The organism is Serratia sp. NPDC078593, from assembly GCF_050268245.1.
GTDB lineage: Bacteria > Pseudomonadota > Gammaproteobacteria > Enterobacterales > Enterobacteriaceae > JBNNGK01.
Genome location: NZ_JBNNGK010000016.1, coordinates 1 through 93,764, shown reverse-complemented (window position 1 = coordinate 93,764; position 93,764 = coordinate 1). Strand labels below are relative to the sequence as shown.

At 51.8% G+C, this 93,764-nt stretch carries 86 protein-coding genes and 2 pseudogenes; 37 read left to right on the top strand and 51 right to left on the bottom strand.

The features are described from left to right. Positions 1–135 precede the first annotated feature (135 nt). Positions 136–954, bottom strand: a complete 819-nt coding sequence (gene cof, locus ACQKDS_RS16415) for an HMP-PP phosphatase (protein ID WP_399673938.1) — start codon at positions 952–954, stop codon at positions 136–138. 166 nt (positions 955–1,120) lie between these two features. On the opposite strand from cof, the gene ACQKDS_RS16410 reads away from it, so the two are divergent. Together ACQKDS_RS16410 and queC are read left to right on the top strand one after the other, a co-directional pair. After that, the gene (locus ACQKDS_RS16410) at positions 1,121–2,824 is read left to right on the top strand and encodes an SgrR family transcriptional regulator (RefSeq protein ID WP_399673936.1); all 1,704 of its coding nucleotides are present in this window, start codon (positions 1,121–1,123) and stop codon (positions 2,822–2,824) included. A gap of 107 nt (positions 2,825–2,931) precedes the next feature. After that, entirely contained in the window at positions 2,932–3,630 is a 699-nt protein-coding gene (gene queC, locus ACQKDS_RS16405) for a 7-cyano-7-deazaguanine synthase QueC (protein ID WP_399673934.1), read from the top strand. A 35-nt stretch (positions 3,631–3,665) separates the two neighbouring features. On the opposite strand, the gene ACQKDS_RS16400 is transcribed toward queC, so the two are convergent. From ACQKDS_RS16400 to clpX (ACQKDS_RS16375), 6 genes are all read right to left on the bottom strand, one after another. Continuing rightward, complete coding sequence (locus ACQKDS_RS16400) at positions 3,666–4,079, bottom strand: acyl-CoA thioesterase (protein ID WP_399673932.1); 414 nt, start codon at positions 4,077–4,079, stop codon at positions 3,666–3,668. A 158-nt stretch (positions 4,080–4,237) separates the two neighbouring features. After that, a complete protein-coding gene (locus tag ACQKDS_RS16395; protein ID WP_399673930.1) occupies positions 4,238–4,630 on the bottom strand; it encodes a ComEA family DNA-binding protein in 393 nt (130 codons plus the stop codon). Positions 4,631–4,769: 139 nt separating this feature from the next. Next, the gene (gene ppiD / locus ACQKDS_RS16390; RefSeq protein WP_399673928.1) at positions 4,770–6,653 is read right to left on the bottom strand and encodes a peptidylprolyl isomerase; all 1,884 of its coding nucleotides are present in this window, start codon (positions 6,651–6,653) and stop codon (positions 4,770–4,772) included. Positions 6,654–6,832: 179 nt separating this feature from the next. Next, positions 6,833–7,105: a nucleoid-associated protein HU-beta gene (gene hupB / locus ACQKDS_RS16385; RefSeq protein WP_399673926.1), complete on the bottom strand. Its 273-nt coding sequence runs from the start codon at positions 7,103–7,105 to the stop codon at positions 6,833–6,835. Between the two features lie 215 nt (positions 7,106–7,320). Beyond that, on the bottom strand, positions 7,321–9,675 hold the full coding sequence (gene lon, locus ACQKDS_RS16380; RefSeq protein WP_399673924.1) for an endopeptidase La: 2,355 nt from the start codon (positions 9,673–9,675) through the stop codon (positions 7,321–7,323). A gap of 194 nt (positions 9,676–9,869) precedes the next feature. Beyond that, entirely contained in the window at positions 9,870–11,141 is a 1,272-nt protein-coding gene (clpX, locus tag ACQKDS_RS16375; RefSeq protein ID WP_427622603.1) for an ATP-dependent protease ATP-binding subunit ClpX, read from the bottom strand. 308 nt (positions 11,142–11,449) lie between these two features. On the opposite strand from clpX (ACQKDS_RS16375), the gene ACQKDS_RS16370 reads away from it, so the two are divergent. Further along, positions 11,450–12,040, top strand: coding sequence for an ATP-dependent Clp protease proteolytic subunit (locus ACQKDS_RS16370; protein ID WP_399674048.1), 591 nt, complete (start codon positions 11,450–11,452; stop codon positions 12,038–12,040). A 345-nt stretch (positions 12,041–12,385) separates the two neighbouring features. On the opposite strand, the gene clpX (ACQKDS_RS16365) is transcribed toward ACQKDS_RS16370, so the two are convergent. The 4 genes from clpX (ACQKDS_RS16365) to bolA all read right to left on the bottom strand — a co-directional run bounded on the left by clpX (ACQKDS_RS16365) (position 12,386) and on the right by bolA (position 16,780). After that, the gene (clpX, locus tag ACQKDS_RS16365) at positions 12,386–13,660 is read right to left on the bottom strand and encodes an ATP-dependent protease ATP-binding subunit ClpX (RefSeq protein ID WP_427622602.1); all 1,275 of its coding nucleotides are present in this window, start codon (positions 13,658–13,660) and stop codon (positions 12,386–12,388) included. A 110-nt stretch (positions 13,661–13,770) separates the two neighbouring features. Next, positions 13,771–14,394 (bottom strand): ATP-dependent Clp endopeptidase proteolytic subunit ClpP, encoded by a 624-nt coding sequence (gene clpP / locus ACQKDS_RS16360; protein WP_399671993.1) that lies wholly within the window; start codon positions 14,392–14,394, stop codon positions 13,771–13,773. 403 nt (positions 14,395–14,797) lie between these two features. Beyond that, positions 14,798–16,102, bottom strand: coding sequence for a trigger factor (tig, locus tag ACQKDS_RS16355; protein WP_399671991.1), 1,305 nt, complete (start codon positions 16,100–16,102; stop codon positions 14,798–14,800). A 363-nt stretch (positions 16,103–16,465) separates the two neighbouring features. Further along, positions 16,466–16,780, bottom strand: coding sequence for a transcriptional regulator BolA (bolA, locus tag ACQKDS_RS16350; protein ID WP_399671989.1), 315 nt, complete (start codon positions 16,778–16,780; stop codon positions 16,466–16,468). Between the two features lie 313 nt (positions 16,781–17,093). Here bolA and ACQKDS_RS16345 point away from each other — a divergent pair, with 313 nt between their 5' ends. From ACQKDS_RS16345 to ACQKDS_RS16310, 8 genes are all read left to right on the top strand, one after another. Further along, positions 17,094–17,672, top strand: a complete 579-nt coding sequence (locus tag ACQKDS_RS16345; RefSeq protein WP_399671987.1) for a lipoprotein — start codon at positions 17,094–17,096, stop codon at positions 17,670–17,672. 59 nt (positions 17,673–17,731) lie between these two features. Then, positions 17,732–19,210, top strand: a complete 1,479-nt coding sequence (ampG, locus tag ACQKDS_RS16340) for a muropeptide MFS transporter AmpG (RefSeq protein WP_399671985.1) — start codon at positions 17,732–17,734, stop codon at positions 19,208–19,210. Positions 19,211–19,649: 439 nt separating this feature from the next. Next, on the top strand, positions 19,650–20,603 hold the full coding sequence (cyoA, locus tag ACQKDS_RS16335) for a cytochrome o ubiquinol oxidase subunit II (protein WP_399671983.1): 954 nt from the start codon (positions 19,650–19,652) through the stop codon (positions 20,601–20,603). Between the two features lie 4 nt (positions 20,604–20,607). Next, the gene (cyoB, locus tag ACQKDS_RS16330) at positions 20,608–22,599 is read left to right on the top strand and encodes a cytochrome o ubiquinol oxidase subunit I (RefSeq protein ID WP_399671981.1); all 1,992 of its coding nucleotides are present in this window, start codon (positions 20,608–20,610) and stop codon (positions 22,597–22,599) included. Next, the gene (locus tag ACQKDS_RS16325; protein ID WP_399671979.1) at positions 22,589–23,203 is read left to right on the top strand and encodes a cytochrome o ubiquinol oxidase subunit III; all 615 of its coding nucleotides are present in this window, start codon (positions 22,589–22,591) and stop codon (positions 23,201–23,203) included. Before cyoB ends, ACQKDS_RS16325 begins: the two co-directional genes overlap by 11 nt. Continuing rightward, positions 23,203–23,541 carry a cytochrome o ubiquinol oxidase subunit IV gene (locus ACQKDS_RS16320; protein WP_399671977.1) on the top strand — a complete coding sequence of 113 codons (339 nt, stop codon included), beginning with the start codon at positions 23,203–23,205 and terminating at the stop codon, positions 23,539–23,541. The genes ACQKDS_RS16325 and ACQKDS_RS16320 overlap by 1 nt, the downstream gene beginning before the upstream one ends. A 17-nt stretch (positions 23,542–23,558) precedes the next feature. Continuing rightward, positions 23,559–24,449, top strand: coding sequence for a heme o synthase (cyoE, locus tag ACQKDS_RS16315; RefSeq protein WP_399671975.1), 891 nt, complete (start codon positions 23,559–23,561; stop codon positions 24,447–24,449). Between the two features lie 283 nt (positions 24,450–24,732). Next, positions 24,733–26,097 (top strand): MFS transporter, encoded by a 1,365-nt coding sequence (locus ACQKDS_RS16310; protein ID WP_399671973.1) that lies wholly within the window; start codon positions 24,733–24,735, stop codon positions 26,095–26,097. A 162-nt stretch (positions 26,098–26,259) separates the two neighbouring features. On the opposite strand, the gene ACQKDS_RS16305 is transcribed toward ACQKDS_RS16310, so the two are convergent. Beyond that, the gene (locus ACQKDS_RS16305; protein ID WP_399671971.1) at positions 26,260–26,751 is read right to left on the bottom strand and encodes a YajQ family cyclic di-GMP-binding protein; all 492 of its coding nucleotides are present in this window, start codon (positions 26,749–26,751) and stop codon (positions 26,260–26,262) included. A 169-nt stretch (positions 26,752–26,920) separates the two neighbouring features. Here ACQKDS_RS16305 and panE point away from each other — a divergent pair, with 169 nt between their 5' ends. Both panE and yajL read left to right on the top strand, forming a co-directional pair. Further along, entirely contained in the window at positions 26,921–27,832 is a 912-nt protein-coding gene (gene panE, locus ACQKDS_RS16300) for a 2-dehydropantoate 2-reductase (RefSeq protein WP_399671969.1), read from the top strand. Further along, complete coding sequence (gene yajL, locus ACQKDS_RS16295) at positions 27,795–28,385, top strand: protein deglycase YajL (protein ID WP_399671967.1); 591 nt, start codon at positions 27,795–27,797, stop codon at positions 28,383–28,385. The genes panE and yajL overlap by 38 nt, the downstream gene beginning before the upstream one ends. A 166-nt stretch (positions 28,386–28,551) precedes the next feature. On the opposite strand, the gene thiI is transcribed toward yajL, so the two are convergent. Beyond that, entirely contained in the window at positions 28,552–30,000 is a 1,449-nt protein-coding gene (gene thiI / locus ACQKDS_RS16290; protein ID WP_399671965.1) for a tRNA uracil 4-sulfurtransferase ThiI, read from the bottom strand. A gap of 160 nt (positions 30,001–30,160) precedes the next feature. Between thiI and xseB the strand changes: the two genes are divergently transcribed. The 3 genes from xseB to dxs all read left to right on the top strand — a co-directional run bounded on the left by xseB (position 30,161) and on the right by dxs (position 33,284). Then, a complete protein-coding gene (gene xseB, locus ACQKDS_RS16285; RefSeq protein WP_399671963.1) occupies positions 30,161–30,424 on the top strand; it encodes an exodeoxyribonuclease VII small subunit in 264 nt (87 codons plus the stop codon). A gap of 6 nt (positions 30,425–30,430) precedes the next feature. After that, positions 30,431–31,333 (top strand): (2E,6E)-farnesyl diphosphate synthase, encoded by a 903-nt coding sequence (ispA, locus tag ACQKDS_RS16280; RefSeq protein WP_399671961.1) that lies wholly within the window; start codon positions 30,431–30,433, stop codon positions 31,331–31,333. Positions 31,334–31,418: 85 nt separating this feature from the next. Next, complete coding sequence (gene dxs, locus ACQKDS_RS16275; RefSeq protein WP_399671959.1) at positions 31,419–33,284, top strand: 1-deoxy-D-xylulose-5-phosphate synthase; 1,866 nt, start codon at positions 31,419–31,421, stop codon at positions 33,282–33,284. A 72-nt stretch (positions 33,285–33,356) separates the two neighbouring features. Here dxs and pgpA read toward each other — a convergent pair whose 3' ends face one another. The 6 genes from pgpA to nrdR form a co-directional block, all read right to left on the bottom strand. Beyond that, positions 33,357–33,851, bottom strand: a complete 495-nt coding sequence (gene pgpA / locus ACQKDS_RS16270) for a phosphatidylglycerophosphatase A (protein ID WP_399671957.1) — start codon at positions 33,849–33,851, stop codon at positions 33,357–33,359. 8 nt (positions 33,852–33,859) lie between these two features. Then, positions 33,860–34,837: a thiamine-phosphate kinase gene (gene thiL / locus ACQKDS_RS16265; RefSeq protein WP_399671955.1), complete on the bottom strand. Its 978-nt coding sequence runs from the start codon at positions 34,835–34,837 to the stop codon at positions 33,860–33,862. 50 nt (positions 34,838–34,887) lie between these two features. Beyond that, positions 34,888–35,304 carry a transcription antitermination factor NusB gene (gene nusB, locus ACQKDS_RS16260; protein WP_399671953.1) on the bottom strand — a complete coding sequence of 139 codons (417 nt, stop codon included), beginning with the start codon at positions 35,302–35,304 and terminating at the stop codon, positions 34,888–34,890. Between the two features lie 20 nt (positions 35,305–35,324). Continuing rightward, complete coding sequence (ribH, locus tag ACQKDS_RS16255; RefSeq protein ID WP_399671951.1) at positions 35,325–35,795, bottom strand: 6,7-dimethyl-8-ribityllumazine synthase; 471 nt, start codon at positions 35,793–35,795, stop codon at positions 35,325–35,327. A gap of 118 nt (positions 35,796–35,913) precedes the next feature. After that, complete coding sequence (gene ribD / locus ACQKDS_RS16250) at positions 35,914–37,023, bottom strand: bifunctional diaminohydroxyphosphoribosylaminopyrimidine deaminase/5-amino-6-(5-phosphoribosylamino)uracil reductase RibD (protein ID WP_399671949.1); 1,110 nt, start codon at positions 37,021–37,023, stop codon at positions 35,914–35,916. An 11-nt stretch (positions 37,024–37,034) separates the two neighbouring features. Beyond that, positions 37,035–37,484 (bottom strand): transcriptional regulator NrdR, encoded by a 450-nt coding sequence (gene nrdR, locus ACQKDS_RS16245; RefSeq protein WP_021180191.1) that lies wholly within the window; start codon positions 37,482–37,484, stop codon positions 37,035–37,037. A 198-nt stretch (positions 37,485–37,682) separates the two neighbouring features. On the opposite strand from nrdR, the gene ACQKDS_RS16240 reads away from it, so the two are divergent. After that, on the top strand, positions 37,683–38,246 hold the full coding sequence (locus ACQKDS_RS16240; RefSeq protein WP_399671946.1) for a DUF3251 domain-containing protein: 564 nt from the start codon (positions 37,683–37,685) through the stop codon (positions 38,244–38,246). Between the two features lie 79 nt (positions 38,247–38,325). Here ACQKDS_RS16240 and secF read toward each other — a convergent pair whose 3' ends face one another. The 5 genes from secF to queA form a co-directional block, all read right to left on the bottom strand. Continuing rightward, positions 38,326–39,294, bottom strand: coding sequence for a protein translocase subunit SecF (gene secF, locus ACQKDS_RS16235; RefSeq protein ID WP_399671944.1), 969 nt, complete (start codon positions 39,292–39,294; stop codon positions 38,326–38,328). A 10-nt stretch (positions 39,295–39,304) separates the two neighbouring features. Beyond that, positions 39,305–41,152: a protein translocase subunit SecD gene (gene secD, locus ACQKDS_RS16230; protein ID WP_399671941.1), complete on the bottom strand. Its 1,848-nt coding sequence runs from the start codon at positions 41,150–41,152 to the stop codon at positions 39,305–39,307. 25 nt (positions 41,153–41,177) lie between these two features. Beyond that, entirely contained in the window at positions 41,178–41,510 is a 333-nt protein-coding gene (gene yajC / locus ACQKDS_RS16225) for a preprotein translocase subunit YajC (protein WP_004949246.1), read from the bottom strand. A gap of 33 nt (positions 41,511–41,543) precedes the next feature. After that, on the bottom strand, positions 41,544–42,668 hold the full coding sequence (gene tgt / locus ACQKDS_RS16220; RefSeq protein WP_399671937.1) for a tRNA guanosine(34) transglycosylase Tgt: 1,125 nt from the start codon (positions 42,666–42,668) through the stop codon (positions 41,544–41,546). A gap of 71 nt (positions 42,669–42,739) precedes the next feature. After that, positions 42,740–43,810, bottom strand: a complete 1,071-nt coding sequence (queA, locus tag ACQKDS_RS16215; RefSeq protein WP_399671934.1) for a tRNA preQ1(34) S-adenosylmethionine ribosyltransferase-isomerase QueA — start codon at positions 43,808–43,810, stop codon at positions 42,740–42,742. A gap of 114 nt (positions 43,811–43,924) precedes the next feature. Here queA and ACQKDS_RS16210 point away from each other — a divergent pair, with 114 nt between their 5' ends. The 4 genes from ACQKDS_RS16210 to ACQKDS_RS16195 all read left to right on the top strand — a co-directional run bounded on the left by ACQKDS_RS16210 (position 43,925) and on the right by ACQKDS_RS16195 (position 48,696). Next, positions 43,925–44,506, top strand: a complete 582-nt coding sequence (locus ACQKDS_RS16210; protein ID WP_399671931.1) for an ACP phosphodiesterase — start codon at positions 43,925–43,927, stop codon at positions 44,504–44,506. A gap of 355 nt (positions 44,507–44,861) precedes the next feature. Then, on the top strand, positions 44,862–45,464 hold the full coding sequence (locus ACQKDS_RS16205; protein WP_399671928.1) for a peroxiredoxin C: 603 nt from the start codon (positions 44,862–44,864) through the stop codon (positions 45,462–45,464). A gap of 236 nt (positions 45,465–45,700) precedes the next feature. Next, positions 45,701–47,464, top strand: coding sequence for a gamma-glutamyltransferase (ggt, locus tag ACQKDS_RS16200; RefSeq protein WP_399671925.1), 1,764 nt, complete (start codon positions 45,701–45,703; stop codon positions 47,462–47,464). A gap of 221 nt (positions 47,465–47,685) precedes the next feature. Continuing rightward, positions 47,686–48,696, top strand: coding sequence for a hypothetical protein (locus tag ACQKDS_RS16195; protein ID WP_399671922.1), 1,011 nt, complete (start codon positions 47,686–47,688; stop codon positions 48,694–48,696). Between the two features lie 65 nt (positions 48,697–48,761). Here the strand turns inward: ACQKDS_RS16195 and malZ are convergent, their stop codons facing one another. Continuing rightward, positions 48,762–50,582, bottom strand: a complete 1,821-nt coding sequence (gene malZ, locus ACQKDS_RS16190) for a maltodextrin glucosidase (protein ID WP_399671919.1) — start codon at positions 50,580–50,582, stop codon at positions 48,762–48,764. A gap of 250 nt (positions 50,583–50,832) precedes the next feature. Between malZ and ACQKDS_RS16185 the strand changes: the two genes are divergently transcribed. Both ACQKDS_RS16185 and ACQKDS_RS16180 read left to right on the top strand, forming a co-directional pair. Continuing rightward, positions 50,833–52,098 carry a mechanosensitive ion channel family protein gene (locus ACQKDS_RS16185; RefSeq protein WP_399671916.1) on the top strand — a complete coding sequence of 422 codons (1,266 nt, stop codon included), beginning with the start codon at positions 50,833–50,835 and terminating at the stop codon, positions 52,096–52,098. 131 nt (positions 52,099–52,229) lie between these two features. After that, the gene (locus tag ACQKDS_RS16180) at positions 52,230–52,499 is read left to right on the top strand and encodes a hypothetical protein (RefSeq protein ID WP_399671913.1); all 270 of its coding nucleotides are present in this window, start codon (positions 52,230–52,232) and stop codon (positions 52,497–52,499) included. A 134-nt stretch (positions 52,500–52,633) separates the two neighbouring features. Here ACQKDS_RS16180 and proY read toward each other — a convergent pair whose 3' ends face one another. The 6 genes from proY to phoB form a co-directional block, all read right to left on the bottom strand. Beyond that, on the bottom strand, positions 52,634–54,028 hold the full coding sequence (proY, locus tag ACQKDS_RS16175; RefSeq protein ID WP_399671910.1) for a proline-specific permease ProY: 1,395 nt from the start codon (positions 54,026–54,028) through the stop codon (positions 52,634–52,636). 70 nt (positions 54,029–54,098) lie between these two features. After that, positions 54,099–55,418 carry a branched-chain amino acid transport system II carrier protein gene (gene brnQ / locus ACQKDS_RS16170; protein ID WP_399671907.1) on the bottom strand — a complete coding sequence of 440 codons (1,320 nt, stop codon included), beginning with the start codon at positions 55,416–55,418 and terminating at the stop codon, positions 54,099–54,101. A gap of 446 nt (positions 55,419–55,864) precedes the next feature. Then, on the bottom strand, positions 55,865–56,974 hold the full coding sequence (locus ACQKDS_RS16165; RefSeq protein WP_399671904.1) for a cobalamin-independent methionine synthase II family protein: 1,110 nt from the start codon (positions 56,972–56,974) through the stop codon (positions 55,865–55,867). 206 nt (positions 56,975–57,180) lie between these two features. Then, a complete protein-coding gene (locus ACQKDS_RS16160) occupies positions 57,181–58,116 on the bottom strand; it encodes a PstS family phosphate ABC transporter substrate-binding protein (RefSeq protein ID WP_399671901.1) in 936 nt (311 codons plus the stop codon). A gap of 16 nt (positions 58,117–58,132) precedes the next feature. Further along, a complete protein-coding gene (gene phoR / locus ACQKDS_RS16155) occupies positions 58,133–59,449 on the bottom strand; it encodes a phosphate regulon sensor histidine kinase PhoR (RefSeq protein ID WP_399671899.1) in 1,317 nt (438 codons plus the stop codon). Between the two features lie 24 nt (positions 59,450–59,473). Beyond that, positions 59,474–60,163 carry a phosphate response regulator transcription factor PhoB gene (phoB, locus tag ACQKDS_RS16150; RefSeq protein ID WP_399671896.1) on the bottom strand — a complete coding sequence of 230 codons (690 nt, stop codon included), beginning with the start codon at positions 60,161–60,163 and terminating at the stop codon, positions 59,474–59,476. A gap of 521 nt (positions 60,164–60,684) precedes the next feature. Here phoB and sbcD point away from each other — a divergent pair. The 3 genes from sbcD (at position 60,685) to licT (ending at position 66,204) form a co-directional block, all read left to right on the top strand. Beyond that, a complete protein-coding gene (sbcD, locus tag ACQKDS_RS16145) occupies positions 60,685–61,914 on the top strand; it encodes an exonuclease subunit SbcD (RefSeq protein ID WP_399671893.1) in 1,230 nt (409 codons plus the stop codon). Continuing rightward, positions 61,911–65,162, top strand: a complete 3,252-nt coding sequence (gene sbcC / locus ACQKDS_RS16140) for an exonuclease subunit SbcC (protein WP_399671890.1) — start codon at positions 61,911–61,913, stop codon at positions 65,160–65,162. The genes sbcD and sbcC overlap by 4 nt, the downstream gene beginning before the upstream one ends. Positions 65,163–65,355: 193 nt before the next feature. Then, positions 65,356–66,204 (top strand): BglG family transcription antiterminator LicT, encoded by an 849-nt coding sequence (licT, locus tag ACQKDS_RS16135; RefSeq protein ID WP_399671887.1) that lies wholly within the window; start codon positions 65,356–65,358, stop codon positions 66,202–66,204. A 27-nt stretch (positions 66,205–66,231) separates the two neighbouring features. Here the strand turns inward: licT and mak are convergent, their stop codons facing one another. After that, on the bottom strand, positions 66,232–67,140 hold the full coding sequence (mak, locus tag ACQKDS_RS16130; RefSeq protein ID WP_399671884.1) for a fructokinase: 909 nt from the start codon (positions 67,138–67,140) through the stop codon (positions 66,232–66,234). A 175-nt stretch (positions 67,141–67,315) separates the two neighbouring features. Here mak and rdgC point away from each other — a divergent pair, with 175 nt between their 5' ends. Further along, a complete protein-coding gene (rdgC, locus tag ACQKDS_RS16125) occupies positions 67,316–68,227 on the top strand; it encodes a recombination-associated protein RdgC (RefSeq protein WP_399671882.1) in 912 nt (303 codons plus the stop codon). Between the two features lie 61 nt (positions 68,228–68,288). On the opposite strand, the gene ppnP is transcribed toward rdgC, so the two are convergent. From ppnP to ACQKDS_RS16110, 3 genes are all read right to left on the bottom strand, one after another. Continuing rightward, a complete protein-coding gene (ppnP, locus tag ACQKDS_RS16120; RefSeq protein WP_399671879.1) occupies positions 68,289–68,579 on the bottom strand; it encodes a pyrimidine/purine nucleoside phosphorylase in 291 nt (96 codons plus the stop codon). A gap of 252 nt (positions 68,580–68,831) precedes the next feature. Beyond that, the gene (locus ACQKDS_RS16115) at positions 68,832–69,026 is read right to left on the bottom strand and encodes a hypothetical protein (protein ID WP_399671876.1); all 195 of its coding nucleotides are present in this window, start codon (positions 69,024–69,026) and stop codon (positions 68,832–68,834) included. Between the two features lie 59 nt (positions 69,027–69,085). After that, complete coding sequence (locus tag ACQKDS_RS16110) at positions 69,086–69,484, bottom strand: nuclear transport factor 2 family protein (RefSeq protein WP_399671873.1); 399 nt, start codon at positions 69,482–69,484, stop codon at positions 69,086–69,088. A gap of 101 nt (positions 69,485–69,585) precedes the next feature. Between ACQKDS_RS16110 and ACQKDS_RS16105 the strand changes: the two genes are divergently transcribed. Beyond that, on the top strand, positions 69,586–70,323 hold the full coding sequence (locus tag ACQKDS_RS16105) for an AraC family transcriptional regulator (RefSeq protein WP_399671870.1): 738 nt from the start codon (positions 69,586–69,588) through the stop codon (positions 70,321–70,323). Here the strand turns inward: ACQKDS_RS16105 and aroL are convergent. The 4 genes from aroL to ACQKDS_RS16085 all read right to left on the bottom strand — a co-directional run bounded on the left by aroL (position 70,300) and on the right by ACQKDS_RS16085 (position 74,884). Next, on the bottom strand, positions 70,300–70,824 hold the full coding sequence (gene aroL / locus ACQKDS_RS16100) for a shikimate kinase AroL (protein WP_399671868.1): 525 nt from the start codon (positions 70,822–70,824) through the stop codon (positions 70,300–70,302). The genes ACQKDS_RS16105 and aroL overlap by 24 nt on opposite strands. A 199-nt stretch (positions 70,825–71,023) precedes the next feature. Further along, a complete protein-coding gene (locus tag ACQKDS_RS16095) occupies positions 71,024–71,539 on the bottom strand; it encodes a GNAT family N-acetyltransferase (RefSeq protein WP_399671866.1) in 516 nt (171 codons plus the stop codon). 83 nt (positions 71,540–71,622) lie between these two features. Continuing rightward, complete coding sequence (locus ACQKDS_RS16090) at positions 71,623–73,776, bottom strand: TonB-dependent siderophore receptor (protein WP_399671863.1); 2,154 nt, start codon at positions 73,774–73,776, stop codon at positions 71,623–71,625. After that, positions 73,769–74,884, bottom strand: coding sequence for an ABC transporter substrate-binding protein (locus ACQKDS_RS16085; RefSeq protein WP_399671860.1), 1,116 nt, complete (start codon positions 74,882–74,884; stop codon positions 73,769–73,771). Before ACQKDS_RS16085 ends, ACQKDS_RS16090 begins: the two co-directional genes overlap by 8 nt. A 217-nt stretch (positions 74,885–75,101) precedes the next feature. On the opposite strand from ACQKDS_RS16085, the gene ACQKDS_RS16080 reads away from it, so the two are divergent. Beyond that, the gene (locus tag ACQKDS_RS16080; protein WP_399671857.1) at positions 75,102–75,563 is read left to right on the top strand and encodes a GNAT family N-acetyltransferase; all 462 of its coding nucleotides are present in this window, start codon (positions 75,102–75,104) and stop codon (positions 75,561–75,563) included. Here the strand turns inward: ACQKDS_RS16080 and ACQKDS_RS16075 are convergent. Next, positions 75,550–76,119 (bottom strand): class I SAM-dependent methyltransferase, encoded by a 570-nt coding sequence (locus tag ACQKDS_RS16075; protein ID WP_399671854.1) that lies wholly within the window; start codon positions 76,117–76,119, stop codon positions 75,550–75,552. The genes ACQKDS_RS16080 and ACQKDS_RS16075 overlap by 14 nt on opposite strands. 234 nt (positions 76,120–76,353) lie before the next feature. Continuing rightward, the gene (locus tag ACQKDS_RS16070) at positions 76,354–76,635 is read right to left on the bottom strand and encodes a YdgH/BhsA/McbA-like domain containing protein (RefSeq protein ID WP_399671852.1); all 282 of its coding nucleotides are present in this window, start codon (positions 76,633–76,635) and stop codon (positions 76,354–76,356) included. 212 nt (positions 76,636–76,847) lie between these two features. Between ACQKDS_RS16070 and ACQKDS_RS16065 the strand changes: the two genes are divergently transcribed. Then, positions 76,848–76,970, top strand: a complete 123-nt coding sequence (locus ACQKDS_RS16065; protein WP_399671849.1) for a hypothetical protein — start codon at positions 76,848–76,850, stop codon at positions 76,968–76,970. 8 nt (positions 76,971–76,978) lie between these two features. Here ACQKDS_RS16065 and ACQKDS_RS16060 read toward each other — a convergent pair whose 3' ends face one another. Continuing rightward, the gene (locus tag ACQKDS_RS16060) at positions 76,979–78,340 is read right to left on the bottom strand and encodes an esterase-like activity of phytase family protein (protein ID WP_399671846.1); all 1,362 of its coding nucleotides are present in this window, start codon (positions 78,338–78,340) and stop codon (positions 76,979–76,981) included. 422 nt (positions 78,341–78,762) lie between these two features. On the opposite strand from ACQKDS_RS16060, the gene aqpZ reads away from it, so the two are divergent. Beyond that, positions 78,763–79,458 (top strand): aquaporin Z, encoded by a 696-nt coding sequence (gene aqpZ / locus ACQKDS_RS16055; RefSeq protein WP_399671843.1) that lies wholly within the window; start codon positions 78,763–78,765, stop codon positions 79,456–79,458. A 63-nt stretch (positions 79,459–79,521) separates the two neighbouring features. Here the strand turns inward: aqpZ and ACQKDS_RS16050 are convergent. Then, positions 79,522–80,292: pseudogene (locus ACQKDS_RS16050) on the bottom strand (class I SAM-dependent methyltransferase). 118 nt (positions 80,293–80,410) lie between these two features. Here ACQKDS_RS16050 and ACQKDS_RS16045 point away from each other — a divergent pair. After that, complete coding sequence (locus ACQKDS_RS16045; RefSeq protein WP_399671840.1) at positions 80,411–81,199, top strand: helix-turn-helix transcriptional regulator; 789 nt, start codon at positions 80,411–80,413, stop codon at positions 81,197–81,199. Positions 81,200–81,372: 173 nt separating this feature from the next. On the opposite strand, the gene ACQKDS_RS16040 is transcribed toward ACQKDS_RS16045, so the two are convergent. The 4 genes from ACQKDS_RS16040 to ACQKDS_RS16025 form a co-directional block, all read right to left on the bottom strand. Further along, on the bottom strand, positions 81,373–81,627 hold the full coding sequence (locus tag ACQKDS_RS16040) for an ABC transporter ATP-binding protein (RefSeq protein WP_399671837.1): 255 nt from the start codon (positions 81,625–81,627) through the stop codon (positions 81,373–81,375). Positions 81,628–81,711: 84 nt separating this feature from the next. Beyond that, complete coding sequence (locus ACQKDS_RS16035; protein ID WP_399671834.1) at positions 81,712–82,164, bottom strand: thiol-disulfide oxidoreductase DCC family protein; 453 nt, start codon at positions 82,162–82,164, stop codon at positions 81,712–81,714. 73 nt (positions 82,165–82,237) lie between these two features. Further along, positions 82,238–82,864, bottom strand: a complete 627-nt coding sequence (gene ycaC / locus ACQKDS_RS16030) for an isochorismate family cysteine hydrolase YcaC (protein WP_399671831.1) — start codon at positions 82,862–82,864, stop codon at positions 82,238–82,240. A 124-nt stretch (positions 82,865–82,988) separates the two neighbouring features. After that, a complete protein-coding gene (locus tag ACQKDS_RS16025) occupies positions 82,989–83,882 on the bottom strand; it encodes a pirin family protein (RefSeq protein WP_399671828.1) in 894 nt (297 codons plus the stop codon). 123 nt (positions 83,883–84,005) lie between these two features. On the opposite strand from ACQKDS_RS16025, the gene ACQKDS_RS16020 reads away from it, so the two are divergent. Next, positions 84,006–84,914, top strand: a complete 909-nt coding sequence (locus ACQKDS_RS16020; RefSeq protein WP_399671825.1) for a LysR family transcriptional regulator — start codon at positions 84,006–84,008, stop codon at positions 84,912–84,914. Between the two features lie 45 nt (positions 84,915–84,959). Here the strand turns inward: ACQKDS_RS16020 and ACQKDS_RS16015 are convergent, their stop codons facing one another. The 3 genes from ACQKDS_RS16015 to pagP form a co-directional block, all read right to left on the bottom strand. Then, a complete protein-coding gene (locus ACQKDS_RS16015; RefSeq protein WP_399671822.1) occupies positions 84,960–85,226 on the bottom strand; it encodes a DUF333 domain-containing protein in 267 nt (88 codons plus the stop codon). A gap of 111 nt (positions 85,227–85,337) precedes the next feature. Beyond that, positions 85,338–85,820: a DUF2501 domain-containing protein gene (locus tag ACQKDS_RS16010; protein ID WP_399671819.1), complete on the bottom strand. Its 483-nt coding sequence runs from the start codon at positions 85,818–85,820 to the stop codon at positions 85,338–85,340. Positions 85,821–85,951: 131 nt separating this feature from the next. Further along, entirely contained in the window at positions 85,952–86,545 is a 594-nt protein-coding gene (pagP, locus tag ACQKDS_RS16005; RefSeq protein ID WP_399671816.1) for a lipid IV(A) palmitoyltransferase PagP, read from the bottom strand. An 855-nt stretch (positions 86,546–87,400) separates the two neighbouring features. Between pagP and ACQKDS_RS16000 the strand changes: the two genes are divergently transcribed. After that, the gene (locus tag ACQKDS_RS16000; protein ID WP_399671813.1) at positions 87,401–89,080 is read left to right on the top strand and encodes an alpha-keto acid decarboxylase family protein; all 1,680 of its coding nucleotides are present in this window, start codon (positions 87,401–87,403) and stop codon (positions 89,078–89,080) included. 59 nt (positions 89,081–89,139) lie between these two features. Here ACQKDS_RS16000 and ACQKDS_RS15995 read toward each other — a convergent pair whose 3' ends face one another. Continuing rightward, on the bottom strand, positions 89,140–90,273 hold the full coding sequence (locus tag ACQKDS_RS15995) for a DUF1615 domain-containing protein (RefSeq protein ID WP_399671810.1): 1,134 nt from the start codon (positions 90,271–90,273) through the stop codon (positions 89,140–89,142). A 159-nt stretch (positions 90,274–90,432) separates the two neighbouring features. On the opposite strand from ACQKDS_RS15995, the pseudogene tehB reads away from it, so the two are divergent. From tehB to ACQKDS_RS15980, 3 genes and pseudogenes are all read left to right on the top strand, one after another. Beyond that, positions 90,433–91,011 (top strand): annotated as a pseudogene (gene tehB / locus ACQKDS_RS15990) (tellurite resistance methyltransferase TehB); the annotation flags it as partial. 117 nt (positions 91,012–91,128) lie between these two features. Then, a complete protein-coding gene (gene leuE, locus ACQKDS_RS15985) occupies positions 91,129–91,767 on the top strand; it encodes a leucine efflux protein LeuE (protein ID WP_399671807.1) in 639 nt (212 codons plus the stop codon). 143 nt (positions 91,768–91,910) lie between these two features. Further along, entirely contained in the window at positions 91,911–93,410 is a 1,500-nt protein-coding gene (locus tag ACQKDS_RS15980) for an aldehyde dehydrogenase family protein (RefSeq protein ID WP_399671804.1), read from the top strand. The last annotated feature ends 354 nt before the right edge of the window (positions 93,411–93,764 follow it).

Genomic DNA, 93,764 nt, shown 5'->3' with positions numbered 1-93,764 from the left:
TTTTAACAAATCAAAAGGGGTTTTTATAACTGGCTCAAAGCTGAAAGCTTTACTGAACCCCCAGCCTAGCTGGGGGTTTTCTGCGCACAAAAAAAGCCGGGTAAATATACCCGGCTGGCTGCAAAGGGAACTCTGCTATACGGGGGTATAAGGAGAGCGTGGTGAACACAGCCAATGGTTCAAATAGTGCGCTACCGCCTGCTTTTCGCAGTGGCCAATAACCGGCAGTTGCGGCAATAGTGCTTTTAATTGCGGTAATGCATTGCCCATCACCACACCGTGGCCGACAGACGCCAACATTTCTTTATCATTCATTGCATCACCAAATGCCATGCAATCAGCCAAACTCAGCCCCAGATGATGACAAAGCCTATCCAGCGCCACGCCTTTATTACACCCTAGCGGCAATACATCGAGGCAATCTTCGGCTGAAAAACATAAATCGACTCGCCCAGAAAAATGGTCACTTAACCGCAACTGCAAAGCGACTAATGCCTCATGCGCCCCGACAAAACACACTTTGCTGTTGCCAATAGACGGCAAACTGCGTAGTTCAGTCAGTTGGAAATGGAAACCGCTCAGGTGATGCGCCTGTAACATTTCCGGCACCGCAAACTCTGTTAACCATCCCTCATTACGAAACACATGTAGACTGGCGGTGGTATGCCAATCACGCTGCAACAGTTCTTCGGCGATTTCTGCTGGTAAATCAGCCGTGTAGAGCAACTGCCCATGATCGTCATACACGCGGGTACCGTTGCCCGTAATCAGATAGCCCTGCAATCCCAGTTGCGCCATGACTGGCTGGGCATCAAGATAATGGCGGCCGGTGGCGAAGGTCACAATCATCCCTCTCTCCACCAGTCGATGCAGCATCGCCAATGTCGCCGCCCCAACCTGATGGTCAGGTGTCAGCAATGTGCCATCCATGTCAAAAGCAGCCAGCCGATACATAAAAACCCCTGTGTATGAGAGAAGATTACCGTGATTGCAGTATGTGATGGTATTTGCGGAAGTAATAGTGAACAATTTAAAAAAACTGTTCCTGATTTATGATTGACTGGCTTCAGGTCGCCGCAACACGGCAAATACAACGGTTTAAAAGACAAAAGGAAATGCCATGCGACTGATTCACCGCCTCAGTCAATACCAACGCCTGTATCAACAACTCGGCAGCGAGCCAGTGGCGATTACCATGGCACAACTGGCTGCGCTATTTTATTGCAGTGAGCGACATGCACGAACCTTAGTCCAACAGTTACAAGATCAAGGCTGGTTGAGCTGGCACTCGCAGGCAGGACGCGGTAAACGCGCGCAATTACAGTGCCTTAAAACCCCCGACGAATTGCGCGCTATGCTGCTTCAGCGGCTTTTGCAACGAGGCGATCACCGCGCGGCTCTTGAGCTGGCACGAGTGAATCCACAGCACCTGCAAGAACTATTGAGTCCTCACCTCGGCGGGCAGTGGCTGGCAGATAGTCCTACGCTGCGCATTCCCTATTATCGCCCACTCGAGTCACTGGAGCCGTTGACGCTCACCGGACGCGCCGAACAACACTTAGTCTCGACCTTGCATGCGGGATTGACTCGTTTTCATACCGGCAACCCACATCCTCAGCCAGATTTAGCGCACCATTGGCAGATCAGTGCTGACGGTTTACGTTGGCAATTTTTCTTACGCAGCCAATTGCGTTGGCATAATGGCGAACAGCTCAGCGGGCAGCAAGTGTTACAAACGCTAGAAAATCTGAAGCTGCATCCCCGCAGCCAACCTAGCCTGACAAGCGTAACGAAAATAAGCCTGCCGCATGCCTTATGCATCCAGTTCGATCTGCATACGCCAGATTATTGGCTAGCGCATCGGCTGGCTGATTTACCTTGCCTGATAACGCATCCGGAAAGTGTTACGCTCGGTGCAGGGCCATTCAAATTAATGCTGAATGAAGCACACTTGGTACGTTTAGAGCAGCATTCATTTTACCACCTGCAACATCCCTATCTGGAAAGCATCGAGTACTGGATAACACCAGAGCCGGATGCCGATTACGGTGTTACTCGTTGCCAACACCCGGTACAGATTACCCTTGGTCAACAGGAAGAACTACCGTTGGCACAGCCGGTTCAGCGCAGCACCAGCCCAGGATGGTGTTATCTCGCGCTCAATCTACAGCGCGGCATAGTATCTGAGCGCCAAGGGAAAAGGTTATTAATGCTGATACAGCAGTCCGGATTACTGGCTAATTTACCGATTCCCAATGGCGTGATTACTCCAAGCGAGGAAATGCTGCCCGGTTGGGCTATTCCGCAGCATGAAGTTATGGAAGAGCTATCGTTACCCTCTAAATTAACGCTGCTGTACCATCCACCAATAGAGCTGGTTACGGTGACCCATGCGTTAAAAGCACTATTAGCCAACCACGGTTGTGAGCTAGAAATTCACTACTTTTCCGGTAAGCGATGGCTCAGTACTGAGCAGATTAGCCAAGCCGATTTGCTATTGGCGGATAATCTCATCGGTGAGGCACCAGAGGCTACACTGGAAAGTTGGCTACGACAGGATGCACTATGGCGCGGAATATTGCCGGCAGCATACAGCCAGCAACAAGAACAAAACTTATTGCGTATTCAACAAATTAAAGATGAACCACAGCGCTTCAGTGAGCTAAAAAGCTATTATCAGCAATTAATGGCAGCGGCAATCATTACGCCATTGTTTAATTACCAATATCAGGTGAGCGCACCACCGCATATTCAAGGTGTCACGCTCACCGCACACGGATGGTTTGATTTCTGCCAGGCCTGGCTACCACCGCCTGTAGAGTAACCCCGCCTACGCCCTACTCGTCAATTCTGCTACTATAGCGAGGGTAAATTTACTCATCAGGTCGCCCGAATGTTTATCGGGAGGGACCGCAGCAAAAGGTTGATCTTATGAAACGTGCAGTGGTGGTATTCAGCGGTGGACAAGACTCCACGACCTGCTTAATTCAAGCCTTGCAACAGTATGACGACGTTCATTGCATTACATTCGATTACGGACAGCGTCACCGTGCAGAAATTGACGTCGCTCGCGAGCTGGCGCTGGCACTCGGAGCCAAAGCGCACAAAATAATGGATGTCGGTTTACTTAACGAACTGGCTGTCAGTAGCCTAACGCGCGATAACATTCCCGTACCGACCTTGGGTAATGAGCAACCCGGCGCATTACCCAGTACCTTCGTGCCAGGACGCAATATTTTATTCCTGACGCTAGCGGCAATTTATGCCTATCAGGTAGAAGCAGAGGCCGTGATCACAGGTGTTTGTGAGACCGATTTTTCTGGTTATCCCGATTGCCGGGATGAATTCGTCAAAGCACTTAATCAAGCCATCGTACTGGGTATTGCACGTGATATTCGCTTCGAAACACCGCTAATGTGGCTTGATAAAGCGGAAACCTGGGCATTAGCGGATTACTACCACCAGCTTGACCGCGTACGTCACAACACACTGACCTGCTATAACGGTCTCAAAGGTAACGGCTGTGGTGAGTGCGCTGCTTGCCATCTGCGCGCCAAGGGGCTAATGCAGTATCAGGCTCACCAGGCCGAAGTAATGGCAAGCCTGAAACACAAAACCGGGTTGGCCTGAATCTCTGCCGGGCGGCACTTGTAGCCGCCCATCTTCTACCGATGAGTCTCTTGCTGTTGCAAACTGATCAAATGCTCACGTAGCTCCCCTTCGATCGGTAACGCCTTCTGGGTTGTTAAATCCACACAGACGAAAGTCAATAACGCATCCGCTACCGGGGAGCCATCCGGCTCTAATGTTACCGTTTGGCTCAGTACACCACTTTTACCATTCAGTTGTTCCATCCGGCTATCAATGCGTAGCTTATCGCCCAGCACCGCCGGTTTACGGTAATTAATATTTATGTTTACCACGATAAAAGCGATGTGATTTTTGGTCATCCAATCGAAAGCATTCAGCTCGCTCAACCACTCCCAACGCGCCTCCTCCAAGAACTCAAGATAACGCGCGTTATTAACATGTTGATAAACATCAAGATGAAAGCCACGGACTTTAATATAGGTTTGCATAGTGAACGTTTGCTCCGGCCTGGTGATAACCCTGTCAGGCAGGCACTCTTGCCTGCCTAAGCTCATTTTATTATGTGCCACCCTACTGGTATGACCTGTAAAAATGTAGCAGAGGAATGCGGCTGCGAACGCACTTTGCCCCACAGCCGCGATCGGGATCACATTTTCAGCCGAGCACGATTTCTTTCGAACAAAGCAGGACCGATTCCAGGCACTTCCTGTAACTGATCGATTTCCGTGAATGGCCCATTTTGTTCACGATACCGCACAATAGCCTCGGCTTTTTTCAACCCGACACCATTCAGTACGCTGGCAAGTTGCTCAGCATCAGCCTGATTGATACTGACCATCGCTTCACCTTGGTAGGACGATTCAGCCTCACCCTGAGCCACCACTTTGGTTGAGGGGGCCACTGCGGTGGTTTTCTGCCCTGAAATCGGTTTCTCTGCCGCAATAGCGGGGGAAAGGCTCAACGCCAATAACGCCGCTACCAAGATGCTTTTGGCGCTACGTTGATAATATTGAACCACGCTTATTTTGTTTGATGACATCGCTGTATCCTCCTTGTGTTTAACAGCTAAGACACCTTGCAGCAGCCACAAAATTTCAGCAATGGCCGAAGACCAAATGTGGAAAAGGCCGCGAAAGCGGCCTTTGGGGATTACATCATGTTGCAGAAAACTGCGTGGCTTATTGCGGTTGTTGCTCCGCTGCACCCATTTTGATATCGGCTTCTTTACGCAGGTTAGTCAAGAGTGAGTCGAACGTCACACCCAAAGCGCCTTCCTGCATTTTACCGGTGAAGGTCTTCATCTCGTCAGCGGCTAATGTGCCCGGTTTCACCGCATCCAGAGCAATCAGCACTACATTGTCCTGGCGATCCTGCGACATGCCGTAAACCGGTTTGCCTGGCTGTGGATGAGGCAAGGCGAATACGCTTTCAACCAATTGGCTGTCTTCGCGCGCGCGCGCCATCTTCTGTTCAGCACCAAAGCTCAGACCTGCGGCTTTCATGGCTTCATCGCCTTTGCCCTGCTTCAGCTCAACCAGCAATTTCTCGCCTTGCAGCTTGGCCTCTTGCATGGCTTTGTTGCGTGTCACCAGCTCGGCGACGCGATCTTTCACTTTGTCGAATGGCTCAACACCTTCAGGTTTGTGGCCCGATACCCGAACAACGAAGGCACGATCGCCCTCAACATTAATGACATCAGAGTTGCTACCCGGAGCGCCATTCTCGCCGATCAGAGAACCGTCAAAGATCGCTTGTACTAATGGCTTGAAGTTTAATTCTGCTGGAATGTTATCACGGGTGAACCACGCGGTTTTCACTGCTTTAACGCCAGCGGCGTCTTCTGCCGAGGCCAATGATTCATTGTCGTTGGTCGCCGCTTCGCTGACTTTTTGCTGCAGTGCATAATACGCGTCTAACGCTTTTTCCTGCTTCACTTTTTCAGCAATCGTTTCACGCACTTCACTCAACGATTTCACCTTTTCAGGTTCGATGTCGTTAAGACGCACAATCAGGTAACCCACGGAAGACTTCACCACGCCGGAAACCTGGCCTTTTTCGGTGAGGTTAGCTTGTTTCAGTTCATCCGCTGTGGTATCAGGTTCCAACCAACCCAGCTCGCCGCCGTTACGCTTAGAGATGATGTCGGTAGATTTTTCTTTCGCCAGTGAAGCAAAATCGCCGCCGTTGTTCAGCTCTTTCAATACCGCTTTGGCTTCATCTTCGGTCTTCAACTGAATTACGCTATAGTTCTTGCGTTCAGGCTGGCCGAAGCTGCTTTTGTGCTGATCGTAGTAATCGCTAATTTCAACGTCGCTGACCGTGATCTTATTTTGCATCGCCGCAGCATCCATTGGGATATAACTCACCTGAACTTCTTCAGGTGCCAGGAAGCTGTTTTTGTTTTGTTGGTAATAATCGTTAAGCTCATCATCGCTGACATTTTGCTTCGCCTGCAGCGCCTTGAGATCGATGGTCGCTAAACGCACATCACGCTCTTGCAGCACCAGCGCCGCCATCAACTCAGACTCGCTTGGCAGAACAAAACCGGAATTACCGAATGCCTGAATAACCTGCTGGTTCAGCAACTGTTGGCGCATAGACTGCGCATAGTTATCGGCGCTGTAGCCCATTCGCGTAATCAAATCGAGATACTTGGCGTTATCAAATTGACCGTCAGTCTGGAAATAAGGCGCTTTACGGATCGCATCCTTAACCTGATCATCACTGATGGTCAGACCGAGTTTTTTCGCATACTGATCAAGCAATACGTTGTCGATCAACTGTGAGAGTGACTGACGGCGCAGTTGCTGCATATAGCCTTCATTGCCAGCCAATTCCGAAAACTGGTCGCCCAATTGCTGCTGCATTCGGCTGCGTTCACCCTGGAAGGCCTGTTCCAGCTGAGCGCGTTCGATCACCTGACCATTTACTTTCGCTGCATAATCGCCGGAACCGCCGATCAGGTAGTTACCCACCCCGGTCAAGACAAATGACAAAATGATCAGGGCCAGGATGATTTTGAGCACGACGTGATTAGCTGCCGCGCGTAAATTGTCCATCATAGTGTGACAACACTCCGCTGTAATATGGATTAAAAACCCTTGTGCAGGCGCGTTCCCTGCGACAAAAATAAAAAAAGCGCATCAATCCGATGCGCCTTGTATCTTACCTTACCAACTCGATTGCGTCAGGTGATTGTTTAACACAAAACCTATTGACGCTAACCGGTTAGACGCTGCAATCAGTTTACCGCGTCTTTCAGCGCTTTACCTGCACGGAAGGCGGGTACTTTGGCAGCAGCAATGTTAATTTCTTTACCGGTCTGCGGGTTACGGCCGGTGCGAGCTGAACGCTCACGCACGGTAAAAGAACCGAAACCAACCAGAGCCACGTCATCCCCTTCCTTCAAGGATTCAGTTACAGATGCAATGATTGCATCTAAAGCACGTCCAGCTGCCGCTTTGGAAATATCAGCACCTGCGGCAATTTTGTCGATCAGTTGTGACTTATTCACTCTATCATCCCCTCTAGAATTCTATCGCCGCACCGAAAAATCCCTACGGCACGACAGCGCAGCTGTTATATCAAGCCCATCGAACCTTGGCAAGCTGCTCACGATGTAGCGAGACTCAGGCCGACAGTTGTCTAAGTTAGCGGCACAAAAAAATACTGGCAAGTGCGAATTGACCTGCCAGCATAAGATTTATCAATGGTTTTTGCAGTACGTCACTATTTTACCGCGACCGGCTGAGCGCCGAATGCCGGGTTTTGCAACGCAATGTTCAAAACTTCATCAATTTTTTGTACCGGATGAATCTCAAGATCGGCGATAACGTTATCAGGAATTTCCTCCAGATCGCGTTTATTCTCGTAAGGGATCAGCACGGTCTTAATGCCGCCACGATGCGCCGCCAGCAGTTTTTCTTTCAAACCGCCAATTGGCAGCACTTGACCACGCAACGTAATCTCACCGGTCATCGCCACATCGGCACGCACCGGGTTGCCTGTCAGGCAAGAAACTAATGCGGTACACATGGCAATACCGGCACTTGGGCCATCCTTCGGCGTTGCACCTTCAGGCACATGCACGTGGATATCACGTTTCTCGTAGAAATCCGCGTTGATACCCAATTTGTCAGCCCGAGCACGCACCACGGTCAGCGCGGCCTGAATGGACTCTTGCATGACTTCGCCCAACGAACCGGTGTAAGTCAGCTTACCTTTGCCCGGTACGCAAGCCGTTTCAATGGTCAGCAGATCGCCCCCCACTTCCGTCCATGCCAAGCCGGTCACCTGCCCCACACGGTTTTCGGTGTCTGCACGGCCGTAGTCCACACGCTGAACGCCCAAGTAATCCTTCAGGTTGTCACCGTTGATCTCGATGTGCTTGGTAGTTTTGTCCATCAGCAGCGTTTTTACTGCTTTACGGCACAGTTTGGAAATTTCACGTTCTAAACTACGCACCCCAGCTTCACGCGTGTAATAGCGAATAATGCCGATAATAGCGCTGTCATCAACCGTTAACTCATTTTTCTTCAATGCGTTACGTTCGAGCTGTTTAGGCAGCAGGTGCTGTTTAGCAATGTTCAGCTTTTCGTCTTCGGTATAACCGGAAAGACGAATCACTTCCATACGATCCAAAAGCGGCGCTGGGATGTTCATCGAGTTAGACGTAGCCACAAACATCACATCGGACAGATCGTAATCGACTTCCAAATAGTGATCGTTGAACGCAACGTTCTGTTCGGGATCCAGCACTTCAAGCAGTGCAGAAGCCGGATCGCCACGCATGTCGGACGACATTTTGTCGATCTCATCCAGCAGGAATAATGGGTTTTTAACCCCCACCTTCGCCATTTTCTGGATCAGTTTACCCGGCATAGAACCAATATAGGTGCGGCGGTGCCCACGGATTTCAGCCTCATCGCGAACGCCACCTAAGGCCATACGCACGTACTGACGGCCGGTCGCTTTGGCGATCGACTGCCCCAGAGAGGTTTTACCCACCCCAGGCGGCCCCACCAGACACAGAATTGGCCCTTTGATTTTGCTGACACGACTTTGCACCGCAAGATACTCAAGGATGCGGTCTTTGACGCGTTCGAGGCCATAGTGATCGGTATCCAGCACTTCCTGCGCTTTGACCAAGTCTTTCTTCACTTTGCTGCGCGCACTCCACGGCACTTGCAGCATCCAATCGATATAGCCACGTACTACGGTCGCTTCCGCAGACATCGGCGACATCATTTTCAGTTTTTGCAGTTCCGCTTCGGTCTTTTCACGCGCGTCTTTCGGCATTTTCGACGCATCAATCTTGCGCTTCAGCGCTTCGTGTTCGTCTGGCGCGTCATCCATCTCACCCAGTTCTTTCTGAATAGCTTTCATCTGCTCGTTCAGATAGTACTCGCGCTGGCTCTTTTCCATCTGTTTCTTGACGCGATTACGGATACGTTTTTCCACCTGCAGCAGGTCGATCTCCGATTCCATCATCGCCATCAAATACTCAAGACGCTCGGTAATATCGAACATCTCTAATACCGATTGCTTGTCGCTGAGCTTCAGCGGCATATGCGCGGCGATGGTATCCGCCAGACGCGCAGCGTCGTCGATGCTGTTCAGTGAAGTCAGCACCTCCGGGGGAATTTTTTTGTTCAGTTTGATATAGCCTTCAAACTGATTGATCGCGGTGCGCACCAAGACTTCTTGTTCACGCTCGTCAATCGCCGGTGAGTCAAGGTACTCTGCGTGCGCCGCAAAATGTTCGCCGCTGTCAGAAAGCGTGGTGATACGCGCACGCTGTAAGCCTTCGACCAACACTTTTACCGTGCCGTCGGGCAGTTTCAACATTTGTAGGATCGACGCTACCGTGCCGACCGAGAACAAATCGTTAATGCCTGGTTCATCCGTTGAGGCCTCTTTCTGTGCCACCAGCATGATCTTCTTATCGTGATCCATTGCGGCTTCGAGGCACCGAATCGACTTTTCCCGGCCAACAAATAACGGGATCACCATGTGCGGATAAACCACCACGTCACGCAAGGGCAGGACGGGGATTTCAATGCGTTCGGAACGCTCAGGGTTCATAGAGCTCTCTCTTAGTTTAATTTCCGCCAGGATTTAGGGGAATCTCATGAGACGCAAGCATGAAACGTTTCATAAAATCTGGTTACTGAGTATATGGGGATGAATCTCTTACATTCAACGGCAAGAATGCAGGAAAAAGAAATGGGGGATAAAATCCCCCACTTTACGGTTAACTTTCTGGTTTGGCTGGTTAATTATTCGCCTGACGCCTGCGCTTCAGGTTTACCATAAATCAACAACGGTTTGGACTGACCGGCAATCACCGATTCATCAATCACCACTTTGTCTACGCTTTCTAACGATGGCAGGTCATACATGGTGTCTAACAATGCGCCCTCAACAATAGAACGCAGACCACGTGCGCCGGTTTTGCGTTTCATCGCTTTCTTGGCGATCGCCGCCAGCGCCTCGTCGCGGAACTCCAGCTCCACGCCTTCCAGATTGAACAACGCCTGATACTGCTTGGTCAGCGCGTTTTTTGGCTCTTTCAGAATTTGCACCAGCGCGTCTTCGCTCAGTTCGGTCAGCGTCGCAACCACCGGCAGACGACCAATGAACTCCGGGATCAAACCAAATTTGATCAAGTCCTCCGGCTCCGTCTGTAATAACAGTTCGCCCTCGGTCGCTTTTTCAGATTCGCCCTTAACGGTGGCACCAAAGCCAATACCTGAACCGGTATTCACCCGCTGGCCAATCACCTTATCCAAACCGGCGAATGCCCCACCACAGATGAACAGGATTTTAGAGGTATCAACCTGCAAAAACTCCTGCTGAGGATGCTTACGCCCCCCCTGTGGCGGCACCGCCGCCACCGTGCCTTCAATCAGCTTCAGCAACGCCTGCTGGACGCCTTCACCCGAGACATCACGGGTAATGGACGGGTTATCTGACTTACGGGAAATCTTATCAATTTCGTCAATGTAGACGATGCCGCGCTGTGCCTTTTCCACATCGTAGTCGCATTTCTGCAACAACTTCTGGATGATATTCTCCACGTCTTCCCCCACGTAACCGGCTTCGGTCAACGTGGTGGCATCTGCCATGGTGAACGGCACATCCAGAAAACGGGCCAGCGTCTCGGCCAACAGCGTTTTACCGCTACCGGTCGGGCCAATCAATAGGATATTACTCTTGCCCAACTCGACGCCATTGCTGTTATCGCCGTTGCGCAGACGTTTGTAGTGGTTGTACACCGCTACCGCCAAGACTTTCTTCGCCGGCTCCTGACCGATGACATAATCATCCAGGTGATGACGGATTTCGTGTGGCGTCGGCAGCGAACTGCGCTCACGATGCGGTGCGACCTCTTTGATCTCTTCGCGAATGATGTCGTTACATAAGTCGACACACTCATCGCAGATATACACTGACGGGCCAGCAATCAACTTACGCACTTCATGCTGGCTTTTGCCGCAAAAAGAGCAGTAAAGCAGCTTTCCCGATCCGTCTTTGCGCTTATCTGTCATCACTTAACCCCATGCCTTTATCAACGGCCTTACTCAGTTGACTTAAATTAGGTGTATTACGCTTAATATAGCGCAGATTTGCAGTAATTTGTCAGCAAAAGAGGCCACAAGTTCAGCGTGCTATTCACTGTTATTGCTATTTTACGAACGGTTCTCAAAATCCCGTATCATTCGCCTAATGCAAAAAAAGAAATTAATAGACTGTTTTTAATAAAGAAACAGTCCAAGTGCGAGTTGATTTAGCTACCAGATGAATTATGCTAAACTCTTGTCACTAACGACAGATCATATCCGATGGAGTCTAAAGAATGCCCCAGGAGCCAAACAAAGAAAACGGCCAGGATGAGAAAAACTCAGCGCTGGCCCTTAATAAACTGCTGCAATCCCGTTCTGTGATCATTTCAGGCGAAATTGACCAGGCTCTGGCAGAAAAAGTCACGGCACAGTTGCTGATTTTGCAAGAGATGAGCGATGAGCCGATCAAATTGTTCATCAACAGCCAAGGTGGCCACGTTGAAGCTGGCGACACCATCCATGACATGATTAAGTTTGTGAAGCCTAAAGTGTTGGTTATCGGTACCGGCTGGGTAGCCAGCGCCGGGATCACCATCTTCCTCGCCGCCGAAAAAGAAGATCGCTACGCGCTGCCTAACACGCGCTTCATGATCCACCAACCATTAGGCGGCGTCAGAGGTAAAGTTTCCGATATTGAGATCGAGGCTAATGAGTTGCTCCGCGCTCGCGATCGCATCAACAAACTCATCAGTAAGGCAACCGGCCAGCCACTGGAAAAAGTTGAGCAAGACACCGACAGTAATTACTGGATGAGCCCGGAACAGGCGATCGATTACGGTATTGTCAGCCATCTGATTACCCGTTATGACGAGTTGCAAAACTAAGTTTCTGTCTTGTTTGATGGAACAACCCGATTGCTAAAACGGTCTGTTATCAGGGAACCACGGTAGACGGCTCTCAAGCTGGATACGGTGGTTCACTACAAAGCAATCGGGTATCCCCCACCAACCTAACGTTTGATTCAGCCCCCTGTCTGCGCATCATGTACCCACCGTTTTCTGTCATTTTCATCATCGACTCAAGCGATGGATAGCTTACCTGACGCCATAAATAATGCTAAACATCCATACCGCGGGTAAAAATACAAAACGCCTGATGGATTGCATCAGGCGTTCTAACGTAAAGGTATCAAATTTATACCAAGGCGAGCGAGTCACTCACGGAGAATATTATTCTCCCGATGCTTGCTGCACCTCTGGCTTGCCATAAATCAGCATTGGTTCGGCTTGGCCTTCAATCACTGAGTCATCGATCACCACTTTTCCCACATCATCCATTGAAGGGAGATCGTACATGGTGTTCAACAATGCGCCCTCAACAATAGAACGCAGACCACGTGCGCCGGTTTTGCGTTTCATCGCTTTCTTGGCGATCGCCGCCAGCGCCTCGTCGCGGAACTCCAGCTCCACGCCTTCCAGATTGAACAACGCCTGATACTGCTTGGTCAGCGCGTTTTTTGGCTCTTTCAGAATTTGCACCAGCGCGTCTTCGCTCAGTTCGGTCAGCGTCGCAACCACCGGCAGACGACCAATGAACTCCGGGATCAAACCAAATTTGATCAAGTCCTCCGGCTCCGTCTGTAATAACAGTTCGCCCTCGGTCGCTTTTTCAGATTCGCCCTTAACGGTGGCACCAAAGCCAATACCTGAACCGGTATTCACCCGCTGGCCAATCACCTTATCCAAACCGGCGAATGCCCCACCACAGATGAACAGGATTTTAGAGGTATCAACCTGCAAAAACTCCTGCTGAGGATGCTTACGCCCCCCCTGTGGCGGCACCGCCGCCACCGTGCCTTCAATCAGCTTCAGCAACGCCTGCTGGACGCCTTCACCCGAGACATCACGGGTAATGGACGGGTTATCTGACTTACGGGAAATCTTATCAATTTCGTCAATGTAGACGATGCCGCGCTGTGCCTTTTCCACATCGTAGTCGCATTTCTGCAACAACTTCTGGATGATATTCTCCACGTCTTCCCCCACGTAACCGGCTTCGGTCAACGTGGTGGCATCTGCCATGGTGAACGGCACATCCAGAAAACGGGCCAGCGTCTCGGCCAACAGCGTTTTACCGCTACCGGTCGGGCCAATCAATAGGATATTACTCTTGCCCAACTCGACGCCATTACTGTTATCGCCGTTGCGCAGACGTTTGTAGTGGTTGTACACCGCTACCGCCAAGACTTTCTTCGCCGGCTCCTGACCGATGACATAATCATCCAGGTGATGACGGATTTCGTGCGGCGTCGGCAATGCATTACGTTCGCGATGTGGTGAGATCTCTTTAATCTCTTCGCGAATAATATCATTACATAAATCAACGCACTCATCGCAGACGTACACTGACGGACCGGCAATCAGCTTACGCACTTCATGCTGGCTTTTGCCGCAGAAAGAGCAGTAAAGCAACTTTCCCGAACCGTCTTTGCGTTTATCTGTCATTAATTTACCCCTATTCTTTTCACTAACCTGCTCTCAGGGAGAGTGTCCACCTGCCTGAGTCTCATGGGCAGTGATGTATACCGTTCAGGTATACCGTCTAACGCAAAAAACTAGTTACGCTGGGTCAGTATGGAATCAACTAAACCATACTCAACGGCTTCACTGGCAGAGAGGAAACGATCGCGCTGCGTATCATTCTCAATGGTTTCAACCGTCTGACCGGTGTGTTTAGCCATCAAGCTGTTCATCTGATGCTTAGTTTTTATAATTTCACGAGCATGAATATCAATATCTGAAGCCTGGCCTTGGAAACCACCCAACGGCTGGTGAATCATCACCCGAGCATGAGGTAAACAGAAACGTTTGCCCTTAGCACCGGCGGTAAGCAGGAACGAGCCCATTGAACATGCCTGCCCCATACAAATAGTACTGACATCCGGCTTGATAAACTGCATGGTGTCGTAGATTGACATACCCGCCGTGATCACCCCACCCGGTGAATTAATGTACAGGAAAATGTCTTTTTCCGGGCTTTCTGCTTCGAGGAACAACATCTGTGCCACGATCAAGTTAGCCATGTGGTCTTCAACTTGGCCGGTCAGGAAAATAATGCGCTCTTTCAGCAGGCGGGAATAGATGTCATATGAACGCTCCCCACGTGAAGTCTGCTCCACCACCATTGGCACCAGTGCCATGTTAGGTGCAAATTGATCTTGTTCGCCACTGTATGACATTACCGTCTCCTAATAGAAATTGCCTTGGCGCCATTGTTTGTCGATTCTACTTGAGAACAGCCACGCTGACTACGCTCAAGCGTCCAACACACGCCACATGACCCTGACGGTCGTTATCATCCCGTGCTCTCGGCAAACAGCTCTGGTTTATACCAGTTGGGGAGTTACGGATGGGTTTTCAAGCCCAGATCGCAAATTTCCGCACCTGCCGTCTGCGACTACCGCGCATACCAGCAGCATCATGCCAGCTATTGACGCAGGTAACAGGGTAAATATAGTGCATATTGCCACGCTCAACCCCAGATTAATCAGCAACGTGGCAAAAAGAAAAGCCCGTAACCGAAGTTACGGGCTTTTTCAGATAACATCAGGCTTTAGCTCGCTAAAACTCAGCGCACAAATATTACGCCTGTTGAGTCTGATTCATCAACTCAGTGAAGGTTGTCGCTTTCTCAGTCACCTTCGCCTTAGCCAACAACGTTTCTACCGCTTGTTCTTCTAAAGCAACGTTACGCATGTTGTTCATCAGCTCTTTGTTTTTGCTGTAGAACTCAATGACTTCGGTTGGATCTTCATACGCAGATGCCATTTCTTCGATCAGCGCTTTCACACGATCTTCATCCGCTTTCAGTTCGTTAGTGCTGATCACTTCGCCCAGCAACAGACCAACCACAACGCGACGCTTGGCTTGTTCTTCGAACAGTTCACGAGGCAGTTCCAGCGCTTGCTTCTCGTTACCACCGAAACGCTGTGCAGCTTGACGACGCAGTACGTCGATCTCACCGTCGATCAACGCTGCAGGGACGTCAATCTCATTGGCGCTGACCAAACCGTCGATAGCCTGAGACTTAATGCGGTTACGCACCGCGCCTTTCAGCTCACGCTCCATGTTTTTACGCACTTCGGCACGCAGACCTTCCACAGAACCATCCGCCACGCCGAAACGCTTAATGAACTCTTCGGTCAGTTCTGGCAGCTCACGCTCTTCCACTTTCTTCAGCACGATGGCGAACTTGGCCGCTTTACCCTTCAGGGTCTCAGCGTGATAGTCTTCTGGGAAGTTAACGTCGATAGTGAATTCTTCACCGGCTTTATGACCAACCAGACCTTCTTCAAAACCTGGGATCATACGACCCTGGCCCATTGCCAGTACGAAATCAGACGCTTTACCGCCTTCGAATTCTTCACCATCGATAGAGCCGTTGAAATCAACGGTCACACGGTCTTCGGCTTCTACTGCGCGCTCGCTGTCTTTCCAAGTCGCCTGTTGCTTACGCAGGGTGTCCAGCATGGTGTCAACATCAGCGTCGTTGACTTCAACAACTGGTTTTTCAACTTCGATGTTTTCCAAGCCTTTCAGCTCAACTTCTGGATACACTTCGAACTCAACGGAAAAGTTGAAGTCTTCACCTTCTTTATACTCACCCGGCGCATAGTTTGGTGCGCCAGCTGGGTTAATTTTTTCTTTGATGATCGCGTCAACAAAATTACGCTGCATCAGATCGCCCAGCACGTCTTGACGAACAGAGGCGCCATAACGCTGTTCAACGATGTTCATCGGCACATGGCCTTTACGGAAGCCGTCGATACGCACGCTTTTCGCCGCGTTGATCAATTCTTTCTTTACTGCCTGCTTGATAACATCAGCGGGTACAGTAATAGAGAGACGGCGCCCAAGGCCTTGAGTGGTTTCTACTGAAACTTGCATCTTGTTACCTCAAAAAAATCACAGTGCTCGGTCAACTCCGTTCCAACAACCAGGACGGCTGCATTACAGAACCGAGTTCCCTGATGTCGAGAGCGTCCCGAAACCATTCCGGAAAAATAGACGCGACATTATAGCGGCGCATGCGGAGCGAGTCGAGGAAAGCGAGGCCGCGCAGGCACGTTAAAACTCACACTTTTATCGATTTTCGATAAAAAAGCGCGGTTATCAGCCTATCTGCGTTGCATCACACATGCGCCATATCGTCCTCAAAAACAGAAACGGCCCGCAGGCCGTTTCAAAATTCGTCAGTAGTAATACCTTAAATCGAGGCTAAAGTTCCACTGATACCTGAGTTTTTACGCATCAGGCTAAGGTGCCAGCCCCGCGACAGGGTGGCGAGGCCGGTACGGTATCCTGTAGCCCCTCCCACTCTTTCTGGGTATAGGTATGCAACGCTAACGCATGCACACCGTCGGCCAACTCATCAGCCAATACGCCATAAATAGCCCGGTGACGCGTCAAAAACCGTTCGCCAACAAAGCGATCGCTGACCAACACCACTTTAAAATGGCTTTCTGAACCCGCCGGAACGTTGTGACGATAGCTTTCATCAACGACTTCCAGATACGCGGGCTCAAACGCCGCCCTTAACTTTGCTTCTATTTGCTCGCGAATCATAGGATCTCCTTACAGCGCCGGCAGTGGATCATGCCATCTATTTCAATATTAGCCGGTTTTACCCCCGTTAGAATATGCCAATCGTAAATTTCTCCGTTCTGCGGTGAGAAAAACGCCGAAATGGCTATTCGCTTGGGGTTTATCTTATTGAGGCGCACCTAAAAGCATGTTTTTATCAACAACAAGTAAAAAAATGTCACTCAGACGTACTGAGCACTTTCCCCGGCTGGCGGCAATGCTATGATGTCGACAACTCTGTTGTTGATCATCCCGCTTTGATTATTACTATTCTATCGAGAACGAGACAGTCACTATGTTAAAAAAACTATGCCTCCCTTTTCTGGCTGCGTTGTTGCTGGCCGGTTGCGCGACCAGCAACAATACCTTGACCGTGGCACCAAAAATTGTTCTGCCTACGCAAGATCCTACACTGCAGGGTATCACCATCAGTATTAACGGTGCCGATCAGCGTAAAGATCAGGCTCTGGCTAAAGTTAACCGCGACGGGCAATTGGTCGCCCTCACCCCGTCGCGCGATCTGCGCTTCTTGTTGCAAGAAGTATTAGAGAAACAAATGACGGCTCGCGGCTATATGATTGGCCCTGAAGGCGCTGCCGATCTACAAATTATCGTCAATAACCTTTATGCCGACGTATCTGAAGGTAACCTGCGTTATAACATCACCACCAAAGCAGATATTTCGATCATTGCGGCGGCTAAAAACGGTAACAAGCAAGTTAAAAATTACCGTTCAACCTATAACGTGCAGGGCGCATTCTCTGCCACCAACGATAAAATCGCCACCGCAGTTAATACCGTGCTGGGGGACGTCATCGCCGATATGGCGCAGGACACCAGCGTCAACGACTTTATCAAACAAAACGCACGTTAATCCGTTAATACCCAGTGCTGCTGGGGCAACCTGAATCTGGCAGCACAGACAAGGACATCATGTCGAAACAGTACGTTAATATCTTTACCCAGCGTAATTCTGTCATTTTGCTGTTGCTGGGTTTTGCATCCGGTCTGCCACTGGCACTCACTTCAGGCACACTGCAAGCTTGGATGACCGTTGAAAACATCGATCTGAAAACCATTGGTATTTTTTCTCTGGTCGGTCAGGCTTATGTCTTCAAATTCCTCTGGTCTCCCTTTATGGATCGTTATACGCCGCCATTTCTTGGCCGGCGGCGCGGCTGGCTATTAATCAGCCAGTTGCTACTCGTGATCGCGATAGTGGCGATGGGCTTTATGAATCCAGCACAACATTTGTGGTGGTTGGCCGCATTAGCGGTACTGGTGGCCTTTTGCTCGGCGTCTCAGGATATCGTTTTTGATGCCTATAAAACGGACCTACTGGCAGCCGAAGAACGCGGTACCGGGGCAGCAATCTCGGTTCTCGGTTATCGGCTGGCGATGTTGGTCTCCGGCGGGCTGGCGTTGTGGCTCGCCGATCGTTACTTCGGCTGGCAATCAACCTATTGGCTGATGGCTGGCCTGATGTTGATCGGCGTGGCTGCTACCCTGTGGGCGCCCGAGCCAGACAACAATATCCCTGCGCCACGGACCATGGAACAGGCAGTTGTCGCACCATTACGTGATTTCTTTGCCCGTAACAACGCTTGGTTAATCCTGCTGTTGATTGTGATGTATAAGATGGGTGACGCTTTCGCTGGCAGCCTCAGCACCACCTTCCTGATTCGTGGCGTAGGCTTTGACGCTGGGGAAGTAGGGCTGGTCAACAAAACGCTCGGTTTATTCGCCACCATTGTCGGCGCCTTATTAGGCGGTGTAATGATGCAACGTTTGACTCTGTTCCGCGCATTGATGTTGTTCGGCATCTTGCAAGCGGTGTCAAATTTGGGCTACTGGATCCTAGCCGTTACCGACAAGAATCTCCTGACCATGGGCAGTGCCATCTTCTTGGAAAACCTATGCGGTGGCATGGGAACGGCAGCATTCGTCGCGTTACTCATGACATTGTGCAACAAATCGTTTTCTGCCACACAATTTGCGTTGCTGTCAGCATTATCGGCCGTGGGTCGCGTCTACGTTGGGCCCATTGCCGGTTGGTTTGTTGAAGCACATGGCTGGCCATTGTTCTATCTGTTCTCCATCGCCGCTGCCCTGCCGGGATTGATATTGCTGGCCGTCTGTCGCCAAACGCTGGAGTACACCCAAAAGACCAATGACTTCATGCCACGTACAGAATTCCGGCAGGTCTACCGCTGGGCACTGCGTCTGCTGACCTTTGGCTGCGCCCTGTTAGGTATTTGGTTACTGCTATTAATCACCAATGCCTTGGGCTGGAGCCATTTACCTCAGTTGGCTGACAATCTGCTGCAACTCGGCGCGACCCTGAGTCTGGTAGGCATCGTCATGGGGAGCTTGCTGGATTATCTGGCGCTGCGGCGCACCCAACTGGCTTAATCCATTCGGCCGACACCAATGTCGGCCGACAAAAATGCATCATGTGAATGAATTTATTTCTTTGTGAAAATATAATTGCCACTCAAATTATTTTTATATCCGATAAAAGCACTCAGAAATAAAATTAAATTCACCTTTGATACACATTTATTTTACATTAAATAAACCTTTACCAACAATTAAATAAAGTCGCCCTCTGCATTAAAAACAGCATACCGTTATTTTTCCTTAACATAGGCGAAACTCGGCACGATTCAGCTCGCCAACGCATTGTTGCCATTAGTAAATTGTCACGCAGCGTTACATCTGTGACCCCCTTAACAGAAAGTGTCAACAAGGCGCTGACACATCCCTAAGTATGTTTACAGTACTGCAACCTTCCCGTAAAATGCCCGCACACATGAAACGACAATAGAGCCTTTGTAATTGGGGTCGTTAGATGAGACTTAAGAAATACAATAAAAGTATTGGGATGTTGTCATTAATTGCATCCACTGTAATGCTCAGTGGGTGCGATATGGCTTTGATGAATCCCAAAGGAGCAATTGGTGTTGAGCAACGGACACTGATACTCACCGCAATCGCATTAATGCTGATCGTGGTGATACCAGTAATCATTATGGCTTTCGCCTTTGCCTGGAAGTATCGTGCTTCCAACAAAGACGCTAAGTACAGTCCAAATTGGTCACACTCCAATAAAATCGAAGCGGTCGTCTGGACCATTCCCATCATCATCATCGCCATCCTTGGCACCATTACCTGGAAAACAACCCACGAATTGGATCCATTTAAGCCGATTGTCACCGACAAGAAGCCAATGACCATTGAAGTGATGTCGTTAGACTGGAAATGGTTGTTCATCTATCCGGAACAGGGTATTGCGACGGTTAATGAGCTGGCCTTCCCGAAAGATGTTCCAGTCGAATTCAAGATCACCTCTAACTCGGTAATGAACTCGTTCTTTATTCCTCAGTTAGGTGGGCAGATTTATGCAATGGCCGGCATGCAGACTAAACTGCACCTGATCGGTAACGAAGCAGGACAATACAAAGGTATTTCCAGCAGTTACAGCGGAGCAGGCTTCTCTGGCATGAAGTTTACCGCCATTGTTACCCCTACCGAAGGCGACTTCGATCAGTGGGTTGCCAAGGTGAAGGAATCTTCCAAGAACCTTAATACCACCGACGACTTTAACAAACTGGCAAAACCGAGTGAAAACAACCCGGTTGAGTACTTCTCCAGTGTCAAACCGAATTTGTTTAAAGAAACCATTGGCAAATTCATGGGTGATATGCACATGCACAAAGGCGCAGAAACAGCCGCGCACGAAGGTATGGACATGAGCCAGGGTATGGACATGGGTGAACATGCTCACGCCGGAGCCGAGGAATAATCTGATGTTGGGAAAATTAACGATTGATGCGGTTCCTTACCACGAACCGATCGTCATGGTCACCGTTGCCGCTATTCTTGTTGGAGGCCTGGCTCTGCTGGCGCTGATAACCTATCTCGGCAAATGGAAATGGTTGTGGGGTGAATGGCTGACCTCCGTTGACCATAAAAAAATTGGTATCATGTACATCATTGTGGCGATGGTCATGTTGCTGCGCGGCTTTGCCGACGCCATCATGATGCGTAGCCAACAGGCGCTTGCCTCCGCCGGTGAGGCAGGGTTCCTGCCGCCGCACCACTACGACCAAATCTTTACCGCCCACGGCGTCATCATGATCTTCTTCATGGCAATGCCTTTCGTGGTCGGCTTGATGAACATCGTGGTGCCATTGCAAATCGGTGCGCGTGACGTTGCCTTCCCGTTCCTGAACTCCCTGAGCTTCTGGTTCTTTGTGGTGGGTGTTGTGCTGATCAACATCTCTCTGGGGGTGGGCGAGTTCGCACAAACCGGTTGGCTGGCCTATCCGCCGCTATCAGGTAAGGAGTACAACCCTGGTGTCGGGGTCGATTACTGGATCTGGAGTCTACAGATTTCCGGTCTGGGTACTCTATTGACCGGTGTGAACTTCTTCGCCACCATTCTGAAAATGCGTGCCCCTGGCATGCCATTGATGAAGATGCCGGTGTTCACATGGGCAGCACTGTGTACTAACGTACTGATTATCGTTTCATTCCCAATTCTGACCGTCACCATCGCGTTGTTGACCCTGGATCGCTATCTGGGCACCCATTTCTTCACCAATGATATGGGCGGCAACATGATGATGTACATCAACCTGATTTGGGCCTGGGGTCACCCAGAAGTGTACATCTTGGTTCTGCCGGTGTTCGGGGTGTTCTCCGAAGTCACCGCCACCTTCTCGAAGAAACGTCTGTTCGGCTATACCTCACTGGTATGGGCAACCATCGCGATTACCGTTCTGTCGTTCATCGTCTGGCTGCACCACTTCTTTACGATGGGTTCCGGCGCGAACGTTAACGCCTTCTTCGGTATTGCCACCATGATCATTTCCATCCCAACCGGGGTGAAAATCTTCAACTGGCTGTTCACCATGTATCAGGGCCGTATTCAGCTCAACTCCGCGATGCTGTGGACCATCGGCTTCATCATCACCTTCTCTGTAGGTGGTATGACCGGTGTTCTGCTTGCTGTTCCGGGGGCGAACTTCGTGCTGCATAACAGCCTGTTCCTGATTGCCCACTTCCATAACGTCATTATCGGTGGTGTGGTGTTCGGTTGCTTCGCTGGCCTGACCTACTGGTTCCCTAAATCTTTCGGCTTCACGTTGAATGAAAAATGGGGTATCCGTGCGTTTTGGTTCTGGATCATCGGCTTCTTCGTGGCCTTCATGCCGCTGTACGCACTGGGCTTTATGGGGATGACACGTCGTCTCAGCCAGAATATCAACCCTGAGTTCCACCCACTTCTGGTGGTTGCAGCTTGCGGTGCCGCGCTGATTGCCTGCGGTATTCTGTGCCAGTTGATTCAGATCTTCGTTAGCGTTCGTGACCGCGAACAAAACCGCGATCTGACCGGTGACCCATGGGGTGCCCGTACGCTGGAGTGGTCAACCTCCTCGCCGCCGCCGTTCTATAACTTTGCCGTTGTGCCACAGATTCACGATCGTGACGAATTCTGGGACATGAAAGAAAAAGGCGAAGCGTATAAGAAACCGGCGAAGTACGAACCGATTCATATGCCTAAGAACACCGGTGCTGGCGTGATTATCGCTTTCTTCAGCCTGGTATTCGGTTTCGCGATGATCTGGGAAATCTGGTGGATGGCGTTGGCCGGCTTCATCGGTATGATCGTTGTCTGGATTGCCAAGAGCTTCGATCAAGATGTTGATTACTATGTGCAGGTCGATGAAATCGAACGCATTGAAAATCAACACTATGAACAAATCAGCAAAGCAGGCGTGAAACATGTCAACTGATACTCTGACTAACCATAACGCAGCCCATGCCGAGCATGGGCACCACGATGCAGGAGAAACCAAAGTCTTCGGATTCTGGGTCTACCTGATGAGCGACTGTATTTTGTTTGCGACCTTGTTCGCGACCTATGCAGTTCTGGTGAACGGGACCGCTGGCGGTCCCTCTGGTAAAGACATCTTCGATCTGAAGTTTGTTTTGGTTGAAACGTTCCTGCTATTGTTCAGCTCCATCACCTACGGTATGGCGATGATCGGCATGAACAAAGGGAAAGTCGGCAGCGTTAATACTTGGCTGTTCTTGACCTTCCTGTTCGGCCTCGGCTTCGTGGCAATGGAAATCTATGAATTCCATCACCTGATCGCTGAAGGTTTTGGCCCGGATCGCAGTGCATTCCTCTCCAGCTTCTTTGCGCTGGTCGGCACCCACGGTCTGCACGTTACCACTGGCCTGATCTGGATTATTGTGATGATGATCCAAGTCAGCAAGCGTGGCCTGACCTCAACCAATAAAACCCGTCTGATGTGTCTGAGCCTGTTCTGGCACTTCCTGGACGTGATCTGGATTTGCGTATTTACCGTTGTCTACCTGATGGGGGTTATGTAATGAGTCATTCATCCCATGAAACCTCTCACGGCGGCGCTAGCCACGGCAGCGTTAAGTCCTATGTGATCGGCTTTGTTCTGTCGGTCATTCTGACGGTGATTCCATTTGCGATGGTGATGAACGGCACCGCCTCTCATTCCACTATCTTGGCGGTTGTTGTCGGCATGGCGGTAATCCAGGTTGTTGTTCACCTGATTTACTTCCTGCACATGAATACCTCATCGGAAGAGCGCTGGAACCTGGTGGCATTGCTGTTCACCGCTATGATCATCGGTATCGTTGTTGTGGGTTCACTCTGGATTATGTACAACCTCAACATCAATATGATGGTCGATTAAAAGCTGAGCCGTAAGTGATGATTAAGCAATACCTGCAAGTAACCAAACCAGGAATTATTTTCGGCAATTTAATTTCTGTCGTCGGGGGATTTTTGTTGGCTTCCAAAGGAAGCATTGACTATCCCCTGTTTCTCGCCACCCTGGTGGGAGTCTCGTTGGTTGTCGCATCGGGCTGTGTATTTAACAATTACATTGACCGTGACATCGACAAGAAAATGGAGAGAACGAAGAATCGGGTATTGGTAAAAGGCCTGATCGCGCCGAATGCCACCCTGGTTTACGCTACCGCGCTGGGTATTGCTGGTTTCGTGTTGCTGTACACCGCTGCCAACCCGCTAGCCATGTGGCTGGCGGTGATGGGCTTCGTCGTTTATGTCGGCATTTATAGCCTGTACATGAAGCGTCACTCGGTTTATGGCACGCTGATCGGCAGCTTGTCGGGCGCGGCGCCACCGGTTATCGGTTATTGCGCCGTGACTAACGAGTTTGACGCGGGTGCCTTGATCCTGCTGGCTATCTTTAGCCTGTGGCAGATGCCGCATTCCTATGCGATTGCTATCTTCCGCTTTAAAGATTACCAGGCAGCCAACATTCCGGTATTGCCAGTGGTGAAAGGTATTTCCGTCGCAAAGCATCACATCACGGTCTACATTCTGGCGTTTATGATTGCCACGTTAATGCTGACTCTGAGTGGTTATGCCGGTTATAAATATCTCGTCGTTGCCGCCGCCGTCAGTGTATGGTGGTTAGGCATGGCTCTGCGCGGTTATAAAACCGAGAATGACAGTATTTGGGCACGTAAGCTGTTCGTCTTCTCGATTGTTGCTATCACTTCGCTGAGCGTAATGATGTCAATAGACTTCAGCGCCACGGCCACACCGGACGCATTGCTCACCTACGTTTGGTAAGTGTCATCATCTGTAAACAGGCCGCTTTTGCGGCCTGTTTTATTTGTCTACTAAAAACGCAAGTGATTCTGTAACAACGCGGCCAGCGTAGTAAAGCCCTCATAAATCGGGCTAACACGGCTCTGCATCAGATAAAATGGGGGAACGGTAATATCTGCTAAACAACAATACGTTTACCCCCCCTGCCCTTCATCCTAAAATGACGCTGCTTACAGAAACTATTCCATTAGGCATTCACCCTCAACGCCTACTGGAATGGTTTTTATTGAGGTTTGATGTTTGCATGAACGATAACGCAATGACCCCGCAGGAACGCCGGGCAACCTGGGGACTAGGGACAGTATTTTCACTGCGCATGCTTGGCATGTTTATGGTGTTACCGGTTCTCACCACCTATGGCATGGCGCTTAATGGTGCCAGCGAGGCATTGATTGGTATTGCCATTGGTATATATGGATTGGCGCAAGCCATCTTCCAGATCCCTTTTGGTTTGGTTTCCGATCGCGTCGGCCGTAAACCCCTGATCGTCGGTGGTCTGCTGATTTTCGCGCTGGGTAGCGTGATCGCCGCCGTCAGTGATTCCATTTGGGGCATTATTCTCGGGCGCGCACTGCAAGGTTCAGGCGCTATTGCCGCCGCCGTGATGGCATTATTGTCGGACTTAACTCGCGAACAGAACCGCACCAAAGCCATGGCGTTTATCGGCATCAGCTTTGGTATTACCTTTGCTATTGCCATGGTGCTCGGCCCGATCATTACCCACTCACTCGGCCTGCATGCGCTCTTTTGGATGATTGCCGCACTGGCACTGGCAGGTATCGTCATCACGCTAGCCATAGTGCCGTCTGCTGAGCACCACGTGCTAAACCGCGAATCAAGTATCGTACGCGGCAGTTTCAGCAAAGTATTGAGCAATCCCCGCCTACTGAAGTTGAATATCGGCATCATGTGTCTGCATATTCTGCTGATGTCGAGTTTCGTCGCATTACCGCTGGCGATGGAAAAAGCAGGCTTGGTAGCCAGTCAACACTGGATGGTGTATCTGGTCACCATGTTGGTTTCATTTGCGGCTGTGGTGCCGTTTATTATTTATGCCGAAGTTAAACGCCGCATGAAACAGGTCTTCATGGGCTGTGTCGCCGTCCTGTTTTGCGCTGAAGTCCTGCTATGGTTTTCTGGCCAGCATCTGTGGGGCATTATTGCGGGCGTACAACTGTTCTTTATGGCGTTTAACGTGATGGAAGCGATTCTACCGTCGCTGATCAGTAAAGAATCCCCTGCCGGTTATAAAGGCACCGCAATGGGCGTTTACTCCACCAGCCAATTTATCGGCGTAGCGATCGGTGGCAGTCTAGGTGGCTGGCTTTATGGCTTGCATGGTGCAGGAGGGGTGTTCCTCGCCGGCGCGATCATTGCCGCCATCTGGTTTGTGATCAGCAGCAGTATGCAAGAACCGCCCTACGTCAGCAGCCTACGCATTACGCTATCAGAACTGGCCGTGAAGGATTCCGCACTAGAAAGCCGTCTGAAAGCCCAGCCGGGCGTGACAGAAGCAATAGTGGTTCCCGAAGAACATAGCGCTTACGTAAAAGTAGATACCAAACAGACCAACCGTGGCCAACTGGAAACGCTAGTCAACACACTGTAGATAGGGCATTAGGGAGAGCGCGGCGTAAGCCACTAGAATGTCCCTGGTTATATCAAGTCCGGGAGTTGCGGGCTGTCAGAGAATGTTGTTATCAATTTAAGGCCGGGCATATCCGGCCTTTGTCTTACTGCTGATCATCTCGATCTTACAACGCCAAGACGATTAATCGCGGAAATTTTTGAACTGGAACGGTTGCCCTAAATCGCCACCGCGAACCAGTGCCATCACACTTTGCAAATCGTCGCGAGACTTACCGGTGACGCGAACTTCGTCACCTTGGATCTGCGCCTGCACTTTCAGCTTGCTGTCTTTGATCATTTTCACGATCTTTTTTGCCAGCGACGTTTCGATCCCTTGCTTTAGCTTGGCATTCACGCTGTAGGTTTTACCGCTGTGCTCCATTTCTTCTGGAATCTCCAACGCCGCACCTTCAATTCCACGTTTTGCTAACTTTTCACGCAGAATATCAATCAGTTGATTAACCTGGAAATCAGACTCGCTGGCAACCTTGATGCTTTCATTTTTTTCGTTAAGCTCAAAGCTGGCTGGCACATTGCGAAAATCCCAACGGGTGCCGAGATCGCGCGTGGCGTTGTCCACGGCATTACGCACTTCTTGCATATCAATTTCGGAAACGATGTCGAAAGATGGCATACTTCTTCCTCCTGAATTAAAGCCCGCCTGAGCGGATGTTTCGATGGCGAGCATGATACCCGCTTTAGCGGCTGAGGCAAAATGCCGTTGCCACGCTCGCACCAATGCCCGTCAGCAGGAAAGTCTATAATCAGTCATGGGAATTCCACCGTTACTCCAAGGAGGCTGGATGAAAATAACGATTCTTGGTTGCGGTGCGCTGGGGCAACTGTGGCTATCGCGGCTTTATCAGCAAGGCCATGATGTACAAGGATGGCTACGCGTTCCGCAACCATTTTGTGCCGTCAACGTCATCGACGCGGAGGGTCAGGCTTTCAACCAGAACTTACCCGCTAACGATCCTGAACACCTGAGCCAGAGCGCATTGCTGTTGGTGACGTTGAAAGCCTGGCAGGTTTCTGGTGCCGTCAGTGCGCTGCTCCCCAAGCTCAATCCACACTGTGCGATTCTGCTGTTGCACAACGGCATGGGAACGCAAGAAGAACTGCCGGCTACCGATCGGCCGCTACTGCAAGGCACAACCACCCACGCCGCACGTCGTGACGGCAATACGATAATTCATGTCGCCAAGGGGATTACCCATATCGGCCCCACCAGCCCGGCAGCCACCCCGCTCAGTCATTTGGCGGAGGTGCTACATCAGGCGCTGCCAGATGTAGCCTGGCACAATGACATTGCTGCGGCTAACTGGCAAAAACTGGCGGTCAACTGTGTCATTAATCCATTAAGCGCATTGTACGATTGCCGTAACGGCGATTTGCGGCAGCATCGGACACAAATCGAGACGATTTGCCGGGAAGTTTCCAGCGTGATGGAAAGGGAAGGCCACCATACCGCCGTTGACAGCGTGATGACTTACGTCATGCAGGTCATTGAGAGTACAGAAAATAACATCTCGTCGATGTTACAGGATATTCGTGCCCAACGGCATACCGAGATCGACTATATTACCGGTTACCTACTGCGCCGGGCGCGCAGTCACGGCCTGGTGTTACCGGAAAATGCCCGGTTGTTCGATTTGATTAAGCGAAAGGAAAGTGATTATGAACGTATCGGTGTTAGTTTGCCTCGCGCCTGGTAGTGAAGAAACCGAAGCCGTCACCGCTATCGATCTCTTGGTACGAGCGGGTATTCGCGTCACCACCGCCAGCGTTGCCAGCGACGGCGATCTGACCATCGTCTGTTCACGCGGCGTGAAATTGCTGGCAGATGCGCCATTGGTAGCGATCGTCGATGAGCCGTTCGATGCCATTGTACTGCCCGGTGGCATGAAAGGCGCGGAGTGCTTTCGTGATAGCCCACTGCTGGTTGAAAAGGTTCGTCAAATGCATTTACAGGGCAAATATGTCGCAGCCATCTGTGCCGCTCCGGCGCTGGTACTGCAACATCATGATTTATTCCCGATTGGCAACATGACCGGATTTCCCGATCTCAAACAGCAGATCCCACAGGATAAATGGATGGATCGCCGCGTAGCTTACGACGCGCGAGTAAAGTTGCTGACCAGCCAAGGGCCGGGTACCGCGATGGAGTTTAGCCTGAAATTGATCGATTTACTGCTGGGGAAAGCCAAAGCGGCCGAAGTGGCCTCACAATTGGTGTTAATTCCGGGAATGTACGATTTCCGCGATTGAATAGCACCTTACCCGCCTTAAGCAATAACATTGCGGCGATTAATGAGGGCAATACCGCAAACATTTTCCATCGGTATTGCCTCTCAGCGCGACAGCAACGGTGCCCCCGGCGACTCATACAACTCAGTGGCCGGGGTGCACGTCAGTCACTAATAACGCTGGGGAATTAAGGGCGGTAAACTTTGATATTGCTGTAACCCTGCTCAATCAGATACAACGCCTGCAAACGGCTCATTACGCCACGCTCACAGTACAGCAAATAGGTTTTGCTCTGATCCAAATCGGCAAACTGGCTGCTCAATTTATAAAATGGCAATGATGTTACTTGCACTTGCTCCAGCTGTAGCGGCTTGTCATCCTGCTCGTCAATCGCGCGAATATCCAAAATGACCTCATCCGCGCCAAATGCCGCCACGGTTTCAACTTCCGTTACCTGCTCTTGCATCTCACTGGCGATGGTACGGATATCGACGTTCTTGGCTTCACGGACGACGCGGTCAAGGATGTCAAAATCGAAATGCCCTTCTTCTTCCTCGACTTTCTCTTTCACCGCTTTGACCGTCGGATTTTTAGAAATCACACCACAATATTCCGGCATGGTTTTAGCGAAGTCCTCGGTACCGATTTGACGCGCAACGTTAATGATATGCTCTTTATCGTGCGAAATCAGCGGACGCAAAATCAACGTATCGGAGGCATTATCAATTAAACGCAGGTTAGTTAACGTCTGGCTGGAGACCTGGCCCAATGCTTCACCGGTGACCAATGCCTGCACACCGTAGCGTTCTGCCACCTGCGACGCGGCGCGCACCATCATACGCTTTAATACCACGCCCATTTGGCCATCATCGACCTTTTCCAAAATCTCACCGACCACCGGCTCGAAATCAATCGCCACAAAACGTACTTTGTGCGAACTGCCGAAACGGTTCCACAAATAATGCGCCACTTGTTTAACGCCTATTTCGTGCGCCGAACCGCCCAGATTGAAGAAGCAATAATGCACCCGGCAACCACGACGCATCAGCATATAGCTGGAAACGCCGGAGTCAAAACCACCGGAAATCAGAGACATAACATCCTCTTGCGTACCGATCGGATAGCCGCCGATGCCCTCACGACGCGCCTTGACCAGCATCAGCTTATCGTCTTCAATTTCGAGATTGACCGTCACCTGCGGCTGAGTCAGGTTAACCCGCGCACTCTCAATATGCTGATTCAGGCCACCACCGACATAACGTTCAACGTCCTGGGAGCTGAAATCCTGTTTGCCCCGGCGCTTCACGCGGACACAAAAGGTCTTGCCGACTAACCGATCGCGATAAGTTTCCAGCGTTTGCTCAAAAATATGGTGAATATCGGTATAATCGCGATCTTCTACCTCTAAGATATGATGAATACCCGGAATACGCGTCAACGCATCCGCAATCACCGGGCGTTGATTTTCATCTTTCGCGCGGACTTCGATGAAGTCCCAATGACGAACGACCGCCAAGGTTTCATCATACTGCTTCAAGACATTGCGGATGTTGGTGGTCAAAATCTTTATAAAGCGCAAGCGCACAGATTGACTCTTGATGGTGATTTCCGGGAACAATTTAATGATAAACTTCATGGCGGTCTTTATGGTCAGATAAAATAAACGGTGCGGAGTATATCACTATCTGGTAGGCCTCTGCGCACAAAACCGCAGGCACGCGCCATGATTTACTAATCAAGATCCGCTAGGATAGGCTCTGGCCCCACTGTTCACATGATGATGTAAAAAGAAAATTATGCCGAAAAAACCTGCACAATCAGACAGTCCAGAGCAAAACGTCAGCTTTGAACACGCCCTCACCGAGTTGGAAAGCATCGTTACTCGTCTTGAGTCCGGGGAGTTGCCACTGGAAGACGCGCTGAATGAATTCGAACGCGGCGTACAGCTCGCGCGTCAGGGCCAGCAAAAATTGCAGCAAGCAGAACAGCGCGTACAGATTTTACTGAGTGATAGCGACGATGATGCCGCATTGGCGCCTTTTACTCCAGATGCCGAGTAATTATTGATGTCTGACTTTACTAGCCAGTTACAGAGTTATCGCCTGCGCGCCGATGATGCGTTGATGGGTTTCCTTGCGCCGCTGCCTTTCAATGAGGGCGGCATGGTCGCAGCCATGCGCCACGGGGCGCTGTTAGGCGGTAAACGCCTGCGTCCGTTTCTGGTTTACGCTACCGGCGAAATGTTTGGTCTATCGCTCAACAATTTGGATGCCCCCGCCGCCGCCGTAGAATGTATTCACGCCTATTCGCTGATTCACGATGATTTACCCGCGATGGACAATGATGACCTTCGCCGTGGTCAACCGACCTGCCATATTAAATTTGGCGAATCCAATGCCATTCTCGCTGGTGATGCACTGCAAACACTGGCGTTCTCGATTCTGGCTGATGCCGACATGCCTGATGTAACATTACGCGACCGGCTGGCAATGGTATCGGAGCTGGCCACCGCCAGCGGCGTGTCAGGCATGTGCGGAGGGCAGGCTTTAGATCTGGAGGCCGAGGAACGTCAGATTAATCTGGAAGCGTTAGAGCAGATTCACCGCCTTAAAACCGGTGCGTTGATTCGCGCCGCCGTTCGCTTAGGCGCGCTGGCTGCGGGTGAGCCCGGCAGGGCTGCATTACCACAGCTTGACCGTTATGCTGACGCGATTGGTCTGGCTTTTCAGGTTCAGGATGACATTCTCGACATCATCGGCGAAACTGCCAAAATAGGAAAACGCCAGGGTGCCGACCAGCAACACGGCAAGAGCACATATCCGGCGTTGCTCGGCCTCGACAACGCGAAAGCCAAAGCCTGGGATTTGTATCAGGAAGCTTTAGCCGCCCTGGATACGTTAGCCGCACAATCTTACAATACCGCGCCATTACGGGCATTAGCCAGTTTCATTATTGAACGCGATAATTAACGTGTGACGTTATCGCTATTGATGGCAATGGCAACGCGATAGCGGCTATTGCAAATTGATGGCATACCTCTGATATGAGTATCGAATGAGTCTTGATATAGCCAAATACCCGACATTGGCGCTGGCGGAAAACCCTGAGGAACTCCGCTCATTGCCAAAAGAAAGCCTGCCCAAACTGTGCGATGAGCTACGGCAATATCTGCTGGACAGCGTGAGCCGTTCAAGTGGCCACTTTGCTTCTGGGCTGGGTACCGTCGAATTGACGGTGGCATTGCATTACGTCTACAACACGCCGTTCGATCATCTGGTGTGGGATGTCGGCCACCAGGCCTACCCGCATAAAATTCTGACCGGACGACGGGATCGTATCGCCAGTATTCGTCAAAAAAATGGTCTGCATCCGTTTCCTTGGCGCGCAGAAAGCGAATACGACGTGCTGTCCGTCGGCCACTCTTCGACCTCAATTAGCGCAGGCTTAGGCATGGCCGTGGCCGCAGAGCGAGAAGGAAAAGGCCGCCGTACGGTATGCGTAATTGGTGATGGCGCAATCACCGCCGGCATGGCGTTTGAGGCCATGAACCACGCTGGCGACATCGATCCCGATATGCTGGTGGTGTTAAACGACAATGAAATGTCGATTTCAGAAAATGTCGGTGCACTCAATAATCATCTGGCACAGCTGTTATCCGGCAAGCTGTATTCCACCCTGCGTGAAGGCGGCAAAAAAGTGCTTTCTGGCCTGCCGCCTATCAAAGAACTGGTCAAACGAACCGAAGAACACCTGAAAGGCATGGTGGTGCCGGGCACGCTGTTTGAAGAGTTGGGCTTCAACTATATTGGCCCAGTTGACGGGCACGACGTGCAAGGATTGGTTGCTACGTTGAGAAACATGCGTGGCCTCAAAGGCCCGCAACTGCTTCATATCATGACGAAAAAAGGGCGTGGCTACGCACCGGCAGAAAAAGACCCAATCAGTTTCCACGCCGTGCCGAAATTCGATCCGGCCAGCGGTACGCTACCCAAAAGTGCCGGAGGCTTGCCAACTTATTCAAAAATTTTTGGCGAATGGCTGTGTGAAACCGCTGCCCAAGACAGCACCTTGATGGCCATCACGCCAGCAATGCGTGAAGGCTCCGGCATGGTGCAATTCTCGCGTGATTATCCACAGCAATATTTCGATGTGGCGATCGCCGAGCAGCATGCCGTCACGTTCGCTGCCGGTCTGGCGATTGGCGGTTATAAACCCATCGTGGCGATCTACTCCACTTTCCTGCAACGTGCCTATGACCAAGTGATTCACGATGTGGCGATCCAAAACCTGCCGGTCATGTTCGCCATTGACCGCGGCGGGATCGTCGGTGCCGACGGCCAAACGCATCAGGGCGCATTCGATCTTTCATACTTACGCTGCATCCCAAGTATGGTCATCATGACGCCAAGTGATGAAAACGAATGTCGCCAAATGCTGTTCACGGCTTATCACTACAACGACGGTCCAAGCGCCGTACGTTATCCGCGTGGTAACGGCACCGGCGCGGTGCTTGAACCTTTGGTACAGTTGCCCATCGGTAAAGGTGTTGTGCGTCGCAACGGGCAGAAAGTAGCCATCCTGAACTTCGGCACCTTGCTACCAGAAGCGCAACAAGCCGCTGAAGCGTTGAACGCCACCTTAATCGATATGCGCTTTGTTAAACCGTTGGATGAAGCACTGGTGCTAGAAATGGCTGCTAGCCACGAAGTACTGGTCACGCTGGAAGAAAATGCCATCATGGGCGGAGCCGGCAGCGGCGTTAACGAATTGCTGATGGCGAAACGCCGTGTGGTGCCGGTATTAAACATCGGCCTACCCGACTATTTTGTCCCACAAGGTGGACAAGAAGAGATCCGAAGCGATCTGGGGCTGGATGCCGCAGGTATCCAACGTCAGATCGAAAACTGGCTAGCGGAATAACCCGGTTAGGCTTTTATCGGCTCCACAGACAAATAGACAAACGGGGCCGCTAAAAGCCCCGTTATACTATCGTCAGAACAGCCCAATCGGCCAGTGATGGCCGATCATATAGATGATACCGGCAGCAAACACCCCGGCCACGATGTCATCCACCATGATCCCCATGCCGCCATGAACGTTACGATCAAACCAGCGAATTGGCCACGGCTTCCAAATATCCAGAATACGGAAAACCACAAACCCTCCCGCAACCCAGCGCCAATCATTAACCGGCAGCGCCATCAGCGTGATCCACATACCGACAAACTCGTCCCAGACAATACTGCCATGATCGTGCACACGCATGTCTTTCGCGGTCTGATGACATAAATAAACGCCGATACAAATGCTAAACATCACTAACAACGAATAGAGCTGCCACGGCAGTTGGATCAGGAGCAACCAGAATGGGATTGCCGCCAACGAGCCGACGGTACCCGGCATGACCGGCGATAATCCACTACCAAAACCGGTCGCCAATAAATGCCACGGATTGCTTAAGCGCAAGCGGCGTTTTGCTTCATCCATGTTGTCCCTTATTTCACGCCAAAATGATCAAAACCGGTCCACGGCAGCACAATCGCTTCGTTTTCGCGGAAGAACTTCACACCTTCAGAAAGCGGACCAATCTGACCGATACAGGTATAATCTGCACCCAAGTGACTTAACGCGACTTCCAGCGCTCCACGGTTTATTTCCGGCACGGTGAAGCACAACTCGTAATCCTCCCCGCCGGTCAGCGCCCAACGTAACGCCTGATCGGCGTCGGTGTGGCTAGTCAACGCCTGTGACATCGGCAATTCGTCCAAATCGATACGCGCGCCACATTCACTGGCTTTCAACAGATGTTGCAGATCGGAAATCAAACCATCGGAGATGTCGATCGCCGCACTGGCCAAATCGCGCAGGGCCTGCCCCTGCAACACGCGCGGTTGCGGCCGTAAATGGCGCCCAATTAAATATTCACTTACGGCGGTATCAGTCACCATTAAGCAGTTTTGCAAAATAGCCAACCCAGCAGCACTGTCACCCAGCGTCCCGGTCACGTAAATCCAATCGCCAACGTGCGCACCATCACGCCGTAATGCACGCCCGGCTGGCACCAATCCGTTAATGGTTAACGTCATACTAAGCGGGCCGCGAGTGGTATCACCGCCAATCAGCTGCATGCCGTAATAATTGAGGAGTTCAAACAGGCTATCGCTAAACGCTTTCAGCCAGTCTTCATCAACCTCGGGTAAGGTTAACGCCAGCGAAAGCCACGCAGGATCGGCGCCCATAGCCGCCAGGTCGCTGAGATTTACCGCTAATGCTTTGTAACCGAGATCGGCCGGATCAATATCCGGCAAGAAGTGAATGCCCGAAACCAGGGTGTCGGTACTGACAGCCAAAAGCTGTTTTTCTGCCACTGTCAGGAGTGCGCAGTCATCTCCAATGCCCAACTGTACGTCCCGGCGCAGACGCTTAAACCGGTCAAAATAGCGGGCAATGAGGTCAAATTCGCCGCATGCCATGGTTGATCTTCCAATAAACGAATTTAAGGCCGGTAAACCGGCCTTAAAATTTATCTTTTCTTGCGGATGCCCGGTGCTGCTTTATCCAACACACCATTCACAAACTTATGGCTATCTTCTGCACCGAAGGTTTTAGCCAGTTCGATCGCTTCGTTGATCGCCACTTTATAAGGGACGTCCTCACGCATTTTCAGCTCAAACAAGGCAATGCGCAGAACGGCTTTCTCCACCTGGCCTAACTCCTCAAGCTGACGAGACAGGAACGGTGCCATGAGCGCATCCAGCGTACCTGCATTCACTGCCACACCGGACAGAAGCTCGCGAAAATAGGCGATGTCGACATCTTTGACATCCTGCTCCGTCAGGAACTGTAATTCAACATCGGCAATGTCATTTTTTGACAACTGCCAAGAGTAAAGCGCTTGAACAGCACACTCACGAGCGCGGCGACGAGCAGCAGGTTTCACGGAATTCCCCTTAACTAAATTCAGGCTTTAATAGCTTTGATAACATTAATCATTTCAAGTGCGGTCAGAGCAGCTTCTGCGCCTTTGTTGCCCGCTTTGGTGCCGGCACGCTCGATCGCTTGTTCAATGCTCTCGGTGGTCAGTACGCCAAAGGCAACCGGGATTTCAGTGTTCAGAGAAACACTGCCCAAGCCGGAGCTGGCTTCGCCCGCCACATATTCGAAGTGCGCGGTGCCCCCACGGATCACGGTGCCCAGCGCGATAACTGCATCATACTTGCCGCTATTGGCCAGCACGCGAGCAGTCAGCGGCAGCTCATAAGCGCCAGGTACCCAGACAACGGTGATGTTGTCATCAGCAACCTGGCCAATACGTTTCAGCGCGTCGATCGCACCTTCCAGCAGGCTGTCGTTGATGAAATTGTTAAAACGTGCAATTGCGATCGCCACACGGGCTTTAGGAGTAGCAACAACACCTTCGATAACTTTCATGGGCTTTCCTTAAAAATGGGTTCAATACCCCGCAGGGGGGCGGATTCTATCATATTCTTTGCATGCCTGCGCGGCGGTTTTGTAAAACGCAAAGAGAACCGGCACGCTGGCGTTACATTCAATGTTTCGCCCGCAGCAGCAGGCGCAAATCGGGGCCAATTTGCCGCACGTCGCTAAACACAAACTCGGGCGCATCAACCAGTTGCTCTAACCCCGGCAAATGGCAAAGCCCGCGCGCATTATCCCCTAGCAACTTCGGCGCGATATATAAAATAAGCTCATCAACCAAACCGGCTTGGAGTAACGCCCCCGCCAAGCGAGCACCAGCCTCTACCCAGATGGCATTTACCTGCCGTTTTGCCAGTTGCATCATCATGACGACCAGATCGATACCGCCACCGTGTGCCGGAAACGGGATCTGTTCAACGCCCGTTGGCCACGCCTGATCGTCAGGCTGCAAACGCGCCAGCCAAGTCGCGCCGGGCTGCTGAATAACCTTGTGCTGCTGAGTAACGCGATTATGACTGTCCAAAATGATGCGCAAAGGTTGACGCAGGTTTTCACGTGGGTAAATGCGCTGAGTTTCAGCATCCAACTCATCCCAACGTACGGTCAACGATGGGTTATCAGCCAACACGGTAGCACTGGTGCTAAGAATCGCCGCGCTTTCAGCACGCAAACGCTGCACGTCCTGCCGCGCCTGCGGAGAAGTAATCCACTGGCTTTCTCCTGAAGCCATCGCCGTGCGCCCATCAAGCGACGCCCCCAACTTAAGCTGCACATAGGGAAAACCGGTACGCATACGCTTGAGGAACCCCAGGTTAACCGCTTCGGCCTCGGCCAGCATCAGGCCATGCCGCACCTCAATACCTGATTGTTGCAGTTTATACAGCCCTCGGCCGGCAACCTGAGGATTAGGATCCTGCATTGCAGCTACGACGCGGCTCACCCCCGCCTTGATCAGTGCATCAGCACAAGGCGGGGTACGCCCGTGATGGCTACAAGGTTCCAACGTGACATAAGCCGTAGCGCCCTGCGCCAGCTCCCCGGCCATTCGCAATGCATGCACTTCGGCATGTGCTTCACCGGCACGTAAATGAAAACCTTCACCGACAATCTTGCCGTCGCGTACAATGACGCAACCAACATTTGGATTGGGTGCCGTGGTAAAGCGCCCTAGTCGCGCCAATTCAAATGCCCGCGCCATGTAAAATTCGTCGTTATACATCAGCAATCCTGTCAGTCCTGTAGTTTGGCGATCTCTTCACCGAACTCACGGATATCTTCAAAACTGCGATAGACCGAAGCAAAGCGGATATAGGCCACCTTATCCAGTTTCTTCAATGCGTCCATCACCAAGTTACCAACCATTTTTGTCGGCACTTCACGTTCGCCAGTCGCGCGCAGTTGAGATTTAATATGATTAATCGCGTTTTCAACATCATCGGAACTGACCGGACGCTTTTCCAACGCTTTCAACATGCCGCGGCGTAGTTTATCTTCATTGAAAGGTTCGCGTACTTCATCACTTTTGATTACGCGGGGCATCACCAGTTCCGCCACCTCAAAAGTGGTAAAGCGTTCGTTACAAACTAGACACTGGCGACGGCGGCGTACCTGTGAGCCATCCCCTACCAAACGAGAATCAATGACTTTGGTATCAACAGCAGCGCAAAAAGGGCAATGCATAACACGTCCTGAAAAGCGTTCTTATAGATAAGAATAGTTTACCCCGAAGTTTCGCCACAACAAAGGACATGGGGCATTTGTTGCGAAACGGCTCCACGTTAAGCCGTACCGTGGTGACGTTCACTGCCGCTTCGCATGACTTTCCCGGTGATTAAGACTAAGCTGATAGCAGGAGCTATTGAATAGGAAATTGCCGCCATGACAATCAGTTATCGTAAAGTTTGCTTATTCGGCGCCTTGGTTCTTCTCTCTGGCTGCGCACAGAATCGTGACGCACCAAAACTGCAAAACCAAGTGGTTGAGTTGAAACAAATGCTGGGTACACTGACCGACCAGGCTACGGCACTGGAACGCCAGAATCAATTGAACCAAAACTCCACCAGCGGGGTGTATCTCTTACCTGCTGCTAATGCCGCCGCCCGTTTACAGAGCCAAATCGGTGAATTGAGCGTGTACCTTACGCATGTGAAGAATGAAGCCAGCGGCACTCAGGCGATGTTGCATATTCGGACGCTCTCCAGCAATACATTGCCCCCCTTCAACGCGATGGTGGAGTGGGGACAACTGGACGAGCATGGAAAATTGCTGAGCGCCGGTGCACTTTCGCAGCCAATTACCAGTAGCGAGTCGCTATTGGCAAAAACCGAACAGCGCTTTGAATTACGCTTAAGCGGCTTAACCCCCCAACAGTTAGGTTATATTCGCCTACACAACCTTGAGCCGCTCATCACCGCTGCTGCGAAAACAGTAACCAGCAAGTAACGCATTACCTTGCCGCGGTACTGTTGATAAAAAAAGAGCGCCAATTGGCGCTCTTTTATTCCGCTGAACGTACAGCAAATTATGGCAAGATCGAAGGCTGATCGGCGCCTTCTTTCTCTACTTTCTGCTGCAGCATATGTTCACGCTTCATCCCCAGTTTCAACGCCAACGCTGACGCGACGTAAATGGAGGATATCGTACCGATCGACACACCAATCAGCATCGCCAACGAGAAGCCATGCAACATCGCGCCGCCGAAGATATACAGCATCAGTACCACCATCAAGGTTGTCCCTGATGTCATCAATGTACGGCTTAACGTCTGCGTTAACGATACGTTGACAATTTCGTAAGGCGTACCCCGACGTATTTTGCGGAAGTTTTCGCGAATACGGTCAGAAACCACGATACTGTCATTCAGCGAGTAACCGATAACTGACATCAATGATGCAACGATAGTCAGGTCAATCTCGATATGGAACAGCGACAGAATACCTAGGGTAATCACCACATCGTGCGCCAGCGCGAGCACCGCGCCCATTGCCAAACGCCATTCAAAGCGGAAGCCTACGTAGATCAAAATAGAGATCAAAGCCACCAACAGCGCCATACCGCCGGTTTGCGCCAACTCGCTGCCCACGCTGGGGCCAACAAACTCGACACGCTTCACCGTCGCATTCTTATCGACTGATTCATTGATTACGCTGATAACTTTGTGACCCAGCTCTTGGCCTGCGGGGCCAGACACCGGTGGCATACGTACCATAACGTCGCGGCTGCTGCCAAAGTTCTGGATAACCGGGTCGTCAAACCCGGCCTTGTTCAACGTATCGCGCATCAGATCCAGATTCGCAGGCTGTTCCAGGTTGATTTCAATCACCGTACCACCGGTGAAATCCAGCCCCCAGTTAAACCCGCGAACGGACATAACGCTAATCGACGCGATCAACAGCAGCAATGAGATGCCGAAGGCCACGTAATCCCAGCGCATAAAGTCATAGACTTTACGGCCATAGTTGAGTTGCTCAACAGTATAATCCTGTGCCACAACGCACTCCTCAGATAGACAGCTTGTTAATGCGTTTGCCGCCGTAAAGCAGGTTGACGATGGCACGGGTACCGACAATCGCGGTAAACATGGAGGTCGCCACACCGATCGCGGTGGTAATCGCAAAGCCTTTAATCGACCCGGTGCCCACTGCATACAGAATAATTGCGGTGATCAACGTGGTGATGTTGGCATCGATAATACTGGAGAACGCGCCTTTATAGCCTTCATGGATCGCCTGCTGAACGGAACGTCCATTCTTCAGCTCTTCCTTGATACGCTCATTTATCAGTACGTTAGCATCAACCGCAACGGCGAGCGTCAATACGATACCGGCAATACCCGGCATCGTCAGTGTCGCCCCCGGTAGCAGAGACATCACACCGACAATCAACACCAGGTTGGCGACCAGCGCACTGGTGGCTATCACACCAAACTTACGATACCAGACCACCATAAACACGATAGACGCGACCAGCCCCCACAGGCAGGCTTCTAAACCTTGCGTGATGTTTTGCATCCCGAGAGTTGGCCCGATAGTACGCTCTTCCACTATCTGGATTGGCGCAATCAACGCACCGGCACGCAGCAGCAGAGAAAGCTGACGCGCCTCGTTCGGGTTACCAATGCCGGTAATACGGAAGCTGTTACCCAGACGCGACTGAATGTTAGCCACGTTGATCACTTCTTCCTGCTTCACCAGCACCGCACGACCGTTGGCGTCTTTCTTACCGCTGTCTTTATATTCCACAAACAGCGTCGCCATCGGCTTACCAATGTTGTCTTTGGTGAAGTTCGACATGGCATTACCACCGGCGCTGTCCAGCGAGATATTAACCTGCGGCTGGTTGTACTCGTCCATGGTGGAGGTCGAATCGGTAATGTGGTCACCGGTAAGAATCACACGCTTATACAGCACAATCGGCTGCCCTTCGCGGGTGTATTTCACCTCTGAATCACCCGGCACTCGGCCATTTGCTGCTGCGGTGGTATCCGCGTTGGTATTAACCAAACGGAACTCCAACGTAGCGGTTGCGCCAAGAATTTCTTTGGCACGGGCGGTGTCCTGAATACCCGGCAATTCAACCACGATACGGTCAGAACCTTGACGCTGTACCAGCGGTTCAGCCACGCCGAGTTGGTTTACACGGTTACGCAGGATGGTGATGTTTTGCTGGACGGCATATTCACGCGCTTCGCTTAAGCGAGCGTCGGTCAAACTGACCTTCATGGTGTTACTGCCGTTAGAAGACAGCACCCAATCACGCTGACGTGGCGATAAATAGCCGATCGCTTGGTCACGTGCAGTGTTATCACGGAAACGGACTTCAACACCGTTGTTGTCCAGTTTGCGGATAGTGGCGTAAGGGATTCCTTTCTCGCGCAGTTCGCTGCGCAGGGTGTCCATTGTCTGTTCCTGCAATTTGCTCAGTGCGGTGTCCATATCCACTTCCATCAGGAAGTGTACGCCACCACGCAAATCGAGGCCCAGCTTCATGGGTTCGGCGCCCAACATGCTCAACCACAGCGGGGTTGCAGGGGCGAGGTTCAGTGCAACCACGTATTTGTCGCCCAAAGCCGCCATCAAGGCCTCACGGGCACGCAGTTGGACATCAGGATCGCTAAAGCGAGCTAGGATTGCGCCTTCTTCCAGTGCAATCGACTTGCTCGCAATTTTGTCTTTTTCTAATACGGTACGGACTTGGTCCAGCGTAGCTTCACTGGCGGCGACACCGCGCGCGCCAGTGATTTGTACAGCCGGATCCTCACCATAAAGGTTGGGAAGTGCATAAAGCAGACCGATGATGATCACCACGATCAGCATCAGATACTTCCACAAAGGATAACGGTTTAGCACGGCAATTCCCTTCGGGAAAACAAAATTACAGGGCCTTCATGGTACCTTTCGGCAGAACGGCCGCCACGAAGTCACGCTTGATCATCACTTCCGTGGTGTCGTTCAGCGCGATAGCAATAATACCGGTGTCAGCCACTTTGGTTACGCGACCAATAAGCCCACCGGTAGTCAACACTTCATCACCCTTGCCAATCGAGTCCATCAGCTTCTTGTGCTCTTTCGCACGTTTCTGCTGTGGACGCAGGATCATGAAATAAAAGATCAGACCAAACACCACCAGCATAATGATCAGAGAGTACGGGCTTCCCTGAGCCGGAGCTCCTGCGGATGCGACGGCGTCAGAAATGAAAAAGCTCATTGAAATTCCCTCATTAAGTTATTAATTGTTAGTTCAAACAGTTAAAGGCGGAACCGGCTTACCAATTCGCCCATAGAAGTCCGCAACAAACGTCTCTAATTTACCCTCTTCAATAGCCTGGCGTAAACCTTCCATCAAACGTTGGTAATAGCGCAGGTTATGAATCGTATTCAAGCGGGCACCGAGTATTTCGTTGCAACGGTCGAGATGATGCAAGTAGGCGCGGCTATAATTGCGACAGGTGTAGCAATCACATTCGTTATCCAACGGAGATGTATCATCTTTATGCTTGGCATTACGAATTTTTACCACCCCGTCAGTCACGAACAGATGGCCGTTACGGGCATTACGCGTTGGCATCACGCAATCGAACATATCGATACCACGACGCACACCTTCCACCAAATCTTCTGGTTTACCCACGCCCATTAGATAGCGAGGCTTATCTTCCGGAATTTGCGGGCAAACATGTTCGAGAATGCGATGCATATCCTCTTTTGGCTCGCCGACCGCCAAGCCGCCCACAGCGTAACCATCAAAGCCAATATCCACCAGCCCTTTTACTGAAACATCACGTAAATCTTCGTAAACACCGCCCTGAATAATACCGAACAACGCATTTTTATTATTCAGTTCGTCAAAACGCGCGCGGCTACGCTGCGCCCAACGTAACGACATTTCCATGGAACGCTTCGCGTAGTCCCAGTCTGCCGGATAGGGCGTGCACTCATCAAAAATCATGACGATATCGGAACCCAGGTCATATTGGATTTCCATCGACTTTTCCGGGCTGAGGAACACTTTGTCGCCGTTGATCGGGTTGCGGAAGTAAACACCTTCCTCTTTGATCTTACGCATTGCCCCTAGGCTAAACACCTGGAAACCACCTGAATCGGTCAAGATCGGGCCATGCCAGTGCATGAAATCGTGCAGATCGCCATGCAGCTTCATGATTTCCTGCCCCGGCCGCAGCCATAGGTGGAACGTGTTGCCCAACAGAATCTGTGCGCCAGTCTCTTTGACTTCTTCCGGCGTCATGCCTTTTACCGTGCCGTAAGTACCGACCGGCATAAAGGCTGGCGTTTCCACCACGCCACGCTCAAAGACCAGCCGGCCACGGCGGGCGCGACCATCGGTTGTCTGTAATTCGTACTTCACATTGCCTCCAGCATCAGAGAAACAGTCTGATGTCATTAAAACAGGGCCGCAGCGTTGTGCAGCCCGAGAATTTATTCGCCAACGGCTTCGTGTTCTGCCTGCGGATTACGGCTGATGAACATCGCGTCACCATAGCTAAAGAAACGGTATTGCTCGGCCACCGCCTGCTGATAAGCATGCATGGTGTTTTTATAACCCGCAAACGCCGAAACCAACATGATCAACGTCGATTCTGGCAGGTGGAAATTGGTAATCAGTGCATCAACGATCTGATAGCGATAGCCAGGATAAATAAAGATGCTGGTATCATCGAAGAACGGCGCGATCGGCGCATTCTGGCTGGCCTTAGCGGCACTTTCCAGTGAGCGAACGGAGGTGGTCCCCACGGCCACGACACGCTTGCCACGCGCTTTACAAGCCAGAACCGCGTCAACCACCTCTGGGGGGACTTCGGCATACTCGGCGTGCATGACATGATCTTCAATGGTGTCTACCCGCACAGGCTGGAAGGTACCGGCGCCCACGTGCAAGGTCACGAACGCCATCTCGACACCTTTCTCGCGCAGCGCCGCCAGCAGCGGTTCGTCGAAATGCAAACCGGCGGTGGGTGCCGCAACCGCGCCAGGTTTCTGACTGTAGACCGTTTGATACAGCTCACGGTCGGCATCTTCATCCGGGCGATCGATATAAGGCGGTAATGGCATATGCCCTACCGCATTCAGGATGGTGAACACATCACGTGAATCGTCGAAGCGCAGTTCGAACAGCGTGTCGTGGCGCGCCACCATTGTCGCGGCAATGCTCTCATCATCCCCCAGCAGCAGCGCGGCGCCGGGTTTCGGGGCTTTAGAGGCGCGCACGTGCGCCAATACGCGGTGATCGTCGAGCACACGTTCGACCAACACTTCAATTTTGCCACCGCTGGCCTTACGGCCAAACAGGCGGGCGGGGATCACGCGCGTGTTATTGAACACCAACAGATCGCCGGCTTCGAGCTTATCCAGCAGATCGGTGAATACGCTGTGCGTCAATTCCCCCGTCGGCCCATCCAGTTGCAACAAGCGGCAACCGCTGCGTTGAGGTTGTGGATAACGGGCAATCAAAGACTCGGGAAGCTCAAAAGAAAAATCGGCGACGCGCATGAATAATCACTTCAGTTAAAAAACAGGCGGCCTAGTCTAAAGCCGCAGGCAGTCCGCAGCAAGAATATAAGCAGCATTTACCCGGTTCAGCCGTAATTCGGGTATAGTTCTTAGATGAATTTTCTCGCACACCTCCATTTAGCACACTTGGCGGAGAGCTCGTTATTGGGCAATCTGTTGGCCGACTTCGTACGCGGTAATCCCACTGCCGACTATACCCCAGACGTCGCGGCGGGCATTATGCTGCATCGCCGCATCGATGTGCTGACCGACGCCTTGCCGCAGGTTAAAGCCTGTCGTGACTTCTTTAACGACGAACATCGCCGCGTGGCACCGATTACGCTTGATGTCGTCTGGGATCATTTTTTGGCACGACATTGGCAAAAGATTGAGCCATCACTCAGCCTGGAAAGTTTCACTCAGGAGGCACGTAGCCAGATTGTGCCGCATTTGGCACTCACGCCGGCGCGTTTTCAACGCATGAATCACTATTTGTGGCCGGAACGCTGGCTGGAGCGCTATGCTGAGCTGCCGTTCATTGCCGATGTATTAGCCGGTATGGCCAGCCGCCGCCCGCGGCTGAGTGCGCTGGCCGGATCGTTTTACGACGTTGAACATCATTATCATCAACTTGAAACACAATTTTGGCAGTTTTACCCGCAGATGATGCAACAGGCGCGAGCCCAAACCTTGTGACGCCTGACGGCCGAGCAACATGCATTCGATAAGGTTGACAAGCGCACGTATTAAGAAGAGTGTACTGGGGTCGCTGTCGCGCACTGAGATGCCTTAATACATACACCCGAAACACACAATCTGCTGTGTTAAGCCGGCGGGTATTGTTGTCTTCAGCCCCGATCAATTTTTTAGTACTTGCCCTTTTTTGTGAAAAGGTTATTTTTAAAGCTTGCTACATTTAACCAATGATTTTGATAGGTAAAAGCTATCTCATTGATTGGTGTTACACCCTTTATTCACCGAGTCATGACCCCTATACTGGCTCAAGATTTTTACACAAACCCTTACCTTAACAACAATTACAGGAGTAATTATGGTCCTGGTAACTCGTCAAGCCCCTGACTTCACCGCTGCTGCCGTACTCGGCAATGGCGAAATCGTTGAAAACTTCAACCTGAAAAAACACCTGAACGGCAAACCAGCCGTGCTGTTCTTCTGGCCGATGGACTTCACTTTCGTTTGTCCTTCTGAGCTGATCGCGTTCGATCACCGTTATGAAGAATTCCAAAAACGTGGCGTTGAAGTTGTTGGCGTTTCCTTCGACTCAGAATTCGTTCACAACGCATGGCGTAAAACCCCTGTCGACAATGGCGGCATCGGCGAAGTGAAATACGCGATGGTTGCTGACGTTAAGCGTGAAATCCAGAAAGCTTACGGCATTGAACACCCTGAAGCCGGTGTCGCACTGCGTGGTTCTTTCCTGATCGACAAAGACGGCATCGTACGTTCGCAGATCGTTAACGATCTGCCAATCGGCCGTAACATCGACGAAATGATCCGTACCGTTGACGCTCTGCAATTCCACGAAGAGCACGGCGAAGTTTGCCCTGCACAGTGGGAAAAAGGCAAAGCGGGTATGGGTGCATCCCCAGACGGCGTCGCTAAATACCTGTCTGAAAACGCGTCTAAGCTGTAATTAACGCCGCTTAACGCCCAACCGGTCAGCATCCGCTGGCCGGTTTTTTTATGCTCTTTTTCAGTGCATCCTGCCCTTTCTTCGCCTCAAAACTGAAAAAAATTCCGCGTCTCTGCCCACATTCCGCCGTCAATTTTCTGCATAAATGCCCCTGTAGCACTACGCTGTAATCGCTGGCCTGCTCTTTGCAAGCAAGCCTGTAATCACAATAAAAAACTGACAGGATAGGAAGAACTATGTTTTTACAGAAATGGAGTAAACCCCTGACGATGGCGGCACTGCTGGTCAGCAGCAGCCTGTACGCGGCGTCCAACCCCGCGGTAGAAGCAAAAAAGGGGATGGTCGTCACCTCGCAGCATCTCGCCTCACAAATTGGCGTGGATATGCTAAAAATGGGCGGCAATGCCGTCGATGCCGCAGTCGCTGTAGGCTACGCGCAAGCGGTGGTCAACCCCTGCTGTGGCAACATTGGTGGTGGCGGATTTATGACCATTCATTTAGCCGATGGAACAGACACATTCATCAACTTCCGTGAAACCGCCCCGGCGGCAGCCAATGCCAATATGTATTTGGATGCGGACGGCGAGGTAAAAAAAGACGCCAGCTTGTATGGCTACCTAGCTGCCGGTGTGCCAGGAACGGTGTTGGGCATGGAAACCGCACGTAAAAAGTACGGGAAGCTGAGCCGCGAACAAGTGATGGCACCCGCAATCAAACTGGCGCGGGATGGCTTCGTGTTAACGCGTGCCGATACTGATATTCTCGACACCACCGTCGCGCGCTTCAAACAAGATCCCGAGGTAGCCAAGATTTTCCTTCGCCAAGATGGCTCAGCACTGCAACCGGGCGATCGTCTGATACAAAGCGACTTAGCCAACACCCTAGAGGCTATCGCTAAAGGGGGTTCTGACGCGTTCTACCACGGTAAAATCCCACAGGCGGTTGAGGCCGCAGCCAAACAGGGCGGCGGTATTTTAACGGCGGCCGATTTTGCTCACTACACGGTAACCGAAACCCCGCCTATCACCTGTAGCTACCGTGGCTATAAATTTGTGTCGTCCCCGCCGCCCAGCTCTGGCGGTGTGACGCTTTGTGAAACGCTGAATATCCTCGAAGGTTACGATCTGAAAAGTATGGGCTTCAATTCCGCGGCGGCCATCCATACCATGACCGAAGCCATGCGCCATGCGTATATGGATCGCAACACTTATCTTGGCGATCCGGCATTCATCAACAACCCTATCGACCGCTTAATCAGCAAAAGCTACGCGGAACAGATCCGTAAGCAAATCGTTCCTGGTAAAGCGACACCCTCAGTCAACGTCCAGCCCGGCATGGAACCCCATGAAAAACCGGAAACCACCCACTATTCGATTGTCGATCACGATGGTAACGCGGTTTCTACGACCTATACCGTCAACGGGCGATTTGGCGCAGTGGTGATTGCACCGGGCACCGGTTTCTTCCTCAATGACGAAATGGATGATTTCACCGTTAAAGTGGGTGAGAAGAATCTCTATGGTTTAGTACAAGGGAAAGCGAACTCCATCGCCCCCGGTAAGCGCCCACTATCATCGATGAGCCCGACATTGGTGACCAAGGACAATAAAACCTTCATGGTATTAGGATCGCCCGGGGGCTCACGCATCATCACTATCACGCTGCAAACCGCGTTGAATGTGATCGATCACGGTATGGCGCCGCAGGAAGCGGTCAATGCCCCCCGCATTCACCATCAGTGGTTACCGGATGAGGTGTACTACGAACAGCGTGGCGTGTCTGCCGATACGTTAAAGATCCTGCAACAAATGGGATATAAAATGGTGGAACAAACGCCTTGGGGAGCGGCTGAACTGATTTTGGTCGGCTTGCCGGGCGCAGCCAGCGTCACCCCCGCTAACTCAGGCAATGACTCCGCAGTATCGGGGAAAGTACGCGAAGGCTATCTGTACGGTGCTAACGACGTCCGGCGCCCGGCGGGCTCTGCCGTTGGTTATTGAGTTGGCATATCGCTGATTGCGTCTTTAAACACCTAAGCGCTAACGTGCCGTTAGCGCAAAAGTATCATGGCCTCCTCACCGCCCACATCAAGGTGAGGGAGCCATTAACGGCCGCTATTTATCCTCACTCTATTGACCAACTCCCTCTCTAACCGTTACGCTTTCGCACCCGCCCTTGACGTGCGCCAAACACATTATTTGAAGATCCTAATAATTAAAATATGATGCAGATATCTTTACACGGAAGTAATAAAAGAACACATATCAATCAATATATTTATGGGCTTTTGCAATTGCAGCGCCAAGGGCTCGTGAAAATAAAGAACATTGATTTTTCAGATAATATACGAAATGGTGTATTAAAACTAACCGTAAACGGCCAGAAGATCATTTACGACGGTGATGATGGCGATCATATTGATCGCAATTTCTTTCATGAAGAAGATCATGAATGGTGCGATTTCTATTTTAAACGCAGCTGCTCTGCACGGCTAAAAAATAAATATGCCAAAGTTTTCCCGTTAGGATTAGCTTATGAGCTTGCACCTGACTATTCACATAGCCGAGTATTACGTGATGGCATAAAGCGGCTTTTTGGCAAAGGTGTTATTAAACACTACGATCTTGAGTGTAAACCGCGTATCAACACGCCAGCAAAAATTCTATTTATCACCGGCTTATGGGATCCACAAGAGTGCTCCCATCCTGAGTTTGCCGCGGAAGCCAATGCTATCAACGCGTGTCGCTTAATGACCTTAGATACCTTGGCAGAACACTACGGTTCTCAGGCAACCATCGGGTTAGGCGATACGGCGTTAACACGCCGCCTGGGTAAAAAATATGTTTTGGATAGCGCAACCACCAGTCGGAAAAATTTTATTCAAAAAATAAAAAGCCATGATATTTGCATCGCATCCACGGGATTACATGGCTCCATCGGCTGGCGATTTGGTGAATATGTTGCAGCTTCTCGCGCTATTGTTTCAGAGACGTTAAATTATATTATCCCCGGTGATTTTTCTATCGGTAAAAATTATCTGAATTATCATGATCGACAAAGTTTGATAGCCAGCGTCGATGCATTAATTAAGGATGATGAGTATCGTCATGCCATAATGCAAAATAATTATGATTATTATCAGGATTTCTTACGCCCTGACAGAATGATGTTAAGAACGCTGTGTATGGCATTAGAAACACCGGAACGGCTGACTGCGCACCGTCAAAGATAACCGACAATACGCTCGAATGCGCCGTTAGCGGGCAATACTCACACAGCCCGCTAACGGCGATGCACTCACTGATGCCACAACGTCACTGACTCTTCGTGCAAACTCAGCGTAATGCCTCCTTCGTGCGCTACCAATTCTCCTTGCCCCTCCAGCCGTTGCCATTCTCCCTGTGTGACTAACGGGCTATAAGGCAGCTGCACCGCAGGGTGACTGCCGCCGCGTTGCAGCGCTACCAGTACCCGTTCTTGCTGGTAAGTACGTACAAACACTAACGTCTCACCTTGTGCGTACAACACTTGGCAACCACCGCGCCGTAACGCTTTACTTTGTTTGCGAACGTTCGCCATGCGTTGGAACAGGCTTAATAACTCGCTATCCCATTGGCTTTCATCCCATGGAAAAGGTTTACGGCAGAATGGGTCGTTATCCCCGTCTAACCCGATTTCATCACCATAATAAAGGCACGGCACACCGATCCAACTCATCAACCACACTGCCGCCATACGCATTCTGAGCTTATTTCCATTCAGCATAGTCAGGAAGCGCGGCGTATCATGGCTATCAAGCTGATTAAACAGGATCAATTGCCGATGATGTGATAAACCGGCGCGATAACTGTCCATCCAGTTGGCCGTATCGGCCGCATCAAGGCTCATCGGTTGCATTCCCACGTCGATTCCGGCCAAAAAACCGCGCAGCGGCAACGCAAAGCCCATGTAGTTCATCGCTGCATCTTCTACGCCGGCATGCAGCCAGCGACGCGCATCACCAAAATGTTCGCCCAGTAAATAAGCATCAGGATTCACGTCTCGGGCGGCCTGATAAATGCCGGCTAAATGCTTCAGATTCCCCGTTGCCCCGCCGTTTTCACCCAGCATATGCACCACATCCAAACGCCATCCATCAATACTATACGGCGGCTTGAGCCAATGACGCACCACGCTGTCTTTACCCGCATAAATAGCCTCTACCACCTGCGGCTCGGCAAAATTAAGCTTCGGCAAACTGGCATTGCCTTTCCAGGTCAGTGCAGTGCCATCGGGGTAGAAATTAAACCAATTGCGATAGGGTGAATCGGGATGATGACAAGCCCCATTTTCACTCTGTTGATGGCGGTCAAACCACGGATGCGAATCCCCCGTGTGGTTAAACACGCCATCCAATATCAATTTCATACCTGCTTTGTGAGTGCTTACTCGCAATCGATGCAGTGCGTCATTACCGCCAAAACAAGGATCCACCTGATAATAATCTTCGGTATCATACTTATGTACGCTTGGCGCGCTGAAGATGGGATTCAAATACAGCGCAGTGATGCCAAGCTGCTTGAGGTAGGGGATTTTTTGACTGATACCGTCCAAATCGCCGCCGTAAAAAGTAGACGCGCTATGATTATCCTCCAATGGATGTGTCCAGTCGCGGCGAATGACCGCGGTGCCGGCGGCATGATGATGATAATCGCCACTTTGTACATGATATGTCGCACCGCTGCTGGCAAAACGGTCTGGGAAAATTTGATAAAATACCTGATCCGCGACCCAACTTGGGCCGTTATCGGGTTCATCGATGGCAAACTGCGCCAATTGCCCCAGCGGTATCAGCGACCAGCCCAGCGGGCCAAACCACCGTTGGCGATCGTCCCACACTAACTTGAAACAATAGCGGCGTGTCGGTTCACCTTCATTCAGCGTCAGGCTGGCCTGATAGCGCCATCTGCCGTCAATCGGCCGCGCTTTCATCGCCAGTAACCATTCCTCATTATCCGGCTCAGCGCGAAGGAAAACCTGTTTGGGTAAATCATCCCCCTGTAGCCACAGAGTAATATCCAGAGACTGCCCCTTTTTCACTACAAAAGGCGCAACCGGTTGATGCCAAGCATTAAGCATGTGCTCTCCTGCTATCAAAAACAAAATCGACCCCGTTATCCATTAGGAGGAACAATGCCACTTTGAGCGCAAATCGCCCTCCTCTTTTCCGTCAGAATACGGGGCGGAGCTGGGGGGGGGAGAGCCTAGGCATAATCCTAACCTAATGTAAAAAAAGGTAAACGGCACACACCTGTTGGCGAATGGCCTATAGGCTAACGCCTTTGATTATTATTTTGGATGTTTTTTGAGCACAACTAAAGGAGTTGGAATGCAACAATGGATTGCCCAATGGCTAGAAAAATTTGGTATTGAACTTACTGACATGATGTCACTGATTATGGTGTTGGGACTGATCGTTCTGATATCTGTGGTGATCCACTTAGTGCTACACCGGGTGGTCTTGACGGCGATTCAACGGCGCGGTGAAAAGTCGCAGCGTGTCTGGCAGCAGGCACTAACAAAGTACAAACTGTTCCAACGCTTCGCGCTGTTATTACAAGGCGTCATCATCAATATCCAAGCGCTGTTGTGGCTGCATAACGCCAGCCAGATACAGGCGATTATCGTCACCGCCGCCCAAGTGTGGATCATGGCTTTCGCCCTGCTGACGCTGTTTTCGTTGCTCGACACCCTATTGGCTATCCTGCGTAAAAGCCCAATAGCGGATCAACTGCCACTGCGCGGCATCTTCCAAGGGATCAAATTAATCGCCGCTATCCTGATCGGTATCATGATCGTATCGCTGCTGATGGGCAAATCGCCGCTATTGTTGCTCAGTGGATTGGGCGCAATGACCGCGGTGTTAATGTTGGTGTTCAAAGATCCGATCTTGGGGCTGGTCGCCGGTATTCAGCTCTCCGCCAATGACATGCTTAAGCTAGACGATTGGCTGGAGATGCCGAAATATGGTGCAGACGGCGCGGTTATCGACATCGGCCTGACCACGGTGAAAGTACGTAACTGGGACAACACCATTACCACCGTTCCAACCTACGCGCTGATTTCTGACTCATTTAAAAACTGGCGTTCAATGTCAGAGTCGGGTGGCCGCCGTATCAAACGCAGTATCAATATCGATACCACCAGCGTGCATTTCCTTTCGGAACAGGAACAGCAACGCCTCAATCGCAACCCACTGTTGCATGCGTATTTTAACGATAAGACGCAGGAGCTGAGCGAATACAACCAGCAAACGCAGTGGGATCTCAGCTCACCGCTCAACGGCCGCCGTTTGACCAACCTGGGGACACTGCGTGCCTATCTTGAGGCTTATCTGCGTAACCACCCTAACATTCACCAGAATATGACACTGATGGTGCGCCAGATGGCACCAACTCCGGAAGGTCTGCCGCTGGAAATTTATGCATTCACCAACACGACTGTGTGGGCGCAATATGAAAGTATCCAGTCAGACATTTTCGACCATATCTTGGCGATAATTAGCGAATTTGATTTACGTGTCCACCAAACGCCAACGGGCAATGATATGCGCTCAATGTTAAGTGAACAGCGTCAAACCGCTGCTATTTCCTGACCTAACTTGACGTAATTATTTCAGCTGGTAATTATCCTGCTCTGATTGCCAGCTGATGTATCTCCCCCCTTCTCTTTCACGGTAAAAACGGCCTTAATAGGTGCTTGCTATGCATCATAGGAGGCGCGTAATTGCTGAAAAAACACCAACACCGGTTACTGAATGTATTGGCAACGCTGCTATTTCTCGGTTGTCTGCACAGTGCCAGCCTAGACGAAGCGCACATGAGCAACAGGTTACAGCTTGCACTGAGCGCGTTGAGCAGCCATATGCTGGATATCAGGGAAGCGTTGACACGTTGCTCACGCAATGATGCTGAGGAAAGCAGGCTGTGCAGCCGTTATCAGCCGCTTGAGACGCGAGCCTCCGGTGGCAATGACGACGTTGAGGAACGCCGCTAAACCACCGTCGACCAACTCGAGGCCAACACATCTTTGGCCGAAAGAGACTCACCGAACAGAATGTAATAAGAAAATGAAAGGGCGCGGTATAAGCCACGCCCCTACGAACTAAACACCCGCGACGCTGTGCGGGCTTACGCGTTAACCAAGCGTCGTTTCTGACGATTAACCTTGATCCCGTACCCCACCAACAGCACCGCCACCCAGATCAACCCAACGTACAGCGACACGCGGGTAGTCGGGAAGTAGCCAATCAAGCCAATGATGAAGACCAAGAAAATAATGGCAATCGCCGAAGTAAAGATGCCCCCACGCAGTGGGAACGCTAATTTCTTAACCTGATCTTGGCTCAGCCGACGACGGAAAGCGATCTGCGAACACAAAATCATAATCCACACCCAAACGGTGGCAAAAGTCGCCAATGACGCGATCACCAAGAACACGCTTTCGGGCATGATGTAGTTGAGATAGACCGCAATCAGTAATGCCGCCATCATCACCAGCACGGTGACCCACGGAATACCGCGCTTAGAGACTTTGCTAAACATTTTTGGGGCATGACCTTGTTCGGCCATGCCATGCAGCATGCGACCCACGCCAAACACATCGCTGTTAATCGCCGACAGCGAGGCGGTGATCACCACGAAGTTAAGAATACCCGCCGCCACGGTAATCCCCATATGCTGGAAGGTCAGCACAAATGGGCTGCCGTTAGTTCCAACCTGGTTCCACGGATAAATCGACATAATCACGAACAGCGTACCGACATAAAACACCAAAATGCGCCACGGCACCGAATTAATGGCTTTCGGTATCGATTTTTTCGGATCTTGCGCTTCACCGGCCGTAATACCAATGATTTCAATACCGCCGTAGGCAAACATCACCAGTTGCAGTGACAAAATCATGCCAATAAAACCGTTACTGAAGAAGCCGCCGTGACTCCACAGATTGTGAATGCCTGTCGCCTGACCACCGTTGCCGATTCCCCAAAAGATAATGCCAATACCGGCCGCAATCATGATGATAATGGTGGCAACTTTAAAGAACGAGAACCAAAACTCCAACTCACCGAACACTTTGACGCTCATCAGGTTAATCGCACCGATAATCAGCACGACACTGAGCACCCAGACCCAATGCGCCACGTCCGGGAACCACACGCCCATATAAATCCCGAACGCGGTCACATCAGCGATCGCAACAATCAGAATTTCAAAACAGTAGGTCCAGCCGGTGATATACCCGGCCATTGGCCCAAGATAATCCTGCGCATAGCGCGAGAAAGAGCTGGCTTGCGGATTATTCACCGACATCTCACCCAGCGCACGCATGATAATGAAGGCGACAATACCGCCAATCAAATAAGCTAACAGTACGCTGGGGCCCGCCATACGGATAGCGTCCGCCGAGCCATAAAACAATCCGGTGCCGATCGCCGATCCTAGCGCCATAAAGCGAATATGACGCGTACTCAGGCCACGTTTGAGTTTATTCGCGGGAGGGGGAGAGGTTGTTTCCTGTTGCATTTAAAGACCTGTGTTCTTATACGCAAAAAAGCCACGGACAAGTCCGTGGCCCACTATTCAGACCGCTTGGTTATTGCTGTGCCGTGACTTCAGCGCGGTTAATAACCCGATCGTAAATCATGACCAACACCAGCATCAGTACCGAAGGCGGCAACCAGGCCAGCCCTTGTTCTGCCAGTGGCAAGTGAGCACTCCAAGCCGGCAACAGGTGCTGGAAACTTGACGCTTTCACCGCATCAAGGATACCAAACAACAGGCTTACGAGCATCACCGGCGCGATCACGCGTGGTGCGCTGTTCCACATACGCAGCGTAAAACTCAGTATGACCAAGACAATACACGGCGGATAAATCGCGGTCAGTACCGGTATTGATATATGGATCAAATGGCTTAACCCCAAGTTGGACACCAACATTGAGAACAGACCCAAAATGAAAACCAGCGTTTTATAGGAGAACGGCAAATATTGTGCAAAAAATTCCGCACAGGCGCAGGTCAAGCCAACCGCTGTCACCATGCAGGCGATAAAGATCAACGCCGCCAGGAAGAAGCTCCCCAAACCACCAAACGTATTTTGCACGTAAGCATGCAAGATCACCGCGCCATTAGTCGCATCAGGTACCAATACACCGCTACCGGAACCCAGTTTGAACAGGCTCAGATAAACCAGTGTCAGACCGATACCGGCGATCAAGCCCGCAAAAATGGTGTAACGGGTCAGCAAGCCTGCGTCTTTCACCCCACGCGATCGCGCAGCGTTAACGATCACGATGCCAAATACCATTGCCCCTAAGGTGTCCATCGTCAGGTAGCCATTAACGAAACCTGAAGAGAACGGTACGTTCTGATAGATGTCAGTGGCCGGAATGGGTGAACCCGCCGGCCATACCAGCGCCGCCACACCCAATGCACCCAGCGCAACGATTTTCAGCGGTGCCAAAAAATGACCGACGGTATCCAGCAGACGACCGGGATAAAGCGAAATAGCAATCACCAATGCAAAATACACCAGACTGTAAATCAACAGTGCCATATCGCTATCACCGGTCAACGGCGCGATCCCCACTTCAAAAGAAACCGTTGCGGTACGCGGGGTCGCAAACAGTGGGCCAACGGCCAGATAACAGACCGTCGCCAGCAGCAAGCCCGCTTTACGGCCGATCGGTGTGCTCAGGGCATCAATACCGCCACCGACGCGCGCCAGCGCAACCACCGTTAGCACCGGCAAACCCACGGCGGTAACCAAGAAACCAAGCGCCGCAGTCCAGACGTGCTCACCGGACTGCAAACCCACCATCGGCGGGAAAATAATGTTCCCAGCCCCGACGAATAAGGCAAAGGTCATAAAACCTAATGCCAGAATATCTTTTGACGTTAAACGATGACTCATACGATGTCGTGTTGCCTGTTCAAATGAAAAAAAAAGGTCTGTTAGCATGGAGCACATCGCTCCACCGGGTTGTCGGCTAGCCATTCATCGCAAGCGCTATAAGAATAAAAAACGCACCAATCCGGCGTTTCGACCTTAATGCGGAAAGTAACCACGCTTGATGATGGGCAAAGTTTTAGAAGTTATAAAATGGAGGATTAGTCCGACAACGGGGTGTAAGTAAATCGTTTATAGCGTTGAAAGGCAAGGCGCACGATAAAAAGCAGAGTGATCGACCAGATAAACTTTCGTCACCAGTCGATCATATTGGTCATTAGGAAATATACCCTACATGATTTGTATTATTTTTAAACAATCAACTCACGAAACGTGAAACAAAGCGTTAATCACCGCGCGAAAACGCCATGATTCGTCAAATTACCGCGCGGAAACGCCGCTGCTTCCGCTCACGACCAAACCTGTTCAGCAATATTCACTACGCTGCGTAACTTCTCCCATTGCTGTTGCTCACTTAGGCTGTTGCCCTCTTCCGTCGATGCAAAACCACATTGGGTGCTCAAACATAATTGCCGACGATCGACAAATTGCGCTGCTTCTTCCAACCGCTGTTTCACCTGTTCGGGGTTTTCTAACTCACCATTCTTGGTGGTGATCAATCCCAACACCACCTGCTGTTTACCCGGTTTGATAAAGCGCAATGGCTCGAAACCACCCGAACGCGCATTATCGTATTCGAGGAAGAAGGCATCGATATTCACCTGACCGAACAAAATTTCTGCCACCGGTTCATAGCCACCTTCCGAGATCCAGGTGGAGCGGAAATTGCCGCGACAAACGTGCAAACCGATGGTCAAATCATCCGGTTTCCCGGCAATAGCAGCATTTAATACATCGGCGTAAATCTGTGCCAGACGATCGGGATCATCACCACGCTCGCGAATCAGACGGCGTTGCTCATCGGAACATAAATAAGCCCAGACCGTGTCATCCAATTGTAAATAGCGGCAGCCGGCCTGATAAAATGCGGCGATCGCATCGCGATAGGTTTGCGCCAAATCGTCAAAATAACTGTCTAACTGCGGATAAACCTGGCTGTCGATCGCTTTACGCCCACCCCGAAAATGCAGCACGCTGGGGCTTGGAATGGTCATTTTCGGCAACGCGTCATCGGCGATCGAACACAAAAATCGGAAGTCTGCCAACATCGGGTGCTGCGGATTAAAGCCCAGCTTGCCGACAACATTGATGCTCCGCGCTTTCGTTTGTATCCCGTTGAACTGGATGCCCTGTTCGGCCTCATAGCCTTCAACACCGTTCAGTCCTTCGAAGAAATCAAAGTGCCACCACGCGCGGCACAATTCACCATCGGTGACAACCGCTAGGCCAAGCGCCTGCTGTTTTTCAACGGCTAAACGGATTTGTTCATCTTCTATTGCACGCAGTTGAGGCGTATCGATTTCGCCACGCTGAAACTGCTGGCGGGCGGTTTTCAGCGGCTCAGGGCGTAACAGGCTACCAACAACGTCGGCGCGAAAAGCGTGATGGCAAGTGCACATAGTTTTGACTCCGGTGACAAGCAGACGGTGTATCACTTCTGCTTTAATAATTTAAAAGTTGAATGATTACGCTGGGTTACAACTAGACATCCAGACATCCAAAGCTCTAAAATTATCCTGTCATGCGGTCTGCTCGACAGCAACGGAGAAATTTTCACGGGTGTTGAATAAAACTCATCATGGTGCCAATTACGCCACCTGAAGGATCAGTTCAATCCCAAGACCTGGCGCGTTTTATGCACCATCGCCTGCGGCAGGGGCAAATAGCCGTCATGATTGACCAGATTTTGTCCTTGCTCTGACAAAACCCGATCGAGGAAAGCGGCCGTCAACGGTTCAAGCGGCCGATTTGGCGCTTTATTCACGTAGATATAGAGATAACGCGCCAAAGGATAGCGGCCATTGCGCACATTGCTTTCGGTCGGTGCGATATATTCCTCGCCCTTTTCTGCCAGCGGTATCAGACGAACGCCACTGGCGCGGAAACCAATACTGGCGTAGCCCACGCTATTCAGTGAACCTGCCACCGCCTGTACAACGGAAGCCGAGCCGGGAAGCTCATTCACTTGCGCCATGAAATCCCCCCCACACAGGGCACGCAGCTTGAAATAGCCGTAAGTGCCGGAGGCCGAATTGCGGCCAAAACGCTGTATGCTACGCTGCGTCCACCCGCCGTTCAGGCCAAGCTGCCCCCAACGTTGTAACGGTGCGGCTTGTGCGCAACGGCGCGTAGCGGAGAAGAGTTGATCGAGTTGATGCAAGTTAAGACCGCGCAGTGGATTATCCTGATGCACCAGCACCACCAACGCATCTACGGCAACGGGCACCGCCAGCGGTGCATAGCCATAGCGATGCTCAAACGCCGCCAGTTCGGCGGCCTTCATCGGTCTGCTCATCGGCCCCAACTGTGCCGCACCGGCGGCCAATGCGGTCGGCGCAGTCGATGAACCCGCCGCCTGAATTTGCAGGTTAATATTGGGGTAATGCTGGCTAAAATCCTGCGCCCACAGGGCCATTAAATTGGCCAAGGTATCGGAACCCACGCTGGATAGATTGCCCGCCAACATGCCGTCAGATTGCGCGAGCGCACCACGGCTGCATAACAGCGCCAGGCAAAGCCACAATCCTTGAATCCATCGCATCCCATCGCCTCACGCGTTAGTTTTTCAGCGCATTCTCTGATAAAGCTTCAGGAACAATCAAGCGGTTAGGTAAGGTAAAGATGAAGCGAGTGCCGATGCCCGGCTCGCTCAGCACCTCCAACCGAGTATCGTGGTGGCTAAGCGCATGTTTAACGATCGCCAACCCCAATCCGCTGCCCCCCGTCTGGCGTGAACGCGCCTTATCGACGCGATAAAAGCGTTCGGTTAAGCGCGGTATATGCTCAGCGGTAATGCCCGGCCCGTCATCGCTCACCTGAAACTGCGCACCAAATGGCGTTTTTTGCCAGCTCACTTCGATATGCGTCCCCGCTGGCGTGTGGTTGACCGCGTTATACACCAGGTTGGACACCGCGCTGCGTAGCTGATCGTCATTACCAAATACCTTCAGCGCCTCATTAACGCGAAAGCTAATCTCATGCTGGCCGCCGCTCAGCGATTGCGCTTCGCGCTGCAATACCCGCAGCATCAGCGGCACATCCACCTTTTCATTCATATCAATAATCGGTGCGGCTTCGATACGTGACAGCGTCAGAAGCTGTTTCACCAACCCGTCCATACGTTTGGTCTGCTCCTGCATCGTGTTCAGCGCTTTGCCCCGCAGTGAGCCGTCTAATTCTTCGTCATTCATCATTTCCAAGTAGCCTTGCAGCACCGTCAACGGCGTACGCAATTCATGGCTGACATTCGCGAAGAAGTTACGCCGCGCGCCCTCCAATTGCCGCATTTGGGTGACATCACGCGCTACCATCAACAATTGCCCCTCCGAATAGGGCATGACGCGAAATTCGACGAAATGGTCGTTGTTTAATTGCAGCGTCAGCGGGTGCGAAAACGCCTGCTGTTGCAGATAATTGCTGAACTCAGGATAACGCAGCAGGTTCAGAATGTGCTGGCCGTTATCTTCCGGCCAGCGAAAACCCAGTAAATGCTGCGCCAACCCGTTACACCAGAAGATATTACCGTCTTCCGTGGTCATCACCACGGCGTCAGGCAGCGATTCTGCGCCGCTGCGAAAACGTTTGATCAGCAAAGCCAACTCGCGCCGCCGCCGCCGGTTGCGCTGCTGCATCTGATAAAGCCCATAGAATAGCGGTTCCCAGCTCCAACGGCCGGGCGGAGGGGTCATGCTGCGGTCAACCCACAGCCAATGGGAGAGTTTAAGTTGATTGTAAAAATTCCACACCAGCGCCGCCAACACCGCCGCTAACAGCAGCCAAGGGAGATAACCGACAATCAGCCCCAGCAATAACGCAGGCAAACAAAAAAGAGCCAGCTCGAGAGCCAGCCTCTTCCAGGAAAGACGTTCTAACACGGTAAGTTCTCCAGCGCTGCGCGTTTAGTAGCGCGTTGAGAACCGGTAACCGGTGCCCCGAACGGTTTGAACCATCTTGTCATGGCCACTGCTCTCCAGCGCCTTGCGCAAACGGCGGATGTGCACGTCAACGGTACGGTCTTCCACATAAACGTTAGTGCCCCAAACGTGATTAAGCAACTGTTCGCGGCTATAGACACGTTCTGGATGGGTCATAAAGAAATGCAACAGTTTAAACTCGGTCGGCCCCATATCCAGCGCTTGTTCATTGGCCATGACCCGATGCGAGGAAGGATCCAAACTCAGGCCTTGCATTTCAATCACGTCTTCCACCGCCATCGGTGAAATGCGGCGCATGACGGCTTTAATACGTGCCACCAACTCTTTCGGTGAGAACGGTTTCGTAATGTAGTCATCCGCACCCACTTCCAAACCACGTACCCGATCTTCTTCTTCGCCGCGTGCCGTCAGCATCATCACCGGAATATCACGGGTGAGCGCCTCACGCTTCATGTGTTTGATGAATTGAATGCCGGAACCACCGGGCAACATCCAGTCGAGTAACACCAAATCAGGAAACGGCTCAGACAAGCGCGTCACAGCGCTGTCGTAATCTTCGGCTTCCAACGGTTGGTAACCATTTTGTTCCAACACAAAACACACCATCTCACGAATCGGCGCTTCGTCTTCCACCACCAATATGCGTCTAGTCATCGTCAATCCTGTCAATGTGTTTACCCGTCATATTTCTGACCGCCTCGTTTTTGGCCGCCGTTGCGCGCCCCGTGGAGGGCTAACCACGGCATTGCCGCTGCGATGCCATCTGAATGATTTTGGGTATAGCGATCACGATTTGATTGCGGATGTCATTATGCGTCAGTTTTATGACAGATTTATGAAAAAATAGCCCAACCGCCACTCATGTTGCAGGCAAATAGTTTCCTGTTCACAGAATAATCATCTGGCCGTCATAATCAATGGCCGACGACAGCCGCGAGCAACACCTTTATAATCATTGGAATTTTATGATCGTTGGGCGAACCTCTACCCCCAATAGATTTCGCGGTGCAGGGCGGCATCCACAGAACAATGAATCGATGACGGCGCGGTTAACAACGCGTCGGTGAGCTCGCAAGCCGCTCGTTACTAGGCCAGGGCCTCCGTCACCGGTTGGGCTTAATGACAGCCGCCAACGCACCTGCCAATACACCTGCCACTTGAAAGATGAAGGGTATATGCGTCTGATTCATACCTCTGACTGGCACCTTGGCCAGTACTTTTTTACCAAAAGCCGCGCCGCCGAGCATCAGGCCTTTCTCGATTGGCTTATTCAACAAATCGCGCAACAGCAGGTCGATGCGCTGATTGTCGCTGGCGATGTGTTCGATACCGGCTCGCCCCCGAGCTACGCACGCGAGTTATATAACCGCTTTGTGGTGCAACTCCAGCGAACCGGCTGCCAACTGGTGGTGCTGGGCGGTAACCACGACTCCGTGGCAACCCTGAATGAATCACGCGAATTGCTTTCCTGCCTGAATACTACCGTCGTTGCCAATGTGCAGGCTGAACCGGAACAACAGCTAGTCGTGCTGAACCAGCGCAACGGCCAACCTGGCGCAGTGCTGTGCGCGATTCCATTCCTGCGGCCACGCGATTTGCTGACCAGCCGCGCAGGCGAATCCGGCGGGGAAAAACAGGCCGCGTTGCAAACCGCCATCGCCGCCCATTATCAACGGTTGTATCACGCGGCCTGTGCACGCCGAGATGCGCTAGGCGGCGCGCTGCCGATTGTCGCTACCGGCCACCTGACCACCGTTGGCGTCACCACCTCAGATTCCGTGCGCGATATTTACATCGGCACGCTGGATGCCTTCCCAGCGCAGGCCTTCCCACCGGCGGATTACATCGCGCTCGGGCACATACACCGTGCGCAGCAGGTGGCGAAAAGCACACATATTCGTTACAGCGGTTCACCGATCCCTCTCAGTTTTGATGAGGTAGGCAAAGCCAAAAGCGTGTTTATGGTGGACTTCGCTGATGGCATATTGCAGCAGGTGACGCCGCTTGAAATCCCTATATTCCAGCCGATGCAATTGATCAAAGGGGATTTAGCGCAGATCGAGCAACAATTGCGGCAGTTCGCCGATTATACCGGCGAGCGACCGGTGTGGCTGGATATTGAGGTGGCAACGCAAGATTACCTGAGCGACATCCAACGACGCATTCAAGCACTGACCGATGAACTGCCTGTCGACGTGGTGTTATTACGCCGTAGCAAAGAACAACGCCGCCTGGCTATCGCCCAGCAAGACAAAGAAACGTTGAACGAACTGAGCGTTAATGACGTGTTTGAGCGACGGCTGGCGCTGGAAAGCGACATGGCTGAAGCGCGCCGCGAACGGCTACGTCACCTGTTCCAACAAACGGTGGACGCCGTACAGCAAGATGAGGCCCCCTCCGCATGAAGATCCTGAGTTTACGGCTAAAAAACCTCAACTCGCTCCAGGGCGAATGGAAAATCAACTTTGGTGTAGAGCCGTTCGCCAGCAACGGTCTGTTCGCGATTACCGGCCCGACCGGGGCAGGAAAAACGACGCTGCTCGACGCCGTTTGTTTGGCGTTGTACCACCAAACTCCGCGCTTGCACGTCTCGCCCAGCCAAAATGAACTGATGACGCGCCACACCGCCGAGTCGTTGGCTGAGGTCGAATTTGAGGTCAAAGGCGTCGGTTATCGCGCGTTCTGGAGCCAACGCCGGGCCAAAAACGATCCCAACGGCAATTTACAAGCCCCAAAAGTAGAACTGGCGTTGCTAGCCGACGGCAAGATTATTGCCGATAAAGTGCGCGACAAACTGGATCTGATCGCCGCGATCACCGGTTTGGATTTTGGCCGCTTCACCAAATCGATGATGCTCTCACAAGGGCAATTTGCCGCCTTTCTCAACGCCGCTGCCAACGATCGTGCCGAATTACTGGAAGAGTTGACCGGCACCGAAATTTACGGTCAGTTATCTGAACGCGTCTTTGAACAACATAAGCAAGCCAAACTGGAGCTGGATGCGTTACACCAACGCGCCAGCGGCATTGAACTGTTAAATGACGAGCAGCGCCAACAGCGGGAAGCGCAGCTAAGCGCACTCAGCCATGAAGAAAATGATCTCAGCCAGCAGGCGCAACAGCGCCAGCAAGCCATTAACTGGCTGCAACAATGGCAACAGGCGCAACAGAAACAACACGAATATCAACAACGGCTGAGCGTCGTGCAACAACAGCAAGCGCAGGCTGAACCGCAATTGCAAGCGTTAGCACGCAGTGAACCGGCCGAAAAGCTACGGCCATTGCTTAACGAACGGCAGCGTTGTCGTAGCGAGCACCAGGCGTTGCAACAACAGATTACGCAACTGAACCAACAATATCAGTTGCAAAACGCGCAGTTGGCACCGTTACAACAGGCGCTCGAACAGGCACGAGCCGAACAGCAAAAACAGGCGCAATACCGTCTGCAACAGCAACAATTGATCGATGAACAGGTGTTGCCGCTCGATAATCAGATCGCGCAATTAGATCACAGCCGGACAGAACTCAAGCAGGCGTTGAGCAGCGCCGAACAACAGGGTAAAGAGCACCAGCATACGCTGGCACAATTAAACACTCAGCGCAGCCAGTTGGCAGAGCAGGCGCAACAACATCAGCGTAAATTTGAGCAACTTAGCCAGGCGTTAACCACCCAACAGCAACAACATCACGCGCTGGAAGCACAGGTGCCGTTGGCCGCGCTGCGTCTGCGATTAGCAAAGCTCAGTGAACTGCGTCCGGCACGGCAGCAGCTGTTTACGCTTGCTTCGCTCTCACAACAAACGCTCAAACGGGTGGAGCAACAGCGGCAAGAGTTGCAGGCGGGTACACAACAGTTGGCACAACTAGCACCGCAACTGGAACAGGTTCGCCAGCAATATAAACAACAAAAAGCCCATCAGGCCGAGGTTGAAAAAACGCTCGAGTTGGAACAGCGCATTGTTAGCCTAGAGGCCGAACGCGCCCGCTTGCAAACTAACACGCCTTGCCCGCTGTGCGGCGCAACACAACACCCGGCGGTTGAGCAGTATCAGGCGATAGCGCCATCTGAAACAGCACAGCGTCTTGAGCAGCTAAAAACACAGACCGACGCCTTGCAAAAACAGGGCGTTGAACTGCGTGCACAGTATGACAACCTGCAACAGCAGCAACAGCGACAACAGCAAGCCATCACCCAAGATGAACAACAGTTGGCCGCACATCAGCAAAGCTGGCAACAATTGGCTGAGCCGCTGGCGCTTGATTTTGGTTTACAGGATAGCGAACGCCTGAACGACTGGTTACACCGCTGCGACAGCGAGGAGCGTGAAGGCCAGCAACGGCTTGCTCAACATGAATTAGCCGTACAAGCGGTGCAACAGGCCAAAGATGCCTTAGCCAATCTGCAAACCGAACAGCAGCAGAAGCAACAGCACGCTGCGCTGCTTAACGAACGCTTCAGCCTGTTAGAAAAGAACTTCGCCGATCACCAACAACAGCAACAGCGGCTCCAACAACAATGGCAGCAAAATGAAGAAAACCTCACCACGTTACGGACGCAACGAACGGCACTGTTTGGCGAACGACAGATAGCCCAAGTTCGTGAGCAACTGCGTCAACAGCAGGCGGCCGGCGAGCAAGCCACCACGCTAGCCAACCAACAATTACAGTCGGCGCAGGAGCAACGCGATCGGTTAAGTGGCCAATTGGCGGGGCTGCAACAACAGTTGGCACAATGGGCGGAACGTTTACAGCAGGCCGAAGAGCAGTGGGTTCAGGGGCTGGCTGCCAGCGAGTTCAGCGACGAGGCTGCTTTCACGGCGGCCCTACTGGACGATGCCCAGCGCCAGCAATTGCAACAGCACAAAGAACAATTGCAGCAACGCTGGGTAGAAGCCAGCGCCCTGTTAGCGCAGGCAGAACAAACCTTAGCCCATCATCAACAGCAGCGTCCTGCTGGCCTGGATGAAACCAGCATTGATCCGCACATGTTGACCAACGAGCAGCAAGCCTTGATGCAGCAGTTGAAGGTGTTACAACAGCGGCAGGGCGAACTGCGTAATCAGTTAGAAAGCGATGCCCTGCGCCGCAATCAGCAACAGGCGCTTTTCGCACAAATAGCCGAAAGTCAGCAGCACTATGACGACTGGAGCCTACTCAATCAGTTGGTCGGTTCGAAAGAAGGCGATAAATTCCGCAAGTTTGCTCAGGGATTAACGCTCGATCATCTGGTGTATCTGGCTAACAACCAGCTTGGCCGCCTGCATGGCCGCTATTTGTTGCAACGCAAAACCAGTGATGCGCTGGAGTTACAAGTGGTCGACACCTGGCAGGCCGATGCATTACGCGATACCCGCACGCTGTCGGGAGGGGAGAGCTTCTTGGTCAGCCTGGCGCTGGCCTTAGCGCTGTCTGATTTGGTCAGCCATAAAACCAGCATTGACTCGTTATTTCTCGACGAGGGTTTCGGCACGCTTGACGCCGAAACGCTGGACACCGCACTGGATGCGCTCGACAGTCTTAACGCCTCTGGCAAGACCATTGGTGTCATCAGTCACGTCGAAGCCATGAAAGAGCGCATTCCGGTACAAATAAAAGTGAAAAAGGTCAACGGGCTGGGCATCAGCCGGCTCGAAGCACAGTATCGGGTTGAGTGATCCCATCAGCACATAGCAGAAGTGTGATCGCCACGGCACTCCTTCGCGAAAGGCGTTGAGCGCTCACAAAGAACGGTTATCATGCGTTCAATAACAGGATTGTCACTGTATTGACAGGCAAAACCTGACCTCCAGGATTATCTTGGATGTCAGGTTTTTTTGCTTTTAGCTGGCCGAAACGCCGGGGAATGCTATGAAAATCGAGAAAATACTCAATAATAACGTAATCATCACCCTCGACGATCGGCAGGAAGAAACGGTCGTCATGGGCCGCGGGATCGGCTTTAAAAAGAAAGTGGGCGATGCGGTGGATGAAAGCCTGATCGAGAAGGTTTTTACCCTCAGCAGCGGAGAGCTCGGTGAACGTTACAAAGCGCTATTGGCAGAAATCCCGCTGGCCTGTCTCACCACCACCGACAAAATTATTACTTTGGCGCGTGAACGCTTGCCGGGCAAGTTGCACAACATCGTTTACATCACGCTGACCGATCACATCCACTTCGCGCTACAGCGCCATGCCAAAGGCATGGACATCCGTAATGCTCTGTTGTGGGAGATCAAAAAACTCTACCCACACGAGTTTGCCGTCGGACGGGAAGCGCTGGTGCTGATTGCACAACGGTTAGAGGTGACATTACCGGAAGATGAAGCCGGTTTTATCGCGCTGCATCTGGTGAATGCGCAGCTTAATGACGATATGCAAAATACCCTGCATATCACGCGCGTGATGCAAGAAATTCTCAATATCGTCAAATACCATTTTCGTTTTGATTACAACGAAGAAGCGCTGAGCTACCACCGATTTGTCACGCATTTGAAATTCTTCGCTCAGCGCCTGCTAGGAAAGAATTATGTCGACAGCGAAGATGACGCATTATATCAGGTGGTGAAAGACACCTACCGTGAGTCATTCGCCTGTGCCGAAAAAATCAATCAACACATTGAGAAGCACTATCAACATCGGCTTACGCGCGAAGAAATGATGTTCTTAACCATTCATATCGAAAGGGTACGCAGCGAGAGCGAAGTAAAAACACCTTGAGGGGCTGCCCCATCAGCCCACTCGCGTTTAGCGCTGCGGCCACAGCCATGCCGCACCGCGCACACCGCTGGAATCACCGTGGATCGCTTTGCGGATTGGCGTTTCACACTCACCGCCAAAGACCCAAGGCTTTACCCATTGCGGTACGGTCTGGTACAAACGCTCGACGTTACTCATGCCGCCCCCTAACACCACCACATCGGGATCGAACAGATTGATCGCGTGCGCCAACGACTTGGCCAAACGCATTTCATAGCGGCTCATCGCCAGCTCAGCCAAAGGATCCTGTTGCGCCACCAACGCCATGATCTCGTGCCCCTTCAGCGTGTTGCCGCTCAGGCGTGCATAATCCGTCGCAAAGCCCGTCCCGGAGATAAAGGTTTCGATGCAGCCCGGTTTACCGCAATAGCACGGCACTTCGCGACGAAAGCGCAACTCGTCATCATCCAGCCACGGCAGCGGATTATGCCCCCACTCCCCAGCGATGCCATTGCCGCCCACATGCACCTGACCGTCGATCGCCACACCCGCACCGCAGCCGGTGCCAATAATCACCGCAAACACCACATGCTGGCCCGCCCCCGCACCATCGGTGGCTTCCGACACCGCCAGGCAATTGGCGTCATTCGCCAAACGCACGTCACGTTGCAACATGGCCGACAGATCTTTATCCAGCGGCTGGCCGTTGAGCCAGGTTGAGTTGGCGTTTTTCACCAAGCCGCTAAACGGCGACAACGTGCCGGGGATCCCGACGCCAACGGACCCCCGCTCGCCCGTGTGATCCTCCGCCATCTTCACCAGCCCGGTAATCGCCCGCAGCGTTTGTTGATAATCTTCCCTCGGTGTCGCGACGCGATGACGAAACAACTCACGACCATCATTCGCCAAGGCAATGACTTCAATTTTCGTTCCACCTAAATCAATACCAATACGCACGTTTATCTCCTCAATGCGCAACGCAACCGACATCCAGAGACGCCGAGTGTGCCGTAATCCCCCCCTCCACGCAAATCGGAGGAATGAGGCGATTTTTCAGCGTCAATTGGGTATCATGCCGCCCTGCTTTTGATGAATTAGCGTGCGAAAAGCACGCCCTGCCGGGGATAACATTATGCTGTGGTTTAAGAATTTGATGGTTTACCGTTTAAGCCGCGAGGTTGCGCTAAATGCGGATGAAATGGAAAAACAGCTCAGCGCTTTCTCCTTTACGCCTTGTGGCAGCCAGGATATGGCGAAAACCGGCTGGGTATCCCCAATGGGTTCTCACAGCGATGCGCTCACCCACACCGTTAACGGCCAGATCATCATCTGCGCACGTAAAGAAGAAAAAATTCTGCCTTCGCCGGTGATCAAACAAGAATTACAAGCAAAAATCGACAAGCTGGAAGGCGAGCAGCACCGCAAGCTGAAAAAAACCGAAAAAGACTCGCTAAAAGACGAAGTGCTGCACAGCCTGTTGCCGCGCGCGTTTAGCCGCTTTAATCAAACGTTTATGTGGATCGATACCGTGAACGGCTTAATTATGGTTGATGCCGCCAGCGCCAAACGCGCCGAAGATACGCTGGCCTTGCTGCGTAAAAGTTTGGGATCACTGCCGGTGGTGCCATTAACCCTGGAAAGCCCGATTGAGCTAACGCTAACCGAGTGGGTACGCTCCGGTGAACTGCCAGCCGGTTTTATCATTCAGGATGAAGCGGAACTGAAAGCGATCCTGGAAGATGGCGGCGTGATTCGCTGCAAAAAACAGAACCTGATCAGCGACGAAATCGCGGTACACATCGAAGCAGGCAAATTGGTCACGAAACTGGCGGTAGATTGGCAAGAGCGAATTCAGTTGGTCATTGCTGATGATGGCTCGCTGAAGCGACTGAAGTTTGCCGATGCGTTGCGTGAGCAAAACGATGACATCGAGCGTGAGGACGTTGCACAACGTTTCGATGCCGACTTTATTTTAATGACCAGCGAGCTGGCGGCATTAATCCAGAACATGATTGAAGCACTGGGTGGCGAAGCTCAGCGTTAAAGCATAACAAAGGGCGCAACAACACGCTTGCGCCCATAAACACGCCACAGGACGTGCTAAATTACTTACTCAAATAACGGCACAGATACGCCGTCGCGTCGGCGACCTGTACGTTGAACTCACTGTGCCCCGGCACAAAGAACTTCTCACCCGGCATAAACACCTGCCAATCCGGTGCGCCCGGTAACAGCACTTTCAATGCACCGGTGATCACCGTCATTTCTTCAGGCTGGGCGGTACTGAACGTGTACTCCCCCTCTTCCATCACCCCAACGCTGGTACGACCGATGCTGCCACTGTCGAAACCGATTGATTTCACTTTTCCGGCAAAATACTCATTCACATTCAGCATAGACTTGCACCCGCGTAATTATCTTTATGGAACAGCCATATTGGTGGATAACATCCGCGCTGTCACTGGTTTTCAATGTGAAATGCGATCGCGGCGCAGAGTAAAATGCGGCGACACCCTGTGTGTAACGTTGGCATTCAGCTTGCTTGCTGTCAGTAGCGGCGGGAATCACATTGGCAACAGCGCGATAATCCCGTCGCCACGTCTGCGAACCGGCAGGACGCCGGCTCTGGGGGGATAACCAGTGGCTATTTATTCACCTAAAGATTCATCCTCATAGCGTCGTTTAGCATCCTTGGCTTCCTGCTCCGTTTGATGCTCACTGATCAGCGTATTGGGCTGCGGAAAATCTGCGCGCAATTCGTACCAGCGAACCTGGCCTCCCGGTTCTCCTTTATCGACGGTAACGATGTGCGCCTGACGCGGATAAGGTGGTTTCTGTGGCATAGCGATCTCCTGTTGGGTGAGCTTACCGCCAAGTATAGACAACCACTGCACATCGCCAGTCAGCTTCGTGATGCCAAATCAGCATCGGCTGCGTCACCAGACAACAATCGGGTCAATTCATCACAGCGTACAATGCGGCCAGCACGAACGGTAAAGTGTGCCAACACTTGCACTTCGCTACGGCTGCCGTCGCGCTTTTCGACCGCGACCCGATGATGCGTGAACACCGTTTCGCCCTGCGCCACCACCGCCAGTAACCTCAGGGTCATGCTGCGTGTAAGCTGTTTCAGCAATGCCATATGCTGCACAAATTGCAGGTAATCCAAGGTGTGACCATCAACAGACTGCTGGTAATCCTGCGCGAAAAACGCAGCGATTACCGTCGGTTGATGTTGCTGGCAGGCTACCACCTGGCGTAACGCTTGGGTGACAATCTCTGAGGCAGATAAGTTGTGCATGGGTGTTCTCCAATAAACTTCACGATGCACCGATCTTAAACCAACAATGTGATGGCATAATAACCGTATCAGGACATTAAATAACGCTAATCGGCCAAATAATGACAGTACACAGCGCAGCTATTCAGCATGAGAAAAAACACCTCACGGCGTGGCACCAGCACCAAGATGGGCAAATTTATCTACTGACGCGCGGCATGATGGCACTGGAAACAGAACAGCAGCAATGGGCGATGACCTGCGGCAGCATTGGTTGGTTGCCGCCACATTGCCGACATCAGGCGCAAGCCTGCGGCGAGGTCAAAGGATGGAGTCTGTATTTGCCAGCACACTATTGCAGAAGGCTACCATCGCAGCCCCAACTGACCTTCGCCAGTAAACTCACACAAGCCTTGGTTGAGCGGATCGCGCAGTTTCCATCACCGGCACTCAATCACGCACAGCGACGTATGGTGCGCGTCTTGCTGGAAGAAATGCAGGGAGAACCGCAAGCGGCATTGCAACTGCCACTACCGCAAGATAAACGATTGTTGAACATCGCCCGCGCTTTGCTTAACGATCCGGCCCATTCGCGGCAGCAAAGCGAATGGGCCCAGTGGGCGGGGCTAAGTGTGCGCAATCTGAGCCGCCTGTTTATGGCACAAACGGGAATGAGCTTTGTTCGCTGGCGACAGCAGGCACGCATCATTCGCTCATTGGAGGCGCTATCGCGCGGTGAATCTATTACGGCGGCAGCCGCTAACGTCGGTTATGACAATGTCAGCACGTATATTGCCGCGTTTCGTCAGCGTTTTGGCGTTACGCCGCGCGGTTATTTATTTGACGGTTTCACGCTGTAACACGCTGAGAATCTGTGACACCACCTGCTGCGGATCGCCCGTGCCATCGAGCACATGATGGGCTGCATCCTGATATAGCGCCTCACGTGCGGCCAGCACATCCAGCATTTCTTCAGCAATAGGGCGGCCGGTCAGCGTCGGGCGCTGCGTCTCTTCAGGCGCTACCGCCAAGCGTTGTGCCAACACATCAGCAGGCGAACGCAGATAAATCACCGTGCCATGCTGTTGCATGAAACGGCGATTCTCTTCCGCTAATATCACCCCACCGCCGGTGGCAACAATGGTTGACGGTTGCGTCACAGACTGCAAAGCCAGGGTTTCACGCCGGCGGAACCCCTGCCACCCTTCCTTTTCGACCATTTCCGCCACGCTCATTTGGGTGCTCTGTTGCATAAACAGATCGGTATCGATGAACTGATAACCGAGCGCCTGCGCCAGCGCGCTGCCCACGGTGGTTTTCCCTGCTCCGCGAGCGCCTACCATGAAAATGGTGTGTGTCATTAGTGGTGTCCCTTATGCGGTGAGGTTTATCCCCGTCATACTTGGCGTTGCATAGGCATGAGCAAACGCTGATTGCTGCCATTATGCAATGCCAATCATGCTCGGTAGAGTACATGTCTAACGCGCCAATTCGAGAGGGCGCCGTTCACACGGTAGCGGTATTGCTGCATCATACCGCCACCTGAGTGTATTTCAATTTTTACGATAGTGTAAAGTTCATGGCACAGCGACTTCCTAATGGCAGCCCCTGCTTTGCCTCATGCGCCATCACCGAACGTAATGTTGCAGACAACGCCGTGCTGGCGATCGTTTCAAAACCCAGCGAACAATAATACGGCGCGTTCCACGGTACGTTTCGAAAGGTCGTCAACGTTAACTGTGGCACACTGGCGCACCGCGCGACGTCGATCACCTTAGCCAGCAGTTGACGCCCGATTCCACGCCGCTGGTAGTCTGTCGCCACTGACAACTCGGCAATGTGCCAAGCATCGTCGTGTCGCTGTACTGCAATGAAGCCAACAACCGCCGTACCGTCTTGCGCCAACCACTCACTCTGCTGGCGGATAAATTCGCCGTGTTGCTCAGCCGACAAACCTTCACTATCAGCAAGAAACGCCCATTGCGGCAATGAGCGAAACAGCTCGGCGGCGGAACGTTCAATGGCCATCAACGGCGCAATATCCTGCGGTTGTGCAAGACGAATTTTCAGGCTCACGTTATCCCCCCTGTGGCAATCGGTTATTTAATCCAATTTGCCCGATGGCAGAAACCCACCGCCGGGCTGACTTGGCGGCACAATCAAAAATCCACGCTGGCACGCAGCACTGCCTCACGCGGCTCGCCCACCGCAATACGTAAGTTGCCGCCGCTGGAAGGATAATAGGTTTTGTCGAACAGGTTTTTGATGTTGAGCTGCCATTTCACCCGATGCCCCTTCACTGGCAGCGTATAAGCCAAAAAGGCATCCGCTACCGTATAGTTATCCAGATAAAATCGGTTGGCGGCATCACCCGGCCGACGCCCGACATAACGAGCGCCCGCACCGACGCGCAGATTATCACCGCTATACAGCGATGTCGCCCCCAGATCCTGCGTCAAGAACAGCGAAGCGGTATGGCGCGCCACGTTACTCATCTCTTTGCCGTTATTGGCCGGGTCATCCACAACACGCGCATCGGTATACGCATATGAACCGATCACGCTGAGATTTTCGGTGATATTGCCCGCCATATCGAGCTCCACACCTTGCGAGCGTACACGTCCGGCGGTGCGAGTGACGGTTTCACCGTCGACCAACTCACTGACCATCACATTACGTTTGGTGATATCAAACAGCGCCAATGTGCCACTGATCCCGTTCGGCAACTCGATTTTACTGCCCACTTCCCAGGCTTTCCCCTGTTCCGGCGGCAGCGCGCCAATCTGTGTGGCAATAGAAGAATTCGGTTTGAATGATTCGGTGTAACTACTGTACAGCGAAACGTACGGCGTTACTTTATAAACCACGCCGGCACGCGGCACCCATTTGCTATCCGAACTGTCGGTGTTGGTGGCAAAGGGCCGCCCTTTACCGGCGAAAACGTCAAACGCGTCATAGCGCAATCCGCCCATCAGCAGCCATTTATCGGTCAGCTGTATCGAATCCTGCATAAACCAACCGTAACTGGTGAGATTTTGACGTTGGTCGCTGTCTTTGGCACTGACAGCCGTTGATGCAGGCATCTGGCCATAAACCGGATCATAGATATTAAAATGGCTGTCTTTGCCGCCACGGATCATGTCACCGCGATAGGTATGGCTGTCTTCGAAATCAAAACCAAACAGCAATTGATGATTAATACGCCCCCAATCAACATCGCCGTTCACGGTGAGTTGCAGCGCATTGGCATGGCTGACCGCATTAGCGGTAGCATCGGCCTGTCGCGTCAACTCGCCGGTTTCCGGGTTCAGTTTGGTCGCGCGCGCCTGATTATCGCTGTAACTGTTGCGGTTATACGCGTAGGTGAGCGCGCTTTTCCAATTTTCATTCAACACCTGCTCAATTTGCACGGTGACGCTGTCCTGATCGCCGCGGGTCGCGTTATAACCCTCATCAAAACGCCGCTCGCGCGGTGTCGTCACCGGTTTGCCAGTGCGCGAATCAATAATGGTTCCGCGATCGAACGGTGTCAGATAGTCCATGTGCTCATAGGCCAACCGTACGGTGGTGTTTTCGCCGAACCACATCAGCGACGGTGCAATCACCGTCTGACGATGGTGGCCAAAGTTTCGCCAGTAGTCGGTTTCATCATGATCGACAATCATCCGGTAAGCAAAACCAGAGGTGCCCATCGGCCCGGTGACATCCACCTGCCCACCGCCGCCGTTGAAGCTGCTGCCCCAGCCTTCGACGTGGGTCTGTTGCTGCAACTGCGGTTTTTTAGCGATCATGTTGATCATTCCGCCTGGCTCGCCCATGCCGTACAGCATGGAGGCAGGCCCTTTCAACACCTCTACGCGTTCGGTGGTCGGCGTAAAATTACGAGCCTGAATCGACCGCACGCCATCACGCAGGATCGAACCGTCGCGATTATCGCCAAAGCCGCGCTTCATGACCGCATCTTGCGTTCCCCCCAGCGTATTACTCTGGGTAATGCCGCTGACGTTATACAGGGCTTCATCCAGACTCTTCACCGCCTGATCGACAATCACCTGATTCGGCACCACATCGATAGCTTGCGGCACATTGAGTAACCGAGTTTCACTACGCGTACCGGTGACACTGGTAATTGGCTGATAACGGCTAATACCTTCGACATTTTTAGCACCGATCACCACGATATTTTCTTGCGCGTGCGCGCTTTTTTCGCTGCTGACGGCTGGCGCGCTGGCGCTGGCGGCCAAGGGAATGGCGTACATCGCCAAAATAATTCGCGTTGCCGCGCAGCGACAACCCCCCTGATGGTTATTCACGAGTTAACTGACTCCAATAGGTTCCAGAAAAGGGAACGGGCAAAAATTGTTGGTAGAGTTGTTGGAAGGTCTGCTGGGGATCGATGTCAGCAAACAGATCGGGATAGAACGCTTTGGCAAACATCTCGACCGCCACCACATGGTACGGGCTAAGATAAAAATTGTGCCAAAGGCTCCAAGCCTGCCGGTTCTGCACCGCTTTCAACTGAGTGAGCAGCGGCTGTTGGGCCATCAATTGGCGGAAGCTGTGGTCGGCTTGCTGCTGGCTAATTTGCGGCCCCAGCAACAGATCGGAATAGCGTTTACCCTGTGCGCCGGCCATGCCGGTGGCAATATAAACGTCAGGATTGGCCGCCAGTAGCGCTTCCGGGTTCAGTTCGCCGTAAACCCCTTTGATGCGGGTATTGGCAATATTTTCGCCACCGGCAAAGGCGAGCAGATCGCCAAGGTTACCGTGCGCCACGGTGGTACAACAGGTATCGCGCCGCCCTAGATGCAGGTGCAACATCACGGTCGGTTTAGCACCGTGATAGGCCGCTAAGCGGTCACGGATCACCGCCATATGCTGCTGATAAAAGGCGATAAACGCTTCGGCTCGTTGCTGCCGGTTAAGCACCTCGCCGAGTAACCGCACGCTGGGTACGGTGTGATGCAAGAGATCGATGCGCAGATCAACATAAATGACCGGAATACCCGCCTTCCCCAAGGCAGTGACCAACCTATCCTGATCGCCGTCTTCACGCGCATAGCGCGCCAAAATCACCAGATCCGGCCGTAACAGGATCAGGTTCTCAATGTTGATCTGACGAAAGTCACCTTGGCTAATCACCGGAATCGCGTTGATTGACGGGAATGTTTGCCGATAAATCTGCCAGCTCTGCGCATCAAAGCGCGCTAGATCGTGTGGCCAACCGACAATACGCTGCGCCGGGTTACCGGGTTCCAATAAAGCCAGCGTATACAGCATGCGGCTTTCTCCCACCACGATACGTTGTGGGTTGTCTGGCACCGTCACGGTACGGCCAAGAATATCGGTCACCGTTTTTGCCTGAATAGAAAATACGATAATCAGCAGAAAGAGCAGGAAATAACGGGGAGATTTGCGCATTGGAGGTATCAAAACAGAAATTTATCCGCGCATGATAATCAGTCTCATTATCATATTCAATCACAATGCGCGTTGTGCCCGCTAAACAGCGTCATTCACCCTATTTTCGCCACAAAACACCGGGAATTAGCGTGAAATAAGGTTTAGAAAGTAAAAAAAGCGGTCGCACATTACATGAAAAACCGGCTAAATGGATGAAGCAAAAACGGGAGGGAAGATGAACCCACGAATTGTACAACTGAGTGAATACCCACACTATGCCGACGTATGCGCTGCCTGGGCATTTGGTCAGTGGGGCTGCCAACGTGGCGGTTCGCTGGAACGCACGCGTCAGCGATTCGCCCTGTCCAGCCAACCCAGTACCGACCATTTCACGCTGTTGATGATTGATGGACAACGCCCGCTGGCGATGGCGAGCCTGTGGCCAAGCGACGATCGCCATCGTCGCGATCTTTCGCCATGGTTGGCTGGCGTGTTTGTACATCCTGATTATCGCCGACAAGGCATCGCTCAGCGCCTGGAGCAAGCGATCGTCAGTCTTGCACGGCAACATGCCCACCCGGTATTGCACCTGATCACGGATAACTCTGCCACGTTATATGCCGCGTGGGGCTGGCAAGTTCTCGAGCGCCGCCAAGAGATCGATGGCGACGTCGTCATGATGGTCAAACCTCTTTAAATCGTGGCGTACAAACGTACACCAACGCGGGCGGGAAGTTACGAACTACTCGTAACTTTTTCCAATAAAAATAGCGCGACAACAACTTTTCAGACCACGGGCTGTACTGGAACAGAACCAGTGTGCCATTGCTTGCTCGCAACGTTGTCTGCGCTTGTTGCAATATACGCATGCTGACCTTGAGCGGAATCGACAATAACGGCAGGCACGAGAAAATAACGTCATAATGAGCGGCTAACCGTTCGGCCGATTGTGCCATGACGCGCAGATTTTGCGCGTCAACCTGCCGCAGTTGATGGACAAAATGAGGCTGAATTTCATAGGCGTCCAGTTGCGCATCAGCACGCATACGCCCCAGAATACGCTTCGTTAATACACCGTCAGCCGCCCCTAACTCGGCGATGGATAATGCCTGAGTCCAATCGATTTGATTTAACATCGCCTGGCACAACCAAGGTGAAGACGGTGCCAACGTGCCGACCGTTCGCGGAGAGGCCATAAACTGCTGAATATAAGCAAAACGATTTTTCAGTTGCAGCCGTGTCGCATTAATCATTCGAGGCTCCTTAGATGAGAAGCCCTACTTTGTGAAAAAATGCTTAAGACGTCATTAACACGATTCTGAAAGAGCCGATAACAGTTGTAATAAAATGCAACGGCAACAAAAACGGCCACAAGATCATTGCAGCCGTTTTTTATCTATTAACGGGTTAGCTAAAATAGATGAAAAAACATGACAGTGGCAAAATGTAAAAATCATCTCGCCTATCACGTCGATTACCCGGCGCTTTTAGCGATAAATCTCTGCATTACCACGCCATTGGCTGGAATCCCCGGGAGTATCCAAACCGATCACACGATAGTGGGATGCGCCATCCGCCATGGCTTTTTCTTTCAGGGCATGAAGCGCATCATCGGGCGAACCAGTAATACCAGATACGGATACCACGCCAAGGCTTTGTAAGTTATTCGCCTCCATAACATCCACTTGTTTCACTGATGACACGTTGGCAAGTGCAGAAAATGATGCGGTAGCAATAATAACGGCTGCAATGTAGGAATAAATTTTCATGGTGCACTCTCGCTGTTCTTGGTTGTTTTTACGATTGACGTTGTTAATTATTCGTCACCCAATGAAAAGGGACGTAATGCAACGTAAAGAATATTAATTATTGTGAGGAGAATAAGGAGCGAGTAATAGACTAATAGGTTAATAAAACAGATTGATTTTTATAACCAAAATTTATATTAAAAATAATTGGCGCAATATCAAGGCGGCAAGAAGTGAATTGCCCGGCACTGAGTACCCGTATCGGGATTCAGGTGTATCAACGCCGCCAAGACGATAACAGCATCAATAATAACGAGATAACGCTTCGGGCGCAGCAGGCTGCGCCCTTTCAATAAAAGGGGGATTAACGCAAGGACTGTGGCAGCGTCAATACCCAAAGCTCACTCAGTGAGTCCGGCTTGTTAAGCGGGTGTAATTCAATATGCGTCGGCACCGTTTTGCCCCCCAGGCTTAAACCTCCCTGCGCATTGATCTGATAATCCTTGGCTTTTTTGTTCTTGGGCTGCGCATCAACCAACGCTGCATGTAATCCAAAGTCATTATCGTTAATCACCGCCAACGTGCGATCGTCGATTAACGCTAAACCTTCAACTTTTTCTTGCTGCCATCCCAGTTTACGCAGATCGGCGACCTCACGTTTTTGCGCCAATGTCACACCGCGCTTCAGCAACTCACTCATATCATCATATTCCAGCGCTTTCTCAGCCTCATCAAAACGCGTCAGATCGCTAGCCAGACTCAAATCCACCAGATAAATCACATTAGTCATCTGTTGTTGTTTATTCTTTCCCTGCTCGATCAGCAAAATATGTTGGTTATCTATCGCCACAATATCGCCAATTTTGGCATCCTTGGCTTTATTATACTTCGCGACATCTATCGGATAACCATATTGCAGGATCTTGCCACTCACCGGATCAAAACTCACTAATCGGGTAAATTGCGCCGTGTTTTTAGTTTTACCCTCCACGTCTAACGTGCTTTGTACCGCAGCGAGAATACGTCCGTCAGGCAGGTGGGTGATACCTTCAAATCCACGGTTAGGTTGACGCCATTTGAGAATGTTCGGTAACCCCCCGGCCACTGCCTGCTCGCCATTTTGTGGCTGTGGACCATATTTGGCCAAAATTTTACCGTTACCGTCGATGTGGATCAGAAACGGCCCATATTCATCACACAACCAATAACCGCCTTTACCGTCCGGCGTAATACCTTCCGTATCCAATCCGCGTTGATCGCTTGGCAAGGTTTGCAACGTATCGTTCAGCGCGACTTCATTGGTCGTACCAATAAACTCACCCGGCAGCGGCAACCCGCTAATCGCTCCCTGCTCATCATGCAGCGGGCGCAGATTTCCAGCCATCGCCTGGCCGTCGCTAATGCGAATATCCACCAGCAACGGCGTAAATTGTGGTGTAGCAAATATTTTCGCTTCACGCTTTCCCATCATGGGTGCATCCGCATTCGGCCCACGATCGGTGATGGTAGTAAATTGCAATGCCTGCCCTTGTCTGCCATTAAATACCAAACCCGATCCAATCCCTATCGGTAACCCATGCGGAAAATTTTTGGCGAACGCGCCAGAATAGCGGACATGCTCCCCGCCAGGGAAACCGACGGTATAGCGTGTCACACTGACCTCTTCCGCACTGGCCAGCAGTGGAAACAGCGTGAACATCAACAGCGAAATAGATTTTATTCTCATAATGGATGGGCTCGGTAATGGGAGAATCGATTATCTGTCAGGGTAATTAACCTGAATGACGCTTTGATGACAATGAGCAGCCCTCTGATTACTTTCTAATAAATAATCAAACAGCAAATTGAAAATAACAATTAACTTTAAATGATTGAACGGTCAAACCATGTGGTGTTTTTTATTTTTCATCACACTTTTATCAATACGACTAATTTTAATGCAGCCAACCAAGAATAATCTCAATACATTGATAAAAAATTCAGCAAATGCGAGTCAAAATCCGAAAAGAAACCATTTCATGTAGACAAATTCAATCGTTAGGGATTTAATACCCCGCTTAATTGTAGGTGCACTAAGAAAATTACTAATAAAGATGTTCTATAGTTTTCGCGCTAACAACCGTTAGTTATCTCGATAGGATGGAATTTATGTCAAAGCGACTTTTTGCCGAATTTTTTGGCACTTTTTGGTTGGTGTTTGGTGGCTGTGGTAGTGCCGTATTAGCGGCAGCTTTCCCTGAGCTGGGTATTGGCTTTGCCGGAGTGGCTCTCGCATTTGGCCTGACCGTTGTCACCATGGCTTATGCCGTCGGTCATATTTCTGGTGGGCACTTTAACCCGGCAGTCACCGTGGGTTTATTCGCTGGTGGGCGTTTCCCGGCAAAAGACGTCGTTCCTTATGTTATCGCGCAGGTCATTGGTGGTATTGCTGCCGCAGCGATGCTGTATGTGGTCGCCAGTGGTAAAGCCGGCTTCGATGCTACTGCGGGGGGGGTCGCCTCAAACGGCTTCGGTGAGCATTCGCCGGGCGGTTATTCTTTACAAGCTGCCATCATTATTGAATTAGTGTTAACCGCTTTCTTCCTGATTGTTATTCATGGCGCAACCGACAACCGTGCTCCGGCTGGTTTTGCACCTTTAGCCATTGGTTTGGCGTTAACCCTGATTCACTTAATCAGTATTCCGGTTACCAATACTTCGGTAAACCCGGCTCGGAGTACCGGCGTCGCCATCTTCCAAGGTACTTGGGCATTGCAACAGCTATGGGTATTCTGGCTGGTGCCATTAATCGGCGGTGTGATCGGTGGGTTGATTTATCGTTGCCTGCTGGAAAATAAAAAATAATAGCGGCCGACATACCGGAATTATTTCAAGGGCAGCCTTCATTGGCTGCCCTTTATTTTTTCTTTATCCTTTCATTGCCACCAGCATCATAATGTCGCTGGTGAAAGTACCATCGGGTTGAATGGCAAAATGCTGCTTCACTTCATCGGATACCGATTGCTGAAACGCACGGATGGCCGTCACAAAGTGTTCCGGCGTGCGCATTCGCGCCACCCAACTGTTGAACGCTAATTCTAAACGGTCGAACGTTACTGAACTCATCACCAAGCCCGCCCCAGTTAACAAACTCAGCCATTCTCCTGGGCTGTAATTTCGCACGTGCGAAGTATCGCGCAGCACTTCCACGGTTTGCAGGTAAAGATCTAACAACGGTTGCCCCGGCGAAACCACATCCATAAAAACTGCCGTTCCCCCCGGCTTTAGCACCCGCTTTACCTCACGTAATGCCTGCCCCACATCTTGCCAATGATGTACGGAATAGCGGCTAATCACCCAATCAAAACTGGCCTCTGAAAACGGCAACGCCTCCGCCACGCCTTGCTGAACCTCGATATTTTTTAGCCCCTTCGTGTTTGCTACCTGCAAAACGACGTCTAACATCTGCGCAGACAAATCATAGGCAACCACTTACGAAGCCTGTGCAGCGGCAGTGAAACTGGCATGGCCGGCACCGCAACCTAGGTCTAACACACGCCCGCGCGGATGTGCGGCCAACAACGCGCTTAAGCGTTGCAGATCGTTGCCCTGAGCATGAACAGCGCTGGTTAAATAAGCGTTGGCCTGCTCACCAAACTGACTATCGACCGCGTTTTTATGGCTGTTGTGCATTTTCATATTAGCTCTCTTGTGTTGTTTGGCTCGCGCCCGTGCCGGATGGCTACCAGCGACTATAATCAGCATGTTATACGGGGACAATATGTGCAGTTATCCTAGTATTGATAGGTACCAGCTTATGCAATCAGACGATTTATCGGGGCCAAAAGCCCTTGGCGCATTTCTGCGTGCGCATCGCGAACGTATCACGCCAGAGATGATAGGGCTGCCCAACGCGCCACGCCGCCGCACCCAAGGTTTACGCCGCGAGGAACTGGCGCAAATCAGCGGTATCAGCGCAACCTGGTACACCTGGATCGAGCAAGGCCGGGATGTGTCGATTTCACCGTATACGCTGGCGCGCCTTGCCAAAGCGTTACGGCTTGGTAATGCTGAGCGCCATTATCTGTTCACCCTGGCAAGCGCGCACGATCCCGAACGGGAACAACAACAAGACAGCATTAATGAAGCGATATTACACAGCGTACATCGGGTCAACGTGCCTTGTTATCTGCTAGATGTCACCTGGAATATGCTGGCATGGAATCAGTCTGCCGAGACCTTGTTTTGCGGCTGGCTCGGCCAAACCAAGCGCCCTAACCTGCTGCACTTTATGTTTTTCCATCCGCTGGCAAAAACGCTGGTCAGCGACTGGTCGCACCGTGCTCAGCGGGTGGTTGCCGAGTTTCGTGCCGAAACCAGTCACCATCAGAGCACAGAACAGATGCGTGCCTTTGTGCGTAACATGACGCGCAACAGCGAAGCGTTTAATCATTGGTGGCAACAACATGATGTGATGGCGCGGGAAGGCGGCGAACGGGTATTCGAACATGTTCAGCAAGGGCAACTGCATTATCAGCAGGTGACGTTTCACCCGGCAGAACATGCGCTATTGAAACTGGTGATGCTGATGCCTTTATCGCAATGAATACGCCACGTTAAGCACCCCATGGTTGAAGACAATCGACAATACTGGCTATGGGCATTCTGCTGGATGAATCGGCTCAGTCAGGCTGAACGATCGCAAAGCAATACGCGTGATAAAATATGGGGATGGGTCAGAATGACGTTCGCTCGGTTTGATTACGCCTAGCGGCAGGGTTACGGCGCGTCGTCAGACTCAATTTCGGCCAACTCACGGCGATAGGTTTTCACTTTTTGACGTTTCTTTAGCCAGATGTGGGTCGCTACCAAAAAAATCGCGCCGGACATGCTCAGCACACCGACAGGATGGCCGTAAAACACCATCAAAATAAAATAAGCGGCAGAGACAATCGCTACCCATTTCGCCATATTCCCGACGGCGTTTTTCTCCTCGCTTAAACGGCGGATATTTTCTTCTTCACTGATGCCCATACGCTCTCCTTATTTATTTTACAAAAAGTTATATGGAGGCTTTCTGCGTCTATTTCAAGCAATTGGACGAGAAAAAAATAAAGTTCAAGGTTGCCGACCACCGCCGCCCGGCAAATAACGCCAAGATTGCGCGCTGCCCGGTAGCGTTCGGCCATCGTTGCGGCCGAACCATTGATAACGATGGCGCGCGATAACGTCATAGATCGCATCTGCCAACCGCTGCGGCAAAAATCGGCCGATCGATAACCAGCGATAAGGCCTATCGAGCCTGCTCAACGCGTGAAAAAACGCCGCAGAACGCAGCCAATACTGCCCCGAGGCCACTAAAACCACGCTATCAAAACGATCGGTTGGCATCGCCAATTGGCGCAACATCGCCTGCCCGGTAGGAGATTGCACGGTCGCCAAACGTATGCGGCCAGCGCGATCGGCATGAATCAGAAAACGGACTACACCATGACATAAATTGCATTCGCCGTCGAACAAGATCACCGGCTCGGCGACGAACGCTGAGGGCGTGACTGCTGAATATTTCATCGCGTCTCCTGAGTGAGCCCCAGACTAACGCGTCAATAGATGAAAGACCAGCCACCCTCATATTGGTTCAGCATTATTTACGTTGGGTCAATGTGTTGTAGCTGGTCATCAAATTACGGTAATCAGGAATATGATTAGAGAACAATGCGCCCAAGCCTTCGATGTCATTACGCCAATCACGATGCAGCTCGCAGGCTACACCAAACCACGTCATCAACTGGGCGCCTTCGGCTTCCATCCGGCTGCAAGCAGACTGACGCGTCAGTTCGTTAAAGGTACCAGACGCGTCGGTCACCACAAACACCTCAAAGTCTTCACTCAGCGCCGACAACGCGGGGAATGCCACGCACACTTCGGTCACTACGCCCGCAATGATCAACTGCTTACGTCCGGTGGCTTTTACCGCCTTCACGAAATCCTCATTATCCCAGGCATTAATCTGCCCCGGGCGAGCAATGTACGGCGCATCGGGAAATTGCGCTTTGAGCTCAGGCACTAAAGGGCCATTGGGGCCATCTTCAAAACTGGTGGTCAAAATCGTTGGCAGATTAAAATATTTAGCCAAATCCCCCAGTGCCAAAACGTTATTTTTAAAACGATCGGGATCGATATCACGTACCAGAGAAAGCAGCCCGGCCTGGTGATCCACCAATAATACGGCAGCCTGATCCTTGTCGAGGCGTTTATAGTTTGCAGTCATAATGAGGCTCCTTTTGATATGTTGATGTCGGCAGATTGAAATTAATCTGCCCTGCGTTACAACAACGGTGTTGAGTGTAGTGGCTGGCTCGCAAATTACCTGCCGAGCCAGCATCAGGGATAAATCAGTTCCCCCCGTTGGCGGTCACCTCTGCAACAGGTAATGTACCGAAGTGACCGCTATTCACATCACGCAGCGCCTGCTGAATCTCTGCTTCACTGTTCATGACAAATGGGCCGTAACCCACAATGGGTTCATCGATCGGCTCACCGCTTAGCACCAACAAACTGACATCGTTATTGGCTTCAAGGGTGATAGCATCGCCTGCACGATCCAGCACCACCATTTGGGTTTCACGCACAATTTGCTCATCGTTAACCAAAATGGCACCGTGCAACATCACCAATGCCAACGTGTGACCCTCTTCAACCCGTAACGTCGTGGCATGACCGGCATTGAGCTTCATATCCCACAGGTTCAGTGGCGTAAAGGTTCGAGCCGGGCCTGCATGATCGTTAAAACGGCCGGCGATAACCCGCACCTGCCCTGCCCCGTCAGCCAACGGTACGACGGGGATAGCTTGGTTGAGCAGCGTTTGATAACCCGGCGCCGCCATTTTGTCTTTGGCAGGCAAGTTGACCCACAGTTGAACCATTTCCAACGTGCCGCCTTGGCGTGAAAAATGCTTTGAGTGGAATTCCTCATGCAAAATGCCAGAGGCGGCGGTCATCCATTGCACATCTCCGGGGCCGATCACGCCGCCACTGCCGGTGGAATCACGGTGTTCAACCTCACCTTGATAGACGATGGTTACGGTTTCGAATCCCCGATGTGGGTGCTGACCCACGCCACGCCGCCCTGTCGTCTCACGAAACTTGGTTGGCGCGGCATGATCCAGCAACAAAAATGGGCTCATTTCCGCGCCGAGATCCTGATAAGAAAACAGCGAATTCACTAAGAAGCCGTTGCCGACCCAGTGCGCATCGGGGCTGTTGTAAACGCCAAGGATCTTTTTCATGTGATTCTCCTGTTAGCGGCCTTAAGGCCTAATTCGATGCAAGCAGTGTAGTTCAGCGCTATTTGCCGCAGTAGTCAGCAAGATATACACTCATCGTTCTACTGATAGAACAATGGAGCGACAATGCTCACCGATTTAAACGATCTGTTTTTCTTCGCCAGCGTGGTAGAACATCAGGGCTTCGCTCCCGCAGGACGCGCGATCGGTATACCAAAATCGAAACTCAGCCGCCGCGTGGCGCAGTTGGAGGAGCGGCTTGGCGTACGCTTAATTCAGCGCTCTACGCGCCGTTTTTCCGTTACCGAAATCGGGCAGAATTATTATGTGCACTGCAAAGCGATGCTGGTCGAGGCCGAAGCGGCGCAGCACGCCATCGAGCAAACCCGCGCCGAACCCTGCGGCACGGTGCGCATTAGCTGCCCGGTCGCCTTATTGCATACCCGCGTTGGCGACATGTTGGCGCGATTTATGGCTGATTACCCGAAGGTTATGCTGCATCTGGACGCCACCAACCGCCGGGTGGACGTGGTGGGTGAAGGATTGGATATCGCGATCCGCGTACGGCCACCACCGCTGGAAGACAGCGATCTGGTACTGAAAGTGTTGGCACAGCGTCGCTGGTGTGTGGCCGCCAGCCCCGCGCTGGTTCACGCACTGGGCGACGTCGCTCACCCCAAAGATCTCACTCGTTATCCCACGCTCGATCTTGGCCCCGCGCGCGCGCAACATCTGTGGACGCTGCATGGCCCGGAAGACCAACATTTTCAATGGGAGCACACGCCACGGCTGGTCACGGATGACATGCTCATGCTGCGTACCGCCGCGATCGCCGGTGCAGGACTGGTGCAACTGCCATGTATGATGATGCGCAACGCTATTTTACGCGGTGAATTGATGACGCTGTTGCCAGATTGGCAACCTCAAGGTGGCGTGGTGCATGCGGTATACCCGTCACGCCGTGGTTTATTGCCTGCCGTACGCCTGTTACTCGATTATCTCGGCCAACAGTTCGCCGCGCTCGAAGAGGTGTAATGATGAAAGGATGTCGCCTGCAGCGTTATTGCAGGCGGCCGAATGCTATTTTTTTACCGGATGATCGCGGCGGAATAACTCCCAACTTTCGATCTCCTCACCGCTCGGTAAGCTGCAGGTAGAATATTGCCCCTGCGCATTATGTTTGGCGTTTAACTTGCCACCGATCTGAGTGCAATAAACATCAGCAGGATTCGCCATACCGATCGCTTTCACCTGCACAGGCGCGGGTGCGTCGTAAGTCTTCACGTAATGGCATCCTTGTAACAAAACGCTGCTCGCAAGCAAAATATACAGCACAGTTTTATTCATTTGACTCAACCTGACGGGGGGGTGTTCATACGATGTCGCGCGCTGCCACCTAGAATGCCCAGACATTGCTCACAGAGCCAATGCCTGTCGCGCGTCTACGATGGTGCGTTATCAGGAAATGAACGATTTGCCCTGTTTCAACACCAGATCACACGCTTTCTGCTTCACTTTTTCGGTAATTTGCGAAGTACCAAGGCTGTTGAGATCCAGGCTTTTGCCCTCACCGGTCTTTAACAGGCCACCTAGCCCTTGTTGATAATCCTGGCTGTTCGCATTAGCACTGCTGCTGATGCCCAGTTTATCCATCAGTTTGTTCTGTACGCCGTCAACACCCTGTTGCGAGAGCACGTTGTTCTTCACGCAGTATTGCAAGATACCGGCAGCGTTGGTCATGCTATTGGCGCTTAACGCCTTATCACCACCGTTAAGCAGGCTGGTCAAGCCGGATAATGACATTCCCCCCGTATCACCACCCGACTTACTCAGTTCACTCGCAGCGCTGCCGAGAGAATCCATCAGACCGGCTTGTGCCGTACCCGCCGCCATAGATGTCGTTAATGCTAACGCCAACAGAAAACGATGTTTGCCGTTCATTGTGCTCAAACTCCTGTTTTATCTCGGTAGGCGGTTATCGCCGCACCACCTGTTCGGACGCCATACTCAACGACAAGTTCCGTTTGGCTGGCCAAAAGCTTGATTTTAAGCATAAAGGAAGTGCGCTAAGCTCAAAACTGCCAACGCAGCCAAGCAAAGAACACGTTGCCATTGTTGTAGGTTCCGGGAATGTAAGTTGCTTGGAACGTCAGGCTTTTATAGCCGATCGAAGCCAGCGGCAACGGTGCCGGAATAGGAATGTAGTTCCAGTTGTCACGCGCGGTCACGCTGGCAGTGAATCCTAAGCCAAGACGGAAATCCTTATCGTCTAGCGGACGCCAAATTTTCTCGTAAGCATAGCCCCCGATCGGCTCCCATTTGTTAAAGGAGTCCTTGAACGCCATGATATAGAGGCCATGCCAGTCGCCATCCTGATCGAAGCGTGAAATACCGTAGCCAGCCCCCCACGGGCGCTCGTTGTACTTATCGATGTGTTCATCATCATAAGTCCAGCGGTTATGCCAGGTAATGGCGGGCAGATAAATGTCCTTATTCGGCGAATGACTCCACGTTTCCGCAACGTTATCGGTAAAACGCTGCCATAAACCGGGCTTTTTTGCCTGCACGACATTGCTATTTTCTGCACCAACCTCTGCGTAGGAAGGTAGTGCAGGAAATATCAACGCTATACTACCCACCAACAGCGTTCGCTTAAAAAACATCATAAAACTCCTGTATAAATTGCGGTCGGCGATTCTTACCTATCGCTTTGCCAAGATCAAGCCAGACTTTTACTTATCCCCCCATTAACCGGCGTTTGTTGTCGCTCCGTTAAGCTTAACCCTATGAAAAATCCAGGTTGGGTTTGATTAAGGTTAACAAGCGAGCCGGGCCATATACCCTGCACGCGTTGCTGCCGGGTTTAGGTCTGTCAGATACCGGCGTGACAGCATGGATAAATGAACCGCTCTGGCGAGTGTGAAGATATATTTACCGGCAGATTTTCCGCGAATGTGATCGTTGCCACGCACGGCGGCCCGATCAGTGCATGTTGCTGTTAAGCCACTCACAACTTATCCGTCCTGGATAAGGTTACGTTAATGTAAATAAACGGTAACACCAATAACAATAATCTGACGTCCATGCCGCTGTACCACAGTGTCAGACCGTTGATGCGTGGCCGTGCTCAATGAACGTGGCAGAGATGCATTCATGCCGTTCGCTTGATAACACCGGAACAATTTGGAATAGCAAAAGTACCGGCCATCAACTCATTCAACCGAAACACCCCGCAATGATGGGTTTCTGCCAAACCCTTAGCGGCTTTTCCGCACAATGAAAAACACCGATTAAGCGGCAGAGCGCATCAAGGCTGCATTAGCGCGCCCCCCTGTTGACGTAAAGCAAGGCATACATCATCACACATCGCGACAACCGCGCCTAGCTTGAAGCAACCCGCACGTTACACAACAGTTAAACCGGCTGGCGCATTTTTGTGCCATTGCCACCACAACATCACCATCAACACCAATTGCTGATTTCTGCCTGATAAGAGCAAAACAATACATTCGGAGCAATAGATGAAAATCACCCTAGGACAATTTATCCTGCAACAACTGCGCGCGCTTAATATCAAACATATTTACGGCGTGCCCGGCGATTATAATCTGGCCCTGCTGGAACTGATTGAACATGATCAAAACACGCAGTTTATTGGCAACTGCAATGAGCTGAATGCCTCTTATGCCGCTGATGGCTACGCACGTTTAAACGGTGCAGGTGCCTTGATCACCACTTATGGCGTTGGCGATTTGGCGGCACTTTCCGCCATTGCAGGCGCGTATGCCGAATCATCCCCGGTTATTTGTCTATCAGGTACCCCGCCACTGCACGCCATGAAAGGGCGGGCTTTATTGCATCACACACTGGCCGACGGTAATTTCGATAATGTCATGCACTGTTTTAAGCAATTTACCGTCGCTCAGGCGCTGATTACCCCGGAAAATGCCGCCGTAGAAATCCCGCGCGTGCTGGCGGCGGCGTGGACAGAAAAGAAACCGGTCTATCTCCAGCTTCCCTCAGATATTTGTGATGTTGAGATAGACATAGCAGGCACCGCAATGACGCCACGTCTGCCAGACAGTGACCACTATAATCTGCAATTGGCGGCCAAAGCGTTACTACAGCGTTTACGTCTGGCACAGCGCCCTATCATGTTGGTCGATCAAATGGTCGATCGCTATCAGTTACAACAATTGGTCATCGACGTCGCACATAAATTCGCTATTCCGCTGACCAATATGCCTACCGCAAAATGTATTATCCCGGAAACTACCGCCGGTTGGATGGGGGGTTACAGCGGTAATTTATCGCGCCCTGAGCTGTTTGAATACATGGCTAGTTCTGACTGCGTGTTATGCTTTGGCGTGCGACTCGTCGATTCAATTACCGGCTATTTCTCACATCAGATCCCTGAACAAGCGCGGGTAGATATTCAACCTTACTCATTAACGCTGGGCAATACCGCTTACCCTGCGGTCGCGACCACGGACTTATTACAAGCACTACTCGATAGCTCAGGCAATGAAGCCGCATCCCCCATGGAAGTGCTACCGCACCAACACGATACATTGTCGCCCCCCGATCACACACCGCTCGAACATGCCACTTTCTGGCCACGCATTAGCCGTTTTATTCGTGAAGATGATGTCTTAGTGGTGGAGAATGGGACTTGCGGCGCGGCGCTGGGCGGTATGCGCATGCCCGATGGCGTGAAAGTGGTCAACCAACCGATTTGGGGCTCCATTGGTTATACCTTGCCCGCGCTGCTTGGCACGCTGATGGCGGCGCCTGAGCGGCGGCATATGCTGTTTATCGGCGACGGTTCATTCCAACTCACCGCGCAAGAAGTCTCTACGCTGTTACGCTACGAACAAAAACCGATTATTTTCCTGATCAATAACGATGGGTACACCATCGAGCGCTACATTCTGGGCGAAACCTCATCGTATAACGACATCGGCCCTTGGGATTATGCCAAGCTGCCGGCGGTACTGAATACCGAAGCCAAGCCGTTTGGCGCCACCGTAGAAACCAGCCAGCAATTGGAGTTAGCGCTGGAGCAGGCATCACGGCAGGAAACGCTGGCCTTTATTGAAGTGAAATTACCGATGATGGATACACCACCGGTCATGAAGGAATTCTGTCACCGTTGCAATAACTTCAACTTCGGATTGAGCAATCCGCGACGCTGCGCTTAACCTACCGCTCGGCCCCACCTTCTCGCTGAAATAAGTCTCCGTGGGGGGCCGATGCCTAATCAATGAGCCCGTTTCAGGCAACGCTGCCGACGCTCATCTACCCGTTTGGCAAACCACGCCGTTGTCAGCTTGCGGGTAATCTTAGGGCTTTCCAAAGTAATGCCCGGCAGCATTTCACGCGGTAACGTCCTGCCTTCCGTTTTCTCAGCCAGAACAAAGAGTTGCTTATACAGAGCGGTATTTTCAAAATCGAGACGGTTGCCTTTTTCCAGCGCGCGGCGAATCGCTGAGTGGCTCATCCCCAGGCGCGTGCTCAACGACCGAACCGCCAGTTCGGTGGTGCCCGGCTTATCGCTGCCGTAGTTGATTAAATCCCCGTCCAACGCAAGCGGAATACCGCTCACCCGGCTAACCGCACTCTGAAACGCCGCATTACGGCTGGCATATCGCCCAGCGTTAAAATCGGCGAAACGATACAGTGAGCGACTGTAATTAGCCGGGTAATCAAGCAGGTGCTTGATACCGAAATACATACCGCCGCGCCGGCTGAATACTTCACGGCGAATTGAGCCGTCGACGGGGTACGGATACCCTTTTGCGTTAGCCTCAGCGAAAGCGATGCTGACCTGCATAGGCCCCCCGGTTCGCACCGGATTTAGATTGCCAAATAGCCGCTGCCCCATCGGCACCATGTCGATGAAATCGTCAAATATCGCACTTAACTCTTTTTCACTGCGTACTTTGTCCAAGCGTTCAGCGTAACTTTTGCCATTCGATGAATGGATCATCAGCGCGGTTCGCACCAGGAAATGGGGAATATGTAGCCGATCGGCACGACGATCGATCTCCTTCCAAGCGATATTGGCCAAACCCGGCACCTGCGGATCGGCGTGAAAAGTGGATTCTTGCTCCGTCACCGCCAACACCGAACATAAGTTCTCAACGCTCGGCTCAAGGCCCTGTGCAGCAAAAGCCGCGGTAATATCGGTCGCCCAACCTTGACGATCGTGGGCGCTGGCTGGCATCAGTTTAATCACCTGCGCCTTCACATCCGCTGGCCGCGGTGCAGGCGTTTGATTACCGGTATTGCTGCTACACCCTGCCAGAATTAACAGACCGGTAAGCATCAGCGGTCGAAAAATATAAATACAGTCAATATTGAAGTAAAAACGCATTTTTTCTCTGATTATCATGACATCAACGTGAAAGACGTTATCCCAGCTCCCTTTTATGATCCAGTCTTGGTCGTGGAAATCTGCTTTGCCGTAGCCTGCCGGTAGCCAATTACAACATTAATATGTATTTTATATGCATTTTATAATTAGGAGAATCTCATGCCATCAGTCATTCAACCGGAAGACTATTACCAGCAAAAATACGGTTTAACCCGCACCCATTCTGAGGTGATTGCGGCGGTCGATCGGTTAAGCACCGGCACGGCTCTCGATCTCGGCTGTGGCGGTGGCCGCAACGCGTTGTATCTGAATCTGAAAGGTTTCGATGTGACCGCCTGGGATAAAAATGCGCTCAGCGTGGCCGAACTCAACAAAATCATTGATGCCGAACGTTTAAACCATATCCGCGCAAGCGTGCAAGATCTGAACACCCATCGATTTAGCGGGTCATATGACTTCATCCTATCCACAGTGGTAATGATGTTTCTGCAACGCCAGGCCATTCCCCCTCTGATTCAAGATATGCAAAACAGCACCGTTCGCGGTGGTCACAACCTGATTGTTGCCGCGATGGACACCGCAGACTTTCCCTGCCCCTTGCCGTTTTCTTTTACCTTCAAGCCTAATGAGTTGAAGGACTATTATCGCGATTGGGAAATCGTGAAGTACAACGAAGACGTGGGTGAATTGCATAAAACCGACGCTAGCGGGAAGCGGATCAAACTGCGTTTTGCCACGTTGCTGGCGCGAAAATAATTATCGCACGGATTCACGTTGCCAAGCCCGGCGCGCAGCGTTAGGATCGCGCCCGGCTCGAGGATGAGCCAAGGATCACGCTATTGATTGCGCGTTTAGAAGGCTTGTGAGGTTATCGTGTTAGAAAGTTTTGGCGTCCTGAATCTGTGGACCTATTTGGCCGGGGTGGTATTTATTATTATTCTGCCCGGCCCAAATACCCTGTTTGTCTTGAAAACCGGTATTTCACGCGGTGTCCGCGCCGGCTATACCGCCGCACTGGGCGTTTTTATCGGTGATGCTATTTTAATTTTCTGCGCCTATATCGGCATTGCTACGCTGATTCGCACCACACCGTTCTTATTCACGCTGGTGCGCTATTTAGGCGCTATTTATTTATTGTTCCTGGGTGCGAAAATTCTTTACGCCAACTTTATCCAAAAGAATCAGGCGGAACACCCTCCGCTAGAAAGCAGCCACAGCATTCTGCGTAAGTCGCTGACCTTGAGTCTGACCAATCCCAAAGCGATATTGTTTTACGTGTCGTTCTTTGTGCAGTTTATTGATTTTAATTATGCGCATACCGGGTTGTCATACACCATTTTGGCACTGATTTTAGAGTCGGTTAGCTTTGTTTATATGACCACGCTGATTTTTGCGGGCAGCATGTTGGCGCATTTCTTCAGCCATAAAAAGCGGCTGGCGAAATTGGGCAATGGCCTGATCGGTTTATTATTCCTCGGCTTTGCTACCCGCCTTGCAACTCTGAGTTCATAATTCCCCATAGGCGTACGCCGGTACGCCTCGCTCTGCCGATTGACACCCAGAGCAAATCGGTTGCCAAACAAAAATAAGCTCTCGTTCGACACAGCGCCTAGACTGATAAGGTTAATTTGCCCTTTAACCCGATCGGAGAGCTTATGTCTGATAATTCAGTCACCATTTTGGACAGCGTGTTGCGTTTCCTTAAGCGTCAGCATGGCCTGTATATCGACGGACAATGGCAGCCATCCCAGAGCGATCAACGCCTGCCGGTTTATAACCCCGCCGACGGCCAGCCCATCGCCTCCACGGCCGACGCCTGTGCTGCAGACGTTGCGGGTGCTGTGCAGTCCGCTCATCAAGCATTTACCAGCGGAATATGGTCGCAACGTTTACCCGCTGAACGTGAACGTATTCTGCTGCGGTATGCCGATCTGGTTGAACAGCACGCGGAGGAACTGGCGCAGCTAGAAACGCTGGAACAGGGTAAATCAATTGCCATCTCCCGCGCCTTCGAAGTCGGTTGCACACTCAACTGGATGCGCTACACCGCCGGGCTGGCCACCAAAATCACCGGCCAAACCTTGGATGTGTCGATCCCCATGCCGCCAGGTGCCAAATATCAGGTTTACACCCGCAAAGAACCGATCGGCGTCGTCGCCGGGATTGTGCCGTGGAATTTTCCACTGATGATCGGCATGTGGAAAGTGATGCCGGCACTGGCTGCCGGTTGTTCCATCGTGATTAAACCCTCGGAAACGACCCCGCTTACCTTATTACGCATGGCTGAATTAGCCTGTGAGGCTGGCGTACCGCCGGGCGTCTTTAATATCGTCACGGGCAACGGTGCGGTGTGCGGCAAGGCATTGAGTGAACATCCACTGGTGGCAAAAATTAGTTTCACCGGCTCCACACCGGTTGGCAAAGGCATCGCCCGGGTGGCAGCCGACCGCCTGACCCGCGTCACGTTAGAGCTCGGCGGCAAAAATCCAGCCATCGTGTTAAAAGATGCCGATATTGAACAGGTGATCGAAGGATTGATGATGGGCAGTTTCCTCAATCAAGGACAGGTGTGCGCTGCCAGCTCACGTATTTACATTGAAGCACCGATCTACGATCGACTGGTGGCAGGTTTCGAACAGGCGGTAAAATCGCTGCAGGTCGGCCCAGGAATGGACGCCAGCGCACAAATCAATCCGCTGGCCTCACGTGCGCATCGCGATAAGGTTGCCGCCTATTTGGCCGAAGCCCAAGACAACCGGGCGGAGTTAATCCGCGGATCTGCAGGCCCGGTGGGTGACGGTTTCTATATTCCGCCCACATTAGTGCTGAACCCTGACGACCATCTCAAGCTGACGCGTGAAGAGGTCTTTGGCCCGGTAGTGAACCTCATTCGCGTCGCCGATGGCGAAGAGGCGCTGCGCAAAGCCAATGATACCGATTATGGGCTCACCGCCAGCTTATGGACCACCAGCCTGCAAACCGCCATGGCTTTTACACCGCGCATTCAGGCAGGCACGGTATGGGTGAACAGCCATACCTTGATAGACGCCAATATGCCTTTCGGCGGAGCCAAACAGTCCGGCAGTGGACGTGATTTTGGCCCAAACTGGTTAGATGCCTATACCGAGTCAAAATCCGTCTGCATTCGTTATTAATAGCGCCGCCAGTGGCATAATGCCACTCGGCTAATGCTATGGTCGTTATCAGCGCATGAACACGTTGCCAACCGATCGTGCCCACCGCGTAGGGGCGTGGCACGCCGCACCCGTCACGATCGCTTAACGCTGGCTGCGGGACGAACATGTTCGCCCCCTACGTTTTAGCAACGTGGACAAATTATGCATCTTCCAGCCCCACCCACCGAGTAGGGGCGTGGCACGCCACGCCCGTCACGATCGCTTAACTCTGGCTGCGGGGCGAACATGTTCGCCCCCTATGTTTTAGCAACGTGGACAAATTATGCATCTTCCAGCCCCACCCACCGAGTAGGGGCGTGGCACGCCGCGCCC

Bases quoted from the DNA above. Each gene is read 5' to 3' on its own strand.
- cof (WP_399673938.1), bottom strand. From the start codon at position 954: ATGTATCGGCTGGCTGCTTTTGACATGGATGGCACATTGCTGACACCT.
- ACQKDS_RS16410 (WP_399673936.1), top strand. From the start codon at position 1,121: ATGCGACTGATTCACCGCCTCAGTCAATACCAACGCCTGTATCAACAA.
- queC (WP_399673934.1), top strand. From the start codon at position 2,932: ATGAAACGTGCAGTGGTGGTATTCAGCGGTGGACAAGACTCCACGACC.
- ACQKDS_RS16400 (WP_399673932.1), bottom strand. From the start codon at position 4,079: ATGCAAACCTATATTAAAGTCCGTGGCTTTCATCTTGATGTTTATCAA.
- ACQKDS_RS16395 (WP_399673930.1), bottom strand. From the start codon at position 4,630: ATGTCATCAAACAAAATAAGCGTGGTTCAATATTATCAACGTAGCGCC.
- ppiD (WP_399673928.1), bottom strand. From the start codon at position 6,653: ATGATGGACAATTTACGCGCGGCAGCTAATCACGTCGTGCTCAAAATC.
- lon (WP_399673924.1), bottom strand. From the start codon at position 9,675: ATGAACCCTGAGCGTTCCGAACGCATTGAAATCCCCGTCCTGCCCTTG.
- clpX (WP_427622603.1), bottom strand. From the start codon at position 11,141: ATGACAGATAAGCGCAAAGACGGATCGGGAAAGCTGCTTTACTGCTCT.
- ACQKDS_RS16370 (WP_399674048.1), top strand. From the start codon at position 11,450: ATGCCCCAGGAGCCAAACAAAGAAAACGGCCAGGATGAGAAAAACTCA.
- clpX (WP_427622602.1), bottom strand. From the start codon at position 13,660: ATGACAGATAAACGCAAAGACGGTTCGGGAAAGTTGCTTTACTGCTCT.
- clpP (WP_399671993.1), bottom strand. From the start codon at position 14,394: ATGTCATACAGTGGCGAACAAGATCAATTTGCACCTAACATGGCACTG.
- tig (WP_399671991.1), bottom strand. From the start codon at position 16,102: ATGCAAGTTTCAGTAGAAACCACTCAAGGCCTTGGGCGCCGTCTCTCT.
- bolA (WP_399671989.1), bottom strand. From the start codon at position 16,780: ATGATTCGCGAGCAAATAGAAGCAAAGTTAAGGGCGGCGTTTGAGCCC.
- ACQKDS_RS16345 (WP_399671987.1), top strand. From the start codon at position 17,094: ATGTTAAAAAAACTATGCCTCCCTTTTCTGGCTGCGTTGTTGCTGGCC.
- ampG (WP_399671985.1), top strand. From the start codon at position 17,732: ATGTCGAAACAGTACGTTAATATCTTTACCCAGCGTAATTCTGTCATT.
- cyoA (WP_399671983.1), top strand. From the start codon at position 19,650: ATGAGACTTAAGAAATACAATAAAAGTATTGGGATGTTGTCATTAATT.
- cyoB (WP_399671981.1), top strand. From the start codon at position 20,608: ATGTTGGGAAAATTAACGATTGATGCGGTTCCTTACCACGAACCGATC.
- ACQKDS_RS16325 (WP_399671979.1), top strand. From the start codon at position 22,589: ATGTCAACTGATACTCTGACTAACCATAACGCAGCCCATGCCGAGCAT.
- ACQKDS_RS16320 (WP_399671977.1), top strand. From the start codon at position 23,203: ATGAGTCATTCATCCCATGAAACCTCTCACGGCGGCGCTAGCCACGGC.
- cyoE (WP_399671975.1), top strand. From the start codon at position 23,559: ATGATTAAGCAATACCTGCAAGTAACCAAACCAGGAATTATTTTCGGC.
- ACQKDS_RS16310 (WP_399671973.1), top strand. From the start codon at position 24,733: ATGAACGATAACGCAATGACCCCGCAGGAACGCCGGGCAACCTGGGGA.
- ACQKDS_RS16305 (WP_399671971.1), bottom strand. From the start codon at position 26,751: ATGCCATCTTTCGACATCGTTTCCGAAATTGATATGCAAGAAGTGCGT.
- panE (WP_399671969.1), top strand. From the start codon at position 26,921: ATGAAAATAACGATTCTTGGTTGCGGTGCGCTGGGGCAACTGTGGCTA.
- yajL (WP_399671967.1), top strand. From the start codon at position 27,795: ATGAACGTATCGGTGTTAGTTTGCCTCGCGCCTGGTAGTGAAGAAACC.
- thiI (WP_399671965.1), bottom strand. From the start codon at position 30,000: ATGAAGTTTATCATTAAATTGTTCCCGGAAATCACCATCAAGAGTCAA.
- xseB (WP_399671963.1), top strand. From the start codon at position 30,161: ATGCCGAAAAAACCTGCACAATCAGACAGTCCAGAGCAAAACGTCAGC.
- ispA (WP_399671961.1), top strand. From the start codon at position 30,431: ATGTCTGACTTTACTAGCCAGTTACAGAGTTATCGCCTGCGCGCCGAT.
- dxs (WP_399671959.1), top strand. From the start codon at position 31,419: ATGAGTCTTGATATAGCCAAATACCCGACATTGGCGCTGGCGGAAAAC.
- pgpA (WP_399671957.1), bottom strand. From the start codon at position 33,851: ATGGATGAAGCAAAACGCCGCTTGCGCTTAAGCAATCCGTGGCATTTA.
- thiL (WP_399671955.1), bottom strand. From the start codon at position 34,837: ATGGCATGCGGCGAATTTGACCTCATTGCCCGCTATTTTGACCGGTTT.
- ribH (WP_399671951.1), bottom strand. From the start codon at position 35,795: ATGAAAGTTATCGAAGGTGTTGTTGCTACTCCTAAAGCCCGTGTGGCG.
- ribD (WP_399671949.1), bottom strand. From the start codon at position 37,023: ATGTATAACGACGAATTTTACATGGCGCGGGCATTTGAATTGGCGCGA.
- nrdR (WP_021180191.1), bottom strand. From the start codon at position 37,484: ATGCATTGCCCTTTTTGCGCTGCTGTTGATACCAAAGTCATTGATTCT.
- ACQKDS_RS16240 (WP_399671946.1), top strand. From the start codon at position 37,683: ATGACAATCAGTTATCGTAAAGTTTGCTTATTCGGCGCCTTGGTTCTT.
- yajC (WP_004949246.1), bottom strand. From the start codon at position 41,510: ATGAGCTTTTTCATTTCTGACGCCGTCGCATCCGCAGGAGCTCCGGCT.
- queA (WP_399671934.1), bottom strand. From the start codon at position 43,810: ATGCGCGTCGCCGATTTTTCTTTTGAGCTTCCCGAGTCTTTGATTGCC.
- ACQKDS_RS16210 (WP_399671931.1), top strand. From the start codon at position 43,925: ATGAATTTTCTCGCACACCTCCATTTAGCACACTTGGCGGAGAGCTCG.
- ACQKDS_RS16205 (WP_399671928.1), top strand. From the start codon at position 44,862: ATGGTCCTGGTAACTCGTCAAGCCCCTGACTTCACCGCTGCTGCCGTA.
- ggt (WP_399671925.1), top strand. From the start codon at position 45,701: ATGTTTTTACAGAAATGGAGTAAACCCCTGACGATGGCGGCACTGCTG.
- ACQKDS_RS16195 (WP_399671922.1), top strand. From the start codon at position 47,686: ATGATGCAGATATCTTTACACGGAAGTAATAAAAGAACACATATCAAT.
- malZ (WP_399671919.1), bottom strand. From the start codon at position 50,582: ATGCTTAATGCTTGGCATCAACCGGTTGCGCCTTTTGTAGTGAAAAAG.
- ACQKDS_RS16185 (WP_399671916.1), top strand. From the start codon at position 50,833: ATGCAACAATGGATTGCCCAATGGCTAGAAAAATTTGGTATTGAACTT.
- proY (WP_399671910.1), bottom strand. From the start codon at position 54,028: ATGCAACAGGAAACAACCTCTCCCCCTCCCGCGAATAAACTCAAACGT.
- brnQ (WP_399671907.1), bottom strand. From the start codon at position 55,418: ATGAGTCATCGTTTAACGTCAAAAGATATTCTGGCATTAGGTTTTATG.
- ACQKDS_RS16165 (WP_399671904.1), bottom strand. From the start codon at position 56,974: ATGTGCACTTGCCATCACGCTTTTCGCGCCGACGTTGTTGGTAGCCTG.
- ACQKDS_RS16160 (WP_399671901.1), bottom strand. From the start codon at position 58,116: ATGCGATGGATTCAAGGATTGTGGCTTTGCCTGGCGCTGTTATGCAGC.
- phoB (WP_399671896.1), bottom strand. From the start codon at position 60,163: ATGACTAGACGCATATTGGTGGTGGAAGACGAAGCGCCGATTCGTGAG.
- sbcD (WP_399671893.1), top strand. From the start codon at position 60,685: ATGCGTCTGATTCATACCTCTGACTGGCACCTTGGCCAGTACTTTTTT.
- sbcC (WP_399671890.1), top strand. From the start codon at position 61,911: ATGAAGATCCTGAGTTTACGGCTAAAAAACCTCAACTCGCTCCAGGGC.
- licT (WP_399671887.1), top strand. From the start codon at position 65,356: ATGAAAATCGAGAAAATACTCAATAATAACGTAATCATCACCCTCGAC.
- rdgC (WP_399671882.1), top strand. From the start codon at position 67,316: ATGCTGTGGTTTAAGAATTTGATGGTTTACCGTTTAAGCCGCGAGGTT.
- ppnP (WP_399671879.1), bottom strand. From the start codon at position 68,579: ATGCTGAATGTGAATGAGTATTTTGCCGGAAAAGTGAAATCAATCGGT.
- ACQKDS_RS16115 (WP_399671876.1), bottom strand. From the start codon at position 69,026: ATGCCACAGAAACCACCTTATCCGCGTCAGGCGCACATCGTTACCGTC.
- ACQKDS_RS16110 (WP_399671873.1), bottom strand. From the start codon at position 69,484: ATGCACAACTTATCTGCCTCAGAGATTGTCACCCAAGCGTTACGCCAG.
- ACQKDS_RS16105 (WP_399671870.1), top strand. From the start codon at position 69,586: ATGACAGTACACAGCGCAGCTATTCAGCATGAGAAAAAACACCTCACG.
- aroL (WP_399671868.1), bottom strand. From the start codon at position 70,824: ATGACACACACCATTTTCATGGTAGGCGCTCGCGGAGCAGGGAAAACC.
- ACQKDS_RS16085 (WP_399671860.1), bottom strand. From the start codon at position 74,884: ATGCGCAAATCTCCCCGTTATTTCCTGCTCTTTCTGCTGATTATCGTA.
- ACQKDS_RS16080 (WP_399671857.1), top strand. From the start codon at position 75,102: ATGAACCCACGAATTGTACAACTGAGTGAATACCCACACTATGCCGAC.
- ACQKDS_RS16075 (WP_399671854.1), bottom strand. From the start codon at position 76,119: ATGATTAATGCGACACGGCTGCAACTGAAAAATCGTTTTGCTTATATT.
- ACQKDS_RS16070 (WP_399671852.1), bottom strand. From the start codon at position 76,635: ATGAAAATTTATTCCTACATTGCAGCCGTTATTATTGCTACCGCATCA.
- ACQKDS_RS16060 (WP_399671846.1), bottom strand. From the start codon at position 78,340: ATGAGAATAAAATCTATTTCGCTGTTGATGTTCACGCTGTTTCCACTG.
- aqpZ (WP_399671843.1), top strand. From the start codon at position 78,763: ATGTCAAAGCGACTTTTTGCCGAATTTTTTGGCACTTTTTGGTTGGTG.
- ACQKDS_RS16045 (WP_399671840.1), top strand. From the start codon at position 80,411: ATGCAATCAGACGATTTATCGGGGCCAAAAGCCCTTGGCGCATTTCTG.
- ACQKDS_RS16040 (WP_399671837.1), bottom strand. From the start codon at position 81,627: ATGGGCATCAGTGAAGAAGAAAATATCCGCCGTTTAAGCGAGGAGAAA.
- ACQKDS_RS16035 (WP_399671834.1), bottom strand. From the start codon at position 82,164: ATGAAATATTCAGCAGTCACGCCCTCAGCGTTCGTCGCCGAGCCGGTG.
- ycaC (WP_399671831.1), bottom strand. From the start codon at position 82,864: ATGACTGCAAACTATAAACGCCTCGACAAGGATCAGGCTGCCGTATTA.
- ACQKDS_RS16025 (WP_399671828.1), bottom strand. From the start codon at position 83,882: ATGAAAAAGATCCTTGGCGTTTACAACAGCCCCGATGCGCACTGGGTC.
- ACQKDS_RS16020 (WP_399671825.1), top strand. From the start codon at position 84,006: ATGCTCACCGATTTAAACGATCTGTTTTTCTTCGCCAGCGTGGTAGAA.
- ACQKDS_RS16015 (WP_399671822.1), bottom strand. From the start codon at position 85,226: ATGAATAAAACTGTGCTGTATATTTTGCTTGCGAGCAGCGTTTTGTTA.
- ACQKDS_RS16010 (WP_399671819.1), bottom strand. From the start codon at position 85,820: ATGAACGGCAAACATCGTTTTCTGTTGGCGTTAGCATTAACGACATCT.
- pagP (WP_399671816.1), bottom strand. From the start codon at position 86,545: ATGATGTTTTTTAAGCGAACGCTGTTGGTGGGTAGTATAGCGTTGATA.
- ACQKDS_RS16000 (WP_399671813.1), top strand. From the start codon at position 87,401: ATGAAAATCACCCTAGGACAATTTATCCTGCAACAACTGCGCGCGCTT.
- ACQKDS_RS15995 (WP_399671810.1), bottom strand. From the start codon at position 90,273: ATGATAATCAGAGAAAAAATGCGTTTTTACTTCAATATTGACTGTATT.
- ACQKDS_RS15980 (WP_399671804.1), top strand. From the start codon at position 91,911: ATGTCTGATAATTCAGTCACCATTTTGGACAGCGTGTTGCGTTTCCTT.